This is a genomic window from Microbacterium ulmi (genome assembly GCF_011759705.1).
Classification (GTDB): Bacteria; Actinomycetota; Actinomycetes; order Actinomycetales; family Microbacteriaceae; genus Microbacterium; species Microbacterium ulmi.
In genome coordinates, this window is sequence record NZ_JAAOZF010000001.1 from 1,518,456 (window position 1) to 1,633,798 (window position 115,343).

Sequence of the window (115,343 nt, forward strand, 5' to 3'; positions counted from 1 at the left end):
ATGCCGCGCAGGGCGCGGTGATCGTGGGGGTCGTGCCGGGGCATCCCGTTCGCGTCGTCAAAGAGGCGGCGCGGTACGCGAAGCTCCTCGGCGCACACCTGCTCGTCGTCAACGTCGATGTGACGCGCTTCGTCACGTACGAGGACCCCGACGGCTACGTGCACTCCGCCCCCATCGACATCAACATCGCGACGGGCGAGGCCGACCTCGAGCGTGTGACCGCCGAGACGACCGCGAGCCTCGAGGGGTCAGGCGTCGACTGGAGCGTGCGGCAGCTCGTCGGCGACCCCGCCATCGCGATGAAGCATCTCGCGGAGCAGGTCGATGCGCGACTCCTGGTCGTCGGGACGCGCCGGCACGGGATCGGAGAGTCGATCCGCGAGTTCTTCACGGGCTCCGTCGCGGCGCGACTCGCGCACCGTCAGCATCGTCCCGTGCTCGTCATCCCGCTCGGCGACGTCGTGCCCGACGATCAGGAGATCTGGCCGGCCTAGGCAGGGGCGTCGGCGGCCTGGCGTCCGGCATCCGCCTTCGCCCAGTCGGTCGCGCCGAACCAGTCGACCACGACGACGGACTCGTCTCCGACGACCCACGCGTCGTGGCCCTCCGGGAGGCTCGTGACGTCGCCGGGGCCCGCGACGAACTCCGTGCCGTCGTCCATGCGGATGCCCAGCCGCCCCTGCACGTGGTACTGGAAGTGCGGTGCGAGACAGGAGTCCGTTCCCGCGATGGGCTTGACGTCGTCGGACCACCGCCATCCGGGCTCGAGGACGAGCCTGCCGACGGTGCTGTCTCCGACGGCGAGGATCTCGGCCCGGCCGTGTGTGAACTCGCGGACCTCCGTGGGCCGGGCGAAGGTCTCGTGCTCGATCGTCTGCATGGTGTCCTCCTCGACATCGCATGGATGACTGTCTACCTACTGGTAGGCAGATCCAGTGTCTACCTACCAGCAGGTAGATGCAAGGACGGATCCAGGTCTACGCTGTCGGCATGGCAGCCGTCGTCGGAACCGACACCCGCGAACGCATCCTCGACGTCGCGGAAGAGCTCGTGCAGACCCGCGGCCTCAACGCCATGAGCTATGCCGACATCTCGGCGCGAGTCGGCATCACGAAGGCGTCGCTCCACTACCACTTCGCGACCAAGTCCGACCTCGTGCGCACCCTCATCGCGCGCTACTCGACGCGGTTCTACGACGCGCTGGCCACGATCGAGACGACGACGTCCGATCGGGGCGAGCGGCTGCGCCGTTACGCGGAGATCTACGCGACGGTGCTCGAGGGCCACCGCATGTGCCTGTGCGGGATGCTGGCGTCCGACTACGAGACGCTGTCGGCCGAGGCGCAGTCGGACGTCGAGCAGTTCTTCGAGCACAACATCGACTGGCTCGCACGGGTCATCGGCGAGCAGGCGGCCGACGGCGCCCTCGCGGCGGACGTCGATCCCCGCGCCGCGGCCGAGACGATCATCGCGGGACTCGAGGGGGCGATGCTCGTGTCGCGCACGATGGCGGGAGCCACCCGGTTCCGCTCGATCGCGACCGGGCTGCTGGCCGGCGTGACGGCGCGCGACTGAGCTTCCGACGCCTCGGCATCGAGCCGCCGCCGCCTGTTCGGCCGTGAGGACGCGGACGGGGGAGTCTCCCGTCGTCCGCGTCCTCAGGGCGAGCCGATCGGCGTCAGCCGCGCAGCGCCCTCGTGACGTCGCGTGCGGCGGCGTCGAGCGTCGCGGTCAGATCGTCGACGACGGATGCCGCGAGCTCGCCGCCGCGCGCGATGTGCGTGCGCAGGTCGCTGCGCACGTTCGCGCGGAACTCGGCGACGGCCGTCTCGGCGCGGTGCAGCTGCTCGCGGCTCTGCGTGCGCGCGTCGTCCGCGGGGGGCGGCCACGCGGCGGCAGAGGCGCGATCCTCCTGCGTCGCGGCGGCGAGGTCTGCACGCAGGCTCCGCATCGCCTCGCGGACGCTGCCGCGCACCTCGTCGGCGATCAGGCGCACGCTGTCGGCGAGGCCCGCCTCGATGCCCTCGAGATCGCCCGCCCGCGCGGCCACTTCTGCGCGACCGGCATCCGTGATCTCGTAGACGGTCTTGCGGCCGTCGACGGTCTTGGTGACGAGGCCCTCCTCCTCGAGCTTCGCGAGGCGCGGATAGATGGTGCCGGCGCTCGGCGTGTAGGTGCCGCCCGTCCGGTCTGCCAGGGCCTGCATGATGTCGTAGCCGTGGCGCGGGCCCTCGTCGAGGAGGTTGAGCAGATACAGGCGCAGGTCGCCGTGCGAGAAGACAGGACTCATCACCACTCCTCCTCGTCGGCGGGCGTCGTGACGACGGCGCGGCGCAGCACCGTGATGTCGCCCGACACGGAGTTCGAGCGGATGTCGGCGAACGTGCCGCTGAGCTCTCCGACCGAGCCGACGTAGTTGGTCGGAGCCGACGACGAGCGCACGACGCCGTCGATCTGCACGCGGCCGCTCACGCTGCGCGCGACGTAGTTCGCCGGCACCCCCTCATCGAGGCGGACCGTCGCCCGGCCGCTCACGGTGTTGAGCCCGATCGAGCTGACGGGGCCCGTGGAGTCGACGAGAAGGGCACCCGAGACGGTGTCGATCGTCGCCTTGCGGATGCTGCCGGTCGCGGCGACGTCGCCCGAGACGCTGTTGGCGCTGAGCGAGCCGACGAGTCCGCGGATCTGCACGTCGCCCGAGACGGCGTTGGCGCTGAGGTCGCCTGTGAGGCCGTCGACGATGATGTCGCCCGACACCGTGTTGAGCTTCGCATCGGTCTGAAGGCCGGTGACGAGCGCGCTCGCCGACACGACGCCGAGCGTCAGAGCGACGGAGCGGGGCACGGCGACGCTGATCTCGGCCTTGGGGCCGCCAGCGCCGAAGTTGCGGAACACTTCGAGGAAGTTGTCCCACCGCAGCTGCGGGTGGTCGATCTCGACGACGTCGCCCGTCACCTCGATGCGCAGGTCCTTGATCGTGACGCCGTGCACTTCGATGCGGGCGCCGGGCTCGTCGTGCGCGACGACGTCGATCTGCCCGCCGACGAGTCCGACCTTGAGCCTGCTCACGGTCTCGATGTCGATGACGCGGGTCTCGCCCGGGTGGATGATCCATTTCTCGAGGGTCATGGTTCCTTCTCCTGGAGGTTCCGTGTGGTGGAGTCTTCGCGATATATCGCGATAGGGACAGCGTAACACGATATATCGCGAGTGCGTCAAGAGTCTCCCGGATTCTCGGCTTGACCTTGACGTAGCGTCAACATCTACCGTGGAACACGACGGAGAGGAGAACACGTGGAGTGGCCGATCCAGCAGATCGCGAAGCTCACCGGCACGACGAGCCGCACGCTGCGCCACTACGACGACATCGGGCTGCTGTCCCCGTCGCGGGTCGCGCGCAACGGCTACCGGCACTACGACGAGTCGTCGCTCGTGCGGCTCCAGCGCATCCTGCTCCTGCGCGAGCTCGGGCTGGGACTTCCGCAGATCGCGGAGGTCCTCGCCCGCGAGACCTCCGAAGCGCACGCCCTCGAGAGCCATCTCGCCTGGCTGCGCGACGGGCAGAGCCGGCTGGCGCGGCAGATCGCGTCTGTCGAGTCGACCATCGAGGCGCTGAGAGGAGGTGAACGGCTCATGGCGGAGAGCATGTTCGACGGCTTCGACCACATGCGGTACAAGGATGAGGTCCAGGAGCGCTGGGGCGAGGACGCCTACGCGCGCAGCGACGCGTGGTGGCGCTCCATGGGCGCCGGCGACAAGGCCGCATGGCAGCGTCAGGCCCAGCAGCTCGGGCAGGACTGGATCGCGGCGGCCGAGGCCGGGATCGCACCCGACAGCCCCAGGGCGCAGGATGTCGCGAGGCGCCACGTCGCGTGGCTGACCGGCATCCCCGGAACGCCGGCGGCGACGCCCGGCGGCGACGTCAAGGCCTACGTGATCGGGCTCGGCGGGATGTACGTCGACGACCCGCGCTTCGCGCAGAACTACGGAGGTCAGGACGGCGCCCGGTTCGTGCGCGACGCGCTGCGCGTCTATGCGGAGACGAACCTGTAGAGCGAGCGGGAAGGCGGATGCCCCGATCCTCGCGGGATCGGGGCATCCGCCTTCCCGCGGGGGCTAGGTGCTGTTGCGCCCGCTCAGGACGCGGAACAGGAACGCGATCAGCGCGAGCACGCCGACGATGAGTGCGACCCACAGCAGCCAGCCCAAGGCGGCGTTGAGGCCGCTCACGATCGCGACGACGATCGCGATGACGATGATGACGATGAGAGCGATGTTCATGAGAGGGTTCTCCTCCTTCTGTCGACGCACAGATGTGCGGGTGCCGTGCCAGGCGTTCTCCAGACTCCACGCGCCGACAGGGCTCGTGGAGGGGGTTGACGGCATTCGACAGACGGTGATAGCGGCCGCAGCGCCGTCCGCGCGCCTGTCAACCCCCTGCCTCCGCTTCGCCGCACGGGCATAGCGTCGGCTGGTCGAAGGAGGAAGCCATGCCCCGTGGACGAGGATCGAACAGCCTCAAGGACCCCGACCTGTACGAAGACCTCCGCAAGGACGGCGCATCGAAGGAGAAGGCCGCGCGCATCTCCAACGCCGCAGCACGCGACGGACGCAAGAGCGTCGGCCGCCGCGGCGGGAAGGCCGGCGACTACGACGACTGGACCGTCGACCGCCTGCGCTCGCGCGCGAAGGAGCTCGGGCTCACGGGCTACTCGGGCAAGCGCAAGTCCGAGCTCATCTCGATGCTGCGCAATCACTGAGCCGAGGGGGCACCGGCGCTAGCCTGGCGCCGTGGCCCCCTCCCGCGCGATCTCGCCCGCGACGCTGCTCGTCGTCGTCGCGGGCGGCATGATCGGCGTCGCGGCGCGCGCGGCCCTCGTGCTGCCGCTCGGGGCGGCGGCGCATCCGCTCGTCGTCCCGGGCGTGACGCTGGCGATCAACCTGGTCGGATCGTTCTGCCTGGGATGGGTCGTGGGCCGGCTCGACGGCGGGCGTCCGCGGCTGCGCGCGTTCCTCGGGACGGGAGTCCTCGGAGGCTTCACGACCTACAGCGCATTCGCCGTGCAGACCGTCCAGGTGACCGGCGCCGCGCCGGTCGTCGGCATCCTGCTCGCGATCGCGGCTCTGCTGGGCGGAGTCGTCGTCGCGACGGCGGGGCTCGCGGCGGGACGACGCGCGGGCGGTCGCCCCGGCCAGCCCGATGCACCCGAGGAGGCCGAGTGAGCTCGTGGGCCTTCCTCGCAGCCGTCGTCGCGGGCGGTGCGGGCGCGGGGCTCCGCTACGTCGTCGACGCGCTCGTCATGAGGGGACGGAAGGGCGCCTTCCCCGTCGGCATCCTGCTCGTGAACGTCTCAGGCGCATTCGCGCTCGGAGTCCTGACGGGACTCGGCGGCGTCGTCGGCGACTGGATCACGATCGCCGGCGTCGGGCTCCTCGGCGGCTACACGACGTTCAGCACCGTGTCGGTGGAGACGGCGCTGCTCGCCGAGCGACGCCGCCGAGGGTGGGCGTGGGCGAACCTCGTCGGCACGCTCGTGCTGGCCGTGGCCGCCGCAGCAGCCGGACTCGCGATCGGGCGGCTCTTCGTCTGAGCGGAGCGCGCGGCGGGCCGATCGGACCGAGCGTTCTCGATCCGATCGGCCTCGACCCGGGCGCGGACGAGCGAGCTAGGCGAAGGGCCGTGCGAAGAGGGCGGTGCCGCCGGAGGCACGGTTGGGGATGCGGACCCCCGGCGGCATCGGGCTCCGGTTCGCGGAGCGAGCGATTCGGCGCGCCTGGGGAACGCGTTGCCGATCGCTGCGAGCACCCGCTGAGCGGAGCCCAGCGCGAGAGACTCGTCCTGCGTGCCGACCCGCGCACGCGCACGGGGCCGGAAAGGCGTCTGAAGTCGCTCGTGCAGTCTGGTCCGACGTCGTCGGGGGCGCCATGAGCCCGCGAGTCGGTCGGCTGGAGGAAGTCCGGCGGTGCCGGCGCCGTCCCCCCGGGGGCGCCGGCACCGCCGGTGAGGCGGCCAGGATCTGACCGCCGTCTCGGCGACGGGACCGCGTTGCACGCGGCGTCAGCCGGCCGAGGCGATCGACGACGAGCGGGGCGCGAGCCAGGAGGCGGCATCCTGCGGGATGACCGATCATGGCGGCTCCTTCGTCGTCGAAACCGTATGAGAACAGCAGAGCAGAAATCTGGACAGTTGACAAGTGTTCTTAGGACACTCGTCCAAATCGACCTGATGCGTCCGGCGATTCGGAGCGTAGAATCGCCGCGGACGGGAGAGGGGACACGACCGCGCATGACGACGGCGACAGAGAGAGCGGATCGCGCGAGCGTCGACAAGTTCGCGATGCGGCGGCGGATGCTCGCGGAGTCGGCCCTGGCCGCCATCGCCGAGCGCGGGTACGCCCAGACCGGCCTGCGGGATGTCGCACAGCACTCCGAGCTCTCGCACGGCTCCCTGCACTACTACTTCGACGGCAAGGACGACCTCGTCGCACTCGCCGTCTGGAACTACAAGTCGGCGTGCGCCCGTCGCTACGACACGATCGTGGAGAGCTCCGTCACGTCTGACGAGCTCGCGGCGCGCTTCGGCGTCGAGATGGCGTCGACGCTGAGGGACGAGGCATCCCTCCACCGCCTGTGGTACGACCTTCGCAACCAGGCGCTGTTCAGCGAGGGGTTCCGCGACACGATCGTGGCGATCGACGAGCTGCTCGAAGAGATGGTCTGGGCGATCGTCGTGAAGTTCGCGCAGCTCGAGGGCCGCCCGCCCGCCGTCACCCCGCCCATCGCCTACGCGCTGTTCGACGGGCTCTTCCGGAACACGCTCATCCGCTTCCTCCGGGGCGAGGTGAACGCGGTCGAAGAGCTGCGGCAGCAGGCGCCCGTGCTCCTGCGCACGACGCTGCACGCCGCGGACTGACATCCGGACACGACTGTCCGCGCTCGGCATCCTCGCGGCAAGATCACAGGAGCCTCGATGAGATACTGAGGTCCGATACACCTGCGTATCGGGCCGCGCACAGCTTTCCGCGGCCGCACTCACCTCCTCGCGAAGGCACCCGTGTCGAACCTCGCCATTCTGAGCCTCAAGAACCGCGCCCTCATCGCCCTCGTGACCATCGTCGCGGCGGTCTTCGGCGGACTCGCCCTCGTCAACCTCAAGCAGGAGCTCATCCCCTCGATCGAGTTCCCCCAGCTGTCGATCCTGTCGACGTACCCGGGCGCATCGCCCGACGTCGTCAACAACGACGTCTCCACCCCGATCGAGACCGCCATCCAGGGGATCCCTGGCCTGGAGTCGACCTCGGCGACGAGCACGACCAACGCCTCGATCATCCAGGCGTCGTTCACGTACGGCACGGACCTCGCGACCGCCGAGCAGAAGATCCTGCAGGCGGTCAACCGCATCAGGAGCCAGCTGCCCGAAGGCGTCGAGCCGAACGTCGTGTCGTTCTCGATCGACGACCTCCCCGTCATCCAGCTCGCGATCACGGGCTACGACGACGAGGAGACGATCCAGTCGCAGCTCGAGGCCACGGCCATCCCCGACCTCGAGGACATCGCGGGCGTGAGCTCCGCGCAGGTCGTGGGGGGTCGCGGCGAGCGCGTCACGATCACTCCGGATGCCGCGAAGCTCGCCGAGAAGGGCTTCTCGCAGCAGGCGATCACCGACGCGCTCGACCAGAACGGCATCCTGTTTCCCGGCGGCACCGTGACGGAGGGCGAGCAGACCCTGACGGTGCAGACGGGCGCGAAGCTCACATCGGTCGACGCGGTCGCTGCCCTGCCGCTCGTGCCGTCGGACGCGCAGCAGTTCCAGGCGGGCGCCGTGACGATCGCGGACGTCGCGACCGTCGCCCAGGAGCAGGACCCCGTCACGTCGATCTCGCGCGTCAACGGCGAGCCGGCGCTCACGATCGCCGTGACGAAGCTCCCCGCCGCCAACACGGTCGACGTCTCGCGCGCCGTCACGGCGGCGATCCCCGACCTGCAGGACTCGATCGGGGCGGATGCCGAGTTCACGGTCGTCTTCGACCAGGCCCCCTACATCCAGCAGTCCATCGAGTCGCTCGCGCAGGAGGGCCTGCTGGGGCTCCTGTTCGCCGTCATCATCATCCTGCTGTTCCTGCTCTCGGTGCGCTCGACGCTCGTCACCGCGATCTCGATCCCGACGAGCGTGCTCATCACGTTCATCGGCATCCAGGCGTTCGGCTACTCGCTCAACATCCTGACGCTCGGCGCGCTCACGATCGCGATCGGACGCGTCGTCGACGACTCGATCGTCGTCATCGAGAACATCAAGCGACACTACGTCGGCGATGCCGACAAGCTGCAGTCGATCATCCGCGCCGTGCGCGAGGTGGCCACAGCGGTCTCGGCGTCGACGATCACGACGGTCGCCGTGTTCCTCCCGATTTCGTTCGTCGGCGACGTCACGGGCGAGCTGTTCCGCCCGTTCGCCCTCACCGTCACGATCGCGATGCTGGCGTCGCTGCTCGTCTCGCTCACGATCGTGCCCGTGCTCGCATACTGGTTCCTGCGGCCCGGGAAGCCCATCCTCGACGAGAACGGCGCCGAGATCGACCCCGAGGACCCGGCCGCCCCGCCGAGCCGTCTGCAGAAGGCGTACCTGCCGATCCTGCGGTGGACGCTCACGCACTCCTGGGTGACGCTCCTGCTCGCCGTGCTCGTCCTCGCCGGCACGGCCGCCGCCGCGCCGCTCATGAAGATCAACTTCCTCGGCGACTCGGGCCAGAACACGTTCTCGATGACGCAGCAGGTCGGCGCGGCGGCGAGCCTCGAGGCGAAGGATGCCGCGGCCCGCCAGGTCGAGGACGCGATCGAGGGCATCGACGGCATCGACACCGTCCAGACCTCGATCGGCTCGAGCGGATCCGCGCTGCGCGATGCGTTCAGCGGCGGAAGCGGCGGCATCACCTACTCGATCACGACGTCTCCCGACGCCGACCAGCTCGCCGTCCGAGACGACGTGCAGCGCGCGGTCGCCGGCCTCGACGGCGTCGGCACGATCACGATCGCCGCAGGTGGCGGCGGTTTCGGGTCGACCGACATCGACATCGACATCACGGCGCCCGACTCCGGGACGCTGCAGACCGCGACCGACGACGTCGTGAGCGCGCTCGACGGGAAGGACGGCCTCGACCAGGTCACGTCGAACCTCGCGGCATCCCTCCCCTACGTCGCCGTCACGGTCGACCGTGACAAGGCCGCGTCGCTGGGGCTGTCGGAGGTTTCGGTCGGCGCGCTCGTTTCGGGCACGATGCAGCCGCGGCAGGTCGGAACGGTCGAGATCGACGGCACGGGCCTGACGGTGTACCTCGCGGCGTCGAGCGTCCCCGGAACGATCGACGACCTCGCGAAGCTCGAGATCCCCAGCGCGACGGGCCTCATCACGCTCGACGAGGTCGCGACGGTCGCCCAGAGCGAGGGGCCGACCTCGGTCACGACGCAGCGCGGGCAGCGGACGGCGACCGTCACGGTCACCCCGGGGACCGACGACCTCAACACGGCGTCCGCCACGATCACCACGGCGCTCGACGACCTCGAGCTGCCGACGGGCGCCCGGGCATCGCTCGGCGGTGTGCTCTCGCAGCAGCAGGACGCGTTCTCGCAGCTCGGCCTCGCGATGCTCGCCGCGATCCTCATCGTCTACATCGTGATGGTCGCGACGTTCAAGTCGCTGCGCCAGCCACTGCTGCTGCTCGTGTCGGTGCCGTTCGCGGCGACGGGCGCGATCCTGCTGCAGATCGTCACGGGCGTGCCGCTCGGCGTCGCGTCGCTCATCGGCGTGCTGATGCTCATCGGCATCGTCGTGACGAACGCGATCGTCCTCGTCGACCTCGTCAACCAGTACCGCGAGAAGGGCCTGTCGACACACGATGCGACGGTCGCGGGCGGCGCTCGACGCCTCCGCCCCATCCTCATGACGGCGCTCGCGACGATCTTCGCCCTGACCCCGATGGCGCTCGGCATCACGGGTCACGGCGGGTTCATCTCGCAGCCGCTCGCGATCGTCGTGATCGGCGGCCTCGTGTCGTCGACGGTCCTGACGCTGCTCGTGCTGCCGACGCTCTACAACCTCGTCGAGGGCGCCAGGGAGCGCCGCGCGCGACACGGCGGCGGGACGGATGCCGCATCCCACGCGTCCGCCGCCGACGAGCCGTCCGCCGACGGCCGGCTCGCGGAGGCGCCCGCCGCGGTCGGAGCCGCGCTCGCGGGCCTGCCGTCAGCGGCGCCCGTGACGCAGCTGCGCCGCACGCGGCGCGGTCCGCGCGACTGACGCGCCGTCGAGAAGGGGCCGGGACGGCGGGATGCCGCTCCCGGCCCTTCGTCGTCCGTGCACGCAAGGGGGTATCGCGCGCCCGGGACCTGCGGGAGTAGCTTTGCGGCATCCGGGGCCGAACCTCGGGCCACGAAGACGAGAGGGGGGCCTCATGTCCTCGCACGAACCGCAGGAGAGCGAACTGCGCCACCACGACGCCGAGCTGCGTCACGCGATGCACGACCCAGAGCAGGCCCTCGAGAACGAGTTCGAGCTCACCGGCGACGTCATGCTCGCCGTGCAGGACTTCTCGAGCGAGGAGCAGGGCTACCACAAGACCCTCAAGCCACGGCAGATCCAGATGATCGCCATCGGCGGCGCGATCGGCACGGGGCTGTTCCTCGGTGCCGGCGGGCGCCTCGCCAGTTCGGGGCCTTCGCTCGTGCTCGTGTACGCCGTGTGCGGCTTCTTCGCCTTCCTGATCCTGCGCGCGCTCGGCGAGCTCGTGCTGCACCGGCCGTCGTCGGGGTCGTTCGTCTCCTACGCGCGCGAGTTCTACGGCGAGAAGATGGCCTACACCGCCGGGTGGCTGTACTTCCTCAACTGGGCGTTCACGTCGATCGTCGACGTCACGGCGATCGCCCTCTACGTCAAGTTCTGGGCGCCGTACTGGGAGCCGCTGCAGGCGATCCCGCAGTGGACCATCGCGCTCGTCGCGCTCGTGGTCGTCCTGTCTCTGAACCTCGTCTCCGTGAAGGTCTTCGGCGAGATGGAGTTCTGGTTCGCACTCATCAAGGTGACGGCCCTCATCGTCTTCCTCGTCATCGGCGTGATCTTCCTCCTCTTCGTGGGGAGGACGGATGTCGGGGCCACGGGGTTCTCTGTGATCGGCGACAACGGCGGCATGTTCCCGATGGGAGCGTTCGCGCCGCTCGTCGCGATCAGCGGCGTCGTCTTCGCGTACGCCGCGATCGAGCTCGTCGGCACGGCCGCGGGCGAGACGGCCGAGCCGCGGAAGGTGATGCCCCGGGCCGTCAACACCGTCGTGTTCCGCATCGCGGTCTTCTATGTCGGCTCGGTGCTCCTGCTCTCGCTCCTGCTGCCGTTCACGGAGTACTCGGCCGACGAATCGCCCTTCGTGACGTTCTTCTCGCACATCGGCTCGCCCGAGGCGGGGGCCGCGTCGGCATCCATCATGAACTTCGTCGTGCTCACGGCCGCCCTGTCGAGCCTCAACGCGGGCCTGTACTCGACGGGTCGCATCCTGCGATCGATGGCGGTCAACGGGTCCGCGCCGCGGTTCACCGAGCGGATGTCGCGCAACGGCGTGCCGTACGGCGGCATCGTGCTGACGTCCTTCATCACGCTGCTCGGCGTCGGGCTCAACGCGCTCGTTCCCTCGCAGGCGTTCGAGATCGTGCTGGAGGTGTCGGCGCTCGGCATCATCGGCGGCTGGGCGACGATCGTGCTGTGCCAGATGAAGCTGCACAGGTGGGCGAACGAGGGGAAGATCGAGCGACCGGCGTTCCGGCTGTTCGGAGCGCCGTTCACGGCCTGGCTGACGCTCGCGTTCCTCCTGTTCGTGCTCGTGACGATGGGATTCTCCGAGACGGGCCGGTGGGTGCTCGCCTCGCTCGTGCTGCTCATCCCGCTGCTCATCGCGGGCTGGTTCGCGTTCCGCGCCCGCATCGCGGAGGCCGCGGCCGAGCGCGAGGGCCACACGGGCACGTTCCCCGTCATCGCGGAGCGGCCCGCGATCGACAATCCGCCTGCGGTGTTCCGGCGGGATCGCGACTCCGACGCGGACTGAGCGCCGCGGCGATCGACGTCAGGCGCGCCGGCGGTGCAGCCAGGGGCGCAGCATCCGCGTGACCCACGGAAGCACCCAGAACGTCATGATGGGCGTCAGCACGACGGTCGAGATGAGCACGCGCGTCACAAGCGGCAGCTCGCCGAACCCGGGGACGAACCCGAACAGCCACGATGCGAGCAGATTGCACGGGAAGAATCCGAGCCAGATCGTGACGGACTGCTTCCAGCGCGGGGGTGCGGAGGTGACGGGCTGCTGGACCGGGCCGGTCGTCGGGGAGTCGGCGCCGCGGCGCGACTCGACGTTCGTCGCGAAGGGCGCGTCGAACCAGCCCTCGATGCCCGTTCGGCGCTCGACCCGCACCTCCTTCGCGAACGACCGGCCGGAGTCGAGCCACCACGCGCGCTGCGGCGATTGCTCCCACGTCTCGAGGGTCGGGATGTCGCGGAAGCGGTAGAGCATGTACCAGAGGTCGCTCGCCTCGCCCGCCCTGACCCAGCCCGAGCCGAGGAATCCGGGGAACGCGGTCGCGAGGTCGGTTCCCGCCTGCATCCAGCTCGTCGCCTCGACGGTGCGATCCGCGTCGATGCGCCGCTCGATCGCGACGGTGACGGGGTGCGGGGCTTCGGGCTCTGCCATACCCACCATTGTCGGCGGCGCGTGTGTCGCGCATGTTGCCGCCGGCGTCGGGTGGATGGACTCGAGCGCTGGCTGCACAGTTCGCGTTCGGGGCCGGACGGCGGGTGTCTTCCCAGGGTGGTCCGATAGGCTCGTGAGGTCGGCTCTGGACCCCGCGACGCGCTCGCGGATGGGTTTGTGAGTCCAAGGGGCCGATGGTGAGCGCCGATCGACGCACATCACCATCACATGAATGGCCCCGGCCGACGGATGTCCGGGTCTGCTCGCGCACTGCTGTCGTTGTCGCAGTCGCGGGCGCTGTTCTCGTGCGAAGAGAACCCAGAAGGACATCATGCCCAAGAACAAGAAGCCCGCCGGCGGCCGCGCCGCGAAGAACTTCGAGCCGCGCTATGGCGCCAAGACGTCGTTCCAGGACCGCAAGCGCCGCCCCGGGGAGGCGTCCGGAGGCAAGCCCGGCAGCAAGAGCGCCGGTCACCGCGGATACCGCCCTGAGACGGATGCCGGTGCCCCGGCGAAGAAGCGCTGGACGGCGCAGGAGCGCGCCGGCCGCGACGAGGCGCGGGGGATCCGCTCGCAGGCGCGCGACCCGCGTGACGCGCGTGCGCCGCGCGAGGGTGAGCGCTCCGCCCGCCGAGAGTACGGCGACGCGCGTCCGCCGCGCGAGTTCGGCACCCGCCCTGCGCGTTCGTTCGACGACCGGCCTCGCCGTGACGATCGCCCTGCGCGTTCGTTCGACGACCGGCCTCGCCGTGACGATCGCCCTGCGCGTTCGTTCGACGACCGGCCTCGCCGCGACGGGGATCGCGTGCAGCGTTCGTTCGGTGGGCCGCGTCGGGATGACCGCCCGGCCCGGTCGTATGACGACCGCCCTCGTCGTGACGACCGCCCAGCGCGGTCGTCCGACGATCGTCCCCGCCGTGACTCCTCCGATCGCCCAGCGCGCTCGTTCGACGATCGCCCGGCTCGTTCGCGCGCCGATCGCCCGAAGCGCGACTTCGGCGACCGCCCTGCCCGGTCCTTCGACGGTCCCCGTCGGGACGACCGTCCTGTGCGTTCGTCCGACGACCGGCCTCGCCGTGACGGGGATCGCCCGCAGCGGTCGTTCGACGGGCCGCGCCGTGAGCGTGAGGACCGACCGAACCGTGCCGACTGGAACGCCGCACCGACGCGTGACAAGGCGTATGAAGCGCACGTCGACGTCGTCCACGAGCGCCTTCAGGCCGAGGCGATCCAGGCCGAAGAGGTCGCGGACGTGACGTTCGGCAGCCTGGGGCTCGGCGACAACATCGTCCGCACGCTCGCAGATCTGGGCGCGGCATCCCCGTTCCCGATCCAGGCGGCGACGATCGCCCCGATCCTCGACGGCAAGGACGTCCTGGCACGCGGTCGCACGGGCTCCGGCAAGACGATCGCGTTCGGCGCGCCCCTCGTCGAGTCGATCCTGCGCTCGCAGGCCGGCAAGCGCCGCGAGTTCGGCCGCACGCCGAAGGCGCTCATCCTCGCCCCCACTCGCGAGCTCGCGCTCCAGATCGACCGCACGATCCAGCCGATCGCCCGCAGCGTGGGCCTGTTCACGACGCAGATCTACGGCGGCGTGCCGCAGGGTCGCCAGGTCGGCGCCCTCCGGAAGGGCGTCGACATCATCATCGGCACCCCGGGCCGCATCGAGGACCTCGTCGAGCAGGGCAAGCTGGATCTCTCCGACATCCGCATCGCCGTGCTCGACGAAGCCGACCACATGTGCGACCTGGGCTTCCTCGAGCCCGTGCAGCGGATCCTCCGCCGCACCGAGGCCGGCTCGCAGAAGCTCTTGTTCTCGGCGACGCTCGACCGCGAGGTCGCGGCTCTCGTCGACGAGTTCCTCGTCGAGCCTGCCGTCTTCGAGGTCGCCGGCGAAGACCAGGACTCCGGAACGATCGACCACCGTGTGCTCGTCATCGACCACCGCGACAAGGCCGAGATCCTCGCGTCGCTCGTCGACCGCGAGGGCAAGACCCTCGTGTTCGCCCGAACCCGCGCCTACGCCGAGATGCTCGCCGAGCAGTTCGACGACGCCGGCATCCGCGCGCTCGCCCTCCACGGCGACCTCAACCAGGCCAAGCGCACCCGCAACCTCGAACGGCTCACATCGGGCCGCGTCCAGGTGCTCGTGGCGACGGATGTCGCGGCCCGCGGCATCCATGTCGACGACATCGATCTCGTGATCCAGGCCGACATGCCCGACGAGTACAAGACGTACCTGCACCGCTCGGGCCGCACGGGCCGCGCGGGCCGCTCGGGAACGGTCGTGACGCTCATCGCGCGTCAGCGCCGGCGCCGGATGATGGAGCTGCTCGAGCGCGCCGAGATCGACGCGCCGTTCGACGAGGTGCGTGTCGGCGACGATCTGCTGGAGGAGCTCAGCGGCCGTCAGGTCGACCCCGTCGGCTGAGCCGCAGCCGAGTGCGGCGGCACTCGCGCACGGGACCGCGGACACGCGGCGAGACCCTGCACCCGCATGGGCAGCCGGGTGCAGGGTGTCGGCGTCGTCACTCTGCGCACGAGGTCGCGGCTGCGGTCACGCCCGGGGTCAGGGCGGTGCGAGAGCCTCGATGAGCTCGGCGGCCCTCGGCGCCCCTCCCAGGGAGCGGAGCTGCGCGCCGACGCGGGCCGCGGCATCCCGGAACGAGCGATCGCCCGCGACGCGATCGAAACCCGCGCGGACCTGAGCCGCCGTCGGCGTGCCGGTGCGCAGGTTGACGCCCGCACGGGCCCACGCGACGCGGGCCGCGATCTCGGGCTTGTCGAGGTCGCCGCCCGCGATGACGAGCGGGATGTCGTGCGCCAGCGCTGCCAGGACGCCTCCCCAGCCGCCGTTGGTCACGACGACGTCGACGCGGGGGAGCAGCCGCGCGTAGGGGACGAAGCCCGCGACGCGCGCATTCCGGGGCACGGGGAACGGTAGGCTGTCGCGGCCGGGAACCCCGCTCGTCGCGACCACGATCGCGTCGACGTCGGCGAGGGCCTCCAGCGCGGGCCGCAGCAGATTCGTCGGATCGATGTTGAACGTGCCCTGCGTCACGTGCACGACGGTCCGCCCGTCGAGGTCTCCCCACCACGGCGGCGGATCGACCTCGGGCTGTGCCGCTCGCGTCGTGTGAGCCAGCTCTCCCACGAACTGCACGTGGGGCGGGCGGTCGGGCCGCTCGAAGTCGAGAAGCGGAACACCGCTCGCGACGACGAGCGCGGGGGAGAACACGGTCTGGTCGAACGTCCGCGTCGCCGGGGGGAGTCCGACGGCCGCGCGCGCCCGTGCGAGCGGCTTCGTCAGCGGACGGGAGAACATCGGCACGAGGGCGCGGAGCGCGGCATCCCGCGTCCGCGTCACCACGTTCGTGCCGGGGGCCAGGCCCATCCCACTGGGAGGACCCGAGGTGCCCGAGAGATTGAGTGGCAGCACGCTCACCGTGGCCCACGCGCCCCCGCGCTGCTCTGCGAAGAAGGCGGCGCCGACCGACAGCTCGTCCATCGCGATGACGTCCCACGGCTCGCGCTCCCATTCGCTCCGGAGGTCGTCGACCTGCGCGGGTGCCGTGCCGATCATGACGTCCGCGACGTTGATGAGCAGCTGTCCGAGCCCCTTCTTGCCGACCAGGCGCGGGAACGTCGCCTGCATGTCGTTCTCGTCGAAGTCGGGCGCGACGCGCCACGGCACGAAGCGCGCTCCGGATGCCTCGACCCGACCCTGGAAGGCGGAACCCGTGTAGAACCGCACGTCGTTCCCGCGCGCGACCAGCTCGGACGCGACGGCCGCGATGGGCGTCACGTGCCCCGTGAACGGCATCGCCTCGAGCATGATCCGCGCCATGACACCACCTTCACACAGAGTGCCCCAATCGCCGCCCCTGATACAGGGCACTCGGCGCGCGCGTCAGAACAGCATCGCGGGGGACCCGTCTCCACCCTGCCGTCCTCCCCCCTGCCGTCCTCCCCCCTGCGGCGCTCCGGTCTCGGACCTGCGCGCGGCCTCGCGACCGCGGTCCGTCGTCACGACGCGCGCCGCCAGCCCTGGGACGGGCTCGCGCCGCGGTGCGTCGTCTTCGTCGTGCCCGTCGAGACGGTGCACCCTCATGAGCGGGCGCACCCGCTTCGCGAGCCACGAGCGGTACGCCTTCGGCGCCATGGCCGAGGCGCCGGGGTAGAGCCCGAGATACGACGAGACGAGCTCGGGATGCTCGCGCCTCAGCCACGCCATGAACCACGGCTTGACGCCGGGCCGCAGGTGCAACGCCCCGTAGACGACCCGCGCGGCGCCGGCCGCGCGGATGCGCGCCAGCGCGTCGTCGATCGCCGCGATCGAGTCCGTGAGGTGGGGCAGGATCGGCATCAGGAAGACCGTGACCCGGAAGCCGGCCTCCGTCGCCGCACGCACGGTCTCGAGGCGGGCGGCCGCAGTCGGCGTCCCGGGTTCGATGAGCTGGTGCAACGGGTCGTCGAACACCGCGACCGACACGTGCACGGAGGCTGCGGCATCCTTCAGCAGGGGAAGGTCGCGCCGCAGCAGCGTGCCCTTCGTCAGGATCGAGAACGGGGTTCCCGACTCGGTCAGCTCCGCGACGATGCCGGGCATGAGCCGATACCGCCCCTCCGCGCGCTGGTACGGATCGGTGTTCGTGCCGAGCATGACCGGCTCACGGCTCCACGATCCGCGGCGCAGCTCTCGACGCAGCACGTCGGCGACGTTGACCTTGACGACGATCTGCGAGTCGAAGTCGTGACCCGCATCGAGGTCGAGGTACTCGTGCGTGCCGCGCGCGAAGCAGTTGTGGCTCACGACCCCGTCGGCGATGAAGTCGCCTGTCCCCGTCGTCACGTCGACCATCTCGATCTCGTGGCCGAGGTCTTCCACCGAGACGACGCGCAGGTCGGCACCGGTCGTGACGGCTGCGCCTTCGGCGCTCGAAGGGGCGATGGGGATGCCGCGCGAGCCGAAGCCCATGAGGCGGTGCTGCGTCGTCAGGAACGGGCGTGGCGAGTCGCCGCTCATGCCGTCGGCGACGTGCGTCCAGCCGCGGTCCGTGAGGAAGCGATGGTCGCCGCTCGCCACGAGCTCGGTGCCGTCGGCGAGCGTGATGCGATGGGCGCGCTTCCGCGTCGACCATCTGGCCTCCACCGTCGTGCGCGTGTAGCGACGGTGTGCCCCCCGCATCGCTGTTCCGATGATCTCGTCTCCCACCGACAGCTCGGCGATGGGGCGTTGCCGGCCGTCCGCGAGCAGGACGGGGGTCTGCGGAGAGAGGCAGTACACGCATGCATGGCTGCATCCTCGATATGGGTTGATCGTCCAGTCGAACGGCATCGATGACGCGCCGGGCACGTGGTTCAGGGCGCTCTTGCACATCACTTCGTGGAACGTCATGCCTGCGAACTCGGGCGTCGTGACCGAGCGGACGAGGCCGTCCAGCCGCTCGAGGCCGGGGAGCGCCGCGGCATCCGCGACTCCGAGCTGCTGACCTTGCCACCGCATCCCATCATGGGAACAGATATTCGGATGAGAGTCAAGGACATTCGAACAGAACGGCGAAGATGCGACATCATCCAGGGCGATTGGTGCAGGCGGGTGCCCGCACGAGGGAGAATGGGCCGCGTGACGGCGCCCGACCCGAATCGGCCTCCCCTCTCCGCGCCCGCAGGGGCAGAACAGGAGGGGCGTGCAGGCATGGCCGCCGTCGACCTCGAGTCGGCGGGCGGGATCCTGACCTGGACGACGGATGCCGCGCACGAGGTCCCCTTCGTGCGACACCGGTCGAGCTTCGTCCCGGGCCAGGAGCCGCTCGAGACGCCTGAGCCGCAGCTCGACATCGCCGACGAGTCCGCGATCGAGTCGTTCCTGCCCGAGGGGCCCGTTCCGACTCCGCGTCGGCATCGATCCACGTACACGACGGAGCGCAAGCGCCTCAGCAGCCCTGTCGTGCGCTCCTTCGCCGACGTCGAGGCGACCGGCTCGTCCTTCGATGCGACCGCGCCCGCCCTGCGAGGACGTCCGACGCCGATCCTGCCGCCCGCCTCCCGCACCGCCGTCGTCCCTCCGCCGCGCGAGGACGTGCCGACCCACGGCGGGCAGCCGCATCCCGAGGACTCCTCTTCGCCGATCATCGCGGCTCTTCCCCTGCCCGCCGAGGCTCCCGCAACGACGGGAAGCGCCTTCGCGACGGACCCGCCGCAGGACGCCGACGGCGAGAAGGATGCCGCGGCCCCCGCAGCCCCCGACTCCGCCGTGGAGGCGGCCGAGGGCCGCGACTCGACCCCAGACTCCGCCGTCGAGCCGGATGCTCACGCGGCCGTCGAGCACGCCGACCCCCCTGAACCCGCATCCTCGCCTGAGCCCGCCGCCTCGCCTGAGCCCGCCGACCCCCCTGAGCCCGCCGGATCGCCTGAGCCCGCATCCTCGCCTGAGCACGCCGCCTCGCCTGAGCCCGCCGACCCACCCGACGCCTCCCTCGCCGATCTCGAACCCCAACCGGCGCCCGACCCAGACGCCCCGTCCGCTCCGCTCCTGCGCCGCCACCGTCGCGCATACCGCTCGCTCGAGGTCGCGCCCGACGACACCTCACCGCCTCCGGCAGACGGCACGGGGCAGACCGCGCCCCTCGCGCCGGAATCGGGCGACGCGGCGTCGTCCGATGCGCCCGCGTCGTCCGATGCGCCTCCCGGGCTGCCGACCGAGCCTGGCGAGGCCGCGCCGCCGCTGCGCCGGCTGCGGCGCCGCAGCAGCGCGGAGTTCGAGGAGCGCGGGGAGGTCCAGGAAGGCGCGGAGGCCCAGGAGCGCGGGGAGGCCCAGGAGCGCGGGGAGGTCGAGGAGAAGGCCCAGCCTCCGCCCGAGACGGAGACCTCACGCTCCAGGGACTCTGCTTTCGCGCTGGCCACGGCCGAGCCCGTGTCGCGAGCGACCGACCTCATCGACCTGCGGTCACCCTCGATCGGCGGCGACGGCACGCGCCGAACCCCCGGTCCGCACCCCGACACGGGCTCCACGCGCCGCATGGCGCGCGAAGTCGTGCTCCTCATGCCCGAGCTGTCGCCGGCCAAGCACGCCCGTGCCAGGCGCGCGGCCCGCGTGCGGGTCCTCTTCGGCTTCCTGGCCGCAGCGATCGTCGCATTCGGCGGCGGCGCCGCAGTGACGGCCGCCTTCGCCGGATCGGTCGTCTCCGACACGGCCCGGCCCCATGTCAGCGGCACGCCTTCCCGGGCTCCCGTGACGTCCGGCGCGCCGCTGCCCGCCCTCGCGGAGTCGATCCCCGCGCCCGCCGTGACGGCGGCCGCGTCGTACGTGCCGCTGTGCGACATGCCCGAGGTGGCCGCCGCGATCGCTGCGGGAGACGATGCGGCCACGATCGCGGCATCCGGCGGCGGCGAGCCCTTCCGCGCCGCGGTCGCAGCGGGCCGCGCGCCGTGCATCCCGCTCGACGACCCGGCGCGGGTGTGGGTGGTCGTCAACAAGCAGCGCCCGTTCGATCCCGTCGACTTCCAGCCGACGCACCTCCAGCTCCCGGCGGGCGTGCGCGACCTCGCCGGCAGCCCACTGCGCGCCGAGGCGGCGACCGCCCTGAGCGCGATGGTCGTCGCGGCGCGCAACGCCGGGGCTGGCGAGATCGCCCTGTCGAGCGGGTTCCGCTCGTACGGCGTGCAGCGCTCGACGTACCGGTCGCAGGTCTCCTCGCGGGGGACGGAGTCCGCCGACCTCGTGAGCGCGCGGCCGGGGTTCAGCGAGCACCAGTCCGGCCTCGCGAGCGACGTCGTCGCCTGCGAGGCGGGGAGCTGCGGATCGTTCGACGCCCTCGCGAGCACGACGCAGGGCGCGTGGATCGTCGAGCACTCGTGGGAGTTCGGCTGGATCGTCCGCTACGAGGACGGCCACACCGATGTGACCGGGTACGCGCCCGAGCCCTGGCATCTGCGGTACATCGGGCCCGACCTCGCGGCCGCGTACCACGACGGCGGCTGGCACACGATCGAGGAGTTCTTCGGGCTCCCGGCCGCGCCCGACTACGCCGACTGACGGGTCTCGGCCGGTCGCGACGGCCGCTGGCGGCATCCCACAAGGAACGGAACCCGGTGCCGCACGAAGTGGGATGCAATCTCACAGCGTTCGGGTGGCGTCCACGATCCTGACCTAGACTCGCCTGCGGCGCCGCGGCCGAGAGCCCCGCCGGATTTCACGAAAGGACGGGCTCACATGGAGCGCGACATCTACGACGAGGACCACGAGGCGTTCCGCGAGGTCGTCAAGGAGTTCATCAAGCGCTACGTGACGAACGAGGCGCGTGAGCGGTGGGATGCCGCGGGCGAGGTCGACCGCGAGACGATGCTCGCCGCGGGCGAGGCCGGCGTCATCGGGCTCTCCGTCCCCGAGGAGTTCGGCGGCGCAGGGATGCTGCAGGACTACCGCTTCCGCACGGTCGTCAACGAAGAGGTCATCAAGGCGGGCGCAGGATCCCTCGCGGGCGCCTTCGGCATCCAGGACGACCTCGCCGTTCCCTACATCGTGCATATGGGCACGCAGGCGCAGAAGGAGAAGTGGCTCCCTGGCATGGCGACGGGCGAGATCCTCGGCGCCCTCGCGATGAGCGAGCCGGGCGCAGGCTCGGACCTCCGCGGCATCAAGACGACCGCGAAGAAGGTCGACGGCGGGTACCTCGTCAACGGCGCGAAGACGTTCATCTCGAGCGGCAAGACCGCCGACATGATCGTGACGTTCGTCAAGACGGGCGAGGGCAACCGCCCCGACGCCTTCAGCCTCCTCATCATCGAGAACGGCATGGACGGGTTCGACCACGGCAAGAAGCTCCACAAGATGGGCTTCCAGGGTCACGACACCGCCGAGCTGTCCTTCAGCGACGTCTTCGTCCCCGAGGAGAACCTCATCTCCGGCCGAGAGGGTCAGGGCTTCATCCAGCTCATGATGAACCTGCCGCTCGAGCGGCTCTCGATCGGCGTCGCGGCGGCCGCTGCGTCCGAGGCGGCCTTCGACTGGACGGTGGCCTACACGAAGGACCGCGAGGCCTTCGGCGAGCGGATCATCGACTTCCAGAACTCGCGCTTCAAGCTCGCCGACGTGGCGGTCACCGTCGACGTCCTCTGGGCCTACATCGACCGCGCCCTCCTCGCGTACAAGGACCAGAAGCTCACGGCCGAGGAGGCCGCGAAGGTCAAGTTCTGGGCGACCGAGCGCGAGTGGGAGGTCCTCGACACGTGCGTGCAGCTGCACGGCGGGTACGGCTACATCACGGAGTACCCGATCGCTCGCGCCTTCCTCGACGCGCGTGTGCACCGCATCTACGGCGGCACGAACGAGATCATGCGCGACATCGTCTCGCGTCAGATCGCGGGCAAGCGCTGAGCGCTCGCTGACGCGGTCCCGGATGCCGCGGCCCCGGCCCTTCGCGGCGCGGGGGCGCGGCATCCGTCATTCCGGGGACGCGGGGCGGGATCCGTCACTCTGGGGTACGGGGGCGCGGCGTCTGTCATTCCCGGGGCGCGGGGGCGCGGCATCCGTCATTCCCGGGGCGCGGGGCGCGGGGGCGCGGCATCCGTCACTCCGGGGTACGGGGGCGTGGGATCCGTCACTCCGGGGTACGGGGGCGTGGGATCCGTCACTCCGGGGTACGGGGGCGCGGCATCCGTCATTCCCGGGGCGCGGGGCGCGGCATCCGTCATTCCCGCGGCGCGGGGGCGCGGCATCCGTCATTCCGGGGGCGCGGGGGCGCGGCGTCCGTCATTCCCGGGGCGCGGGGCGCGGCATCCGTCATTCGGGATCGAGCACTGCTCGCACCGCCTCGACGCCCTCGAGCTCGACCGGCGAGTCCAGCAGCGCGAGGTTGGCCGAACGGACCGCGAGCCAGCGGTCGCGTGTCATGAGGAAGTTGCGGTGCGCGACGGCGCGACCCTCGCGCCCGAGGGTCGTCATGCCGTTGTCGAGGTACCCGACCTTGCGGGAGACGGCGGCCGACGCGGGGTTGTCCACGAACGCGCCCGACGTGACCTCGTCCGCGCCGAGGCCGGCGAAGAGCAGCTCGAGCATGAGCGCCCGCATGCGCGTGCCGGTGCCCTGGCCCTGGAAGTCGCGCCCGAGCCACGATCCCGTCTCGACGCGGTGGAGCACGGGCCACTCGTCGCCGCCGGCCCCCTGAACCCCCACGGGCACTCCGTCGACGAGCACGCCGAGCTCGATACGGAGCCTGCCGGGGCCCATCAGGGGACGGACGCCCCACTGGTACGACACGACCGATCGCGCGACCTGCTCCGGCGTTCCACGCGTCCACGGGACGTAGAACGGCATCCGGTCGTCGTCGTGGATGCCGCGCGCGGCCACGTCCGCGAGCGCGAGCAGCAGGTCGTCATCGATCCAGCGCAGCTCGAGGTCTCCTGCGCGGGCGCGCAGGCCCGCGGCCGGCCATACCCGGACGAGTTCGGGAGAGGACATCGAGCCAGTATCGCATCGTGCGTGTCTGCTGCTGTTCGGTGCATCTGCTGCGGTTGGGGATGGCGCGGTCGCGCGGAACTGGCGCGGTCGTGGTGCGGGGCGGATGCGCGGAGCGCGCGGTTGCGCGGAGGGCGTGGTCGTGTCCGTGATCGTGAGCAGCGGGTCGTCTTCGGTCCGGCATCGCATCGTGCGTGTCGGCTGCTGTTCCGTGCATCTGCTGCGGTGAGGGATGGCGCGGTTGCGCGGAACTGGCGCGGTCGTGGTGCGGGGGGCGGATGCGCGGAGGGCGCGGTCGCGCGGAACGGGCGCGGTCGTGTCCGTGATCGTGAGCAGCGGGTCGTCATCGGTCCGCATCGCATCGTGCGTGTCTGCTGCTGTTCCGTGCATCTGCTGCGGTGAGGGATGGCGCGGTCGCGCGGAAGTGGCGCGGTCGTGGTGCGGGGGGCGGATGCGCGGAGGGCGCGGTCGCGCGGAACGGGCGCGGTCGTGATGCGGCGGTCGTGGCGCGCGGAACGGGCGCGGTCGTGGTGCGACGGGTCGTGGTGCGACGGGGCATGGCGCGGTCGCGGATGCGCGGTGGCGCGGATGCCGCACACGGGCGACGCGGGGGAGCGGATGCGGGGCGGGACGCCGGGTCGCGGGGGCCCGCACGGGGCGGCCCGCGACGCGGACCCGTCCGAGGCTCAGTGCTTGCGGGCGCTGCAGGTCTGCTGATCCGCGGTGGAGCCCGTGATGCTCTTGGGCAGTTCGACGACCTCTTCCGCAGGGGGCGCGGCGGCGTCGCCCGTCGCTGCCGGATCGGGCTCCGCGGGCGGAGCCGACGGCTGCGTCACGTCGACGACCGCGCCGTTCGCCCCGACGGCGCCGGTGATCTGAAGCCGCTTGTTGGTCTCGAGCGCCGCCCACATGTCGGCCGCGGCGGAGAGGTTCGGCACGACCTTGTTGGGGTTCGAAGGGTCGCCCAGTGTGGGGTACTGGAGGAAGACGATGTCGCCGAACGGCACGTCCTTGACGGCGAGGGCGATCTGCACGACCGTCATGGGGTTCGTGAGGTTCGTCGACGGCGTCACGTTCGAGAGGGCCACAGACGCGAGCTTGTAGAGCGTCGCGGGGTTGGACAGCACGTCCTCGCTCATGAGCTTGCGCGCGAGGCGCGACATGTACTGCTGCTGATTCGAGATGCGCCCGAGGTCGCTGCCGTCGCCGACGCCGTAGCGGGTGCGGAGGAACTGCAGGGCCGTCACACCCGACACCGTGTGCGTTCCGGGCTCCATGTTGAGCCCCGTGTTGCGATCGCGGATGGGGTCCTGAAGGCACACGTCGACGCCGCCGATCGCGTCGGTGATCTCGATGACACCACCGAACGTCACCATCGCGGCGAAGTGGATGTTGAGGCCGCTGAGCTGCGAGACGGTCTTGACGACGCACGAGAGCCCGCCGTACGTGTAGGCGGCGTTGATGGCGTCGCGGCCGCCGCCCGTGCGCGACCCGTCGGGGCGGGTGCACGACGGCAGCTGCACCATCAGATCGCGCGGGAACGAGATGACCGTCACACGGCGGGGCTTGTCGGAGATGTGCACGAGCAGATTGACGTCGTTGAGCTTGCCCGCGGCATCCGGGCCCTTGCATCGTGCTCCGAAGTAGTGCTTGAACTCCTCCTCGCACTGGTCGATGCCCGTCACGAGCACGTTGACGCCGCCCTCGATCGCACCGATGTCGGGGGGCACGGGCGGCTGGCCCTCGATCTCGACGGCACCGCTCGAGAAGCTCTCGACGAGGTCGTAGCTCGCGAAGGCGGCGACTCCACCGGCGCTCACGACCGCGACCGCGACGGCCACCACGAGCATGACCCCGAACTGCGCGAGCGGATGCGGCGACCGCAGGTGTGCGTGCCGCGCGACGGTGTGCCTTCTTCGCGCCATCGCAGTCCGTCTCTCGTCGGGGGTGACTGGATCCTATTCCGCGCCGCCATCCGCCGGGAGGGACTGTGGATGCCGTGTCACGCCGCGTCGGAGTCCGTCGCCGTCCGCGGGACCGCGGGCGCGGGTCTGCGTGCGAGCCGCGCGACCCCCGCGGCACGAAGGCGACCCGCGACGAGGATGCCGAGCCACGTCCCGAAGAGGCAGCTCGCGATGGTGAGGGCGACGAACCCGATCCCGGCGCCGAGCGGCATCGTCCACAGGTCGAACGACTCCGCCGCCGCGAACGGGTACACGATCCCCACGACGAGCGCTCCCGCGTAGTGCAGCCCGGTCGACCACCGTCGGTAGAGCGTCACGAGGAACGGCAGCTCGGGGAAGAACGACCACCACAGCGTCGTCGCGATCGCGCCGACCGTGAAGAACGGCGCGAGCACGAGCCCCGAGATGAGGCCGACCAGCAGGCCCGCGAAGGGGCGCTGGATGAGGCGCAGGGCGACGACGGCGGGGACGACCCACAGCCCCGCGACGGCGACCGAGACGAACGGCACCGTGACGAACAGGACGGAGGAGACCCACCACGTGCCGATGAGCAGGATGCCGCCTGCGACGCCGATCGCGGCGCACGTGAGCAGGTACGCCGTCGTGACCCGGCTCACGGGTGCGTCTCCGCTCCCGCGAGCTGCGACTTCGGCGTGGGGGATGCCGCGCCGACGCGCCAGTATCCGCAGAAGCTGATGCGGTCCTTGTCGACGCCGCGGCGGACCAGGTGCCGGCGCGCGGACGTGGGCAGCGCCTGCTCGCCGACGACGTATGCGTGGAAGGGGGATGGCGGGAGCTCGGCATCCGTCAGCGACTCGAGGCGTGCGAGCGCGAGCGTGCCGGGCTTGCCGTCGTGCGAGCGGACGATCCACTCGACCTCGACGCCCGCGGGGGCGTCGAACGACAGGGCGTCCTCGAGCGAGGGCACCTCGATGATCGCCCGGCCCGTCGCCGATGCCGGGAGGGTCGCGCAGATCGAGGCGATCGCGGGAAGGCCGGTCTCGTCCGCGACGAGCAGCACGCTCTCCGTGCCGCGCTCGGGGTTGAATGCGAGGCCCTCGTCGATGATGACGACGCTCTCGCCCGGCTCGCACGTCTCGGCCCAGCGAGACGCGGGCCCGGCGGTGCCGTCGGCGGCGGAGCCGTGCAGCACGAAGTCGACGTCGAGCTCGGCATCCCGGCTCGCCGTGGCGGCACGGAATGCGCGCACCGAGTAGTTGCGCATGACCGGACGCACGCCGTCGGGGATCCGCAGGTACGTGAGGTAGCCGAACAGCTTGTTGGCCTTCGCGGGGACGCGCTCGAGCCCTTCGTCGCCGCCGAGCGGCAGGAAGATGCGGAACCACTGGTCGTACCCCATGTGGCGGAAGCGGTCGATCTCGCCGCCGCCCAGCGTGATGCGCATCCAGTGCGGAGACAGACGCTCGGTGCGCTGCACGGTGAGGTGCAGCAGGTCCTGCGTCTCGGGCTTGACGAGCCGGCTCGCGATGGCCATGTCAGTCCTCTCGGGTCGAGTGGGGGATGCCGCGGCTCATGCCGCGCCCCACGGGAAGAAGGTCCAGAAGATCGCGGCCGACGCCGCCCAGAACAGCACCACGAAGACGGCGTCGCGCGCGCGCCACGGCACGAGGTGGCGCTCGGTGCGGTCGGGGTGCGCGCCGAAGGCGCGGGCATCCATCGCGAGGGCGACCCGCTCGGCGTGCCGGATCGCGCCCGCCAGGAGGGGGACGATGTAGCCCGCCCAGCGCGCTGCCGCCGCGAACGGGCCGCGCCCGCCGTGCGCGCCGCGGACGCGGTGCGCTTGCCGGATGACCTCGAGCTCGTGGCCGAACCGCGGCACGAACCGGAACGCCGCGAGCGCCGTGTAGCCGATGCGGTACGGCACGCGCAGCTGCTGCACCATCGCGCGCACGAGGTCGGGGCCGGTCGTCGACAGCCCCGCGATGAGGGCGAGGGAGAGGATCGCGGCGAGCCGCAGCGCCGTCGAGAAGCCGATCGCGAAGGCTCCGCTGTACATCGTCCACGCGCCGAACCGCCAGACGACGGCTGTGCCGTCGACGAGCGCGGCATCCGTCCAGAGTGAGAAGCCGATGCCGATGAGGGCGACGGCCCCAGGGATGGCACCGACGAGGATGCCCGCCGTGCGGGCCGTGAACCGCACTCCGACGAGCACGAGGACGTACGCGAGAGCGAGGAACGCGAGCGGGGTCGCGACATCCCGCACGAAGACGAGGAGCACCATCGCGGGAGCCGGGGCGAGGAACTTCGCGAGGGGATTGAGGCCGTACAGGAACCGCACGGGATGCGCGGGCGTCTGCGTCGCATACGGGTCGACGGATGCCGCGCCGTGCGCGCCGGCGGTGATGGCGCCGGTCACGACCCGGCCTCCGGCGCATGCGCTCCGGCGTCCGAGGCATCCAGACGTCGCAGAATCGCGCCACGCTCGCACGGTTCTGCGCGTTCAGTGCGGAGTTCGCGCGAACCTGCGAGCTCTGCGAGGGCGGGAGCGAGGGTGGGAGCGGGGGCGGGGGCCGGGGGCAGGTCGGCGAGGCGGGCCACCCGTGCGAGCTCAGGATGCCGGGCCAGGCCCCGCAGGGCGCGGCGCAGGGGCGGGAGGCGGAGCCCCGCCCCCTCGATGAGGGCGCCATCCGCGAAGACGTCGGCGGTCGGTCCCTCGGCCACGACCCGCCCGTCGCTGAGGACGACCGTGCGGTGGGCGTACTCCGTCACGAGCTGCATGTCGTGGGTCACGACGAGGATCGTGGTGCCCTCCCGATTGAGCTCCTGCAGGAGGCCGAGCAGCTCGTCGGCTCGTGCGCGGTCCTGACCGAACGTCGGCTCGTCGAGCGCGAGCACGGGGGCGCCGGCGACGAGGGCCGTCCCGACCGAGAGGCGGCGCTTCTGCCCGCCCGAGAGGAGGAACGGGTGGGTCTGCGCCTTCTCGGCGAGCCCGAACCGCTCGAGGAGGGCCTCCGTGCGAGCGCGGACCTCGTCGTCGGGAAGGTGCTGCAGCCGCAGCCCGTGCGCGATCTCGTCGAAGACGGTGTGCGCGATGAACTGGTGCTCGGGGTTCTGGAAGACGAACCCGATGCGCGACGACAGCCGCCGCGAGTCTGCGCGCCCGACGTCGAGGTCTCCGATGCGGACGCTCCCGCGGGGCGGCGGCACGACCCCCGCGATCGCCTGGAGCAGGCTCGTCTTGCCCGCGCCGTTCGCGCCGACGATCGCGACGAACTCGCCCGCCCGCACGTCGAGGTCGACGCCGTGCAGCACGTCGGTGCGGCCGCGGCGGAGAGTGAGGTCGCGCACGGAGATGAGGGGGGCGGATGCCGCGGCATCCGTCGCCGCCCTCACGGACTCCGCAGAATCGTGTGAGCTTCGCAGCTCTTCGTGCGAGTCCTGCGAGGACCGTGCGATTCTGCGAACCTCGGGACCGGGCGCCGCCTCCAGCGCCGCGCTCAGCTCGGCCGGCGTCAGGGGGAGCGGGTCGAGCCCGTACCCTGCGGCGCGCAGCCGCAGCGCCGCGAGCGTCGAGATCGGCAGCCACACCCCCATCTCGTGCAGCTCCTCGGCGCGATGCCGCAGCACGGCGTCGACCGATCCGTCGGCGACGAGCCGCCCCGCCGCGTCGAGCACGACGACGCGGTCGACGAACCCGACGGCGGCATCGAGGTTGTGCTCCACGAGCAGGATCGCCCGGTCGCGCTCCGCGACGAGCTCGGCGAGTGCCGCGTACACCTCCTCGATCCCCTGCGGATCGAGGTTCGCGGTCGGCTCGTCGAGCACGAGCAGCGGCGACCCCATCGCGAGCGCGCACGCGATCGCGAGGCGCTGGCGTCCGCCGCCCGAGAGACGGTCCGGGTTCTCGCCGCGACGCTCCCAGAGCCCGACGCGGCGGAGCGCCCCCTCCGCACGGGCGAGGACGTCGGCCACCGGCATCCGGAGGTTCTCGGGTCCGAACGCGACCTCGTCGAGCAGCGTCCCCGTGACGAGCTGCGCGTCGGGGTCCTGGAAGACCATCGCGACGCGCGTGCTCAGCTCCGACACGGGGGTGACGGATGCCGCGAGCCCGCCGATCTCGACGGTCCCCGTCACGGTCGCGGACACGGCGTGCGGGATGAGCCCGTTGAGCGCGAGGGTCAGCGTCGACTTCCCCGATCCGCTCGGGCCGAGCAGGAGCACGACCTCGCCCGCCGAGACGTCGAACGACACGGAGGCGGGGGTGGCGGCATCCTCGCCCTCGTGCGTGATCGCGAGCCCGCGCACCCGCAGAAGGGGCGCGCCGGCGCCGTCCGCCGTCGGCGCGGCGGAAGCATCGCGCGCGGGAGCGGTCACGGTTCTTCCCTCGGGGGTTAGCTGAGTCTCCCCTAACTTAGCCGAGCCTTACCGACCGCGGTGACGGTCCGCGCGATCAGGCGCCGACGCGGCGGGCGACACCCGCGCGCCGGAGAGCCGCGCCGACCGCGAGGGCGATCGCCGTCCAGAGGACGGGACCGAGCACCGCCAGCACGAGGTAGGCGACCTGGGCCCAGAGCGGCAGTGCAGAGAGGTGAGCCGCGAACGCGACGACGACCGCCACGACGACGCCGATCACGACCGCCGAGATGAAGAACCGCCACGTCTGCCACACGCGGTAGCGCGTGAGCGCCGCGACGAGCTCCTGGATGCCGCCAAACAGGATCGCCGTCCCCAGGAACCGGCCCGCCCACCACGGCGCCATCGCGCTCGCGACGAGCGCGGCGAGCACGTGCGTGAGCAGGGCGACCCACGGCAGGCGCAGGACCTCCTGCGCGATGATGCCCGGGATGACGTGGACGCCGAGCACGAACCCGTAGACCACCGCGAACCCGGCGATGACCGCGGGGGTGATCCAGCCGGCGACGCCTCCGAGCAGCCCCGTGGCGACGCCGATCGCGGCGCACGTCAGCAGGACGCGGGTCGAGAGGGCGGTCGGGCGGGCCACGCGTTCAGCCTAGTGCGGGCGGATGCCGCGGCATCCGCCCGCGCGACACGACAGAAGGCTTCACCGCGCTCGGCGCGGTCGGCGTGGTGCGCGGCCGTTGCCGCCGTCCGCTCGCCGCACCGGCGCGGCCGCGGAGCCGGCACCACGAGGACCGCCGCGCGGGCCGTAGGGCCTCTAGGTCCGGCGGCACCTCTGCGTGAGCCGGACACCGGGAAGCGGCGGGGCCGGGATGCGCACGTCGCCGTGTCCCGCGACGCGGCCGAAGCGGGCCGAGCCCGTCTCCCACTCCTCGCGGGCCTCCGCGATCTCGTCGTGCGTGCGACCGACGAAGTTCCACCACATGACGAGGTCGTCCTCGAACGGCTCGCCGCCGAGCAGGAAGACCGTAGCGCCGTCCGCCGACGAGACCTCGATGTGTGTGCGCCGTGCTCCGAGGTACAGCAGGTGCTGCGGCGACAGCGAGAGCGATGCCGCGTCGCCCTCCGTGTCGACATCGAGCGATCCGTCGACGCCGACGAGGGCGTACTCCCACTCGGGCTGCAGCGGAAGACGGACCCGGCCGCCGCCGGGCACGCGCACCTCGGCTCCCGCGATGGGCGTGTACACGGTGGCTGGCGAGCTCGCGCCGGCGAAGTCGCCCAGCACGACGACGGCCGCGGCATCCGGGCCTGCTTCGGAAGGCAGGTCGATCACGGGCAGATCCGTGCGCTGCTCGAAGGCAGGACCGCCGTGCCGACGCGAGTCGGGAAGGGCGACCCACAGCTGCAGCGCGTCGAGAGGCACGGCATCCTCGCCCACGGAGTACTCGGAGTGCGCGATGCCCGCACCGCTCGTCATGAGGTTCAGCTGCCCGCGCCGCAGCACGACGTCGCTGCCGATCGAGTCGCGATGCCGGACCTCTCCGACGAAGGGCCAGGTGACGGTCTGCAGGCCGATGTGAGGGTGCGGCTCGACGCGCATGCGCGTGACCTGCGGTCCGAACCGGTCGAGGAAGCACCATGCGCCGACGGTCGGCAGATCGCGCTGCGGAAGCGCACGGTGCACCTCCATCGCGCGCACGCCGCCGAGGGGCACCTCGCGAGACTCGAGGAGCATCGCGCGGGGTCCGTCGCACGGATCCGACGCCTCGGCCAGCTCGGTCGCGTCGGCGTCGAGTCGGGTCATCCCACCGGCTTTCCGTCGAGCGTCGGCCACGCCACCTCGAGCCCCGGCACGGTGTGCTCGCGCAGGTACTTCACGACGACGGGACACAGCGGCACGACGGTCTCGCCCCGCTCCGCGATGTCGGCGAGCGCCTCCGCGACGAGGATGCCGGCGAGGCCGCGTCCGCGGAAGGCCGGATCGATCTCGGTGTGCGGAAGCACGAGCCGGCCGTGCCCGTCGGTGTAGAACACGGTGTAGCCCGCGAGGACGTCGCCGACGCGGATCTCGTAGCGGCCCTCCGCGTCATCGCGCTCGACCGTCAGCTCGTCGTCGGTGTCAGGCATGCGGTATCCCCTCGAGTCGGTGCTGTCGGTTCCCAACCTAGGTCGGCGCCGCCGCGGGCGCCATGGCTCGCGCCGTTCGTCGCAGGCGATGCGCCGTTCGTCGCACGGATGCCGCACGCGCGGCAAGCCCCCTGCCGGATGCCGCGGCGCCTTCCTAACCTGCCAGGACGCACTGTCGCGTGAACAAGGAGATCACCCCCATGTCCGATTCCCCTCAGCGTCGAGGGCCGAAGCGAGGCGGCCCGGCCGTCCTCGAACAGGACCCCGCGCTTCCCCCCGTCGCCGTCCCGGCCGACAGACTCCAGACCCGCTGGACGCTTCCGAAGATCATCCTGTGGGCGGCGATCGCCGTCCTCGGCGGGATGGCCTGGACGATGATCGCCATCGTCCGCGGCGAGACCGTCAACGCCATCTGGTTCGTGTTCGCGGCGGTGTGCACCTACTTCATCGGCTACCGCTTCTACTCGACGGTGATCGAGAAGTACATCACCCGCCCCGACGACCGCCGAGCCACCCCCGCCGAGGTCAAGTACGACGGCAAGGACTACGTCCCGACCGACCGTCGCGTGCTCTACGGCCACCACTTCGCCGCGATCGCCGGCGCGGGCCCGCTCGTCGGTCCCGTCCTCGCCGCGCAGATGGGCTATCTGCCCGGAACGATCTGGATCATCGTCGGCGTCGTGCTCGCGGGCGCCGTGCAGGACTACACGGTCCTGTTCTTCTCGATGCGCCGCGGCGGCCGCACGATCGGCCAGATGGCGCGCGACGTGCTCGGCAGAGTCGGCGGGACGGCGGCCATCATCGCGTCGCTGCTGATCATGCTCATCATCATCGCGATCCTCGCGCTCGTCGTCGTGAACGCGCTCGGCGAGAGCCCGTGGGGCGTGTTCAGCGTCGCCATGACGATCCCGATCGCCCTGTTCATGGGCGTCTACCTGCGTTTCCTGCGCCCCGGCAAGGTCACCGAGGTCTCGATCATCGGCTTCGTGCTCCTCATCGCCGCGATCGTCGCCGGCGGCTGGGTCGCCGGCACCGACTGGGGTCAGGCGATCTTCCACCTCGACCGCACGACGATCGCGTGGGGCATCATCATCTACGGCTTCATCGCCGCCGTGCTCCCCGTGTGGCTCCTGCTCGCGCCGCGCGACTACCTGTCGACCTTCATGAAGATCGGCGTCATCGTGATGCTCGCGGGCGCGATCGTGCTCGTGCGGCCCGAGATCACGGTGCCGGCGTTCACGGAGTTCGCGGAGACGGGCCTGGGGCCGGTCTTCGCGGGGCCGCTGTTCCCCTTCCTGTTCGTGACGATCGCGTGCGGTGCCCTCTCGGGCTTCCACGCCCTCATCGCGTCGGGGACGACGCCGAAGCTCATCGAGAAGGAGCGCCAGACGCGCTTCATCGGCTACGGCGGCATGCTCATGGAGTCGTTCGTCGCGATCATGGCCCTCGTCGCCGCCGTCTCGATCGACCAGGGCATCTACTTCGCGATGAACGCGTCGGCCGCCGCGACGGGCGGCACGGTCGAGGGGGCGGTCGCGTTCGTCAACTCGCTCGGCCTCACGGGCGTGCAGATCACACCTGACGTGCTGACCTCGACGGCCGCGGCCGTCGGCGAGGAGAGCATCATCTCGCGCACGGGCGGCGCCCCCACGCTCGCCCTCGGCCTCGCGCACATCATGCAGCAGGCGCTCGGCGGCACGGCGCTCATGGCGTTCTGGTACCACTTCGCGATCATGTTCGAGGCGCTGTTCATCCTGACCGCCGTCGACGCGGGCACCCGGGTCGCGCGCTTCATGCTGCAGGACTCGATCGGCGCGTGGATCCCGAGGTTCCGCGACGTGTCGTGGCGCCCCGGTGTCTGGATCTGCACGGCGATCATGGTCGCCGGCTGGGGCTGGATCCTCATCCTCGGCGTGACCGACCCGCTGGGAGGCATCAACACGTTCTTCCCGCTGTTCGGCATCGCCAACCAGCTGCTGGCGGCGATCGCGCTCGCGGTCGTGTTCGCGATCGTGGCCAAGCGCGGGCCCTCGTACGTGAAGTGGCTGTGGATCGTGGGTCTGCCCCTCGCGTTCGCGTCGGTCGTGACGATCACGGCGTCGATGTACAAGATCTTCTCGCCCGTCCCCGCGATCGGCTACTGGGCCAACAACGCCAAGTACGCCGCGGCGCAGGCGGCAGGAGACGACAGTCTCGGGACCCCCGAGGTCGTCGCCGCCGTCATCCGCAACACGGCGGTGCAGGGCACGCTCTCGATCATCTTCGTGACGCTCGCGATCGTGGTGATCGTCGTGGCGCTCGTGGTCGCGGTGAAGGCCATCCGCAGCGGCGTCTCGACGGACGACGAGGATGCCGCCGTCTCCTCGCGGCGCTTCGCCCCCGCGAGCTTCATCTCGAGCTCCGCCGAGCGCGAGATCGAGAAGCAGTGGGACGACTATCGCGCCGACAACCCCGCGCAGGCGAAGGTCACGGCGGGCCACTGATGGACGCGACGGTCCCCACGCCCCCTCCGAACGGCGCCGACGCGCCGCGCGGCTCCTCGGGGCGTGGGGACCGGGCCGCGGCCCGCGCGACGATGTGGAGTCACGCGCTGCGGGCGGGCCGCGGCATCCGCTGGTATCTCACCTCGCTCATGGGCGACAACGCCTACCGGGCGTACCTCGAGCACCACGCGCTGCACGGCCACGAGGAGCCGCCGCTCTCGGAGCGCGCGTTCTGGCGCGAGCGCATGGACGATCAGGACCGCAATCCGGGCGTGCGCTGCTGCTGAGCCGTCGGCGCCGGGCTCGGTGCGTCCCTCCCGGCCGATCTAGGCTCTCACCATGCCCGACGCAGCGCTGATCGCAGGAAGCGTCGGCGTCGTCCTCGGCGCCGCGCTGGTCCTCGCCCTCGTGCTCGCGCGACGACTCGCGATGGGCTCGAAGGACCTCGGCAGCGACGCCGAGCGGGCGACCTATCGCGCGCTGCACGTCGCGGGGCTCGCGGCGGCAGAGCTGCGCGGAGACGGCGACGACCCCGGCACGCAGCGCGCGGCACGTCATCTGCGGGCGCTGCTGGGTGCGAGCGCCGTCGCGATCGTCGGTCCGGGCAACGACGTCGCCGTCGATGGCGCGACACCGGATGCCGCGGCCCGCGGCTCGGGGCGGCCCGCCGTCGACGGCATCGAGAGTGCGGCTCGCCGCATCGCCGAGCGCGTGCGCACCTCGAAGCGCCGGCAGGTCTTCCCTCGACGGCAGCCCGGCGTGCAGGAGGCCGTCGGCGCGCCCATCGTCGTCGACGGCGTCGTCTGGGGCGTGCTCGTCGCGTTCGCGGACGACGTGCGCGGACCCCTCGTGCGCGCGACGGGAGAGGTCGCGCAGTGGTGCGCCGCGCAGCTCGAGCTCGGAGAGCTCGACGCATCGCGCACGGCCCTCGCCGAGGCCGAGCTGCGGGCGCTGCGCGCCCAGATCAGCCCGCACTTCATCTACAACGCCCTCACCGCGATCGCGTCCTTCATCTCGACGGATCCCGTGCGGGCGCGCGAGCTCGTGCTCGAGTTCGCCGACTTCACGCGGTACTCGTTCCGTCGGCAGGGGGAGTTCACGACGCTTGCGGAGGAGCTGCGCAGCATCCACTCGTATCTCGAGCTCGAGCGCGCCAGGTTCGGGGAGCGCCTGACGGTGCGACTGCGGATCTCTCCCGAGACGCTTGCGACCGTCATCCCCTTCCTGTCGGTGCAGCCCCTCGTCGAGAACGCCGTGCGGCACGGGCTCGAGCCGGGCGAGCGCGGCGGCGTCATCACGATCGCGTCCAACGACGGCGGCACGCACACCGAGATCACGGTCGAGGACGACGGCGTCGGCATCGACCCCGAGGCCCTGCGCGCTCTGCTCTCGGGCGACGAGGCGACGACGCACGTGGGCCTGCGCAACGTCGACACGCGCCTGCGGCAGCTGTACGGGACCGGCGGCGGACTCGTCGTGGAGACGAATCGGGGCGCCGGTACCATGGTGCGGATGCGGGTGCCGAAGTCTCAGCCGCTTCACGAGACGGAATCCTGATGCCCCTCGACGTGCTCGTCGCCGACGACGAAGCCCCCGCACTCGCGGAGCTCGTCGCCTTCCTCGACCGCGACCCTCGCATCCGTCGCATCCGCCAGGCCTCCAGCGGCGCGGACGCGCTGCGGATCCTCTCGACGGACGCGGTGGATGCCGCGTTCCTCGACATCCACATGCCGGGGCTCAGCGGCTTCGACCTCGCCCGGGCGCTCGACCGGTTCGTGATACGTCCCATCGTGGTGTTCGTGACGGCCGACGAGGCGGGCGCCCTCGAGGCGTTCGACGTGCGCGCCGTCGACTACGTCCTCAAGCCCGTGCGGGTCGCACGGCTCGAACAGGCGATCGACCGTGTCGCCGCGGCCGTGCGATCGCGCGATGCGGAGCCGCTCGCGGCCGGCGAGCAGGATGCCGCGGCCGGCGACGAGACGGTCCCCGTCTCCGTCGGCTCGAGCGTGCGGCTCGTGCGGCGCAGCGACGTGCGATGGGTGCACGCGGAGGGCGACTACTCGCGCCTGTGGACGACCTCGGGAGTGAGCCACCTCGTGCGGGCCCCCATCTCCGAGCTCGAGGAGCGGTGGTCCGCCGCGGGGTTCGTGCGCGTGCACCGCTCGTACCTCGTGCATCGCGACGCCGTCACCGAGGTGCGCCTGTCGGGGCCCGCGCCGGTCGTCGTGCTGTCCGAGATCGAGCTTCCCGTCAGCCGCCGGCTCGTGCCCGCCGTGCGCGAACAGCTCGTGCGGCCCGATCGGGGGCCGCGGTGAGCGGGAGGATGCCGTGACCGGGCCCGAGCGGCGGGACGCGGCATCCGGTCCCCCTCCGCGCGTGCGCGTGACAGCCGACCGGCCGGCGACGGCCGTCCCCGCGGCGACGCGGGGCATCGCACTGCCGGGCGCACCCGTGCAGGAGGCGGGGGCCGTCTTCGTCGGCGGACTCGTGCGATCGCAGCTGCGGCTCGCGCTCGGGTGCCTGCTGGGCTTCCTGCTCGTCGCGGGCGCCTTCACGGCGGGCATCTTCGTCGTCGCGAGGGCGGGCGACCCCGTCGTCGCAGGAGTTCCGCTCTCGTGGCTGCTGCAGGCGTACGGGTACTACCCGATCATCCTGTTCTTCGGCGTCGTGTACGCGCGCGGCGCCGCGCGCAACGAGCGGCGGTACCGAGCGCTCGCCGACGCGGAGCGGGGCGTGTGATGCCGATCCTCGATCTCGCGGCGATCGGGCTGCTCGTCGTCGCGACAGCCGTGCTCGGCGTCGCGGGCCTGCGCTTCAGCCGCACGACGAGCGACTTCTTCGTCGCGTCCCGCAGCGTGCGGCCGGTCTGGAACGCGTCGGCCATCAGCGGCGAGTACCTGTCGGCGGGCACCTTCCTCGGCCTTGCAGGGCTCGTGCTGCTCTCGGGCGCCGAGGGGTTCTGGTTCCCCATCGGGTACGCGGCCGGCTACCTCCTGCTGCTGCTGTTCGTCGCGGCTCCCCTCCGTCGCAGCGGCGCGTACACGATCCCGGACTTCATCCAGGCCAGGCTCGAGTCGCGTGCGGCGCGGCGGGTCACGAGCCTGCTCGTGCTGGTCATCGGCTGGCTCTACATCGTGCCGCAGCTGCACGGCGCCTCGCTCGCCCTGGGCGTCGTCGCCGACGTGCAGCCCTGGGTCGGTGCCGTCGTGGTCGCCGTGCTCGTCGCCGGCATCGTCGCGGCGGGCGGCATGCGCGCCATCACGGCCGTGCAGGCGATGCAGTACTGGCTCAAGCTCACGGCGCTCGCCGTGCCGGCCGTGCTCATCCTCATGGCGCTGTCGGGCGGCGAGACGTCGTTCGATCCCGCGCTGGTGTTCCCCGCGGAGCGTGGGCCGTCGGGGGCGGACGCCTACGCCACCGTCTCGCTCATGGCTGCGCTGCTGCTCGGAACGATCGGGCTCCCGCACGTGCTCGTCCGCTTCTACACCTCGCCGGACGGCGGCTCGGCACGGCGCACGACGGTGCTCGTGGTGGCGATGATCGGCGTCTTCTACGCCGTCTCGGGAACGCTCGGGCTCATCGCACGGGTCGTCGCCCCCGATCTGGCCGAGCCGGGCGTCGCCGACACGGTCGTGCTGGCGCTGCCGTCACGCGTCTTCCCCGGGATCCTCGGCGACCTCCTGACGGCGCTCGTCGTCGCGGGCGCGTTCGCGGCGTTCCTCGCGACATCCTCCGGCCTCGTCGTGTCGCTCGCGGGCGTCGTGAGCCAGGACGTCTTCGACGGCTCCGTGCGCTCCTTCCGGGTCTCGGCGGCGCTGTGCACCCTCGTGCCGCTCGTCTTCGCGCTCCTCACGGTTCCGGAAGGGCTCGTCTCGAGCGTCGGCACGGTCTTCGTCTTCGCGGCGTCGAGCCTGACCCCCGTCATCCTTCTCGGCGTGTGGTGGCGGGGGCTGACGGCGCGCGGCGCCGTCGCCGGGATGCTCGTCGGCGCGCTGTCGTGCGGCGCGGCGCTGCTGCTGGCGCCGCTCGCCGGCGCCGACTGGTGGGGCGCCGTGATGGCCCAGCCCGCCGCGTGGACGATCCCGCTCGCGACCCTCACGGTGGTCGTCGTGTCGCTGCTCGACCGCGGCCGCATCCCCGTCCGAACGGAGCGCTATCTCTCCCGGCTGCACGTGCCGGAGCGCGGTCACGGGCAGGTGTGAGAACGCATGCTCGCGGGATCCTTCCGGAGCACTAAGGTGGCCTCACCACCCCTGAGGGCTCGCGCTTCTCAGGCACCCGGCTGGACACACACCCGCGGCCCACGCAAAGGACAGGCGTGCTCACATCAGATGGGGCTTCGTCGAAGCGCTCGATCCGTTCCGCCGTTCTCCCGGTGGTGGTCTCGGCGGCGCTCGTGATCCCCAACCTGTTCGTGATCGCCCTCGGAATCGAGGACTTCCCCTTCACGACGGCGCCCATGTTCGCCCACTACGTGGGCCCCGACACGCAGCTCTACACGTTCCGGTTCGAGGGCGTGCGCGACGGCGTCGCGGAGCCGCTGCCGATCGAGCAGACGAACCGCACCGAGCGGGAGATCATGCGGCAGTTCGCCTCCTGGTACTACCGGCCCATGACCGACACCGCGCCCTTCCGCGATCTGGACCCGGCATCGGGCACACCGGAGCAGCTCGCGGCCAGGATGGCGGACTTCTTCGGGCCGATCGCCGACTTCCTGCGGGACGAGCGCGACATCGACTACGACAGGATCGACGTCTATGTCGACCACGTCGACAATGCGGGCGCGCTCATCTCCACGGCGCAGGTGGGCCACTACGACACGTCGACCCGTCGCTACACGCACACCTACGAGGTGACGCGGTGACCACGAAGGCGGATGCGCGCACCGGCTGGCAGACGGCTCTCACGGCGGCGGTGCTCAAGGTGCTGCCGCTGCTGTGGGTCGGCAGGCTCAGCTGGATGAGGATCGCCTTGGCGCCGATCTTCGGTCTGTACACGTACCGCCTCGTGAGGGGCTGGCAGATAGAGCAGCCACAGCTCGCGTACGAGGGCTGGATGCTGCGGCTCGTGCCCGAAAGCCTCCGCGAGTTCCTCTTCACGCACCCGCAGGCGGTCGGATTCGCCGTGCTCGGTCTCACGGTCCTGAGCGTCGTGGGCCTGGCGACTCGGCCCGCGCTGTTCGTGCTCGCCGCTATCGGACTCTTCGCACGCGCGGTCGACACCAGCCAGGGCGTCTTCGACCACGAGTCGTCACTGACGACGCAGGTGCTGCTCGTGCTGGCGTTCGCTCCCGGGACGAACGCGGTGTCGCTCGAGCATGTGATCCGGTGGTGGCGTGCGGGACGCAAGGATCTGTGGGGATACCTCACGGCTCCGTACCGGAAGTGGGGTGTCACGCTCGTCCTGGGCCTGCTCGCCCTCACGTACACGGCTTCGGGTCTGTCGAAGCTCCGCTTCAGCGGGTTCCGGTGGATGGACGGCGAGACTCTCGGCTTCTACCTCCGAGGACTCACGGCAGGCAACCAGGTGTACCTGATCGGCGGCGGCCCGACGACCTGGCGCGACGATCTCGGCCTGCAGATGTACACGTACGGGAACTACAGCTACGGAAACTACGGCTCCGCCGCCATGGCCGGCATCGTCGACTGGGTGGCGCACACGCCCGCCGTCCTCATCGCGGTGTCGTCCGCGACCGTCCTCCTCGAGATCTCAGGATTCCTGCTGTTCATCCCGAGGCTGCGCAGCTTCATGCTGATCGCCTACATCGGCATGCACACCACGATCGGGCTGCTGATGGGCCTCCCGTTCTGGGACTACCAGATCATCTGCTTCCTCCTCATCGAGTGGGAGCTGGTGGGCGCGTGGGCCGCGCGGCGGCTGAGCGCCCGACAGGCAGCGCGCGAGAGAGCGCCCGTCCCCGGGGCGGGCCCATCCGCGTCGATCGACGAGGCCGACCCGCTGAGCAGCCGATGACGGGCCCATCGGGTGGATGACGCGATCGTGGTCGGCAGCGGGCCCAACGGCCTGGCAGCCGCCGTGACGCTCGCCCGCGCGGGCCTGCGCGTGCGTGTCCTCGAGCGCGCCGACACGATCGGCGGCGCAGCCCGCACGCTTCCGCTCACCCTGGACGGCTTCCGCCATGACGTGGGGGCCGCCGTCCACCCGCTGGCCCTCGCATCGCCGTTCTTCCGCGCCTTCCAGCTCGATCGACGCGTGCGGTTCATCGTGCCCGAGATCTCCTACACGCAGCCGCTCGGCGTCGCGGCCGGCGGCATCGCCTACCGCGACCTCGACCGGACGGCGGAGGAGCTCGGCAGGGACGGCGCGGCATGGGCGCGCCTTTTCCGTCCGCTCATCCGCGACATCGACGGACTCACCGACTTCACCGCGAACCAGATGCTGCGCTGGCCGCAGGCTCCTGTCACGGCGCTCCGCTTCGGGCTGCGTGCCCTGGAGCAGGGCGGAGGGCTGTGGAACGCCCGCTTCCGCGAGGACGTCGCACCGGCGCTTCTGACCGGCGTGACCGCGCATGGCGTCGGCCGAGTGCCGAGCCTCGCCTCGGCCGCCGTCGGGCTCGTCCTGGCGGCGCACGCGCACGCCCGCGGCTGGCCGGTGCCGATCGGGGGCTCGCAGTCGATCATCGACGCCCTGGCCGACGACCTGGCCGCGCACGGCGGCGCGGTCGAGACGGGGCAGGAGGTCGTCGATCTGCGCGACCTCGCGGGGGCACGGATCCTCGTCGCCGACACGTCGGCGCGTGCACTCGCCCGGATCGGGCGCGGAGTGCTGCCGCCCGCATACGTCCGCAGTCTCGAGGGGCTGCGCTACGGCGACGGAGTCGCGAAGGTCGACTTCGCGCTCTCCGGCCCCGTGCCGTGGTCGTTCGACGCGGCACGGCACAGCCCGACCGTGCACCTCGGCGGCTCCCGCCGTCAGGTGCAGCGTGCGGAGGCCGCGGTGGCCGCGGGCGCGGTCGCGGCGGAGCCGTACGTGCTGGTGAGCCAGCCGACCATCGTCGATCCGAGCAGGGCGCCGTCGGGACGGCATGTGCTGTGGGCCTACATCCACGTGCCGCACGGGTCGCCGCACGACCCGACGGAAGACGTCACCCGGATGGTGGAGGCCGCGGCTCCCGGGTTCCGCGACCTCGTGCTCGCGGGCGTCTCCCACACCGCTCGCGAGCTCGCAGAGACCGATCCCAACCTGATCGGCGGAGACATCTCGGCCGGCGCCATCACCCTCCCTCAGCTGATCGCGCGGCCGCGGCTCTCGCCGCACCCATGGCGAACCCCCGCGCCGGGCCTCTACCTGGGCTCGTCCTCGACACCACCGGCCAGCGGCGTGCACGGCCTCGCCGGCTTCTATGCGGCGCGTCTCGCGCTCAAGGACGTGCTCGGACTCCCGGCGCCCGACCTCGGGCTCGGCTGAGCGGTCGCCCGGCGCCCGACCTCGGGCTCGGCTGAGCGGTCGCCCGGCGCCCGACCTCGGGCTCGGCTGAGCGGTCGCCCGGCGTCGGCGTCGTCCGAGACACGGCAGACTCGAACCGTGACCCTTCTCGACACGATCGCCGCGGCATCCGGGCCCGCCGCCTCGACGCCCGACCCCGACGCGATCTACGACGCGTTCGTGGAGTGGGCCGCCGACGCCGGGTTCGCGCTGTATCCCGCGCAGGACGAGGCCGTCATCGAGCTCGTGTCCGGCGCGAACGTCGTCCTGTCGACGCCGACGGGGACGGGCAAGTCGCTCGTCGCGATCGCGGCGCACGCGGCGTGCGTCGCACAGGGCGGACGCACCTACTACACGGCTCCCATCAAGGCGCTCGTGAGCGAGAAGTTCTTCGCGCTCGTCGAGATCTTCGGCGCCGAGCGGGTCGGGATGGTGACGGGCGACTCGTCGGTCAACCCCGACGCGCCCATCGTGTGCTGCACGGCCGAGATCCTCGCCAACCTCGCGCTGCGCCAGGGCGCGGATGCCGTGGTCGACCAGGTCGTCATGGACGAGTTCCACTACTACGGCGACCCCGAGCGCGGGTGGGCGTGGCAGGTGCCGCTCCTGCTGCTGCCGCGCGCGCAGTTCCTGCTCATGTCGGCGACCCTCGGCGACGTCGCCGAGATCGCGGCCGACCTCACCCGGCGGACGGGACGGCCGACCGCCCAGGTGACGGGCGTCGAGCGACCCGTTCCGCTGCACTTCTCCTACGTGCGCGTGCCCGTGCAGGAGACGCTGGAGCGACTCCTCGAGGAGGGCGAGGCGCCCGTCTACATCGTGCACTTCTCGCAGGCCGCCGCGATGGAGCGGGCCCAGGCGCTCGCCTCCGTGCGGGTCGCGACGCGGGAGCAGCGCGATGCGATCGCCGACGCGATCGGCGGGTTCCGCTTCACGACCGCGTTCGGCAAGACGCTCTCGCGGCTCGTGCGGGCCGGCATCGGCATGCATCACGCGGGCATGCTGCCGCGCTACCGCCGGCTCGTCGAGACGCTCGCGCAGCGGGGCCTGCTGCGCGTCATCTGCGGCACCGACACGCTCGGCGTCGGCATCAACGTGCCGATCCGGACGGTCGTCGTGGCTGCGCTGTCGAAATACGACGGAACGCGGATGCGGCAGCTCACGGCGCGCGAGTTCCACCAGGTCGCGGGCCGCGCGGGCCGCGCCGGATTCGACACGTACGGAAACGTCGTCGTGATGGCGCCGGAGTGGGAGATCGAGAACGCGGTCGCGCTCGCGAAGGCGGGCGACGACCCCGCGAAGCGCAAGAAGATCGTGCGCAAGAAGGCCCCCGTCGGCATCGTGAACTGGGGTGAGGGGTCGTTCGAGCGGCTCGTCGCGGCCCAGCCCGAGCCGCTCGAGCCGCACCTCCAGCTCACCGCCGCGATGCTCATCAACCTGATCGGCCGCGGCGGAGACGTCTTCGGCAACGTGCGGTCGCTCGTCTTCGACAACCACGAGCCGAAGGCGCGGCAGTACGAGCTCGCGCGGCGCGCTCTCGCGATCTTCCGGACGCTCCGCCAGGCCGGGGTCGTCGAGGTGGTCCCCGCGCCGCATACGTCCGCGCCCTCGGCATCCGTCGTCCGCCTGACCGTCGACCTGCAGCCGAACTTCGCGCTCAACCAGCCGCTCTCGCCCTTCGCCCTGGCCGCGATCGAGCTGCTCGACCCCGGCGTCGAGCTGGGGCGGGGCACCGGGGTCGGAGGGTCGCGCGAAGCTCGGACGATCGCGCCCGAATCCTCCGAGGATGCGGCGACTCTCCGGCGAACGGATGCCGCGGCCGCGGCATCCGTCGGCACGGACCACTACGCGCTCGACGTCGTGAGCGTCATCGAGGCGACGCTCGACGACCCGCGCGCGATCCTCGGGCAGCAGGAGTTCAAGGCCCGCGGCGAGGCCGTCGCCGCGATGAAGCGCGACGGCATCGAGTACGACGAGCGCATGGCGCTGCTCGAGGGGATCACGTATCCGAAGCCTCTCGCCGCGCTGCTCGCGCAGGCGTTCGAGGTGTTCGCTTCGAGCCAGCCGTGGGTGCGCGACTTCGAGCTGTCGCCCAAGTCGGTCGTGCGCGACATGTTCGAGCGCGCCCTGTCGTTCGGCGAGTTTGTCTCCTTCTACCAGCTCGGCCGCAGCGAGGGACTCGTCCTCCGCTACCTCAGCGACGCGTATCGCGCGATCCGCCAGACCGTCCCCGCCGAGGCGCGCACCGACGAGCTGCTCGACGTCATCGAGTGGCTCGGCGAGCTCGTCCGGCAGGTGGACTCTTCGCTCGTGGACGAGTGGTCGGCGCTCGTCGACCCGGTCGGCGATCCGGATGCCCCGGTCGTGCCGCCCGCGCCGCCCTCCATCCTCACGAACCGCCGAGCCTTCCTCGTGCTCGTGCGCAACGAGCTCTTCCGCCGCGTCCAGCTCGCGGCGCTGCAGGACGATGATGCACTCGTCGCCCTTGACCCCGACGTCGACTGGCCCGCCGCCCTCGACTCCTACTACGACGAGCACGACGTGATCCTCACGGGAGGACCCGCGCGATCGCCGCAGCTCGTCACGGTCGACGAGACGGATGCCGCGAACGGCATATGGCGCGCCGAGCAGACGATCGACGATCCCGACGGCAACCACGACTGGCGCATCCGCGCCGAGGTCGACCTCTCCGCGTCGGAGGAGGAGGGCGCGGCGATCGTGCGGGTGACGGAGGTCGTGCGGCTGTAGCGCTGGTCCGCCGTGTCACAGACTTCGCAGAGTCGCGCCGGGTTCGCAGAGATTCGGGAGGATGCTGCGCAGCACGCGCGATTCTGCGAAGCCTGTGAGCCGCGGGCGTCGGCAGTGCGCATAGCGTGGCATGCGTGGGCGCGAAGGACTGGCTGGGCAGGGCGATGGGCCTCGGCGGCGCCGTGTCGTTCGCCCGCTTCGCTCCGGATGCCGCGGACGCGGCATCCCTCGCCCGCCTCGCCCCGCTCCGCGAGTCCGCGATCCACGCCCTCGGCCTGACGCCTTTCGACGAACAGCTCGCCGCCGTCGCGGCGCTGCTCGCGGGGCACGCCGTCGAGCTCGACACGGGCGAGGGGAAGACGCTCGTCGGCGCCCTCGCGGCGGCCGCACAGGCGCTCGGCGGCCGGCGCGTGCACGTCTTGTCGGTCAACGACTACCTCGCGCAGCGCGACGCCGAGTGGATGGGACCGCTCTTCGAGCGACTGGGGGTGAGCGTCGCGTGGGTCGGCCAGCGCACCGCGCGCGACGAGCGCCGTGCCGCCTATCGCGCCCAGGTCGTCTACGCACCGGTGAGCGAAGTCGGCTATGACGTGCTGCGCGATCGGTTCGCGCAGGATGCCGCCGACCGCGTCGCGCCCGAGTTCGACGTCGCGATCGTCGACGAGGCCGACGCCGTCATGATCGACGAGGCGATGTCGCCGCTCGTGCTGGCCGGGGCATCCGATGACGAGGGCGCCGACCTCGCGGCCGCGACCGCGCTCGCGGATCACCTCGAGCCCGGCACCCACTACGAGGTCGACGCGGATCACGCGACGGTGTCGCTGACGGATGCCGGGCTCGACGCGCTCGAAGCGCGGCTCGGCGGCGTCAATCTCTATGCGGCAGAGCACGCCCCTCTGCTGACGCGCATCAATCTCGCGCTGCACGCGCGCGTGCTCGTCGTGCGCGACGTCGACTACATCGTCGACGACGGCGTCGTGCGGCTCGTCGACACGGGACGCGGACGCGTCGCGCATCTGCAGCGCTGGCCCGACGGGCTCCATGCGGCGGTCGAGGCCGCCGAGGGCGTCTCCGCGACGGAGCCCGGCGTCGTCCTCGACCAGCTCACGGTGCAAGACCTGCTCAGGCAGTACCGCACGCTGTCGGGCATGAGCGGCACGATGGTCGCGGTCGCGGCCGACCTCGCCGAGTTCTACGAGCTGCGCACGGGACGCATCGAGCCGCACCGCCCGCGCATCCGCGTGGACGAGCCCGATCGGGTCTTCGCCACGAGCGACGAGCGTCGGCCGGCGCTCATCGCCGAGGTGCGAGCGCGGCACGAGCGCGGCCAGCCCGTGCTCGTCGGGACGCAGAGCGTCGCCGAGTCGGAGGAGCTCGGCGACGCCCTGCGCGCGCAAGGCCTCGATGTGCAGGTGCTCAACGCGAAGAACGACGCGCACGAGGCCGAGGTGATCGCCCGCGCGGGCGAGTTCGGCGCCGTCACGATCTCGACGCAGCTCTCGGGCCGCGGCACCGACATCCGCCTCGGCGGCGCCGACGAGCACGACCACGAGCGGGTCGCCGTCGCCGGGGGGCTCGCCGTGCTCGCGAGCGGGCGCTTCCCGTCGAACAGGCTCGACGCGCAGCTGCGCGGCCGGGCGGGGCGTCAGGGCGACCCCGGGGCATCCCTCGCCTTCGTGAGCCTCGACGACGACCTCGTGCAGGCGCACGCCCCCGCGCATCTCCTCGCGAAGATCGCCCGCCGCGGCGCGACTCTCACCCCGCGCGAGCGCCGTCGCATCGTCGACAGCTGCCAGCGAATCGCCGAGGGCGTGCGCCTCGACCGGCATCGGTCAACGTGGGCCTACCATCGTGCGACGGCGCACCAGCGCGAGGCCGTCCTGCGGCATCGCGAAGAGATGCTGACATCGACGGATGCCGCGCTCGACGTGGTCCGCGAGCGCCGGCCGGCCGAGGTCGAGGCCCTCGAGACCCAGGCGGGGCGGGATGCTGTCGCCGCGACCGCCCGCGGTATCGTGCTCCACTTCCTCGACGAGCGCTGGCAGGACCACCTCGGCATGCTCGCGGAGGTGCGCGACGGCATCCATCTGCAGGCGCTCGCCGGCAGGAACCCCGCCGACGAGTTCCACCGCATCGCGTTGCGCGAGTTCGAGGGCGTGGTCGACGGCGCCTTCGCCGACGCCGCGGACGTCGTCTCGCGCCTCGGTCCGGACGACGTCGGGCGCGACCTCGCCGACCTGGGCCTGCGACGGCCGTCCGCGACGTGGACGTACATGATGAGCGACAACCCGCTCGGCAGCCCGGGAGACCGCCTCGCACGGGGGCTCGGACGCCAGATGCGCCAGCGGGTGTACCGCATCGAGTGACGACGCCCCCGAACGTCGCGCGGAGCGTAGCCTGGTGCCACACCGATCCGGAGGTTCGCGATGGGACTGTGGTTTCGGCGTCGGCGCACCGCCCACCCCTATGCCGCGGTGTCCGACGAAGAGCGGATGTCGCGCTACGTCTATCTGCTGAGCACGCTCCCCGCGAGCGTCATCGAGAAGGCGCACGAGTCGGCGTTCAAAGAGCTGCCTGCCGAGACGAGGCGGGAGACGTTCGACCGGCTGCGGCCGTTCATGTCGGAGGCCGAACGTGCGCAGAAGGCCGAGCCCGCACTCCTCGCGCGCGTGCTGCGGCGTGCGACGGCAGAGGGCCGTGCGCAGGCCGCGGCGGGTGCCGAGAACGTGCCTCCGCCGGTGGGTCGGGATGCCTCCGGCCTCCTGTCGTCCGACGCACGGCATCCGCTCTGGCCGCTCGACGATCCGAGTCTGATCACCGCTGTCGCGTTCTCCTTCCTCTCGTCGCAGTCCGTCGCGACCTACTTCTCGGTCGGTGCGGGCTCCATCGCGCTCGCGGGTGAGCCGGCGTGGGTGGGCGACCTGGGCTCGTCGGGCTCTGCGGGACTCGACGGCGGGTACGGCGGCTTCGACGGAGGCGGGTTCGGAGGAGGGTTCGACGGAGGCGGGTTCGGAGGAGGCGGCCTCGACGGAGGCGGGTTCGGAGGGGGCGGCCTCGACGGAGGCGGTGGCGGCTTCGGCTGACGGGAGGCATCCGTTCCTCCACAGCCCGCGAACCGGGCGACCTGCGCGCGACGGCGCTCGAGGGCGGTCGCGTCGGTGGGCGCGGTTAGTGTGGTCGGGTGACGTCGACTTCGGGCTGGGATGCCGATCCCTACGCAGACCTGGTCTGGACTCCCGACGCCCTGGTGCCGCCCGCCGACGCCGACGGGTTCGCGCCGCCGCCGGACGACGGCTGGACGCCTCCGCCGGACGACGGCTGGACGCCTCCGCCGGACGACGGCGATGGAGGCCCGGCCGCGGCATCCGTCCTCGCATCGTCCGCGCGGGACTTCACGGGCGCCGATCCGCACGTCGTGCTCCACGAGGTCTACGGGTACGACGCGTTCCGCGGCGACCAGGCCGACATCGTGGCGCACGTCGTGGCCGGCGGCGACGCCGTCGTGCTGATGCCGACGGGCGGCGGCAAGAGCGTGACGTACCAGGTGCCCGCGCTCGTGCGGCCGGGGACGGGGCTCGTCGTGAGCCCGCTCATCGCCCTCATGCACGACCAGGTCGACGCGCTGATCGCCAACGGCGTGCGCGCGGCGTACCTCAACTCGACGCAGGCGTCCGGCGAGCGGGCAGCGGTGGAGCGCGCGTATCTGAACGGAGAGCTCGACCTCCTGTACGTCGCCCCCGAGCGGCTCAACGTCGGCCAGACGACGGCGCTGCTGCAGCGCGGGCGGCTCAGCGTCATCGCGATCGACGAAGCGCACTGCGTCTCGCAGTGGGGCCACGACTTCCGTCCCGACTACCTCGGGCTCGGCGATCTCGCCGAGCGGTTCCCCGGCGTTCCGCGCATGGCTCTCACGGCTACCGCCACGCGCGAGACGCATCGCGAGATCAGCGAACGCCTCCATCTTCCCAGCGCCCGCCACTTCGTCGCGAGCTTCGATCGGCCGAACATCCAGTACCGCATCGAAGCGAAGGTCGACCCGCGCCGCCAGCTCCTGAGTTTCATCCGCGCGCAGCCCGAGGGATCGGCGGGCATCGTCTACACGCTCAGCCGCAAGTCGGTCGAGCAGACGGCAGAGTTCCTGCGTGCACAGGGCGTCGACGCCCTGCCGTATCACGCGGGGCTCGATGCCGGCATCCGTGCCGCGAACCAGTCGCGGTTCCTGCGCGACGACGCCGTCGTCATGGTCGCGACGATCGCGTTCGGCATGGGCATCGACAAGCCCGACGTGCGCTTCGTCGCCCACATCGATCTGCCCAAGTCGGTCGAGGGGTACTACCAGGAGACGGGTCGCGCGGGCCGCGACGGCGATCCGTCGGTCGCGTGGATGGCGTACGGCCTGGCGGATGTCGTGCAGCAGCGGCGCTTCATCGACCAGGGCGAGGGCGACCGGGCGTTCAAGCAGCGCATGGGGCAGCACCTCGACGCGATGCTCGCGCTGTGCGAGACGGTGGGATGCCGCCGCCAGAACCTGCTCGGCTACTTCGGCGAGGCATCCGAGCCGTGCGGAAACTGCGACACGTGCCTCGAAGCCCCTGAGACCTTCGACGGGCTCGTGGCCGCACAGAAGCTCATGTCGACGATCGTCCGGCTCCAGCGCGAGCGGGGTCAGGCCTTCGGCGCGGGCCACCTCATCGACATCCTCCGCGGCAGCTCGACCGAGCGTATCCGCCAGCAGGGCCACGACGCGCTCGCGACGTACGGGCTCGGCGCCGATCTGTCCGAGCAGGACTGGCGCTCCGTCGTGCGGCAGCTGCTCGCCCGACGGCTGCTGGTCGCACGCGGCGAGTACGGCACACTCGCGTTGTCCGAGGCATCCGCCGGCGTGCTCAAGGGCGAGACGGCCGTGCCGCTGCGGCGCGACAGCATGGGCCGCGCGGCGGCGACGCGCGTGCGCAAGGCGACGGCGAGCGACAGCCTGGATGCCGCCGACCGCGGCCTCTTCGAGGCCTTGCGCGCGTGGCGGGCCGAGCAGGCGCGCGAGCAGGGCGTGCCCGCGTACATCGTCTTCGGCGACGCGACGCTGCGCGCCCTCGCGGAGCACAGGCCGACGAGCCTCGCCGACCTCGACGGCGTCTCGGGCATCGGGGCGAAGAAGCGCGAGGCGTACGGCGAGGCGGTCCTCGCGGTCGTCGCGGCGCACTGACGCCGCGCCGCGGGCGCTGCCCGTCGCGGGCGCAAGGCCCGTCGCGGCGGGCGCGGGCCCGTCGCGGGGTGCTGGCCCGTCGCGGGGCGTTGGGCCGTCGCGGGGCGTAGCCGGTTGCGGTCCCTCGGCTGGTGCTGTTTCGCGCGGCGCCGCGCGCGGCGCGGTTCCGTTCCCGCGTTGGCTGTTGTTTCGTGCATCTGCGGCGTATGTATGTGCCGCGGATGCACCGAACTGGCGCGGTCGGGGAGTGCGCCGGAACCCGTGCGCCCCGACCCCGTGCGCACGCCGCGACCAGTCCCCGTAGCCACGCCTTGAGCCACCTCGGCTGCTGTTGTTTTGTGCGGCGGCGGCGCGGCGCGCGGCGCGGTTCCGTTCCTGCGTTGGCTGTTGTTTGGTGCGGCCGCGGCGTATGTATGTGCCGCGGATGCACCGAACTGGCGCGGTCGGGTGAGTGACTGGGGGGTCAGTCGCGCTGGGGTCGGCGGCGTCATGCCGGGGTGGTCAGGGCCAGTCCCGTCGCGGGTTGCCGCGCGCCGCGCGCGGCGCGGTTCCGTTCCCGCGTTGGCTGTTGTTTCGTGCAGCCGCGGCGTATGTATGTGCCACGGCTGCACCGAACTGGCGCGGTCGCGTGCCCGCGCCGTCCCCGCGCCCGCGCCGAGCGCCGAGCGCCGTCCCCGCGCCGAGCGCCGAGCGCCGTCCCCGCGCCCGCGCCCAAACCCGCGCCCGAACCCGCGCTCGCTCCGAGCGCCGTCCCCGCGCCCAAACCCGCGCCCGCGCCCAAACCCGACAGATCGATACCTATCCGCATAGGCTTATCCCGGCGGGCGACGAGGCCCGACGGAGGGTCGCGCATGAGTCTCAGCAACATCGACATCGCCCAGGCGGCGGTGCTCCAGCCCATCACGTCCATCGCCGGCCGGCTCGGCATCCCGGATGACGCGCTCGAACAGTACGGCAGGCACAAGGCGAAGGTGGCGCTCCCGTTCCTCGCATCCCTGCGCGATCGACCGCAGGGAAAGCTCGTCCTGATGACCGCCGTCTCGCCCACCCCGGCGGGCGAGGGGAAGACCACGACGACCGTCGGACTCGGCGACGCGCTGACCCGCATCGGCGAGCGCGCCATGATCTGCCTGCGCGAGCCCGCACTCGGGCCCGTGTTCGGCATGAAGGGCGGCGCCGCCGGCGGCGGCTACGCGCAGGTCGTGCCCATGGAGGACATCAACCTGCACTTCACGGGCGACTTCGCGGCGATCCAGATCGCGACGAACCTGCTCGCGGCGCTGATCGACAACCACATCCAGCAGGGCAACGAGCTCGGCATCGACGTGCGCCGCATCACGTGGCGGCGTGTGCTCGACGTGAGCGATCGCGCGCTGCGCGACATCGTGCAGGGCCTGGGCGGCGTCTCGAACGGCTACCCCCGCGAGTCGGGCTTCGACATCGTCGTCGCGAGCGAGGTCATGGCGATCTTCTGCCTCGCGACGAGCCTGGCCGACCTCAAGGAGCGCCTGGGCCGGATCGTCGTCGCCCACACGAGGGACAGGATGCCGATCCGCGCGCGCGATCTGCACGCCCACGGTGCGATGGCCGCGATCCTGCGCGACGCGCTCGCCCCCAACCTCGTGCAGACGCTCGAGCACACTCCCGCGTTCGTCCACGGCGGCCCGTTCGCGAACATCGCGCACGGCTGCAACTCCGTCATTGCGACGGACTCCGCGCTGCGCCTCGCCGACTACGTCGTGACGGAGGCGGGGTTCGGGGCCGACCTCGGCGCGGAGAAGTTCGTCGACATCCTGTGCCGCTCGTCGGGCCTGCGGCCGAGCGCCGCCGTGATCGTCGCGACGGTCCGGGCGATGAAGTACCACGGGGGAGTGGATGTCGCGGACCTCCCCGTCGAGGACGTGCCGGCGCTCGATCGCGGCCTCGCGAACCTCGGGCGGCACATCCATACGGTGCGGGAGGTGTTCGGCATCCCGTGCGTCGTCGCGATCAACCAGCGCGCCGAGGACTCGCCCGCCGAGATCGACGCCCTCATCGCGGGCGCCGCGCGCCTCGGTGTGACCGCGATCCCCGCGCGGCACTACGCCGAGGGCAGCGCGGGCGCGGAAGACCTCGCCCGCGAGGTCGTGCGGCTGTGCGCAGAGCCCAGCGACCTCCGCTTCACGTACCCCGACGATGCGACGCTGTGGCAGAAGATGAAGGCGATCGCGACGCAGGTCTACGGCGCCGCCGACATCACGGCGTCGACCGCCGTCCGCACGCAGCTGAAGCGCCTGCAGGACGAGGGGTATGGGCGGCTGCCGGTCTGCGTCGCCAAGACGCAGTACTCGTTCTCGACCGACCCGCGACTGCGGGGCGCTCCGCACGGGCACATGGTCGACATCCGCGAGGTGCGTCTCGCCGCAGGAGCGGAGTTCGTCGTCATGGTGTGCGGCGACATCATGACGATGCCGGGGCTCCCCGCCCGGCCCGCCGCCGAGTCGATCGACGTGACGGACGACGGGCGGATCGTGGGGCTCTTCTGAGACGGATGCCGCCGCCGGGCCGAGAGCGTCATCCGACGGGCGGGAAGACGCGCACGCGCTCGACCCGGAACCGGTGGGGCAGCGCCGCGAGATCGCGCGTGCCGTCGTCGCGCGGAAGCTCGAACACGTCGAGCATGAGCTGCACGGGGTAGTCGATGCGCTGGTCGACCGTCTTCACCCAGCGGTGGTCGATGAAGAACCGCAGGCGATCGGGCGTCCATTCGACGGCATAGTCGTGGAAGTCGGTGAGGTCGCCGTCGACGCGCACCTTCTCCACGTCGAGTCGCAGGCGTGGATCGTTCTGCGGCTTCACTCCGACGCCCACCCAGCCGCCTTGGTCGTCGAGCTCGGAGCCGAAGATCTCGGCGACGCAGATCTCTCCGCAGTCGTCGGGGTCCTCCTCGAAGCCGATCGGCCAGAAGGCGACCATCGCGTCGGGATGCCGCACGGCTGCCATCCGCACCTCGATCACGCCGAAGTGCGGCAGCAGCAGCCGCCGCTCGGGCTGCGCCTCCCGCACGACCAGGCCCGGGCGGAACCGGTGCTGGCCCGTCGTCGAGCCGGCAGGTCCCGACCACTGCCCCGTCTGCAGGTGCGAGCACCGGATGCCGCCGTCGGACTCGGGCGCCCACGCGGGCGTGTCGGCGTCGATGCGCAGCTCGAGCCCGTCGCGCTCGACGGTGTACCGTGCGGCGGAGCGCTCCCGTGTCGACCAGTGCGGCGTGTAGTACGGCCACCACAGCGTCTCGTCGAGGACGCCCTCGCCGAAGCGCTCGTCGACGTCGGGCATCCGTCCCGTGAGGTCGAGAGGAGCGTCCTCTCCTCGCGTCGGGGTTGCAGGCATCCGTCATCACCGCCGATTCGATGATCCCGCGAACCGAGCGCCTCGTGCACCCGTGGGTGCTCGGCTGTCGGGAGGGCACAACCCTTGCACGAGACGTGCCCTCGCGAGGTTGTGCGGTACCTCCAGGGCAGTTGGGTGCGTGTTGTGGGAGATCTACCGTCGAAGGGAACTCTCCTCTTTCACTCATCACAACGGAAGGTGATGTGCAATGACCGACGCCGCTGTCCGTCCCAAGAAGCCCGCCACGAGCAGGCGCACGCCCGCAGGCGGTGCGCCGACCGCGCCTCACAGCGCCGACGAGGCACGCGCGGCGGAGGCATCCGAGCCCCGCATCGACGTCGCGGCAGTCACGGACATGCTGCTCGGCACGTGGGCCTCCACGCGGCGCGAGGCGCGCGAGATGATCAAGGACCCCGCGTTCTGGCGCGTCGACGGGATGCCGGTGCCCGAGCACCGCGAGCGCGTCCTGTCGCAGCTGCATCTGCTCGTGCAGCACGGCGGCTCGCGCCGCGCGTTCCCGAAGGAGTACGGCGGCCTCGGCGACAACGGCGCGAACCTCGCGGGGTTCCAGGAGCTGGTGCTGGCCGACCCGAGCCTGCAGATCAAGTCGGGCGTGCAGTGGGGCCTGTTCGGCTCGGCGATCTATCAGCTCGGCACGAAGAAGCACCACGACCGGTGGCTCGAGCAGCTCATCGACCTGCGCCTCCCCGGCGCCTTCGCGATGACCGAGATCGGGCACGGATCGGATGTCGCCGCCATCGGCACGACGGCGACCTATGACGCCGAGGCGGAGGAGTTCGTCATCCACACGCCGTTCCGCGGCGCGACGAAGGAGTTCCTGGGCAACGCCGGCCTGCACGGCAAGGCCGCGACGGTCTTCGCGCAGCTCATCACGGGCGGCGTCAACTACGGCGTGCACTGCTTCTTCGTGCCGATCCGCGACGAGGAAGGCAACGACCTCCCCGGCATCACGACGGAGGACGACGGCGTCAAGGGCGGCCTCAACGGCATCGACAACGGCCGCATCGCGTTCGACCACGTGCGCATCCCGCGCGAGAACCTGCTCGACCGCTACGGCGAGGTCGCCGCCGACGGATCGTACTCGAGCGACATCCCGTCTCCCGGCCGCCGCTTCTTCACGATGCTCGGCGCACTCGTGCAGGGCCGCGTGTCGCTCGACGGCGCCGCGACGACGGGCACGGCGCTCGCCGAGTACATCGCGATCACGTACGCGAACCAGCGCCGCCAGTTCGACTCGGGCTCTGGCACCGACGAGGTCGTGCTGCTCGACTACGGCAAGCACCAGCGGCGCCTCCTGCCGCGGGTCGCGCAGACGTACGCACAGTTCTTCGCGCACGACGAGCTGCTCAAGAAGTTCGACGGCGTCTTCAGCGGCGCGAGCGACACCCCCGAGGAGCGCGAAGACCTCGAGACGCTCGCGGCGGCGCTCAAGCCCCTCTCGACCTGGAACGCCCTCTCGACGATCCAGGAGTGCCGCGAGGCATGCGGCGGCGCGGGCTTCATCGCCGAGAACCGCTTCGTGGGCCTGCACCAGGACCTCGACGTCTACGTGACGTTCGAGGGCGACAACAACGTCCTGCTGCAGCTCGTCGGGAAGCGGCTGCTGTCCGATTACGCGAAGCAGTTCAAGGGCAAGGATGCCGCGGCCCTCGCGAAGTTCGCGGTCGGGCAGACGGCGGGCAAGCTCTTCCACGGAGCGGGCCTGCGGCGCCTCGGCCAGGCCGTCACAGACTTCGGCTCGACGGCCCGCTCGGTCGAACTGGGCCTGCGGGCCGACCAGCAGCACGACCTGCTCGCCGGCCGCGTGCAGCGGATGGTCGCCGACCTCGCGGCCGCCCTGCGACCCGCCGGGAAGCTCTCGCCCGCCGAGGCCGCCGCGCTGTTCAACGCGCACCAGGCCGAGCTCATCGAGGCGGCCCGCGCGCACGGCGAGCTGCTGCAGTGGGAGGCCTTCACCGACGGCGTCAATCACGTCCAGGACGCCGGCACGAAGGAGGTGCTGACGTGGCTGCGCGACCTGTTCGGGCTCTCGATCATCGAGAGGCACCTCGCCTGGTACCTCATCAGCGGACGCCTCTCGGCGCAGCGCGCGGCATCCGTCTCGCGGTACATCGACCGGCTGTGCGTGCGGGTGCGACCCCACGCGCAAGACCTCGTCGACGCCTTCGGCTTCGAGCCCGAGCACGTCCGCGCGCCCATCGCGTCGGGTGCCGAGAAGGTGCGCCAGGATGACGCGCGCGCGCACTACGCGGCGCTCAACGCGTCCGGCGAGGCGCCCGTGTCGGAGAAGTCGCTCAGGAAGAAGTAGCCGCAGGCCTGCGGGTGCAGAGGTGTCCGGCCTCTGCACCCGATAGACAGCGCGGCGCGGACGTCCGCAGAAGAACCGCCTGCGCACCTGCCACAACGCTCGAGAGAGCCCCTGTTCGGTGAGTCGATGCTGCGACACCGACGAGGACCAGTGGACTCAGAGCGCCTTTCCCGGGTTGAGGATTCCATTCGGATCCAGCGCCCGCTTCACTCGCCGTTGGATCTCCCGGACCTCGAGCGACAGTGCCTCATCGATCCAGGGGAGTTTGGCCAGGCCCACGCCATGCTCGCCCGTAAGCGCCCCTCCCTCGGCCAGCGCGAATCGAACCAGTTCGTCCGCGGCCGCCTGCAGCCACGTTCGCGCGTCCTCCTCGGATCCGTACTCCTTCGCAAGAGTCAGAGATGGATGGACGTTGCCGTCTCCGAGATGCGCGATATGGCTGATTCGGACCTCATGGGAAGCAGCGACCGACCGCGCATGACGGAGGTACCGAGCGAGCGACCGAATCGGGAGCGTCATGTCTTCTCCGAGCCACCAACGGTCATCCGATCCCACCTGTGGGTCGCCGACACCCTCGACGCCGCTCCCCCGACGCAACTGCATCACGAGCTCGGATTCCGGTGCACTGAGCCGCCTGCTCGGCCGGACGCCCGGGACCGAGAGGCTCGCAGCGAGGGCCTCGATCTCGGCCGAGGCGCCCGCTCCATCTGTTCTGACGATGAGGAGGCCCGCTCCGAGCCGGTCGATGTCCAGGAGCCGGAGCAGTCGCTCGCCGACGACTCCGATCGACTCGCGATCCATCATCTCGAAGGCGGCTGGTACGACTCGGCTTCTGGCGACCGCCTCGGCCGCACGCTCGAGCGCCGACTCGTCATCGAAGCAGGCGAGGATCATCTGCTCGTTCCACGGCCTTGGGATCAGTGCCACGGTCGCTTCGACGATGACACCGAGGGACCCCTCCGATCCCACGATCAAGCCCAGAAGGTCGAGCCCCGTCGCGTTCTTCCGAGTCTTGCCGCCGAGACATACGACTTCTCCGTCCGCAAGAACGACCCGAACGGCGAGCACGGATCCTCGCGTGGTCCCGTACTTGACGCAACGCAACCCACCCGCATTGGTGGCGATGTTTCCTCCGACAGTGCTGATGGCGGAGCTTGCCGGGTCCGGGGCGAAGGCAAGGTCGTGCACGGCGACAGCAACGTCGAGACTCTTGTTGATGACCCCGGCCTCGACGACAGCAGTGCGTGAGACGGGGTCGATCTCGAGGATCCGGTCCATTCGTGACAGATCCAGCACCACACATCCGTCGACGGCGGCCGCGCCGCCAGACAAGCCGGTGCCAGCTCCTCTGGGAACCACGGGGATTCGCCACAGGTTCGCGGCTCGAAGCACACGAACGACATCCGAGACGCTTTCGCACCGGACGAGTGCTCTCGGTAGGACCGGCGCAACGGTCCAGGCCCGGTCGGTCGAGGCGTCAACGAGCGCGGCGTCGGATGCATCGACACGAAGCGGGGAGATGTCGGACAGGAATGCTGTCCAGGCATCCGCGTCGGCCGCTGAGTTCGTCGGCCCAGACGACCCGGCGGCCTCATGTCGCTCCATAGGACGGGGTGTCACCACACCTCCGTGAGCATGCGGAGCACTTCATGGCTCACCTTGCGCACGATCTCTCTCGCGAGTTCCTCTGCCATGTCGCCGTCCCTCGCCTCGATCGCATCGGCCAGTCGTCGTCGGATTCCGAGAGCGGTGTGGAAGTACTCCCCGTCGGCGCGCATCACCGCGTGGCGGTACCGGTGAAGTCTGTCCAGAAGCGACTGGTTGGTCACGGCCAGCAACTCATTGCCGCTCATCCTGTCGATGCACACGATCCACTCGTCCGCGAGCACCCCGCGCGTGTTCAGATCGACCGCCTCCGCCATCGCGTCTCGAATCCGATGGAGGTCGGCGATACCATCCGGCGTTCCGCGTCTCGCGGCGAGACGAGCGGCCATCCCTGCGATCGCCTCACGCAGCTCATAGAGCTCTCGCACCTCGCGCGGACTCGGGAGCGGGGCGACAAAGGTGCCTCGCTTCGGCACCGCTTCGACGAGCCCCTCGAGTGACAGCCGGTGAATCGCCTCTCGGGCTGGAGTGCGACTCACGCCATGCTGGCGAGCGAGGACGTTCTCGGAGAGGGCCGTGCCGGGAGCGACCTGGCCCGAGAGGATCTCTGCCTTGAGGAGTTCGTAGATCCGATCTCGCGCGAGATCCGATTCGCCAGCACCAGTGCTTCGCAAAGCGGTCATTGTGACCCTGTCGCTCGATGGGGGACGCCGCAGTCGTGTGTGCCGCCGAAGGGAGGAGGATTCACGCGCTCAGTCCGTATGTGTGCGCCTGCCATGCTACGTGTCGACCGACGGCTAGAGGTCATGATTCGTATCGATGATGTCGTCCCAGCCCGGCGTCGGGGCATCCTCCGCGTACCGAAGCGACACGGCCTTCGCTCGAGTCACGCCATCGACGGCGATCTGCCCCGAGGATGTTCCGGAACCGCTGGCTTTGAATCCTCCGAACGGAAGTGCGGGTGACGCGACCTGAGCCGTGTTGCCCCAGATCGATCCGGCCTCGAGTTGATGCGCCATGCGGAGCATGCGTCCTAGATCTCGTGTCCAGACCTTCGCTGCGAGACCGTACTCCACTCCGTTCGCGATCTCCAGCGCGTCTTGCTCGGTCCTGAAGGGGATGACCGTGAGCACGGGGCCGAAGATCTCACGTTGAGCGACTTCCGAAGAGGTGTCGGCGTCGAGCACGACGGTGGGGTCGCAATAGTAGCCGGACGGCGTGCGTCCCGAGCCGTTCGAGGCCGATCGGACGATGGTGGCGCCATCGCCCTCGGCCCGCTCCAGCAGCCCTGTGATCTGCGCGAACTGCCGCGCCGACACGACAGGGCCGATGTGGTTGCTCTCGTCGAGCGGGTCGCCAACCCGAACTCGTGACATACGGGCGAGCAGCTCGGCCACGAAGACGTCCTGGATGTCCTCGTGGACGAGAAGCCGGGTGCCTGAGCAGCACACTTGTCCAGCGTTGTAGAAGACGCCCCAGGTGGTTCCTCGCACGGCCGCGTCAAGGTCGGCGTCGGCGAAGACGACATTGGCGGACTTGCCTCCGAGTTCGAGCGTCGTCCGGGCGAACCGGTCAGCGGCGGCGTGCGCGATGCGCCGCCCCGTCGCAACGCTTCCCGTGAACGTGATCCCCATGATCTCTGCGTGATTCGCCACGAGACCGCCGACATCGCCGCCGCCGACCAAGACGCTTATCAGACCGCGCGGCATGCCGCTCTGCACCGCAAGCTCGGCGAGCCGGAGTGCGGACAGCGGAGAGTATTCGGACGGCTTCACGACCACCGAGTTGCCGCATGCGATCGCGACGGAGACCTTCTCGACGAACGCACCGAGTGGTCCGTTCCACGGAAGGATGATGCCGATGACCCCCAGAGGTTCGCGGGTGACGAATGAGAGATGCCCGTTCACCGCGGGAATCTGCTGACCAAGGATCTTGTCCGTCATGCCCGCCCAGTACCGGGGCACGGCGGCGATCATGCGTGCCTCCGGTCGCGCGTCCCGGAGGGCGCGTCCCACGCTCAGGACGTCGAGCCGCGCGAGCTCATCCGCGTGCTCGAGGATCAGGTCCGCCCAACGATGGAGCGCAGCCGCACGCTCCGCGGGCGTGCGTCGCATCCACGCGAGCTGCGAGGTCGCCGCGGCGCGCACGGCTGCGTCGACATCGTCCGCGTCCGCTGTGCGAAGCTCATGGACTGGTGCTCCGTCCGACGGGTTCACCAGAGTCAGCGCGGGGCCGCCGCCGCCGAACTCGCCGTCGATGTAGGACGCGGCAAACCGCTCGAGACTATCCATCTGCTATTCCCCTACTGGCTCGATCTTCACGTCTACTTCGCCCAACTCCTAGCACTTTACACGTACACAGCTTGTATACTACAGTACGGGTGACCCGACGGAGGGGCCGGGCTCGCGGCTCCTCCTCACATGCAGTTTCCGGAGTGAGGAGCAGTCCTGTGATAGCTCGCAAGAATCTCATCGTCGTGGGGAGCGTCGCCCTGTTGACGATGAGCACCCTCGTAGCCTGTGCGCCGGCTGCGCCGGAACGAGGCGTCGACACCGACGCCCGTATCGCGATCGCGGAGGGTGTCGAACCCGACACACTCGATCCGATCGGCAGCTCTCTCTACGTCGTCGACTCCATCGTCTGGTCGACCGTCTACGAGACGCTCGTCACGACAACTGTCGATGGCGCGATCGAGCCCGTGTTGGCGACCGACTGGAAGCTGTCGGATGACGGACTCACGTATACGTTCTCGCTTCGCGAGGGGGTCACGTTCCATGACGGGAACGACTTCACGGCTGAGGACGTCGTCTACTCGCTCGAACGGGCGAAGACGGAGGGAATCCCGCTGATCGCACAGCGGCTGGAACCGATCACGTCGATCACCGCTGTCGACGACCTGACGGTGGACATCACGATCGCGGCGCCCGACTCCACCTTCATCTACACGCTCGCCGACCCCTCGGGCATCGGTGTCTCGATCCTCGACTCGGAGGCAGACGACCCCGCAGCACATCCGGTCGGCACCGGTCCGTTCGTCTTCGACGACTACTCGCCGGCCCAGTCGATCACGCTCGTCCGCAACGACGACTACTGGGACCCGGACGAGCTCCCCGCCTTTCGGACGCTCGACATCCGCTTCATCGAAGAGGATCAGTCGCAGCTGGCGGCCCTCAACGCGGGCGATGTGAAGCTGATCCTCCCCAAAGACGCCTCAACCTTGCAGCAGGCACGCTCCGACGGCGCGCTTGAGGTCGAGACATACCCCGGCGCCGGCTACTGGATCAACTTCAGCCGGATCGGGATCACGCAGAATCCCGACGTCGTGCGCGCGATCGCGCTCTCCATCGACAGGCAGGCGCTCGTCGACGGGGCGTTTCTGGGCGAGGCCGTTCCCGGCTCGACTGCGCACCCGCTCCTCAGCTTCGGCCTGGGTCCCGACGATCTGCCCAATCACCAGCGTGACGTCACGCTCGCAAAGGAGGTCCTCGCGAAGGCCGGCTTCCCGGACGGCATCGAGCTGACCGCGACATACTCGACTCAAGCGTTCTCGAACACGTTCTTCGAGATTCTCCAGGCTTCTCTTGCCGATGCTGGAATAACGCTGGATCTGGAGCCCGTCGAGCAGCAGGTCTGGGCATCGCGCTTCCTTCAGGCGGACTATGACCTATCCGCAACGACACAGGCCTGGTATGCGAACCCTCTGCGCTATGTCCTTCCGCGCGTCGGGTGGCAGGCGCCCCCGGAGGAGATCGCGCCTGAGCTTCCGGCGTTGCTCGACGCCTTCGGAGCCGCGAAGTCCGACGATGACCGAGCTGCTGCCTTCCAGGCGATTCAGGAGTTCCAGGCGAACGTCGTGTACCCGTTCATCGGCACAGTCTGGACGAACCAGGCTGCGATCTACAGGGCTGGTACCCTGCAGGCCATCGATGCGGACGCGCTCGCCATCGGGGCGCGCCGCGACTTCTACCTGTCCATCAAGCCCTGAGCGTGAAGGACGAGCCCGACCGCACCGCTTCGGCGGCATTCGAGAGGACAAGGCACTAGATGCGACTCGCCCGGCCCACATCGCCATTGCTCGAGGTGGATGCACTGTCGGTGGCGTATGGAGATGCGTCCGCTGTAGAGCGCGTGACCTTCGATGTGGCGCCGGGCGAAGTCGTAGGCCTCGTCGGGGAGTCAGGCTGTGGCAAGACGACTCTCGGCCTCGCGGTCTTGAGCCTCCTCCCCGACTCGGCGAAGATCACGTCTGGCACGGTGCGCCTCAACGGCGAGGATCTGGTGTCGGCGACGCCAGAGCGTCTTCGTCAGATCCGGGGCGGTCAGGCGGCGATGATCTTCCAGAACCCCATGCGTTCGCTGCATCCGGCCCGCACCATCGGCTGGCAGCTGCGGGAGGCATATCAAGTGCATCACAGGGGCACGAGTCGGGGGACTGCCGACGACCGCGCGGTCGACGTCCTGGAGGACGTCGGGATCCCCGACGCACGCTCCCGCCTCAAGGACTATCCACACCAGTTCTCGGGTGGGATGCAGCAACGGGTGATGATCGCGATGGCGCTCATCAACGATCCGAAGCTGCTGATCGCGGACGAGCCGACGACAGCACTGGACGTGACGATTCAGGCCCAGATCCTCGAGCTCATTCGCGACCTTGCCCGCGACCGTGGGATGGGCGTGCTGCTCGTGACCCACAGTCTCGGCATCGTCTCGTCCCTGTGCGCGCGAGTCGTCGTCCTGTACGCCGGCCAGGTCGTGGAGCATGGGGCCGTCGCCGACGTGTTCGTGCGCCCGCAGCACCCCTACACTCGCGGACTGCTGCGGAGCACTCCGAGCGAGTCGGTTCCCCGGCTGTACTCGATCCCGGGGTCTCTGCCCGGGCTGGACATGCGGGCCCGTGACGTCGGATGCCGATTCCGATCGCGGTGCGACGTCGCCTTCGACGCGTGTTCGGTGGCACCCCCTCTCTTCGAGACGGAGCACGAACACGCGTCTCGCTGCTGGCTCGCGGACTCTGCGGCGTCTCGGGCATCATGACGTCGAGGGACAGCCGTCAGCCGCTCATCGCGCTCGAGAAGGTAGACGTGCACTTCTCCGTGAAGCGCGGTCGACGGGGCGGGAGAGCTCCTCTCGTGGCCGTCGACGATGTCTCACTCGACGTCGTCGAGGGTGAGGTGCTGGGCATTGTCGGCGAGTCCGGCAGCGGCAAGTCGACGCTGGGACGAACGATGATAGGCCTCCAGAGCCCGACAGCGGGTCGAGTGCGTGTCGGCGGTGTCGAGCTCGATCGCCGGTCGCGCAAGGGGGCAGAGGCTCGTCGGTTTGGACTTCAGATGGTGTTCCAAGATCCTCTCGGCTCGCTCAATCCCCGGCTGACCGTCGGTCGCTCGCTGGCAGAGCCGTTGCGCAATGCGAGGATGCCCCGCGATCGTGTCAGGGCACGGACTCGCGACCTGCTCGATGATGTCGGGCTGCCCTCGAACTACGCCGACCGCTATCCGCATGAGCTCTCGGGCGGTCAGCAACAGCGAGTCGCCATCGCACGAGCGCTTGCCACCGACCCTCGCGCGATCGTCTTCGACGAGGCGGTGAGCGCTCTGGACGTCTCGACCCAGGCGCAGGTCGTGAACCTGCTGATCGAGTTGCGTGAGGCGAAGAAGCTGACCTATGTCTTTATCTCGCACGACATCGCGATCGTGAACCACATCAGCACGCGCATCGCGGTGATGTATCTCGGGCGGGTGGTCGAGATCGGCGAGGCTGCGCAACTCAATCGAGACGGACTGCATCCGTACACAGTCGCGCTGCGCTCCGCGGTCCCCGAGGTGGACCCGCGTCTGGAGGCGGAGCGTCGCCGCATACTGCTGGACGGCCCTCTCCCGAGTCCGGTCGATCGACCGAGTGGATGCCGTTTCCACACCCGCTGCCCTGTCGCCCAGCTGGGACGCTGCTCCGTCGATGACCCTGCCCTCCTCGAGACAGCACCTGGTCGGTGGGTGGCCTGTCACTTTCCCGGAAGTCTGCGCCCGGCCAGTGGACGGCCGTGATCTGGGGGTCTGTGTGATATGTGGCTCGTGATTCTGAGACGCACGCTGGAGGCTGTCTCGCTCCTGCTGGAACTCTCGTTCCTGATCTTCCTTGTGGGTGCCGTCATCCCGGGGGACGCCGCCCTCGCCGTCGCGGGGCAAGGCGAGGTGCCGCTGGAGAGGCTGAACGAGCTCCGCGAACAACTCGGGCTGAACGATCCGATCATCGTGCGCTACTGGACCTGGCTGAGCGGGGCACTCACCGGAGATCTCGGGAACTCCGTGGTCAGTCAGCGCCCGATCTTGGCCGATGTCGCACGTGCATTCCCCGTCACGCTCGAGCTGTCGCTGCTGGGGATGGCCGTGGCGCTGGCCATCGGCCTTCCCGTGGGCGTGTTCGCTGCCTCGCACGCGGGCAGCGTCGCCGACCGCGTACTCCGAGGTTCGACGCTCCTGTTCCTGTCGCTTCCATCCTTCGTGCTGGCGCTGCTCCTCATCCTGTCGGCGAGTCGTTTCCTGCCAGCGATCTACTCGTCCTTCTACGTCGGCTTCGCCGAGGACCCCATCGGTCACTTGCGTTCCGTCGCACTGCCGGCTCTGGCCGTAGGCCTACCTCTGTCGGGCCAGATCGCGCAGATCACGCGGTCTTCCATGGTCGAGGCGGTCCGTGAGCCGTTCGTGCTCACGGCGCGGGCGAAAGGGCTGAGTCCCCGGCGCATTGAGTACGACCATGCGCTGAGAGTCGCACTGAGCCCGATCGTCACGCTGTCCGGACTTCTGTTCGGATCCCTCATCGGCGGGCTGCTTCTCATCGAGCGCATCTTCAACCTCCCGGGGCTCGGTCGCGCGCTCATCAACGCAATCGGAGATCGGGACTTCCAGTTCGTCGTGGCAGCCACCCTCGTCATAGCGGGCGTGTATGTCGTCGTGAACCTCATCGTCGATCTTCTGTATCCGATCCTCGACCCGAGGCAACGCCGATGACCACACAGGCAGTTCTCGTTCCCAAGAAGAGTCTTCTCCCGAGCGTGCGGCGTATCCTCGCCAATCGGTCGGGCAGCTTCGGTGCCGCGCTGCTGGGGATCCTCGCGATCGTTGCGATCGTGGGCATAGTCACGGGAGATCCCACCTATCAGGACTCGACTGCTCGTCTGCAGCCGCCTTCTCTCGAGCATTGGTTCGGGACCGATCAGCTCGGGCGCGATCAGTTCGCCAGGGTCGCGAGCGCGATTCCGATCGCGTTCGGACTTCCCCTGACGGCGATCCTTCTCGCGCTCGTGGTCGGAAGCACGATCGGCCTCATCGCGGCCTACGCCGGGGGATTCACAGAGCGCTCCCTCATGTGGATCACCGACATCTTCCTCGCCCTTCCTCCGCTCCTTCTTGCGATCGTCGTCGCGGGGGCATTCGGGCCCGGCGCTCGCAACATGACGATCGCGATAGCGATGATCTTCGTCCCGCGCTTTGCTCGGATGGCTCGAGCCACGACACTGTCGGTTAAGCACCTGGCATACATCGACGCCGCTCGGTTGGCAGGGTCCAGTGGATTCGGCATTCTCGTCCGGCATGTGCTGCCCAGTGTGTTCCCCAGTCTGATCGTCGTGACGACCCTGAGCCTGTCGACGGCTCTCCTCGCACAGGCGTCGCTCAGCTTCCTCGGACTCGGAGTGATCCCCCCTGCGGCGGACCTCGGGAACATGCTCGCCGAGGCGACTCGCTCCATCGGCGTCGCCCCCTGGCTCGCCATCTTTCCGTCTGTCGCGATCGTGCTGCTGATCCTCGGCTTCAACGTCTTGGGCGATGCCGTACGCGACGTGCTCGACCCGAGGATCTCCTCCATGCCCGGCGCTACGAAGTGATATTCGGATAGCGGCATCCATGTATTCCTGGTCGGACTCCGACCGGTCGTTCGCGCTCTGCCTCGGCAGGCGGCACCGGACGGACATCGCCGTTCGATGCCTCCGCAGATGATCCGCCGCTGCTTCGGATGCGGGGGCGGGCAGTGTGGGCCGAAGAGGGTTGACGGCGAGACGTCTTCTTGGGATACTGGTGGCATACAAGCTGGGTGGCAGCTCCGGGAGGTCTCCCTGCGGACACCACCGGAAGGAGTCGCAGCAGTGGCCAAGGATTGGTTGGGGCTCGAGGGCCGGAGGGTGCTCCTGGTTGGCGCAGGCGGTCTCGGCGCCGCCCTCGTCACCGCATACCTCGAGGTGGGAGCGCGAGTCCTCGTCGTCGATCGGGATCGCGAGCTCCTGAACGAACTCGAGTCGAGGCATGCGGAAACGGACGGGCTTTCGACTATTGCGGCTGACGTCACCGACCGTGAGACCTGCGTCGACGTGGTGGGGCGTGCATCGCAGGAGCTGGGAGGTCTGGATGTGCTTGTTCATGCCGTGGGCGTCAACAACCGCGTCTCCATCGACGAGATCGATCCACCCCTCTGGGAGCTGATCATGTCGGTCAACGTGGAGAGCGCGCTCTGGCTGGCTCAGGCCGCGAGTCGGAGGATGCTCGAAGGCGGCGGAGGGCACATCGTCTTCATCTCGTCCGTGGCAGGGCTGCTCGCACATCGGCATCACGGGGTCTACGCCGCAAGCAAGGCAGCCCTCAACCAGCTCATGCGGACGATGGCGATCGAGTGGGCGGAGCGGGGGATCGCGGTCAATGCGATCGCGCCGGGCTATACCCTCACCCCGCTCACGGCCGACTACTGCGCGATTCCCGGGAACACGGAGAAGCTCGTGTCGCTGATTCCGATGGGGCGCCTCGGCAGACCCGAGGACATCGTGGGGCCGACGCTCCTGCTGTCGTCGGATCGCGCGGGATTCGTGACCGGGCAGGTGATGTATGTCGATGGAGGACGCACGATCGACTGACGTGAGCGGGTACGTCTCGATCCACCCGAGCGAGCTCGACCCCGATCAGCGAGCGCTCTACGAACGGATCGTAGGTGGCCCACGTGCAGGCTCACCGGCCGGTCTGCTCGCTGCGGATGGCCGCCTGCAGGGGCCGTTCGGCCTCATGCTCCTCTCGCCCGAAGTGGGCCACCCGCTGCAGGAGCTCGGTGCGGCGATCAGATTCCGATCTTCACTCGACGACCTCATGCGCGAGTCCGTCATCCTTGCCGTGGCGGTCGAGCGGAAGTCCGAGTTCGAGTGGCACGTGCACTCGCGGGTGAGCGAAGCGCTCGGCATCGATCCGCTGGTGGTCGCCGCGATAGGTCGCCGTGACGACGCTGCGCTTCCCGATCACCTCCGACCCGTTGTGCGAATGGCGCGATCGATAGCGACGCGCAACTCGATGTCGGAGGTGGCTCTGGCGCGTCACGGACTGGGGGATCGAGCGTTCTTCGAGACACTGGTCACCGCGACGTACTATGCCCTGCTCGCCGACCTGCTCCAGTCGTTCGGGGTGGGGCTCCCAGCCGGGGTTCCGGAGCGATTCGCGGGCGGTGACCAGGATTGCTGACGACTCCTTGTCACGGCGAGATCTTCTTGTATGGTAGTGGTGTACTAGTTGGAAGGAAGAGCGAGTGAGCAGGCAGACCATCCCTGGGGCATCTCTGCTCACGAGGGCGCTCGAGCGGGAAGGTGTCGACACGGTCTTCGGCACGGTCGGCCACGGCAACCTCGCTTTCGTCGATGCCCTCATCGACTCCTCGATCAGATACGTCCCCGTGCTGCACGAACAGGTGGGTGCTCACGCAGCGGACGCGTTCTTCCGGGTGAGCGGCCGAGTGGGTGTCGTCACGACCACGGTGGGCCCGGGATTCACCAACCTGGCGACCGGGCTGGGCGATGCCCTCCTGGACTCGTCGGCGATGGTTGTCATCGCCGGTGGCATTCCCAGCAGCTACATCGGGCGGGAGCCGCTGCAGGAACTGCGCACGCACGCCGATGACCAGCAGACCGAGCTGTTCAGAGGTCTGTCGAAGCGTGTGATCCGTGCATGGAGAGCCGACGACTTGGCGCGGCTGCTGCACGAAGCGGTGGCGGTCGCGCTGTCCGGCTGCCCGGGTCCCGTGATCCTTCACGTGCCCATGGACTTCTTCTCCACACCGGTCCCGTTGGACTCTCACCTCTCACGCCCCGCTGCGGCACTGCGCCCTGCCGCCGATCCCACCAGGATCGCCGAGGCCGCTCAGATCATCTCTGAGGCCGAGCGACCGGTGCTCTACGCGGGCGGCGGCGCAGTTCTCTCCGGTGCGGGGGCGGCGGTCCTGCAGATCGCCGACTCTCTCGGCATCCCGGTCGCCACAACCATGAGCGGTCAGGGGATCATTCCTGAGACCCACGAGCGGGCGCTCGGCTTCACGGGGGTGGTGGGCACCCGTCCTGCCAACCGAGCCCTCCGGGAAGCCGACGTCGTGATCGCCGTCGGCACGCGCTTCCCGGAGATGGACACGAGCTCATGGTCGGCGGACTACTTTGCGGCCTTCCCCCCGGCGCGCCTCGTGCAGATCGACATCGATGCGGCGCAGATCGACAAGGTCTTCGAGAGCAGCGTCGCGATCCTCAGCGATGCGACCGCGGCATTGAGGAGTCTCCTCGACGCACTCGGCGGCCAGGCGGATGCGTTGCGGGAGGGGTGGCGCGCCTGGCGCGATCGGCTGGCCGTGAGCCAGCGTGAGTGGGCGGCAGAGCTTGAGCCCATCCGGACCTCCGGCGCCTTTCCGTTCGAGCCGGCGGAGCTCTTGGCGCAGCTGCGCGAGCAGCTGCCGGCAGATCTCAACCTCGTGACCGGTGTGGGTATCAGGCACCTCGTCGGACAGCACTTCCCGGTGCTCGCACAACGCGGCCAGGTGGTCGCGAGCGGGTTCGGGACGATGGGACAGGAGGTCGCGGCAGCGATCGGCGCAGCGATCGGCCGGCCCGATCGGCCCACGGTCGCGATCGTGGGGGACGGGGCGATCATGGCCTGCCTGGCGGCACTGCCGAGCGCGGCGCTCGCCGGGATCCACGCAGTGTGGATCGTGCTGAACAACAACGGCTATGGCTCGATCGCGATCTACCAGTCGAAGCACTTCAACCGCCACGTCGGGACCTCATTCGACGGAGTGCACGGCGGCGGCGCGAGCGAGTTCGACTATGCGGCGATCGGCAAGAGCCTCGGAATGCGCTCCACCAAGGTGGGCCGGGCCGACGAGCTCCGCCCCGCACTCGTGCGGGCCCTGGCAGAGCCCGCCCCGTGGCTCATCGAGGTCCCTGTGACAGAGACTCCACGTGTGCTCGCCTCCGGTCACTGGGTGGTCAACGACATCCTCTCGGGGGCCGCATTCGCCGCCGACGGGAGTGAGAGGACTGACGTCGATGCGTGATGTGATGACCGTCCGAGGGCCCGTACCGGAGACGACGCTCGGGTTCGTGCAACCGCACGAGCACATCTTCTTGGACATCTCGTGGGTGAAGTCTCGTTGGGATCTGCCGTTGCTGCACGACATCGAGCAGATGACGGACGAGGTGCGCCGATTCTCGGCAGTAGGCGGCGGGACCCTCGTCGACCTCACCTGCATGGGGATAGGACGTGATCCCGCACGCCTTCGAGCGGTCTCCGAGGCGGCGGACGTCCACATCGTGATGGGCACGGGCTGGTACCGGGCGCCCTACTATCCCCCAGAGATCGAGCGATCGTCCACGGCCTCCCTGGCAGCACTCCTGGTCGACGACATCGCCGGCGGCGTCGATGGCGTCCGGCCGGGAATCATCGGCGAGATCGGGATGGACAAGCAATGGGTGCAGGGGATCGAAGAACGAGTCATGCGTGCGGCCGCGAGAGCTCAGCGAGCGACCGGGCTCGCGCTCACGACCCATACGCCTCCCAGCGCAGCCCTGGCCATGTACGAAGTCTTCGCCGAGGAGGGAGTCGATCCCGCCCGGATCGTCTTCGGTCACCTCGACAACACACTCGAACTCGACTACCTCGTGGCGGTTGCGGAGCTGGGTGCGTACGTGCAGTTCGACCTCATCGGGATCGAAGACATCAACTCCGACGCTCGGCGAGCCGACATGATCGTGCAGCTCATCCGGAGGGGGCACGCAGACCGACTTCTGCTCTCCTGCGATGTCGGCACGAGGCGGCGTCTCGCAACCAACGGCGGGCACGGCTACGGGCACCTGACGACGGGCTTTCTCCCCATGCTGCGTGAGCGGGGAGTCGCGGCGGAGGAGATCGATCGCATCACGCAGACGAATCCGCAGCGAATGCTCGCGGGATAAGACCTGGGCAGCAACGAAAGGAACACAATGCGACTTGCACTCTCCGCCGACTCGTCTTGGAACCGTTGGCACCCGAGCTACGACGAGCTCGGACGACGATGCAGCAGCCTTGCCATCGACGCGCTCGAGCTTGTCTACTACCCGGAGAACGACGGATTCGATACCGCGCCGGAGACGCTCGCCTCGTACGGGGTGGACATCGTCTGCGTGAATGCGACGGCGAAGCTGCGGCTGATGACCTCACCCGATCCGGGGCCGGCCCAGGAGAACATCTTGCGTTGCGTCGATCTGGCGGCCGACCACGGCGCCGAGTTCGTCGTGCTCTATCCCGGGCACGTCGCGCGGCAGAAGCCCAAGGAGCGTCTCGAGGTCTTTCGCCGTCGCATCGAGCCCTGTGTCGAGCGTGCGCTGGAACGGGGAGTCACGCTGCTGCTGGAGAACCACTTCGATCTGCGCGGAGAGGATCCGCACTATACGGACGTGGTCCGTGACCCAGAGCTCACGGCGGTGTTCCTGGATGCTCTCGGCGCCCCCAACGTGCGTGTGAACTTCGACGCGGGGAACCTGTATGCAGCGGGTATCGAGCCTTGGCCGTACGCGTATCGTCTGCTCCGCGACTACATCTCCTACGCGCATCTCAAGGACATGGCCTTCTACACAGAGCTGCTGCACGGTCCGCTCGAGGAGAACGAGACGCTGTCCGACTCGAAGACGGGGACCTTCGTCCCTGTGGCAGTGGGGGACGGGGGAATCAACTACGCCGGTCTCGTGCGCGAGATGGCCGAGGACGGCACTGCCCGATTCCTCACGTTCGAGGATCACTCGCTCGAGGCGCGCGCCGACGAGATCTACCGGCGCGGTGTCGACTATGTGCGCCGAGTGCTGGCCTGACGATGTCCCGCTCTGACGATCGCGTCGTCCGCACCGTGCTGGGAGATGTGCCCGCGGCGACGTGGGGTGTGACGAACATGCATGGACATCTCATCGTGGATCTTCGCGGCCCGAGCGGTCACGACCCGCTCTATGAGGACTTCACGTTGACCGATGCCGAGATGGCACCCGAACTCGACGAGTTCGCGGCGAACGGTGGCTTTGCGCTCGTGGAGCTGACGCCGCGCGGTCTCGGGCGGGATTCGGAGTGGATCCGAGAAGCCGCTGCCCGCACGGGGGTTCACATCGTCGCGGGAGCAGGCCTGTACCACGATCGGTTCCATCCTGCGTCCATTGCTCGAGCGAGCGACGACGAGTTGACGGATTGGTTCGTCGAAGAAGTCGAAGTGGGACTCGATGGCACGAACGTCCGTGCGGGAATCATCGGCGAGATCGGGTCGAACGACGATCGCCTCACGACGGCGGAAGAACGAGTGTTCCGTGCAGCAGCACGCGCCGGACTTCGTACAGGTGCGGCCGTTTCGACACACACTCACCTCGGTCGGCTGGCAGACGAGCAGCTCGACACGCTCATGGATGAGGGGCTTGGGCCCGACCGCATCGTGATCGGCCATCTCGACGATGTCGCACACATCGATCTCGATCTGTGCAGTCGCATCGCCGCGCGTGGTGCATATGTGCAGTTCGATGGTGCAGGGTGCGAGTACTACTCCGAGACCATCGGCTCACAGCTCGCCACCGATGTCGAGCGACTCGAAGCCGTGTCGGCCCTCGCCGACGCGGGCTTCGCCTCACGAGTCCTGCTTGCGAGCGATGTCTGTCGCAAGCGTCACCTCGTCGCTCGGGGCGGTCCGGGGCTGAGGCACTTCTCTGGGCCGTTCACAGCGCTGGCCGTCGACCTCCTGGGCGCTGAGCTGGCGCAGACGGTGCTGATCGACAACCCGCGGAACGTGCTCTCGCTGGAACGGCCAACCGGTGGTCACTGACCGCCCGCACGGCGGCGTCGGCGTCGTCGCCGCATTGGAAGACAACGACGTCGACACGGTCTTCGGGATACCCGCCAGCCATGTGATCGAGATCTACGATGCCCTCCGGGACTCGCGGATTCGCACGATCGTCGGACGCAACGAGCAGGCCTGCGCATACTCCGCCGACGGATATGCGAGGCGCGCGCGCAGGCCCGGAGTGACCGCTGTCACGGGGGGACCAGGCCTCGGCAACATCGTCGCGGGACTCCAGACTGCCTGGTCGGACTCTTCGCCGCTCGTCGCGATCACCAGCGATCTGTCCGCGGAGCTCCGCGCGGCGGGTCGACGCGGCATCCCCCACGAGACTTTCGACTCACGGGGGCTCGCAGCGGCGACCGGAGCTGCGGTGACCACGGCAGACAGCAGTGGCGAGCTGTACGCTGCCGTCGACGACGCGTTGGCGGCCAGCATGGCACCCCGCAGGGGGCCCGCGGTCGCCCTCCTTGCTCGCGATGCCCTCGAGTCGGGCTGGACGGCGGCTCCGACGTCGCCGCCCCGCCCACGACGGCAGGCCGATGTGCCCCACGCATTGATCGCGCAGGCGGTGGATGCCTTGACGTCAGCCCGTTCCCCGGTGGCGATCGTGGGTCACGGCGTCTTGTGGTCGGATGCTGAGGCGGCGTTGGCCGAGTTTCTCGGCCGCGCAGCCATACCGGCGATCACAACCTCTCCCGCAGTGGGCGCTCTCGCCTCGTCGCACCCCTGGTGGGCGGGGACGATGGGGGACCGCTCCGCGAAGGAGCTGATCCAGAGCGCCGACCTCGCGCTCGTCATCGGATCGAGTCTGGGCGCGGCGAGTACCGACGACTGGAGATGGGGGATGCCGGCCGCCCTCGTGCACGTGGACGTGGACCCCGAGGAGTTCGGCCGCAACTACCCAGCCTCGCTGGCAATCCGATGCGATGCGCGACACTTCCTCGAGTCTGCTTCGGGAATGCTCGCACCCGTCGGGGATCGACCCGGGCTCGTGGCGGCGAAGCGTCCACGGCATCCCTGGGTCGACGCGCTCGACTCCGCACTTCCGGTGGGACCGACGACCATCGTCGGCGACGTCTCCACCACCCTGCGATGGCTCGTTCGCAGCCTCCACGCCAGTCCACGGCGACGGCTGCTCATGCCGTGGAACTCGATGGGTCTGGGGTGGTCATACGCTGCGGCGATCGGAGCCCAGGTGGCCGCTCCAGAGGATGCGGTTGTGTCGGTGATGGGCGACGGAGGAGCCCTCTTCAGCATCGGCGAGCTCGCCACGGCAGTCGAGCACGATCTTCCCGTCTGCCTCGTCATCTTCAACAACCGCTCATATGGAGTGATCGCGGAGCTCCAGGACTCCCTCTTCGACGGTGACCGCTTCGGCGTCGACCTGAGGACTCCGGACTTCGCAGCCGTGGCAAACGCGTTCGGCGTGCGTTCCTGGAAGGTGGACAGCCCTCGAGGACTGCATGACGCCGTCGCGCAGGCTACGACGACAAGGTCGCCCTCGCTCATAGAGGTCGCCATCTCACTCGAGGACTTCGTATGACCCACGGCCTCGCCGCTATCCCGGTCGGGAGAACAGGATGACTAACGTGATTGAGCACACTTCCGCGCCCGTCCTCACCACAGAGGTGCCAGGGCCCAGATCACGAGCCGTTTCGGCGGGAGAGCGCGAGTTCCGTGCGGGGGGTGCCTCTGCTGGATCCCTGTGGTCGGAGCTCTCGATCATCGAGGGGCTCGGCGCCGTCATCAAGGACGCAGACGGCAATCTGCTGATCGACGCGTGCTCGGGCACGGTCGTGATGAACATCGGCCACGGCAACCAGGAGGTCGCCCATGCGATCGCCGAGCAGGCGGCCACGCTGACGCACTTCTACGACTTCGCGTCACCCGTCCGACTCGAGTTCTATCAGCGTCTGGCTGCCACGCTTCCCGAGCGCTTGAGGACATTTCTCCTTCTCAACTCCGGCGCGGAGGCGGTCGAGGCGTCGCTTCGGATCGCTCGGTCGGCGACGGGGCGAATGAATGTCGTCGCGTTCACAGACGCCTATCACGGCCGCACGCTTGGTGCGCTCTCCCTCACGACGGGAAGCGCACGGGAGGGGATGGGGCCTCTGCTGCCCGGCGTCGTCCATGTGCCGACGCCGCACCGCTTTCCCGGTGTGCATACGGCGGAAGACCCGTCTGATGCCTGCGCTCGCTACATGGAGTCGTACCTCGCGCAGGTGCTCACCGGGCCTCCGGCCGCGGTCTACATAGAACCTGTTCAGGGCGCAGGCGGCACGATCCCGATACCGACCAGGTTCCTGCAGCACCTGCGTGACTACTGCGACAGAACCGGTGCGCTGCTCGTGTTCGATGAGATTCTCACGGGCGCCGGGCGCACGGGGACGATGTGGGCTTTCGAAGGCGTGGGCGTGACACCGGACCTCCTGCTCTCAGGAAAGGGCCTCGCAGGGGGGTTTCCCTTTGGACTCGTCGCCGGCTCGGCAGCGACGATGACGGCGGGCCCGATCGCCGAGCCGACCCGCAACTCGAGCACGTTCGGCGGCAACCAGATGGCCTCCGCTGCGGGAATCGCGACGTTGCGGGTGCTGCAGAGCGGTCTCGTCGACAACGCCCGCGAGGTCGGCGGTCGCCTGCTCGAGCGCCTGAAGGAGAGCTTCGCAGCGCATCCTCTCGTTGCCGATGTCCGCGGCCGCGGGCTCCTGATCGGAGTCGAACTTGCGTCCGGAACAGCGCCGGACCTGCCGCAACGGGTCCTGCGAGCGCTCCTGGCCCGTGGGGTCGTCATCTCGAGCACCGGTTCGGTCGTGCGGATCACACCGCCTCTCTGCCTCACGCACCAGCAGGCCGATGTGATCGTGTCCGCGATGCGCGACGCCCTCGACAGTCTGGACGCGTGACCAGCCGATTCACGCCCGAAAGCCTCATTCGGCAGAGCGGAGGGACGTCATGCTCGCGGAGATCCAGGACCTGCGGACGGCGGTGGTAGGTCTCGGCACGATGGGACGCGGCATCGCCCGCATGCTGAGTGCGGCCGGCGCAACGGTGAGCGCCTTCGACCCCGCCGTGCGCACTGCGGTGGATCTGCGACAGGACGGCATCTCCGGTCCAGAAGTCGGTGCGAGTCTGGAAGCCTGCGTTGCGGACGCGGACATCGTGTTCGAGGCCGTGTTCGAGGATCTCGACGTGAAGGAGCGCGTTCTTCGAGCGATTTCGGCGACATCACCTGGCGCAGTGATCGCGTCGAACACCTCAACGTTCCGGCCGACCACTCTCGCCTCGTTCGTGGATCGACCCGAGCGTCTCCTTGTCGCGCACTTCTTCAATCCGGCGGATCTGATTCCACTCGTGGAGATCGTGCCGCACGCCGCGACCGACGGCGCCATCGCTGCGGACGTCGTCGACCTCATGCGGAAGCTCGGCAAGCGGCCGGTGCTTCTGCAGGCGGAGACAAGCGGCTTCGTCGCCAACCGGCTGCAGGCCGCGATGCTTCGCGAGTCGCTCGCGCTGATCGAGGCCGGAGTCATCGATGCAGCGGGCATCGATGCCGTAGTGATGAGTGCGCTGGCGCCTCGGTGGACCGTTGCGGGGCCGATCGGCGTAGCCGACCAGGGAGGACTCGACATCTTCGCGGCTGTCTGCGCCGAGATCTTTCCCACTCTCGACAATGCCGAGGTGCCTCCCGACGTCCTGCTGAACCTCGTCGCGGCCGGCCGGCTGGGCGAGAAGGGCGGGTCGGGATTCTACGAGCACACTGCCGAGAGCGCACAGGCGGCAAGGCAGCGCCTGGTCGCGATGCTCGCGATCACGGAAGGATGGCGACGGGGCGATCAGACGACTCGGGCGCCCGCATAGTCGGTCATCACGCGCCCTTCGAGCGCGCGCTGCCCGCGTCGTGCGCCGGCATCCACCTGCAGGGGGATGCCGGTGTCCGCGGTTCATGGCACGCTTGACCGTGCGCCGACTCCGGTGCCGCTCCCGCACCCCACCACCCGGGAAGACCTCGTGCTCCTCAGACTCCTCTTCCGCTATCTCAAGACGTATCGCTGGCTGCTGCTCGGCGTGCTCGTCTTCCAGTTCGCCTCCGCGATGGCGTCGCTCTACCTGCCGCGCCTGAACGCCGACATCATCGACCATGGCGTCACGCGTGGTGATCTCGAGTACATCTGGACCCGCGGTGCGTTCATGCTCGCGATCGCGCTCGGCCAGATCATCGCCTCGGTCATCGCGACGTACTTCGCCGCGCGGGCCGCGATGGCCGCGGGCCGCGACATCCGGCGCGACGTCTACGAGAAGGTGAGCGGGTTCTCCGAGCGCGAGGTCTCGCAGTTCGGCGCCGGCTCGCTCATCACGCGCAACACGAACGACGTGCAGCAGGTGCAGATGCTCGCGATGATGGGCGCCACCATGCTCGTGACGGCGCCGCTGCTCGCGATCGGCGGCGTCATCATGGCGGTGCAGCAGGACGTCGGGCTCAGCTGGATCATCGCCGTGTCGATCCCGGCGCTGCTCATCTTCGCGATCGTCATCGTGAGCCGCATGGTCCCGCTGTTCCGCACCTACCAGAAGCGCCTCGACGCCGTGAACCTCGTGATGCGCGAGCAGCTGACGGGCGTCCGCGTCGTGCGTGCGTTCGTGCGGGAGCGCATCGAAGAGGAGCGGTTCCGCGGGACGAACACCGACATCATGATCGTCGGGCGCAAGGTCGGCTCGCTGTTCGTGCTGCTGTTCCCCGTCGCGATGCTCGTGCTCAACGTCACGATCGTGGGAGTCATCTGGTTCGGCGGCATCCGCGTCGACGAGGGCACCGTCCAGATCGGCACGCTCTTCGCCTTCATGCAGTACGTCGGTCAGATCCTCATGGGCGTGCTCATGGCCACCTTCATGACGATCATGATCCCGCGCGCCGCCGTGTCGGCCGAGCGCATCGGCGAAGTGCTCGGCAGCGACGCGCTGCTCAAGCGGCCCGACAGCCCTGTGGGCACGTTCCCGGCACCGGGCGCCGTCGCCCTCGACGACGTCGAGTTCACATATCCCGGCGCCGAGTCGCCCGTGCTGTCGGGCATCACCTTCCGCGCCGAGCCCGGCGAGACGGTCGCGATCGTCGGCTCGACGGGGTCGGGCAAGACGACGCTCGTCTCGCTCATCCCCCGCCTGTTCGACGTGACGGGAGGCTCCGTGCAGGTCGCGGGCGTCGACGTTCGGCAGGCCGACCTCGATCTTCTCTGGAAAGGCATCGGCCTCGTGCCGCAGCGCCCCTTCCTGTTCACGGGAACCGTCGCGTCGAACCTCCGCTTCGGGCGGGAGGACGCGACCGACGACGAACTGTGGCACGCGCTCGAGATCGCGCAGGGCCGTGACTTCGTCGACGAGATGGAGGGCGGGCTCAACGCCCGCATCGCGCAAGGCGGCACGAACGTCTCGGGCGGACAGCGGCAGCGCCTCGCGATCGCCCGTGCGATCGTGCACCAGCCCGACATCCTCGTCTTCGACGACTCGTTCTCGGCGCTCGACCTCACGACCGACGCCCGATTGAGGCAGGCGTTGTGGCGGGAGCTGCCGCACGTCACGAAGATCGTCGTCGCACAGCGCGTCTCGACGATCACGGATGCCGATCGCATCGTCGTGCTCGACGACGGCCGCATGGTCGGCGTCGGCACGCACGACGAGCTGCTCGCGTCGAACCAGACCTACCGCGAGATCGTCGAGTCGCAGCTGGGGGTGAACGCATGAGCACGACGGAACAGCTGACAGAAGAAGAGCAGCTCGAGCTCGAGCTCGCCGAGAAGGCCCGTCTCGCGTCCGGCGACTGGGACAGCGTCGCGCCGGGCAAGGCCGCGAACTTCGGCAAGAGCTTCACCCGCATGATCGGGCTCCTCAAGCCCCACGCCGTCGCCTTCGCGATCGTTTCGCTGCTCGGCGCCGTCGGCGTCGTGCTCGCCGTCATCGCGCCGCGCATCCTCGGCGAGGCGACGAACGTCATCTTCGAGGGCGTCGTCTCGCTCCAGCTCGGCGACGCGTTCCCCGCGACCGCGACGCAGGCCGAGGTCGTCGAGGCGCTCCGCGCGGCCGGACAGAACGAGATCGCGAACATCGTCGGCGCGATCGACAACTTCCGGGTCGGCGAAGGCGTCGACTTCGACAAGCTGCGCATGGTCGTCGTCGGAGTGCTTGCGATCTACGTCACATCGGCGATCCTCACGTGGATCCAGGGCTACGTCATCAACGTCATCATGGTGCGCACGATGTGGCGTCTGCGTGAATCCGTCGAGGCGAAGATCAACCGCCTTCCCCTGTCGTACTTCGACAAGGTGCAGCGCGGCGAACTCATCTCCCGCGTCACGAACGACATCGACAACATCACGCAGACGATGCAGCAGGCGCTCTCGGGCGCGCTCACATCGGTGCTCACGGTGGTGGGCGTCCTCATCATGATGTTCTCGATCTCGTGGCAGCTCGCCCTCGTGGCCCTCGTGGCACTGCCGCTCATGGGCGTCATCTTCGGCGTCATCGGGCCGCGGTCGCAGAAGGCGTTCTCGACGCAGTGGCGCAAGGTGGGCCGGCTCAACGCCCGCGTCGAGGAGTCGTTCTCCGGTCACGCGCTCGTGCGCGTCTTCGGACGCGAGCAGGACTCGCGCGACAAGTTCCAGGTCGAGAACGACGAGCTGTACGAGGCATCCTTCAAGGCCCAGTTCCTGTCGGGCATCATCATGCCCGGCATGATGTTCGTCGGATCGCTCACGTACGTGGGAATCGCCGTGCTCGGGGGCCTGATGGTCGCGGGCGGCAACCTGCGCCTGGGCGACGTCCAGGCGTTCATCCAGTACTCGCAGCAGTTCACGCAGCCCCTCTCGGAGCTCGGCGGCATGGCCGCGGTCGTGCAGTCGGGCACGGCATCCGCCGAACGCGTCTTCGAGCTGCTCGACGCCGACGAGCAGGATCCGGATGCCGCGGACGCCCCCGCAGTGAAGGACGGCCGGGGGGTCATCGAGTTCGAGCACGTCGCGTTCTCCTACTCGCCGGAGCACCCGCTCATCCGCGATCTGTCGTTCCGCGTCGAGCCGGGGCAGACCGTCGCGATCGTCGGACCGACGGGCGCCGGCAAGACGACGCTCGTGAACCTCCTCATGCGGTTCTACGAGCTCGACTCCGGCCGCATCCTCCTCGACGGACAGGACATCGCCGAGCTCACGCGCGACGACGTCCGCTCACGCACGGGCATGGTGCTGCAGGACCCGTGGCTGTTCGCCGGCACGATCCGCGAGAACATCCGCTACGGCCGGGAGTCGGCGACCGATGAGGAGATCGTGGATGCCGCCAAGGCGACCCGCGTCGACCGGTTCGTGCACTCCCTGCCCGACGGATACGACACGGTCCTCGACGAGGACGCCTCGAACGTCTCGGCGGGCGAGAAGCAGCTCATCACGATCGCGCGCGCGTTCGTCGCGCAGCCGGCCGTGCTGATCCTCGACGAGGCCACGTCGTCGGTCGACACCCGCACGGAGCTGCTGCTGCAGCACGCGATGTCGGCGCTGCGTGAAGGCCGCACGTCGTTCGTCATCGCGCACCGGCTCTCGACGATCCGCGACGCCGACCTCATCCTCGTGATGGAGCACGGCGACATCGTCGAGAAGGGCACCCACGAAGAGCTCATCGTGCGCGAGGGCGCCTACTTCCGGCTCTACCAGTCGCAGTTCGAGCAGGCGGCCGTCGAAGATGAGCGCGAGACGGACGAGCTCTCGGCGGCCGACGTCGAGGCGAACGCCGAAGCGCAGGCCGAGGCGAACGTCGAGGCGGTCGCACGGTCGGCCGGCGCGGGCGAGGGCCTCGAGTGACAGATGTCCGGGTGGGCGCCGACGGCATCCCGCGCTGTGCGTGGGTCGGCGACGACCCGGAGTACACCCGATATCACGACGAGGAATGGGGCCGGCCGCTGCACGGCGACCGGGCGCTGTTCGAGAAGCTCAGCCTCGAGGGGTTCCAGGCAGGCCTGTCCTGGATCACGATCCTGCGCAAGCGCCCGCGGTTCCGTGAGGCGTTCGCGGGGTTCGAGCCCTCCCTCGTCGCGCGGTTCGACGAGGTCGACATCGGTCGCCTGCTGGCGGATGCCGGCATCGTCCGCAATCGTCTCAAGATCGAGGCGACGATCTCCAACGCCCGGCTCGTCGAGGCGATGGATGAGGGCGACCTCGACGCCCTCATGTGGTCGTTCGCACCGGCGACCTGGCCGCGCCCGGCATCCTTCGCCGACGTCACCGCGACCACGGCCGAGTCCGACGCGATGAGCAAGGCCCTGCGCAGACGGGGCTTCCGGTTCGTCGGCTCGACGACGATGTACGCGCTCATGCAGTCGGCCGGGATGGTCGACGACCACGTCGAGGGGTGCTGGCGGGCGGAATAGACCGGGCGCGCCCACGCCAGCGAGGCTGCAGGCGGGCCGCCTCAGCGCTCGGTCTCGATCGGCCGGGCGCTGCCCTGGTCCTGGAGGTAGGCCAGCACCGCGGCGACCCGGCGGTGCACGTGCCGCTCGTCCGACAGGCCGAGCTTCGAGAACAGGGAGGACGCGTACTTCTCGATCGACGACTCCGACAGGTGCAGCTCCTGAGCGATCGCCCCGTTGGTCCGTCCCTGCGCCATGAGGCCGAGGACGTCGCGCTCGCGCTCGCTCAGCGCGGCCAGGGGCGACGAGGCCCGTCCGGCGTGAACGAGCGACGCGACGACGACGGGGTCGATCTGCGAGCCGCCCGCGGCGACGGTCTGCACGGCGCCGATCAGGGTGCTCGGATCGCCGATCCGCTCCTTGAGGAGGTAGGCCATGCCGGCGGTGCCGCTGCGCAGCAGGTCCATCGCGTACGTCGCGTCGTTGTACTGCGACAGCACGACGATGCCGATCCCGGGATGTCGCCCCCGGAGGCGGTGCGCGGCCTCGATGCCCTCGGTCCCGTGGGCCGGCGGCATCCGGATGTCGGTGACGACCGCATCCGGCAGCTCGCGGTCGACGACCCGCTCCAGCTCTTCGGCGTCGCCCACCACCGCGATCACGTCGATCGCGCCGTCGACGGAGAGCGCCCGGCGCACGCCCTCGCGCACGAGGTAGTGGTCGTCGGCGACCACGACGCGCAGCCGCGCGGTCATTGCGGGCTCCGCTCGGCGGCGATCGGGAACTCGGCGGTGACCGTCGTCCCGCCGCCGGGTCGCGAGACCACCTCGAGGCGTCCGCCGAGCGCGGCGACCCGCTCCCGCAGGTTGGCGAGGCCGCTGCCGGTGGCCCGCTCCACGTCGAAGCCGACTCCGTCGTCGCGCGCGCACACCTCGAGCGCCCGGCCCTCCAGGTGCAGCTCGATCTCGATGCGATGCGCCGAGCCGTGCTTGAGCGTGTTCGCGAGCGCCTCGGCGAGCGTGAAGTACGCCGCCCCCTCCACTTCGTCCGACAGGCGGATCCCGCGCAGCACGGGATCGGCCCGCACCTCCACCGCGACGGGATGCCGGCCCGCCAGCGCCTCCACCGCGGCCAGCAGCCCGTGGTCGCTCAGCACGGAGGGGTGGATCCCCTGGGCGAAGTCGCGCAGGTCGGCGAGCACGCGGCGCAGACCCTCCTGCGCCCTCTCGAGGTCTTCGCCGACGGCGTCGCCGCTGCGCCCATACTCCTGCCGCGCCTGCCCCACGAGCCCGATGAGGGCCGTGAGGTCCTGCTGGACGCCGTCGTGGATGTTCCGCTCGATGCGCCGGCGCTCCTGCTCCTGGGCGCGCGCGAGGCGAGCGCGCGACGTGCGCAGCAGCGCGGCCTGGTCGGTGAGCTCCTGCTTCAGCCGGACGTTGCGCACCGCCATGCCGGCCTGGCGGGCGAAGGTCTCGATGATCGCCACGTCGGCGCCGCTGAGATGGCCCGACGTCTTCTGCCCGCACTCGATCATCCCGACGCGTTCGCCGTCGACCTCGATGGGCACCACGAGCGCAGCCGGCGGCTCGCCGTCCGCGGCACCCGTCCCGCCGTCGCTGCGGAGCAGCCGCACGCGCGCCCAGCGCAGGCCCATGCCGTCTTCGAGCGTGGCGCGCATGCGCGGCAGCAGCGCGTCGAGGTCGTAGGTGCCCGCGAGCGACTCGCCCAGCCCGACGACGAGCTGCGCCGGATCGGTGCGCGCTCCGAACACCCAACGGTCGGCGAGCCGCTCGAGCCGTGCACGCACGGGCTGGAACGCGACCGCCGCGACCATCGCGACGGCGACCGCCCAGCCGACGGGCAGCAGGGCGCCTGCGGCGGTGCCGACCGTCGACGCGACGATGACGAAGACGACCGCGATCACGGTCCACAGCAGCCCGTAGAGCACCGTCCCCCGGACCACCCGATCCGCGTTGAGGCCGGCCGGCTGCAGCATCCCGAGCCCGATGGCCACGGCGAAGCCGATGACCACCGCGCCCCAGGCAAGCGAGACGAACACGTCTGCCGCGCCCGTGAGGACCGCCTGCGAGACGAGCGGGATGGGCATCAGCGCCACGGGGACGAGGAGCCAGCGCATCGGACGCCGCGCCCGCGCGTCGGCTCTGCGGTATCTGAGGGCGAGCAGCACCGCGCCGACGATCACGACGGCAGGACCGGTGACCTCCTGCGCAACGCCGCCGATGCGGGGATCGATCGCGACGAGCGGGTTGGCGAACGGGTTCGGGATCGACTCGTCGCTCACGTAGAACGGCAGCACGACGGTGGGGCTGCTCGCGATGAGCACGATCGGCACGAGGAGGGCGAGCCACGTGAGGCGCAGCACGACCTGCTCGTACGGGCGTTGCACGACCCCGTCGGCGAACAGCCCGAGAACCCGTGCGACGGCGATCGCAGGGATCAGGTAGAGGCACTCCTGGGCGAGGTTCCACAGCGCCACCGTTGCGTCCGGTGCGCTCGCGGCGAGGGCTTCGCGCAGGCCCCAGATCGCGACCTCGAACACCGTCACGAGGGTGGCGAGCGCGAGCCAGGGGACGAGCGGATGCTGCGGCCGACGCACGAGGACCACGATGGCCACCGCGACGGTGACGGCGTACATGACCATCCAGGGCAGGAAGTGCCAGAGGTCGGCGGAGAACGCGGCCACCACGACGACGACCCAGCACGTCGAGGACAGCCCGACGAGCCCCCACGCGATCACGGGGCGCACGGCGCTTCCCGAGCGGGCACCTCCCCGCAGTCGGAGGCCGGACGCGTCGCCCGGCAGCGCGCTGGTCGTCATGGCACGTCCCATGATGGACCTCTCCCGGGCGCTTGTCGTGGGGCATCCCCATCGATGCCGTTGTGGATTTCCGCAGTCGAGTGTGCGGCCAGCGGGATGTGCCAGGGCTTCGCACGACCCGTAGCGTGCAGCGCATCGCACCGTGTCCGCCCGTGCCGCTCGGCACGCTGATCCCGGAGGGTTCCATGCGCAAGGCATTCCTCGTCGTCAACGCGCTGCTGACGCTGTCGCTCATCGCGCAGCTCTACTTCGCGGCGCTCGGCGTCTTCTCGCCCCCTGAGGACGAGCTGTTCCGGTTCCATGCGATGAACGGACGGTTCATCCTTCCCGTGCTGATCATCGTGTGGATCGTGTTCGGCTTCATCGCCAGGATCGGCCGGACGAGCATCATCCTGACCTTCGTCGGCCTCGTGCTCCTCGCGCTCCAGACCGGCTACTTCCTCATCGCGGGGGCGATGGGGGCGACGCCGCCGCCGAACGAGTACACGCCGGGGGCGACTCCGTACGTCCTGGCCCTGCACGGGCTCGGCGGGACGCTCCTGCTGCTGCTCACGGTCTGGGTGTTCTTCCGCGTGCGGGGCATGGGTCCGCTCGGCCGGTCGTCGGCGGAGACGACGGCGTCCGAGCCGGTCACGTCGACGCCCACGACCTGACCTCGCGAGGAAGGGAGGCTCCGATGCGCGCCGTGCTGCTCGGCATCGGATACCTCGTGCTCGCCGCCGCCGGCGCGACGTGCTGGGGACTCGTGCTCGCGAGCTCACGTCGCACCGGAGGCGGCGCCTCCAGGGCGCTGGGCCTGCTCGTCCTCGGCGGACTGGCTGCCCTGTCCGGGCGGGGGCTCGTTGCGTGGCTGCTCGCGCAGCAGGACGTCGGGTTCGCGCAGGAGAAGCTCGCGGTCGGCCTGCCGCTCAGCGCTGCCGCGTCGATCCTCGTGGCTTCGCTGTGGTGGATGCCGCGCCGCGGCGACGTCGTGACCGCCCGGCGCGACGCGGTCACGGCGGGTGCGCTGGCTGCGGCCGCAGGCGCCGCGGTCGTCGAGATCGTTCTGACGGTCGTCGTCGGCGCTCCCGTCGGAGCGGCGGCGGCGGTGGCATCCGTCGCCGCCGTCGCGGGCGCGGGAGTCGCGACGGGGCTCGCGCGAGCCGCGCCGTCGCGCGCGGCGAGGCGCCCGGCCCTCGCCGCGGGGGCCGCCGCGATCGCCGTCGTCGTCGGCGTGGGCCTCGTCGGGTTCGTGAACTCGTTCGGCGCGGGCGCGCTGCAAGCCGGCGGGTTCGGGCCGGCTGCCGCGCACGGGCACGGCGCCGAGCCCGGCACCTCCCCGCCCACGGGCGATCGCCCCGTCACCGACCTGACCGCGGCTCCGCACGCGACGGCGGCGGCGGGCGAGACCGTCCAGGTCGTGCTCAGCGCCCAGCGGCAGCGGCTCACCCTGCCGTCCGGGAAGACGGTCGCGGCGTGGACGTTCGGCGCGCTCGGCGGCCCCGCGATCGTCGCGCGGGTGGGCGACACGCTCTCGGTCCGCGTGACGAACGTCGACATCGATTCCGGCGCGACCGTGCACTGGCATGGCTACCCCGTCGCGAACGCGTTCGATGGAGTCGCCGGAGTGACGCAGGATGCCGTGAGACCCGGCGGCCAGTACCTCGCGGACATCCCGATGTCGCAGCCGGGCACGTACTGGTATCACACTCATCAGCGCAGCTCGGATGGCGTCGTGCGCGGGCTGTACGGCACTCTCGTCGTGCAGCCCGAGACCGGCCCCACCGAGGACGTCGACCTCACCCTGCCGGTGCACACCTTCTCGGGATCGGTCGTGCTGGGCACCAGCGACGTGCTCGAGGAGCGAGTGGTCGAAGCCGGCAGGTCCGTCCGCCTCCGGCTCGTCAACACCGATCAGACCCCGCACACCTTCGCGGTGCGGGGGGCGCCCTTCCGCATCGCGGCGCTCGACGGGATGGATGTCGCATCCCGCTCCCTGCGTGACAGGTCGGTCGTCGTCGCCGCGGGTGGCCGGGTCGACGTCGTGCTCGTGATGCCCGACGCCGCCGTGCGGGTCGGCGTCGCGAGTGCACGGAAGGCGGGCATCGCCCTGCTGCCGCGCGCGGGCGCGGACGTGCCTGCGCTCTCGATCCCCGCGACGGCGTTCGACCCCCTCTCGGATCTCGGGCCAGCGCTCGCCGACAGCGCCCCGCGGTCGGCCGCGGATGCCGCGATCGACGCCGCGCTGCACGGCGACGGCTTCGACGTGGAGCGGACGCTCATCCTCGACCGTCTTCCGCGCATCGTCCAGGGAGCGCCGAACTATGCGTACACCGTCGACGGGCGGGTGTATCCCCACATCGAGCCGACGATCGTCGACGCAGGCGACGTGGTCCGCCTCCGGTTCGTGAATCGGAGCTCCGAGACGCATCCGATGCACCCGCACGGGCACGCCGTGAGGGTGCTGTCGGTCGACGGCCGGATGCCGGAGCAGCCGCTGTGGCTCGACACGTTCGACGTCGGCCCGGGCGAGGTATGGGAGGTCGCGCTGTACGCCGACAACCCGGGCATCTGGATGGACCATTGCCACAACCTCGAGCACGCGGCGCTCGGCATGGTGACGCACCTCGCCTACCGGGGCGTGTCGTCGCCGTTCGAGCACGGGGGACCGGCGGGCAATCAGCCGGAGTGAGGGGATCATGCCGGAGCAGCTGCGCATCTGGACGGGGCTCGCGGGAGCCATGCTCGCCGCGGCGGGCATCGTGCTCGTCCTCTTCTTCGTGCTCGCGATGCCGTTCGGGGTGGCCCGCGCGCAGTGGGCCTGGCTGGGCCCCGTCAACGACTGGCTCTCCGTGCTCGCGGCGGGTCCGTGGATCGTCGCGACCCTCCTGCTCGCGCAGCGTGCCCGCATGACGGGCGCGTGGTGGATCTTCACGGGCGCCGTCGTCATCGGAATCGTCGCGATGACGATCGTGACGGTCCTCATGCTCGCGGGCCGGGCGACGCTTGCCGTGCAGTACGTCGCGGCGGTGCCGACGATCGCGCTCGCGATCCTCTGGGCGGTGTTCGCGACCCGCCTCGCGGTCGGGCGGGCGTTCGTCCCGCCGTGGATCGCCGTGCTCGCCGTCGTGCTCGCGACGGCGTTCGTGATCGCGTTCGTGCTGATCGGCGCGTCGTCCGCTCTGCCCCAGGGACCTGGTCGCACGGCGCTCTGGCTCGTCGGCGGTGCCGTGGGACTCGTCGTCTACGTCGGCTACCCGGCGCTGTGGCTGTGCATCGCGTCGACGGCCCGCTGACGCCGCAGGGCGGCGCGGGCGTGGATGCCGCGGCCCGGCCGTCGCGCTGAGCGTCCGTGCGCCAGGCGGTCGCGGAATAACGCGGCATCCCGAGCCGTTCCGGAAGACGTGGATTACGGACACATGCTCGAGTTCGGAGCCTTCATCACCCCGTCGGCGGCGAACCCGCAGTCCCCGGTGGCGCTCGCACAGGTGGCCGAGGCGTCCGGTCTCGATCTCGTCACGTTCCAGGACCACCCGTATCAGCCGGCGTTCCTCGACACGTGGACGCTCATGACCTACGTCGCCGCCCAGACGCAGACGATCCGCGTGGCCCCGAACGTGCTCAACCTGCCGCTGCGCCCGCCTGCCGTCGTCGCGCGGTCGGCTGCGAGCCTCGACCTGCTCTCCGGCGGGCGCTTCAGTCTCGGCATCGGCGCAGGCGGCTTCTGGGACGCCATCGCGGCGATGGGCGGCACGCGCCTCACACCGGGCCAGGCCGTGACGGCGCTCGACGAGGCGATCGACGTCATCCGCGCTCTCTGGGACACCGACGAGCGCGGCGGCGTGTTCACCGAGGGCCGCCACCATCGCGTGACCGGCGCGAAGCGCGGCCCGCGGCCGGCGCACGACATCCCGATCTGGATCGGCGCCTACAAGCCCCGCATGCTCGCCCTCACAGGACGCAAGGGCGACGGGTGGCTGCCGTCGCTGCCGTACCTGCAGCCCGGCGACCTCGCGAAGGGCAATGCCGCGATCGACGAGGCCGCCATCTCCGTCGGCCGCGACGTCCGCGAGATCCAGCGTCTGCTCAACGTCGGGGCGCCGCAGACCGACGTCACGACGTGGATCGAGCAGCTCGCGAGCCTCGCGCTCGACGACGGCATCGGCACGTTCATCGTCATGGGCGACGACCCGCGGGTTCTCCAGCAGCTCGGCCAGGATGTCGCGCCCGCCGTGCGCGAGCTCGTCGCACGCGAGCGCGGCGTCCGCGGCACGAGCGCGGGTCCGGTCCGCAGCGCGATCGCGCTGGCCCGTCGCCGCGACGGGATCGCGTACGACGACGTCCCCGTGGGCCTGCGCACGATCGAGCCCGGCGACTTCGAGTACGCCGATGTCCGCTCGACCTACATGCGCGGCGGCGCGCCGGGAATCGTGCTGCAGCCCGACTCGCCCGCGCAGGTCGCCGAGGCCGTCGCGTTCGGGCGGCGGCATCCTGAACTGCCCCTCGCGGTGCGCAGCGGCGGCCACGGCGTGAGCGGCCGCAGCACGAACGACGGCGGCATCGTCATCGACGTGCGGCGTCTCAACGCGATCGAGGTGCTCGACGAGGACCGCCGTCTCGTGCGGATCGGCCCCGGCGCGCGCTGGATGGAGGTCGCGGCGGCCCTCGGCGAGCACGGCTGGGCCCTCACATCGGGCGACTACGGCGGGGTCGGCGTCGGCGGTCTCGCGACGGCGGGCGGCATCGGCTTCCTCGCCCGCGAGCACGGCCTCACGATCGACCACATGGTCGCGGCCGAGCTCGTGCTCGCCGACGGGTCGATCGTGCGGACGGATGCCGAGACCCGCCCCGACCTGTTCTGGGCCGTCCGCGGCGCCGGGGCGAACGTCGGCATCGTGACGGCGTTCGAGTTCGTCGTCGACGAGGTCGGCGATGTCGGCTGGGCGCAGCTCGCGTTCGACGCGACGGATGCCGAGGCCTTCCTCGAGGGCTACGGGCGCATCATGGAATCGGCGCCGCGCGACCTCACGGCATTCCTCATCATGGGCGCCGCGCGCCCCGGGCAGCCGCGCATCGCCCAGCTCATGGCCATGATCGACTCCGACGACCCCGACACGATCATCGAGCGCCTGCAGCCGTTCGCCGAGCTCGCGCCGCTCGTGCAGCAGTCCGTGACCGTGACGACGTATCCGCGGGTCATGGCCAACGCCGACCTCGGTCCGCAGCACGGCTCGGGCGAGCCGCACGCGCGCTCCGCGCTCCTCGAGCACATCACGCCCGCGTTCGCGCGCGACGCCGTCGCGATGCTCGACGCGGGCGGGTCGTACTTCCTGCAGTTCCGCGCGGTGGGCGGCGCGGTCGCCGACGTCCCCGAGGACGAGACGGCGTACTCCACCCGGTCCGCGAACTTCTCGGTCATCGCGTTCGGCGCGAACCCCGACCGGCTCGACGCGACCTGGGAGCCCGTCCGCGGGCACGCGCGGGGCATGTACCTGAGCTTCGAGACGTCGCTGCGTCCCGAGCGGATCACGGAGGCGTTCCCGCTGCACAAGCTCGAGCGCCTGCGCGCGATCAAGGCGGAGGTCGACCCCGACGGCGTCTTCGCCGACAACTTCTCCGTGACGCAGTGCGAAGAGGTCGAGGCCGCGGCCTGAGTCCGCCCGGACGTCCTGGCACCGCATCCGCTGCTGTTTCGCGCACCCGCGCCGCACAGATGCGCCGCGGGTGCACAGTTCAGGAGCGGTCGTGGGGCCGCCGTTGGCGCGAGGCGATGCGACGCCAAGCGGATGCGGCTGTTGACCGGTGATGAGTGATGCGTGATGCTTGATGCATGCGGACGACACTGACGATCGACGACGACGTCCTCGCGGCAGCCAAGCAGTTCGCCGACTCGCGGGGGATCACGCTGGGGGAGGCGATCTCGCAGCTGGCGCGAGCGACGCTGACGGAGAGGCGCCGATTCGGGATGCGCAACGGGATCATGCTGCTGCCGACCTCTCCCGACGCCGCACGTGCCACTGTCGAGGACGTCACGGCGCTGCAGGACGACGCGTCGTGACCACGCACCTCCTCGACGTCAACGCCGTGATCGCCCTGATCGATCCGCTCCACGTCCACCACGACCGTGCGCATCGCTGGTTCGCAGCGCGCGGTTCCGCACCGTGGCACACGAGCCCGACGGTGCAGAACGGCGTCGTCCGGGTCGTGAGTCATCCGAACTATCCGAACACGCAGCCCGCGCCCGTGGTTCTCGCAAGCCTCGCGAGCCTCGTGGCCCGCGAGGACCACGTGTTCCTCGCGGATGCCGTGAGCCTGCTCGACGCGTCGGTGCACACCGAGCGGCTGCTCGCGAGCTCGCAGGTGACCGACACCTACCTGCTGCACCTCGCGGCCTCCAACGACGCGCTGCTCGCGACCTTCGACACCCGCATCGTCACGACCGCCGTGCCGTCGGGGTCGGACGTCGTGTTCGCGATCCCCTGAGCGCGAGCGGCGGATGCCGCGGCATCCCACGAGCGCGGTGTCTGTGTCCCACGGCAGACTGGGCTCATGGCCGAGACTGCCCACATCGCCGACTCCCACGACCTGATCCGCGTCGTCGGCGCGCGTGAGAACAACCTCAAGGACGTCAGCGTCGACATCCCGAAGCGGCGGCTCACGGTCTTCACGGGCGTGAGCGGCTCGGGCAAGTCGTCGCTCGTGTTCGCGACGATCGCGAACGAGTCGCAGCGGCTCATCAACGAGACCTATCCGACGTTCGTGCAGCAGTTCATGGGGCAGCTCAGCCGCCCCGAGGTCGACGCTCTCGAGAACGTGAGCCCTGCGATCGTCGTCGACCAGGAGCGCATGGGCGCGAACGCGCGCTCGACCGTCGGCACGGCCACCGACGCGCACGCGATGCTCCGCATCCTGTTCAGCCGACTCGGCCAGCCCCATGTCGGGTCGCCGCAGGCGTTCTCGTTCAACGTCCCCTCCGTCTCGGGTGCGGGGGCCGTGACGCTGCAGAAGGGCGGCAAACAGGTCAAGGAGCGCCGCTCGTTCGAGATCACGGGCGGCATGTGCCCGCGGTGCGAGGGCCTCGGCGAGGTCAGCGACGTCGATCTCGACGAGCTCTTCGACCGGACGAAGTCCCTCGCCGAGGGGGCGATCACGATCCCCGGGTACAACGTCGATGGATGGATGGTGCGCGGCTACACGGAATCAGGCCTCGTCGACCCGGACAAGCCGATCGCCGACTACACCGAGCAGGAGCTCGCGGACTTCCTCTACAAAGAGCCCACGAAGGTCAAGATCCAGAACATCAACATGACCTACGAGGGACTCATCCCGAAGATCACGAAGTCGATGCTCCAGAAAGACCGCGACGCGCTCCAGCCGCACATCCGCGCGTTCGTCGAGCGGGCCGTGAAGTTCATGCCGTGCCCGGAATGCGATGGCACGCGCCTCAACGAGGGCGCGCGCTCGTCGAAGATCAGAGGCAAGAGCATCGCGGATGCCGCGGCCATGCAGATCACCGACCTGGCGGAGTGGCTGCGCGAGATCGGCGACCCCGAGGTCGCGCCCCTCCTGCAGGGTCTGCGTGCCCTCATCGACTCGTTCGTCGACATCGGGCTGGGCTACCTCTCGCTCGACCGCTCGTCGGGCACGCTGTCGGGCGGCGAGGCGCAGCGCACGAAGATGATCCGCCACCTCGGCTCGGCTCTCACCGACATCACCTACGTCTTCGACGAGCCGACGGCGGGGCTGCACCCGCACGACATCCAGCGCATGAACGAGCTCCTCGGGCTCCTGCGCGACAAGGGCAACACCGTCCTCGTCGTCGAGCACAAGCCCGAGGTCATCGAGATCGCCGACCACATCGTCGACCTGGGCCCGGGCGCAGGCCGCGCGGGCGGCGAGGTCCAGTACGAGGGGGATGTCGCGGGCCTGCGCGCCTCCGACACCATCACCGGCCGCCACCTCGACCACCGAGCACGGCTCAAGCCGTCGACCCGTGCCGCGAACGGCTCTCTCCCCATCCGCGGCGCGACGCAGCACAACCTGAAGAGCGTCGACGTCGACGTGCCGCTCGGCATCCTCACGGTCGTCACGGGTGTCGCAGGATCGGGGAAGTCTTCGCTCATCCACGGCAACGTGCCGGCGTTCGACGACGTCGTGATCGTCGACCAGGCCCCGATCAAGGGCTCGCGCCGCAGCAGTCCCGCGACCTACACGGGACTGCTCGACGTCATCCGCGCGGCGTTCGCGAAGGCCAACGGGGTCAAGCCGGGCCTGTTCAGCGCGAACTCGGAAGGGGCGTGCCCCGCGTGCCGAGGGCTCGGCGTCATCATCACGACGCTCGGGTTCACACAGACGGTCGAGACCCTGTGCGAGCTGTGCGACGGGTCGGGCTTCAGCGACGACGTGCTCGAGTACACGCTCGAGGGGAAGAACATCGCGGAGGTGCTCGCGATGTCGGCGGCCGAGGCATCCGAGTTCATCACGAAAGGACCGGCGCACACGACCCTGGCCCGCATGATCGACGTCGGAATCGGCTACATCACGCTCGGGCAGGCGCTCAACACCCTCTCGGGCGGCGAGCGGCAGCGGCTCAAGCTCGCGATCTCGATGGCGAAGAAGGGCGCGATCTACGTGCTCGACGAGCCCACGACGGGCCTGCACCTCGCCGACATCGACAACATGCTGGCGCTGCTCGACCGGCTCGTCGACGACGGCAACTCCGTCATCGTCATCGAGCACCACCAGGCCGTCATGGCGCACGCCGACTGGATCATCGACCTCGGCCCGGGCGCCGGGCACGACGGCGGTCGCGTCGTGTTCGAGGGGACGCCCGCCGATCTCGTGGCGGCCGGCGGCACCCTCACTGCCGAGCATCTCGCGAGATACGTCGGAGCCTGACGCGGCGAGGCGGGTCGGTTCGTCGGCGAGGGGTGCGGGACGGCGCCGACGAGGCGAGTCCGAACCCCCTCGCCGCGGCGCCCTTTCCACCGGGAAGCGGCGCCCTTTCCACCGGGAAAAGGAGCGATCGCGACTTCCGGTTAGGCTGAAACGGCCATAGTCTTGCGCATCCCCTGCTCAGCGGGGATGCCGCCGCACGTTCCGAATCGCGTCTTGGGGGCACGACCGCATGAAGTCCTTCGCGTGGCTGCGGTCGCGCCCGCGAACGATCGCGTCCGCGGGCATCGTCACGGCGTCCGCCGTCGCGATCACGACGATGGCCTTCGTCTATCAGGGACTCCCCACGACCGAGGTCGATCTGCACGACGGCGGAGTGTGGGTCACGAAGAGCTCGAGTCTGCTCGTCGGGCACTTCAACCACGAGTCGAAGGTGCTCGACGGCGGTCTGCGGACCACGACGGACGACTACGACATCCTGCAGTCCGGAGACACGATCCTCCTCGTCGACCGGACGGGCGCGCAGCTGACGGTCGTCGACCCCGCCACCGTCGTGCTCACCGACTCGGCCGACCTTCCGGCATCCGCCGTCGTCGCGCTCGGCGGCCCGACCGTCGCCGTGCTCGACCCCGACTCGGGCGAGCTGTGGATCACGCCCGCGGACGGGGTCGCCGCCTTCGAGGTGCAGGGATCCGATCCCGTCGCGACCCTCGGCCCGGGTGCGGATGTCGCGGTCGGCCTCGACGGGACGGTGCACGCCGTGTCGCGGGAGGATGCCGAGATCCTCACGATCCCCGTCGACCAGGGCGAGCCGGGAGACATCTCCCGCCGCCAGATCGGCGACGACCCCGGCGAGGTGTCCATCACGGCCGTGGGCGCCACCGGCGTCGCGCTCGATCGGGCCGACGGCACGCTCTACACGTCGGACGGCGCCGCGCTCGCCGTCGCGGGCGCCGACACGGCGGTTCTGCAGCAGCCGTCCGCGGCGGCCGACGCCGTCACGCTGTCGACCGTCTCGTCGATCGTGCGGGTGCCGTTCGACGGTGCGGAGCCGACGGTGCTCAGCTCGGGCGCGCAGGGCGTCCCTGCCGCTCCCGTGTGGCTGCAGGGCTGCGCCTACGGTGCATGGTCGCAGTCCGCGAAGCTCGTGCGCGACTGCCTCGGCGAAGACCTCGACCTCACGACGGATGTCGAGGGGGCCGAGGACTCGACACTCCGCTTCCGCGTCAACCGCGACGTCGTCGTGCTCAACGACATCGTCGGCGGTGCCGCCTGGATGGCCAGCGACAGCATGCAGCGGGTCGACAACTGGAACGACGTGACGCCTCCCGAGGGCGACACGGAGGAGGACGAGCAGACGACGGAGGAATCCGTCGAGACGACGCTTCCCGAGCGGTCGGAGCAGAACACCCAGCCGATCGCGAACGACGACGAGTTCGGCGTGCGGCCGGGGCGCACGACGCTGCTGCCCGTCCTCGACAACGACAGCGACGCCGACGGAGACGTGCTCGATGCCACCGTGGTCGACGGCGGTCCTTCCCTCGGAGCCGCGCAGCCCGTCAACAACGGCGCGGCGCTCCAGATCGCCGTGCCGGACGACGCCAAGGGCGGCGACACCTTCCGATACCGGGTCGACGACGGCCGCGGCGGGCAGGCCGAGGCATCCGTCCGTCTCGACGTGCACGGCTGGGACGTCAACGGCGCCCCGGAGCAGAAGCGCGTGACGACGGTCACCGTGGAGTCCGGCGGCACCGTCTCGTACAACGTCCTGCCCGACTGGCTGGACCCGGACGGCGACGACGTGTTCCTCAGCGCCGTGACGCCCGCCGAGGGCGACGAGGCCGACTTCACGTCCGACGGGCGCATCACCTACCGTGCGATCGGCGGGACGCAGGGTCGCAAGGACGTGTCGATCGTCGTGTCGGACGGCACGAAGGCGACAGAGGGGATCGTGCGGTTCGACGTGCGCCCGATCGGCTCGACGGTCCCCGTCACGAACGCCGACCACGTCGTCGTGCGGGTCGGGCAGACCGCGACGGTCGCACCGCTCGCGAACGACACGAGCTCGGGCCGCGAGCCGCTGCGCCTCACCCGCGTCGACGAGGTCGCGGGGGCGCAGATCGTGCCCGACTTCGCCAACAAGACGTTCACGTTCAGCTCGGCCGCCGCCGGGATCTATTACGTGCAATACCTCGTCGCGGCGGGGGCCAACGCCGTGCCCGGCCTCGTGCGCGTCGACGTCCTGGAGGAGTCCGACACCGACCTGCCTCCCGTCGCGGTGCGCGACATCGCGCTGCTGCCGAGCGGCGGCGAAGTGCTCGTCGACGTGCTCGCGAACGACACCGACCCGGCGGGCGGCATCCTGGTCGTGCAGTCCGTCACGGTGGAGCCCGGCAGCGGCATCGCCGTCGCGGTCCTCAACCACGAGACCCTCCGCATCGGCGATCAGTCCGCGCTCGGGGAGCAGGTGCGCATCAGCTATCGCATCTCGAACGGCACGCAGAGCGCCGAGGGCGACGTCATCGTGATCCCCGTCCCGGCACCCGCCCAGCTGCGGCCTCCCGTCGCGAACGACGATCAGGCGATCGTGCGCGCGGGCGATGTCGTGACGATCCCCGTGCTCGAGAACGACTACCATCCCAACGGCGACACGATCCACGTCGCCCCCGATCTCGTGCCGCCCCTCGTCGACCCCGAGGACGGCGACCTGTTCGTGTCGCAGGACACCCTGCGCTTCAAGGCGGGGGACGAGCCGGGAACCGTCTACGCGACGTACGAGGCCGTCGACAGCACGGGACAGAAGGATGCCGGGTACGTCACGATCCAGGTGCTCCCCGTCAACGCCGAGACCAACACGGCGCCGCGCCCGCGCGACCTGACGGCGCGAGTGCTCAGCGGCTCGCGGGTCGAGATCGCCGTGCCGCTGGACGGCATCGATCCCGACGGCGACTCCGTCCAGCTGGTCGGCATCGCGAGCGCGCCGCAGAAGGGCCGCATCGTCGAGACGGGGCCCGACTCGCTCGTGTACGAGGCACTCGCGGGCTCGACGGGCGTCGACGCCTTCACCTACCGCGTCCGCGACAGGCTGGGCAAGGAGGCGACCGCGCCGATCCGCATCGGCATCGCTCCGCCGGAGGCGACCAACCAGGCGCCGTACGCCGTCAAGGACTCCGTCGTCATGCGACCGGGCCGTACGATCGCGGTGCCCGTCCTGGCGAACGACTCCGACCCCGACGGCGACCGGATCGCACTCCTGTCCGACGCGCTCGTGCTGCCCGGGGTCGAGGGTCTGAAGGCGAGGGTGCAGGGCGATCGTGTGCTCGTGACCTCGCCCGATCGCGCGATCGAGACGTCGCTGCAGTACACGATCCGCGACGAGCGCGGCTCGACGGGGACGGCCGTGCTGCAGGTGACGGTCGCCGACGACGTCCCGCTTGTGCGGCCGATCGCCCGAGACGACCGCGTGCGCATCGAGGACATCGACGGCGAGTCCGTCGACGTCGAGGTGCTCGCGAACGACGAGGACCCCGATGGCACCGTCGGCGATCTGACGGTCGACGTCGAGGGCGCGCGCGTGCTCGCCGACGGCCGTGTGCGCGTCCGGCTCGGCGAGGAGGACCAGCTCCTCGCCTACACCGTGACCGATCTCGACGGGCTGACGGCATCCGCCTTCCTCTACGTGCCCGCCCTCGACTCGCTGCCGCCGACCCTCGCGTCGCAGGGCATCGAGGTCGCCAGCGGCGAGACGATCGAGATCCCGCTCGCCGACCACGTGAAGGCGGCGGGAGGCGGACGCGTCGTCGTCACGGAGGCCGCGAAGGTCACGGCCGTGCACTCGAACGGCGCCTCGCTCGTGAAGGACCAGACGACGCTCGTCTACACGTCGGCGGATCGCTACTTCGGCCAGGACGCGCTGACGTTCGAGGTCACCGACGGCACGGGCCCCGACGACCCGGAGGGTCGCAAGGCGACGCTGACACTGCCGATCACGGTGCTCCCGCCCGAGAACCAGCAGCCGTCGTTCGTCGATGGGCAGATGGATGTCGCGCCGGGCGAGGATGCCGCGACCCTCGACCTGCGGGCGCTCACGACCGATCCCGATCCCGACGACCTGGCCGGCATGCGGTACCGCATCATGGGCGACGTCCCCGCGGGGCTCACGGCATCCGTCGACGGCGCGACGCTCCATGTCGGCGCCGCGAGCAGCACGCGCAAGGGCACGACGGCGAGCATCGCGGTCGAGATCGCCGACGGCGAGACCGAGCCGATCCGCGGCAGCGTCACGGTGCGGGTCACGGCGTCGACGCGTCCGCTCCCGACCGCGAACGACGACACGGTCGCCGAGGCGCACCAGGGCAAGACCGTCACGGTGCCCGTGCTCGACAACGACTTCAACCCGTTCCCCGAGACGCCCCTCAAGATCGTCGCGTACGTCGTCGAGACCGGAGTCGGCGACGCCGAGATCTCCGGATCGGGCATCCGAGTGACGCCGGACGCCGACTTCTTCGGCACGATGGTCGTGCGCTACCGCGTGCAGGACGCGACGGAGGATGCCGACCGCGAGGTCGAGGGCCGCATCCGCCTCACGGTGCAGGGCCGCCCCGCCGTGCCGGGCAAGCCCGTCGTCTCGAGCGTGCAGGACCGCACCGTCGTGCTGTCGTGGACGCCGCCCGCCGACAACGGCGCCGAGATCACGGCGTACGAGGTGAGCGCCGTCGCCGGCGGCTATGCGAAGGAGTGCGTCGCGACGACGTGCACCCTGAGCGGGCTCACGAACAACGTCGAGTACAACTTCACCGTCATCGCCGTCAACCGCGTGGGGGAGTCGGACGCGTCGCCGGCATCCGAGACGGCACGACCCGATGCGCGACCCGACACGCCCAACCCGCCGCGGCTGCAGTTCGGCGACCGGAGCCTGTTCGTCGAGTGGGACACGCCCACGACGCCCGGCTCGCCCGTCGAGTCGTTCACGCTCGAGATCTCGCCGGCACCGCCGTCGGGCATCACGCAGAAGGCGAATGTGACGGGCAACTCGCTCACGTGGGACGGGCTCGAGAACGGCGCCTCGTACCAGGTGCGCGTGCAGGCGAACAACCGCGCGCCCGAGCCGTCGAGCTGGAGCGCGTATTCGGCGTCGATGGTTCCCGCCGCCCCGCCCGCCGCCGCCGCGGCCCCGTCGACCACCCGTCTCGAGCCCGTCGGAACGCAGGCACAGATGCAGGTCGCCTGGAACCCGCCCGCCAGCAATGGCGACACGATCGACGGCTACCGCCTCAACATCCTGCAGGGCGGCGCCGTCCGCACGACGATCAGCGTGCCGGCAGGCCAGACGTCGCAGGCCGTCTCGATCGACGCGTCGACGACCGACTACACGTTCACGGTCGCTGCCCACAACAAGGCCGGCTGGGGTGCCGACAGCGCACCATCCGCCCCCCGTCGCGCGTTCACGGTTCCCGGCGCCCCGACGAAGGTCACGGCATCGACGCCGAAGAACGACAGCGCCATCGTCGTCACGTACGGTGCCGCCCCGGGCAACGGCGCCAAGCCCGAGGAGCTGCGCTACGAGTACAACGTGGGCGGCGGCTGGCGCAGCGACTGGGACGGCGCCCGCATCACGGCGGGCATCTCGAACAACAACTCGTACACCGTCATGGTGCGCGCCTACACGTCGCTCGACGGCGTCCGGTACGACGGCACGGCGTCGGCGCCGTCGGCATCCGTCGCCCCCTACGGCCCGATCAACGTGCCGACCGCGACCGCATCCGCTTCGGGCACGAGCGTCACGTACTCGTGGGGTGCGCCGGCAAAGAACGGCCGCGACATCACCAAGATGGAGATCAACATCGACGGGGGCGGCTGGACGAGTCAGCCGGCGTCGGGGTCGACCACGCGCGGTCACGGCTACTCCGAGACGCACACGATCGAGGTGCGGGCGACGGATGCCGCGGGCCAGACCTCGTCGAAGTCGGCGTCGGCGCGCACGGCCGACCCGCCGCCGCAGCTCGCGTGGACGTCGCAGGGGCCGGACTCGGGCATCTGCTCGCCCGACACGTGCTACTACCTGCGCCTGAACGTCTCGAACTTCCCCGCGGGGAAGTACCAGATCAACTGCATGGAGAACGGCTCCCAGTTCGCGGGCGGCCGCACGTGGGACATCCCGGCCAACGGCTCGATAGACCTGAGCTGCTACCACGGCGGCATGAACATGCAGCTCTCCCTCCAGATCGTGGGCTGGGGAACCGCGACCGCGACCTCGTGGCCATAGCCGCGCGACTCACCATCACCCCGACTCGACAACCCAAGGACCACTCATGACGATGACCCCCGAACAGGCCGCCTGGTTCCGCAGCACCTTCACGCGGCTCGTGGACAACGTGGACAGGGCCCTCATGGGCAAGCGCGACGTCGTCGGCCTCGTGCTGTCGGCGATGCTCGCGGAAGGGCACGTCCTCCTCGAGGATGCTCCCGGCACAGGCAAGACGAGCCTCGCGAAGGCGCTCGCCGCGACCGTGCAGGGCACGAGCAGCCGGATCCAGTTCACGCCCGACCTGCTTCCGTCCGACGTGACGGGCGTCACGATCTACGACCAGACGGCGCACCGGTTCGAGTTCCACCGCGGCCCGATCTTCGCCTCGATCGTGCTCGCGGACGAGATCAACCGCGCCTCGCCGAAGACGCAGTCGGCGCTGCTGGAGGTCATGGAGGAGTCGAGGGTCACGGTCGACGGCGTCACGCACGAGGCGGGCCGCCCGTTCCTCGTGATCGCGACGCAGAACCCCATCGAGCAGGCCGGCACGTACAAGCTCCCCGAAGCGCAGCTCGACCGGTTCCTCATCCGCACCTCGATCGGCTACCCCGACCTCGCGGTGGCCGAGCGGATCCTCGCCGGAGCGGCCGACCGCAACCCGTCGGCGCGCCTTCCCGCGATCATCACGACGGGCGCGGTCGCAGACATGGCCGACCTCGCCGCGACGGTGCACGTCGAGCCCGCCGTCGTGCGGTTCGTCGCACAGCTCGCCGAGGCGACCCGCGACGACCCGGCGACGCGACTCGGCGTCTCGGTGCGCGGCTCGCTCGCCATGGTGCGCATCGCGAAGGTCTGGGCAGCGGCGCAGGGCCGTCACTACGTCACGCCCGACGACGTCAAGGAGCTCGCGGCACCCGTGTGGACGCACCGGCTCGTGCTCGACCCCGAGGCCGAGTTCGCGGGTCTGTCGAGCGACGCCATCATCGCCCGCGTGCTCGAGGCCGTCGCCGCGCCCCAGGCGAGGTCCGCGGCCTGATGACGACTGCGACACCCGGGCAGGCGGTCGTCACGGGCGGCCGCCTCGATCGCGTGCTGTCGGCGCTCGCGCCCGCGGCGCGCCGAGGCCGCATCGTGCTCGGCGTCGTGCGGCCGCTCGCCTGGGTGCTCATCGCGACCGCCGTCGCGCTGTGGATCGCGGGGCTGCAGCTCGGCTGGCGCGAGCTCACGATCGCCGCGTCGGTCGTGACCGCGGTCGTGGTGCTGTGCACGCTGTTCCTCATCGGTCGCACGGCATACGACGTCGTGCTCGACCTCACCCGCGATCGCGTCGTCGTGGGCGAGCGCGCCGTGGGCGCCGTGACGCTGTCGAACCCCGGCCGGCGCGCCATCCTGCCCTCCCGCGTGCTGCTGCCCGTCGGCGCGGGGCGAGGCGTCTTCGACGTCGCGCGGCTCGCGCCGGGCGCCCGGATCGAGGAGCTGTTCGCCATCCCGACGCAGCGTCGAGGCGTGCTCGACGTCGGACCCGTCAGCGTTCTGCGCGGAGACCCGCTGGGCCTGTTCGAGCGTGTCCACCGCCGCGACGAGCCCGTCGCGCTCTACGTGCACCCGCGCACGGTCGCCTTCGAGGGGCAGTCCCTCGGCTTCCTCCGCGACCTCGAGGGGCTGCCTGCGACGGACCTCTCGCCGGACGACGTCTCGTTCCACGCGCTGCGCGAATACCAGCCCGGCGACGATCTGCGCCATGTGCACTGGAAGTCCACGGCCCGCACGGGCACCGTCATGGTGCGCCAGTACGAGGAGACGCGGCGTTCGCACTTCGTCATCGGTCTGAGCCGCAACCCCGCCGACTACGCGGCGGACGAGGAGTTCGAGCTCGCGATCTCGGCAGCGGCATCCCTCGGTCTGAGGGCTCTGCGCGACTCGCACTCCGTCGAGGTCCGTGTGCAGGGCGGGCAGCTGCCGGCCGCGAGCGGGAAGCAGTTCCTCGACGGGCTCTCCGCGCTCGCTCCGTCGCGTCCGCGCGACGGGGCGATCGCCGACCTCGCGGGCGTCGTCGCGGCATCCCTCCCCACGGCGAGCGTCGTCGTGCTCGTGTGCGGCAGTCCCGTCGACGCCGCCCGCCTCCGCGAAGCGTGCGGTCGCCTCCCGTACGGCGCCCGCACGCTCGTGATCGTCGCAGACGCCGGCGCCGACCCGAGGCTGCGGCGCATCGGCGACGCCGACATCGTCACGATCGGCGGGCTCGACCAGCTCCCGAGCGCGCTGCGGAAGGTGCTCGCATGACCCGTGAGGCGCTGCCCGCGCGCCGCTGGGCACTCGATCTGGCCGCATCCGCGGCGCTCCTGGCCGTCCCGATCGCGGGGCTCTGGCCCACGTTCGGGGGTCCGTCATACCTCGTCGCGGCGGTCGGCGCGACGATCGTCGGGCTCGCGATCGCGGCCGCCGGCGCGCTGTGGCGCTGGGGCGTCCTCGTGCTCACCGCCGTCGTCGCCGTCGCCTACTTCGCGCTCGGGGGAGCGCTCGCCCTGCCGTACCTCGCGATCGCCGGCGTGGTCCCGGACCTCGGCACGCTGCAGGCGCTTGCCGTCGGCGCCGTGACGTCGTGGAAGCAGCTGCTGACGACCGTCGCGCCTGTGGCGGCATCCGACGGGCACCTCGTCGTGCCGTTCCTGATGTCGCTCGTCGCCGCCGTCGTCGTCGCGAGCGTCGCGCTGCGCGCTCGCCGGCCGGCGTGGGCGCTGCCGGTCGTGCTCGTCTTCCTCGCGGGCCAGATCGCGCTCGGCACGTCCGAGCCGGCGGCGCCGATCGCGCAGGGCGCCGGCCTCGCGGTCGTCGCGATCGTGTGGCTCGCCGTGCGGCGCGCGTGGGATCCGCGGCAGGCGGCGGTCTCGCTCGGCGGCGACGGCGAGGAGGGCCGGATCCGCCGCGGCGGGTCGTCGCGACGGCTGCTTGCCGGCGCGGGCGTCGTCGCCGTCGCAGGTCTCGTCGGCATCGCCGCGGGCGCGGCCGTGCCCGCGACATCCCCCCGCTATGTCCTGCGCGACGTCGTCATCCCGCCCTTCGACATCCGCGAGTACGCGAGCCCCCTCCAGGGCTACCGCGGGTACGTCCGCGACGATGCGCAGGCGCCGCTGTTCCGCGTCACGGGCCTTCCCGACGGCGCACGCGTGCGACTCGCGACGATGGACGCGTACAGCGGAACGGTCTACAACGTCTCGGACGACGGCGCGGGCTCGTCGAGCGCATTCACCCCCGTGCGCGGCGCGATGTCGCCCGGCGCCCAGGGCACTCCCGTGACGCTGCGCGTCGAGATCGACGAGTTCTCGGGAGTGTGGATGCCGGATGCCGGCGCCGTCGCGAGCGTCGAGTTCGACGGCGAGCGCGCCGACGACCTGCGCCGCGCCGCGCACTACAACGAGGCGACGGGCACGGGGGTCGTGACGGTCGGGCTGCAGCAGGGCGACGCGTACACCCTGGAGACCGTCCTGCCGACGCAGCCGAGCGACGAGCGGCTCGCCGATGCGGCCTTCGCGCCGGTGAAGATGCCCGAACAGGACGGCGTCCCGCAGGAGCTCGCCGACATCGCGGCGAAGGCCGTCGCCGAGGCCACGACCCCCATCGAACAGGCGAGGGCGCTCGAGTCCGCCCTCGCCGACGGCGGATTCTTCAGCCACGGACTGGAGGGCGAGGCCCTTTCACGGGCAGGCCACGGCGCCGCGCGCATCTCGGCGCTCGTAGGCTCCGACCAGATGGTGGGCGACGACGAGCAGTACGCCGTCGCGATGGCGCTCATGGCCGGACAGGTCGGCATGCCCGCGCGTGTCGTGATGGGGTTCCATCCCGGCGAGGAGGGGACGCCCGACGGCGTGTTCACCGCGACCGGCGACAACCTGCACGCGTGGGTCGAGATCGCGTTCGAGGGTGCAGGGTGGATCCCGTTCGATCCGACGCCGCCCGAGGACAAGCTCCCGAACGACCAGACGACGAAGCCGCGCGCCGACCCCAAGCCGCAGGTGCTGCAGCCCCCGCCGCCGGAGCAGGACCCCGTCGACCTGCCTCCGACGGTCTCCGACGACCGCGAGTCCGAGGACGAGAAGTCGACCGAGAGCGGTCCGCTTCTCGCGATCCTCGCGATGGGAGGCGGCGGGCTCGGTGTGCTCGCGCTGCTCGCGGCGCCGTTCGTCGTCATCGGCGCGATCAAGGCCGCCCGCCGCCGTCGTCGCCGCGCGGCCGGGCGAGGCGCCGATCGCATCAGCGGCGGGTGGGATGAGCTCATCGACCGCGCCACCGACCTCGGCACGCCCGTCCGCCCCGGTGCGACCCGCCTCGAGGACGCGTCCGTCGTGGACGCCGAGTTCGCCGAGCCGCGCGTGCTGACTCTCGCCCACCGGGCGGATGCCGAGGTGTTCGGCCCCGCAGAGCCCACGGAGGCCGACGTCGACGAGTTCTGGCGTCAGGTCGACGAGATCGTCGCGGGCATGTCGACGGCGCGGTCGCTCTGGCGTCGCACACGTGCGCGCCTGAGCCTGAGATCCCTTCGCGACACGGCTCGCGGCGCGTCGGCGCGTCGGCGAGGCCGCACCGATGCGGCGCGCGCGGACGCGTCCGCAGGAACGGAGCACGCATGACCCGCGTCTTGACGCCGACCGCGGCGGCACCCGCCTCGATCGGCCCCCGCGTCGGCGCCTACGCCATCGACGCGGCGATCGGCGGAGCGCTCACGTGCCTCGTCGCCGTCGTCGCAGCGGCGGTCGCGTTCTCCTCGGGGGCGCCGTCGTCCCCCGTCGAGCTCATGGCCCGCGCGAGCGTCGTCTGGGTGGCCGTGGCCGGCGTCGGCCTCGCCTGGGCGGTCGTGTACACGGCGCTGCAGGGCGGACGAGGCTCGATCGGGCAGCGGGCGGCTGGCATCCGAATCGCGGATGCCGAGACCTCCGCGCCGATCGGCTTCGGCAGAGCGCTCCTGCGCAACGTCGTGTTCGGCCTGGCGGCATCCATCGTCGTCGGCTGTTTCACGCCTCTGTTCGACGGCAGCGGACGACGCCAGGGCTGGCACGACTCGGCCGCGCGCGCCCTCGTCGTCCGGCGCGTCGCGGCTGAGACCGCGGCTGCGCCGCCGGCCGCGCGCGCGGTCCCGGCGTCCTCCGAGCCGTCCGCGCGCGCGGTCGCGGCGTCCCCCGAGGCTTCCGCCGTCGCGGCGCCGCTGTTCGGCACGCCCATCCCGCCGCCATCCATCGTCGCCCCGCCGACGCGGTTCGCGGCCTCGTCGTCACCGGTGGGCGACGCCGTCATCTCGTTCGTCCCCGGTGTCGGGCCCGGGTCCGCGGCGCGCGTCACGGCGCCGCCCGCGTCGGCTGGATCGGCCCTGGCCGACGTGCCGGCAGCCTCGTCCACCTCGCCCGCTGCCGCATCCTCTGCGTCCGCGACTCGCGTAGGCTCGGTCCTGCCTCCGGCTCCCGCGCGGTCGGTCGCGCCTCCGGCTCCCGCGCGGTCGGTCCCATCGGTCTCGCCCGCGATCCCCGCCGCGGCACCCCCCGCGCCGGCGACTCCCGCCGCAGCATCCGTGACGCCTGCCGCAGCCTCCGCGACGCCGGTAGCCTCCTCCGCAGCATCCGTGACGCCGGTAGCCTCCTCCGCAGCTTCCGCGACGCCGGTAGCCTCCTCCGCACCCTCCGCTCGGCCCGCCGACACCGATGGCGAGACCCTCCTGCGCGCTCCGCGTCCGCTCGCCGTGCTGGCGCTGCGCTGGGACGACGGCACCCGGGTGGGCGTCTACGGTCGCACCCTGTTCGGGCGCAATCCGGCACCCGACGAGGGCGCGACGACGATCGCGGTGCGCGACGAGACGCTGTCGCTCTCCAAGACGCACTTCGAGATCGGCGGGGATGCCGCGAGCGGCGCGTGGGTCGTCGACCGGCACTCGACCAACGGCACCGTACTGGTGCGGGGCGGCGTGCGCAGCCCCCTCGCGCCCGGTGCGCGCACGCCGCTGCAGGCGGGCGACCGGCTCGAGATGGGCGATCGCAGCGTCGAGGTCGGAGACCCGTCGTGACCGCGCCCGCGCTCATCGGCGTGTCCGCCGGCGCGGCGACGGACACGGGCCTGCGGCGTCGCATCAACGAGGACTCGTTCATCGCCGAGGCTCCGCTGTTCCTGGTCGCCGACGGAATGGGCGGCCATCACGCGGGCGAGATCGCGAGCGCCGCCGTCATCGAGGAGTTCGCCGTGTTCACGGGGCGCGAGAGCCTCGCGATCGACGACGTGCAGGCCGCCATCTCCCGCGCGCGGCGTCGCATCGAGGCGCTGCCCGACGGCGGCGGCGCAGGGGCGGGGACGACCCTCGCGGGCGTCGTCGTCGCGGAGGTCGGCGGCCACGGCTACTGGCTCGCGGTCAACATCGGCGACTCGCGGACGTATCTGCTCAGCGGCAGCGAGTTCGAGCAGGTGAGCGTCGACCACTCCGTCGTGCAGGAGCTCATCGACAGCGGCGAGCTGGATCCCGCCGCCGCAGCGCTCGACGCCCGGCGCAACGTCATCACGCGCGCGATCGGCGGCGGCAACACGTCGGAGGCCGACTTCTGGCTGCTGCCCGCGGAGCGCGGGGACCGCGTGCTGGTCTGCTCCGACGGGCTCACGGGAGAGCTCCCGCGCGAGCGGATCGAGAGCATCCTGCGCACGGAGCCCGACCCGCAGGCCGCCGCGACGACGCTCGTCCAGGAGGCGATCGCCCACGGGGGCCGCGACAACATCACGGCGCTCGTCGTCCACGCGCTCGAGGTGCGCTCCGCGCCGCCCGGGTCGCACGCGGCGCTTCCGACCGTCGAGGACGACGTCGACGGCGACACGCGGCCGCGCGCACGAGCGACGGGAGGTCGCGCATGACCGAGGTCCGATATGCATCCGGTTCCTGGCGCGTGGCCGTGACGCACCGCGGAGTCGTCGTCCTCGAGCCGGGGACGGCGCCCGGGCTCGCAGCCAGGATCTGGCGCGACGTCGCCGCCGGCCGCGGCCTCGCCGGCGTTCTCGAGGCCCTCACGGGCGCGTTCGGCGCGTCGCTGGACACGATCCCCTCGTTCGCCGTCGTCCTCGAGGAGCACGGCTCGACGCGGCTCGCGGTCCGCGGCGCGCTGACGGTGACCGTCGACACCCCGACCGGTGCGGAGACGGTCACCGGCACAGGCGTGACGACGTGGTCGGAGCGCGCGTTCGCCGCCGCGACCCGCACGGTCGTCGACACTCCCGAGGAGAGCCCGGCGACCGCCGAGCTGTCCGTCCGAGACGGCGTGGTCCTGGCATCCGAGATCGTCATCGCGTGGACGGATGCCGCGACCTCTCAGGATGCCCCAGCCAGCACGCCCGCCCCTGCCCAGCGTTCCGCCGCGGCCCCGGCACGGGACGCGGCATCCGTGCCCTCCTCATCGGTCACCGCGGCGGCCCCCGCGTCGGACCAGCCCGGCGCACCGGCATCCGCCCCTTCCCCCTCTCGACCGTGGTCGGCGCGGACCGCATCCGTGCCATCCGAGCCCGTGCCCGTGCCGGCGGTCGCGCAGGCCGTGCCGCCAGTCGCCCCCGCCCCGCCCGTCGACGCCGTCATCGACTCGATCTCCGTCCCGTGGGCGACGTCGTCCGACGCGTCGAACTCGCTGGCGGATGCCGTACCGTCCGTCGCGGCCGCGACTCCAGGGGACGCGCCCCCGTCCCGCCCGTCGACGGACGCGCCGGACGACGACGTCGACGCGGGCGTGCCGTCCGGCGACGACTTCCCGTGGGCCGAGACGGTGATCCGTCCGTTCGACGACGACGACGCCGGCGTGCGGGCGACGTCCGAGGACGACTCGGCGGGCGCGGCGTTCGGCGACCACGACGGCGAGACCGTCACGGTCGCACAGGCGCGCGCGATGCGAGCCGCACTCGGCGACTCGGCGCCGCCTCCGCTCGCCGCCCCGAGGCCGCCCGCGCGTGGCCGGGTCCGCCTCTCGACGGGCAAGGTCGTGACGCTCGATCGCACGGTCGTGATCGGCCGCCGCCCGCGGTCGACGCGGGTCACGGGCACCGATCTGCCTCACCTCGTGGCGGTGGACAGCCCGCAGCAGGACATCTCCCGCAGCCACCTCGAGCTGCGCGTCGAAGGCGACAGCATCGTCGCGACCGATCTGCACACGACCAACGGCACGACCCTGCGCCGCGCAGGGGTCGAGCCCGTGGTGCTGCACCCCGGCGAGGCGGCCGTCGTGGTCGTCGGCGACGTGCTCGACCTCGGCGACGGCATCACGGCGACGATCGAGGACCTGCCGTGAGCGCGAAGCGCGCGCCGATGGCTCCGCCCGAGCTTCCGGGATTCGTCTTCGTCGACGTGCTCGGCTCGGGCGGCTTCGCCGACGTCTACCTGTACGAGCAGCAGCTCCCGCGCCGGCGGGTCGCGGTCAAGGTGCTGCTCCCGGATCGCATGACGAGCGGGTCCGCGGAGGAGTTCACCGCCGAGGCCAACGTCATGGCGATGCTCTCGACGCATCCCGCGATCGTGACGATCTACCAGGCCGGGGTCGCCCGCGACCGCAGGCCCTACCTCGTCATGGAGTACTGTCCCAAGCCGAACCTGCAGGTGCGGTACCGGCGGGAGCCCTTCTCCGTCGCGGAGTCGCTGCGCGTCGGCGTCCAGGTGGCCGCCGCCGTCGAGACGGCGCATCGCGCGGGAGTCCTGCACCGCGACATCAAGCCCGCGAACATCCTCGTGACGGAGTACAACCGTCCCGCGCTCACCGACTTCGGGATCGCGACGACGACGGGCGCGTCGGAGGGCGCAGGCCTGTCGATCCCGTGGTCGCCCCCGGAGTCGTTCGCCGACGTCCCGCAGTCCGGCCCGTGGTCGGACGTGTACGCGCTCGGCGCGACGGTCTACACGCTCCTCGCGGGGCGCTCGCCCTTCGAGCTCCCGGGCCGGCGGAACACGGGCGCGGACATCATCGACCGCATCGAGTCGACCCCGCTCGCGCCGCTCGACCGTCCCGACGCCCCCGACTCCCTCTTCCGCACGCTCGAGCGCGCCATGGCGAAGGCGCCCGCCGACCGCTACGAGAGCGCGCTCGCGTTCGCACGAGCGCTGCAGACGGTTCAGATCGAGCTCTCGCACTCCGTGACGCCGATCGACATCCTCGACGACGCCATCGTCGAGGATGTCGAGGACGACGACGACGCGGAGGGCCTCACGCGCGTGCGCGGCGTCGTCAGCATCAACCCCGAGACGGCGCCCGCCGCCGGCATGACGCGCCCCTCGACCTCCGCTGCGGGGCCGGATGTCGCGTCCATGGTCTCCGGAGTCCCGGCGTTCGACGCCGCCGACACGGTTCGGCGCGGCGACCCCGCGCCGAACGCGGAGTTCGCCGAAACGCTGATGCGCACTCCGCCGCGCGGTCGCGCGGCCGCAGCTCCTGCCCCCGCCCTCCCGCCGCCGGCGATCGCTCAGACCGCTCAGACCGCTCCCGCGACCTTCGCCGCGCCGCCGGCGTCGACCGCTGCGGCGGCCCCGCCCCCGGCAGAGGTGTTCGCGGCGCCCCCCGCCGCCGCCTCGCCGACGCAGCCGGCGCAGGGGCCCCGCCCGCGTCGTGCCGTGTGGTGGACGCTCGCGGCATCCGCGGTGCTGGTCGTCGTCGCCGTCGTCGTCGGCGTCTCGCTCCCCGGCCTGCTCGGGAGCACGCCGCGGTCATCGCCGCAGCCCGAGGAGACCATCGTCAGGCCCCAGGACCCCGGCGCGGCGATCGTCGCGCCTCCGGCCGACCTCGCGGGGGCGGTCGTCGACGGGCAGGTCACGTTCACGTGGACCAATCCCGATCCGCACGAGGGCGACCGGTACGTGTGGGGCGTCGTGACGCGGGCGGATGCCGAGCCGGACCTCGACAGCGTCGACGCCCCGACCGTGACGGTTCCCGCGGATCCGTCCGGGACGACCTGCGTCGAGGTGCTCGTGCGGCGCGCGAACGGCGGCTCGTCCGAGCCCGCGCGCAGCTGCGCGCCCTGACCGACCGGAGCAGTGCCGCCGGGAGCGGCTACACGTCGGCGTCGTGCAGGTGGCGCTCGCCCGTGCTCAGCACCTTGACGATGACCCCGCGCCCGCGCAGCTCGCGGAGCGTGCGGGTCTCCTCGTCGGTGTCGCGGCCGAGCGCGTGCACGTTGGCGACGACGAGGACGTCGCCGGCGACGAGCCGGCCGAACAGGCGCACGAGACGCTCCTCCCACGACTCGAGCGTCTCCGGCGCGGGATGCCGGAACCCCTCGATCGGCACGCCGAATCGCGTCAGCTCGTTGCGCTGCTCGACGACCGACGGCATGTCGTCCCGCGAGACCACGAGGCCCACGAGGCGCGAGCCCGCGGGGCGCGCGATCCACCAGTTGCGATCGCTCTGCAGCTCGGTGAAGCACTGCGGGCACTCGGCGGCGGCGTGGGCGAGAGGGCCCGTCTCGGGTGCCGAGGACGCGGCATCCGTCGTGTCAGTCGTCTCGGGCATCTGCGCACCTCCCATGGGTCCCTCTATTGTGCACCGCGCGGCGACGGTCGGATCGCCGCCCGGGGCAGTCACTCGTCCCGCGCGAGACGCAGCTCGAGGCTCAGCTGGTCCGCATCGAGCTCCGCGAGGGCGTGCCGGAGGGTCGGCGTGCCGTAGAGGCCGCCGTGCGAGAGGTCGACGAGCTTCTCGCGCTGCTCCTGGATCAGCGCGAGACGCAGCTCGAGGAGATCCTTCGCGACGACGGTCATGTCGTCGTCGGGCACGCGCTCGAAGACGCGAGCCGCCTTTCCCATGAGCTCGGGGGCGAAGGGCTCGCCGTTGCGCTTGACGAGGCTGTGGGTCGTGAGGGCGCCGAGTGCGGCGGTTCTGAGCTCGTCCTCGAGCCGCGACTGCTCCTCGCTGCCTGCGGCCTCGTCCTCGCCCTTCTCGAGCCGCAGCAGCCGCACGACCCACGGGAGCGTGAAGCCCTGCAGCATGAGGCTCACGAGGGCGACGAGGAACGCGACGAAGATGAGCAGTGGCCGGTCATGCGTCTCGCGCGGCAGGGTCTGCGCCGCCGCGAGCGTCACGACGCCGCGCATGCCGGCCCACACGATGATCGTCCCGTGCTTCCAGCCGAGCGGCGACGCCTGGTAGTAGTCGATGTCGGCGAGGGATCGCGAGATGCGGTTCCTCATCGACGACAGCCGGCGCTCGGTCTGCTCGGGAGTGGCCTGCGGGCCCCCGCGCCGAGGCGACGCCGCGTCGGCCTTCTGCGCGTCGCTCATCCCGGAGATGCGGTCGACCTGCCTGCTCATTAGCTCGAGCCGGTCGCGCATCTTGCTTCGCGCGCGGCGGCTCTGCGCCCACACGAGGAACGAGACGTAGGCGGTGCGAACGACGAGGATGACGGCGAGCGCTCCGAGGGCGAGTCCGATGGGCAGCAGGATGCCGTGACCCGCTTCGACGTTGCCGCGAACGATCTCGCGCAGCTCGAGACCCATGATGAGGAAGACCGCGCCCTCGAGCACGAGCTCGATCGTGCGCCAGTTGAGCGTGTCGGAGAGGCGCTGTTCGGGTGTGGAGTACCGCATCGCCCCCTGTCCCGTCATGATCCCTGCGACGACCGCTGCGACCAGGCCCGAGCCGCCGAGGTGCTCGGTCGGCAGATATGCCACGAACGGAATGATGAACCCGATCGCGGTGTTCGCCGCCGAGTTGGCGATCCATGCCCGCAGCCGGACGTTCGCGTAGCCGACGACGGCGCCGACGAGGACGGCGATGACGACGCCCCATGCGAAGTTGCCGACGAACTCGCCGACCGACACGGTCCCGGCGACGACGGCCGCGATCGCCGTCCGCAGGATCACGAGGGCGGTCGCGTCGTTGAGCAGGCTCTCGCCCTCGAGCAGCGTCACGACGCGCCGTGAGACGCCGACGCGCTTGACGATGGAGGTCGCGACGGCATCCGTGGGGCTCAGGATCGCCCCGAGCGCGAGCCCGATCAGCGGGTTCAGGCCGGGGACGAACAGCAGGAAGAAGCCCGCGAGGGCGAGCGAGCTCACGATCACGAGCACGACGGAGAGCCCGAAGACCGAGCTGAAGTCGCGGCGGAACTCGATCGCGGGAAGCGAGATCGCCGCCGAGTACAGGAGCGGGGGCAGGATGCCGACGAGGATGATCTCCGGCTCGATGAGCGGGATCTCGACGAACGGCACCGTGCTGACGCCGAGCCCGATGATCACGAGGACGAGGGGGCCGGCGATCTTCAGGCGCGGTCCGATGGCGGTTGCGACGGCGATGACGACGATGCCGAGGATGAGGACGATGAGCGGGTCCATCGCGCGTCAGACCAGGCCCAGGGCACGGACGGCGTCACGCTCCGCGACGAGCTCCGCGACGGACGCGTCGACGTATCGGCGCGCGCGTTCGTCGAGCGCGAGACCCTCCACGACGCGGTAGCCCGATCCGTCGGACAGGACGGGGAAGGAGCACACGAGCCCCTCGGGCACGCCGTACTCCCCGCGGGAGACGACGGCGGCCGAGGTCGGGTCATCCCCGGTGCCGAGCACGTCGTCGCGCACGTGCTCGATCGCGGCGTTCGCCGCGGAGGCGACCGACGACGACCCGCGCACCTCGATGATCTCGGCGCCGCGCCTGGCGACTCGCGGGATGAACTCGTCGTCGAGCCAGCGGGTCGCGACATCCTGGCCCCCGAGGGCGTCCGCGAGCGCCCTCTCGACCGGGACGCCTCCGACCGTCGCGTGCTCGACGTCGGGGAACTGCGTCGCCGAGTGGTTGCCCCACACCGCGACCCCCCGGATCGCGTCGGGCCGCACGCCGAGCCTCTCCGACAGCTGGCCGACGGCCCGGTTGTGGTCGAGCCGCGTGAGCGCCGTGAAGCGGTCTGCGGGGACATCGGGGGCGGATGCCGCGGCGATCAGCGCGTTCGTGTTGGCGGGGTTGCCGACCACGACGACGCGGACGGCATCGGATGCCCCCGCGTTGATGGCGGCGCCCTGGGGGCCGAAGATGCCCGCATTGGCGGCGAGGAGGTCGGCGCGCTCCATGCCCGGCCCGCGGGGGCGTGCGCCGACGAGCAGCGCGATGTCCGTGCCGTCGAACGCCGTGCGCGCGTCGTCGGTGACGTCGACGCCGTGCAGGAGCGGGAACGCGCAGTCCTGCAGCTCGAGGGCCGCGCCCTGCGCCGCCTTCATGCCCTGGGGGATCTCGAGCAGCCTCAGCCGGACGGGGCGACCGGGTCCGAGCATGTCTCCCGCTGCGATCCGGAACAGGAGTGCGTACCCGATCTGGCCCCCCGCTCCGGTGATCGTCACGGTCGTGGGTTCGTGCGCCATGAGCCGAGCCTATGCCCGGCGGCCGGACGCGAGAGACCCGCGCGACCAGCCGATTTCCCCGCATGCGCGGCATGACCGCGGTAACTTGAGCGCATGACGTTCAACGACAACGCCAGCGTCGGGGGGAACACGGCCAGGCGCAGGGGGCCGGGCGGTGCCATCGCGGCGGGTGGCGGCGTCGCAGGTCTCGGGGCCATCGCGGTCCTGCTGCTGAACCTGTTCACGGGCGGGAACTTCTCGGGGCTGCTGGGCGGGCTCGGCGGCACGCCGCAGGCCGGCGGCGAGGACGCGGTCGTCGCGAACTGCCAGACCGGCGCCGACGCCAACGCGAACGACGCGTGCCGCATCGCCGCGACGCAGCTCGTGCTGGACGGGTACTGGGAGGACCAGGTGCGCGGCTACCGTCCGCCGACGCTCGTGATCGTCGACCAGTCCACCTCGACGCGGTGCGGCACGGCGTCGAACGCCACGGGGCCCTTCTACTGCCCGCCCGAGGAGACGGTCTACATCGATCCGACGTTCTTCGGCATCCTTCGCCAGCAGTTCGGCGCGACGGCGGGCTCGCTCGCGCAGATGTATGTGCTGGCCCACGAGTACGGCCATCACATCCAGCAGATCACCGGCATCATGGACGCCTACCCGAACAACGGCACGGGTGCGACGAGCAACGGCGTGCGCACAGAGCTGCAGGCCGACTGCTTCGCCGGCGCGTGGGTCGCGAACGCCGCCAACGAGAGGGACGCGAACGGCGTCTCGTACCTGCAGCCGCCGACCGAGGAGCAGATCCGCGATGCTCTGGACGCGGCGGGCACCGTCGGCGACGACCACATCCAGGAGCAGTCGGGGGGCTTCGTCAACCCCGAGAGCTGGACGCACGGGTCGAGCGAGCAGCGTCAGCGGTGGTTCGCGACGGGATATCAGAACGGGCTCGGCTCGTGCGACACCTTCGCCGTGTCGGGGAGCGGGCTGTGAGCGGCCCCGCGCATCTCGACGGCATCCTGTATCCGCCGATCGAGCCCTACGAGACCGGCGAGCTCCTCGTCGGCGACGGGAATCGCGTCTACTGGGAGCAGTCCGGCAACCCGCACGGCCGACCCGTCGTGTTCCTGCACGGGGGTCCGGGTGCAGGAACGTCCGACTGGCACCGCCGCTTCTTCGACCCGGATCGCTACCGCATCATCCTGTTCGACCAGCGCGGATGCGGGCGCTCCACTCCGCACGCGAGCACGCCCGACGCCGACCTGCGCCACAACACGACATGGCACCTCGTCGCCGACATCGAGCTGCTGCGGCGCAACCTCGGGATCGACCGGTGGCAGGTCTTCGGCGGTTCGTGGGGGAGCGCCCTCGCGCTCGCATACGCCCAGGCGCATCCGCAGGTCGTGTCGGAGCTCGTGCTCCGAGGGATCTTCACGCTGCGCCGGCACGAGCTCGAATGGTTCTACGAGGGCGGGGCCTCGGCGATCTATCCGGATCTGTGGGAGGACTTCATCGCGCAGATCCCCGTGCTCGAGCGGTCACGGCTGATCGAGGCGTACCATCGGCGCCTCTCCGACCCCGATCCCGCTGTGCACGTCCCCGCGGGCGTCGCGTGGACGACCTGGGAGTCGGCGACGCTCTCGCTGCTGCCGGACCAGGACCGGGTCGCGACGATGGGCGAGACCGCCGCCGCGACCGCCTTCGCGCGCATCGAGAACCACTACTTCATGAACGGCGGATGGTTCGAGGAAGGGCAGCTCATCGCGGGCGTCGACGCGATCCGCGGCATCCCGGCCGTCATCGTGCAGGGCCGATACGACGTCTGCACCCCCATCATGACGGCATGGGACCTGCATCGGGCGTGGCCGGAGGCGGAGCTCGTCATCGTGCAGGACGCCTCGCACGCGGCATCCGAGCCCGGCATCGCGCGGGCGCTGCGCGCCGCGACCGACCGCTTCGCGGGGCGACCCGCCGACGCGGCGGCCGAGCGTGGCGGCGAAGAGGGGCCGGATGATGCCCCCGACGAGGCCGGCGGGCCCCTCGGCCTCGCCTAGCGGCCCGCCGCCCTCCGGTCGGGCCGGGTGCCGCGGACGAGGTCGGCCGCGCGCTCGCCGATGACGATCGCCGCGGCGTTCGTGTGGCCGCGGATGATGGTGGGCATGACCGAGGCGTCCGCGACACGCAGGCCCTCGACACCGCGGACCCGCAGGTCGGGATCGACGACGGATGCCGCATCCTCCCCCATCCGCGCGGTGCCGACGGGGTGGTACAGCGTGTGCGAGTAGCGCCGCAGCGACAGCTCGGCGCGCTCGGCCGGCGTCATGCGCTCGCCCGCCTCCGGCTGGACCCACCCGCCCGTCGTGACGGTCCGCATGGCGTCGGTGTCGAGGATGCGCTCGCACTCCGCGAGGCCCGCGAGCAGGGTCCGCTCGTCCATCCCGTCGGGGTCGGTCAGGTACGCCGGGTCGATGACGGCTTTCGCGGTCGGGTCGGCCGAGGCGAGCCGGATCGTGCCGCGGCTGCGGGGGCGCAGCAGAATCGCGGCGACCGTGACGCCCTCGGCGGGCGTCGGGACGAGCCCTTCGCCGATGTAGGGCGCGGTCGCGAAGATGAGCTCGACGTCGGGCAGCCCGGCGGGCATGCCTGCACGGTCGGCGACCGGCGTGCGGACGAACCCGTAGGCCTCCGCGACGTTGGACGACAGCATCCCCGTGCGCGTCGTGAGGTACCGTGCGAGCTGGCCGGCACTCGTCGCCCTGTGCAGCGTGCCTCCGACGGCTGCGGGCGCGAGGCCGGAGACGAGGTGGTCCTGCAGGTCCGCGCCGACGCCGGGCGCGTCGACGACGAGCGGGATGCCGTGCTCGGCGAGGTGGTCGGCCGGGCCGATGCCGCTCAGCATGAGCAGCTGCGGAGTGTTGACCGACCCCCCGCTGAGGATGACCTCGCGCCGCGCGAGCGCGTGACGCGAGACGCCGTCGATGTCGACGTAGACGCCCGTCGCGCGGGGAGCCGCGGCATCCTCTCGGGAGAACGTGACCCTGCGCACGAGCGCTCCTGTGACGACGCGCAGGTTCGACCGTCGCCGAGCGGGGCGCAGGTAGGCGTCGGCCGTCGAGGCGCGGGCGCCGCGGTGGATCGAGGTCATCGTCTGCGAGAACCCCTGGCCCTCGGGCAGGTTCGGCGGTGTCACGGAGTGGCCGGCCTCGCGTGCCGCCTCGAGGAAGGCTGCCGTGTGCGGCCGGGGGTCGCGCTGGTGCTCGACGGCCTGCGGGCCGTCCGTGCCCTGGGTCGGGTGTGCGGCATCCTGCGTGCGCTCGACGCGTCGGAAGTACGGCACGAGCGATGCCCACGACCAGCTCTCGCCCGCCGTCTCGGCCCACTCGTCGTAGTCGGCCGCGAAGCCGCGGATCCACATCATGGCGTTGAGCGACGAAGACCCGCCGAGCGTCTTGCCGCGGGGCCAGAAGATCGTGCGGTTCTCGAGCGCGGGCTGGGGGACGGTGTCGTAGCTCCAGTCGTAGGGGCCTCGGAAGAGCCTCGTGAACGCCGCGGGGATGTGCAGCTCGGGGGCCCGATCGGGGGCGCCGGCCTCGAGGAGGAGCACAGAGACGGACGGATCCTCGCTGAGCCGAGCCGCGAGCGCGGCTCCCGCTGACCCCGCCCCGACGATGACGTAGTCGGCGTCGAGGTCCACCCTGCGCGCGCTCCTCGGGCCCGCCCTCCCGTCGAGTGTCCACGACACCCGGCCGGGAACGCCCCGAGAGCCGGGTCTCCTGGACGCTCGGGGATCGGCCGCCGCGCGCGTCATGCGCGGAACGCCCGGGCGAGCGTCACGGCGAGCTTCGCCCTGCTGCCGTCGATGCGGAAGCGCGTGAGCCCCTCGCTGACGACCGCGCCCGTGCGCGACGTCACGAACCACGGCGGCTTCGGGAGCGCCGAGAACCGGCCACCGCGCACGGCCGCGCCGGCCGACCGAGGGAAGGGGCGGAACGGGCCGCGCGTCACCGAGCGCTCGACGCCGTCGAGGAGCATCGCGTTGTGCACGACGCCGATGCCGCTCTCGACGTCTCGCAGCGTGCCGCCGGGGAACCCGCCCCACGTCAGGGTGGGGGTCAGGAACCCGAACGCCGTCCACGAGTTGACAGCGATCGCGCCGTAGCGCAGATCGGCGATCGCGCGCTCGAAGCCGCCTCCGAGCGCGGCCTCGGTCGCAGGGTCGATGAGCACGTTCGCGCCGAGCGTGCCGGCGAGCTCGTCGTTCGCGTGCGCGACGGCTGCGTCGAGGAACACCTGGCCGTTGCCGGCGAGCTGGACGACGCCGAGGACGGGCGCGAAGTACTCCGTCGTCTCGATGGCTGACGCGTCGCCGCCCGCGGCGATCTCCACGATCGCGCGGGTGCCGTCGGGCGCCCAGTGCGCGGACGGATAGTCGGATGCCGCGGCCGCGAGCTTCTCGTCACTGCGCGGATACCACGTCGGGCGCGTGGGCGCCCCGTCGTACGCCGTCCGCAGGGCGTCGAGGAACGCCTCGCGCTGAGGCCAGTCCGCGCTGAGGATCACGACCTGCCCCGCGATGCAGTTGTGCCCGCTGTTCTGGAGCCGCATCGTCGTGATGTGCTCCGCATGGAAGCGCAGGTCGGTGTCGCTCCACCGGCCGGGGACGACGATGATCGGCGAGACTCCGCCCAGCTCGGCCGTGATGGGCTTGGCGAGCTGAGGCCGGTTCTCGCGGCGCCGTCGGGCGCCGGCGGGGCCCGTTCCCCACACGATC

At 70.8% G+C, this 115,343-nt stretch carries 89 protein-coding genes (2 of these 89 cut by a window edge); 61 read left to right on the forward strand and 28 right to left on the reverse strand.

Translation table 11 applies throughout. The annotated features are described in order from the left end of the window. Positions 1 to 494: the 3' portion of a universal stress protein gene (locus FHS08_RS07380; protein WP_167037339.1), read on the forward strand. 43 nt of this gene lie to the left of the window's left edge; the window shows 494 of its 537 coding nt (coding positions 44-537); its start codon lies beyond the left edge, outside the window; it ends in the stop codon at positions 492 to 494. On the opposite strand, the gene FHS08_RS07385 is transcribed toward FHS08_RS07380, so the two are convergent. Then, positions 491 to 880 (reverse strand): cupin domain-containing protein, encoded by a 390-nt coding sequence (locus FHS08_RS07385; RefSeq protein WP_167037342.1) that lies wholly within the window; start codon positions 878 to 880, stop codon positions 491 to 493. The two genes, FHS08_RS07380 and FHS08_RS07385, sit on opposite strands and share 4 nt — an antisense overlap. Before the next feature lie 110 nt (positions 881 to 990). Here FHS08_RS07385 and FHS08_RS07390 point away from each other — a divergent pair, with 110 nt between their 5' ends. Then, on the forward strand, positions 991 to 1,575 hold the full coding sequence (locus FHS08_RS07390) for a TetR/AcrR family transcriptional regulator (protein ID WP_167037344.1): 585 nt from the start codon (positions 991 to 993) through the stop codon (positions 1,573 to 1,575). Between the two features lie 103 nt (positions 1,576 to 1,678). Here the strand turns inward: FHS08_RS07390 and FHS08_RS07395 are convergent, their stop codons facing one another. Together FHS08_RS07395 and FHS08_RS07400 are read right to left on the reverse strand one after the other, a co-directional pair. Further along, positions 1,679 to 2,290, reverse strand: a complete 612-nt coding sequence (locus FHS08_RS07395; RefSeq protein WP_167037347.1) for a PadR family transcriptional regulator — start codon at positions 2,288 to 2,290, stop codon at positions 1,679 to 1,681. Beyond that, the gene (locus FHS08_RS07400; protein ID WP_167037350.1) at positions 2,290 to 3,129 is read right to left on the reverse strand and encodes a DUF4097 family beta strand repeat-containing protein; all 840 of its coding nucleotides are present in this window, start codon (positions 3,127 to 3,129) and stop codon (positions 2,290 to 2,292) included. The genes FHS08_RS07395 and FHS08_RS07400 overlap by 1 nt, the downstream gene beginning before the upstream one ends. A gap of 165 nt (positions 3,130 to 3,294) precedes the next feature. Here FHS08_RS07400 and FHS08_RS07405 point away from each other — a divergent pair, with 165 nt between their 5' ends. Further along, complete coding sequence (locus FHS08_RS07405) at positions 3,295 to 4,053, forward strand: TipAS antibiotic-recognition domain-containing protein (protein WP_167037353.1); 759 nt, start codon at positions 3,295 to 3,297, stop codon at positions 4,051 to 4,053. Between the two features lie 63 nt (positions 4,054 to 4,116). Here the strand turns inward: FHS08_RS07405 and FHS08_RS07410 are convergent, their stop codons facing one another. After that, the gene (locus tag FHS08_RS07410; protein ID WP_167037356.1) at positions 4,117 to 4,281 is read right to left on the reverse strand and encodes a hypothetical protein; all 165 of its coding nucleotides are present in this window, start codon (positions 4,279 to 4,281) and stop codon (positions 4,117 to 4,119) included. Between the two features lie 209 nt (positions 4,282 to 4,490). Between FHS08_RS07410 and FHS08_RS07415 the strand changes: the two genes are divergently transcribed. The 6 genes from FHS08_RS07415 to FHS08_RS07440 all read left to right on the forward strand — a co-directional run bounded on the left by FHS08_RS07415 (position 4,491) and on the right by FHS08_RS07440 (position 12,086). Beyond that, positions 4,491 to 4,760, forward strand: a complete 270-nt coding sequence (locus FHS08_RS07415; RefSeq protein WP_167037360.1) for a DUF7218 family protein — start codon at positions 4,491 to 4,493, stop codon at positions 4,758 to 4,760. Positions 4,761 to 4,791: 31 nt separating this feature from the next. Continuing rightward, complete coding sequence (locus tag FHS08_RS07420) at positions 4,792 to 5,223, forward strand: fluoride efflux transporter FluC (RefSeq protein ID WP_341800353.1); 432 nt, start codon at positions 4,792 to 4,794, stop codon at positions 5,221 to 5,223. Then, complete coding sequence (locus FHS08_RS07425) at positions 5,220 to 5,591, forward strand: CrcB family protein (protein WP_167037363.1); 372 nt, start codon at positions 5,220 to 5,222, stop codon at positions 5,589 to 5,591. The genes FHS08_RS07420 and FHS08_RS07425 overlap by 4 nt, the downstream gene beginning before the upstream one ends. 695 nt (positions 5,592 to 6,286) lie before the next feature. Beyond that, positions 6,287 to 6,913 carry a TetR/AcrR family transcriptional regulator gene (locus FHS08_RS07430; protein ID WP_167037367.1) on the forward strand — a complete coding sequence of 209 codons (627 nt, stop codon included), beginning with the start codon at positions 6,287 to 6,289 and terminating at the stop codon, positions 6,911 to 6,913. Between the two features lie 141 nt (positions 6,914 to 7,054). Next, positions 7,055 to 10,294 carry an efflux RND transporter permease subunit gene (locus FHS08_RS07435; protein WP_167037370.1) on the forward strand — a complete coding sequence of 1,080 codons (3,240 nt, stop codon included), beginning with the start codon at positions 7,055 to 7,057 and terminating at the stop codon, positions 10,292 to 10,294. A 271-nt stretch (positions 10,295 to 10,565) separates the two neighbouring features. Then, a complete protein-coding gene (locus tag FHS08_RS07440; protein WP_243847413.1) occupies positions 10,566 to 12,086 on the forward strand; it encodes an amino acid permease in 1,521 nt (506 codons plus the stop codon). An 18-nt stretch (positions 12,087 to 12,104) separates the two neighbouring features. Here FHS08_RS07440 and FHS08_RS07445 read toward each other — a convergent pair whose 3' ends face one another. Beyond that, positions 12,105 to 12,725, reverse strand: a complete 621-nt coding sequence (locus FHS08_RS07445; protein WP_243847247.1) for a putative antibiotic biosynthesis monooxygenase — start codon at positions 12,723 to 12,725, stop codon at positions 12,105 to 12,107. A gap of 331 nt (positions 12,726 to 13,056) precedes the next feature. Here FHS08_RS07445 and FHS08_RS07450 point away from each other — a divergent pair, with 331 nt between their 5' ends. Then, on the forward strand, positions 13,057 to 15,156 hold the full coding sequence (locus FHS08_RS07450; RefSeq protein ID WP_167037376.1) for a DEAD/DEAH box helicase: 2,100 nt from the start codon (positions 13,057 to 13,059) through the stop codon (positions 15,154 to 15,156). 138 nt (positions 15,157 to 15,294) lie between these two features. On the opposite strand, the gene FHS08_RS07455 is transcribed toward FHS08_RS07450, so the two are convergent. Both FHS08_RS07455 and FHS08_RS07460 read right to left on the reverse strand, forming a co-directional pair. Further along, positions 15,295 to 16,572 (reverse strand): glycosyltransferase, encoded by a 1,278-nt coding sequence (locus FHS08_RS07455; RefSeq protein WP_167037379.1) that lies wholly within the window; start codon positions 16,570 to 16,572, stop codon positions 15,295 to 15,297. Between the two features lie 63 nt (positions 16,573 to 16,635). Beyond that, positions 16,636 to 18,231 (reverse strand): Rv2578c family radical SAM protein, encoded by a 1,596-nt coding sequence (locus FHS08_RS07460; RefSeq protein WP_167037382.1) that lies wholly within the window; start codon positions 18,229 to 18,231, stop codon positions 16,636 to 16,638. 192 nt (positions 18,232 to 18,423) lie between these two features. Between FHS08_RS07460 and FHS08_RS16870 the strand changes: the two genes are divergently transcribed. Continuing rightward, positions 18,424 to 20,763 (forward strand): D-alanyl-D-alanine carboxypeptidase family protein, encoded by a 2,340-nt coding sequence (locus tag FHS08_RS16870; protein ID WP_243847248.1) that lies wholly within the window; start codon positions 18,424 to 18,426, stop codon positions 20,761 to 20,763. A 177-nt stretch (positions 20,764 to 20,940) separates the two neighbouring features. Next, on the forward strand, positions 20,941 to 22,104 hold the full coding sequence (locus FHS08_RS07470) for an acyl-CoA dehydrogenase family protein (protein ID WP_167037385.1): 1,164 nt from the start codon (positions 20,941 to 20,943) through the stop codon (positions 22,102 to 22,104). A 155-nt stretch (positions 22,105 to 22,259) separates the two neighbouring features. Here FHS08_RS07470 and FHS08_RS07475 read toward each other — a convergent pair whose 3' ends face one another. From FHS08_RS07475 to FHS08_RS07520, 10 genes are all read right to left on the reverse strand, one after another. Continuing rightward, on the reverse strand, positions 22,260 to 22,445 hold the full coding sequence (locus FHS08_RS07475) for a hypothetical protein (protein WP_167037388.1): 186 nt from the start codon (positions 22,443 to 22,445) through the stop codon (positions 22,260 to 22,262). Positions 22,446 to 22,509: 64 nt separating this feature from the next. After that, complete coding sequence (locus tag FHS08_RS07480) at positions 22,510 to 23,187, reverse strand: GNAT family N-acetyltransferase (protein ID WP_167037390.1); 678 nt, start codon at positions 23,185 to 23,187, stop codon at positions 22,510 to 22,512. 683 nt (positions 23,188 to 23,870) lie between these two features. Next, positions 23,871 to 25,109: an LCP family protein gene (locus FHS08_RS07485; protein ID WP_167037393.1), complete on the reverse strand. Its 1,239-nt coding sequence runs from the start codon at positions 25,107 to 25,109 to the stop codon at positions 23,871 to 23,873. A gap of 77 nt (positions 25,110 to 25,186) precedes the next feature. Further along, a complete protein-coding gene (locus FHS08_RS07490; RefSeq protein WP_167037396.1) occupies positions 25,187 to 25,765 on the reverse strand; it encodes an ECF transporter S component in 579 nt (192 codons plus the stop codon). Beyond that, the gene (locus FHS08_RS07495; protein WP_167037399.1) at positions 25,762 to 26,643 is read right to left on the reverse strand and encodes a siderophore-interacting protein; all 882 of its coding nucleotides are present in this window, start codon (positions 26,641 to 26,643) and stop codon (positions 25,762 to 25,764) included. Before FHS08_RS07495 ends, FHS08_RS07490 begins: the two co-directional genes overlap by 4 nt. A gap of 36 nt (positions 26,644 to 26,679) precedes the next feature. Continuing rightward, the gene (locus tag FHS08_RS07500) at positions 26,680 to 27,525 is read right to left on the reverse strand and encodes an energy-coupling factor transporter transmembrane component T (protein WP_424960791.1); all 846 of its coding nucleotides are present in this window, start codon (positions 27,523 to 27,525) and stop codon (positions 26,680 to 26,682) included. After that, the gene (locus tag FHS08_RS07505) at positions 27,522 to 29,483 is read right to left on the reverse strand and encodes an ATP-binding cassette domain-containing protein (RefSeq protein WP_167037402.1); all 1,962 of its coding nucleotides are present in this window, start codon (positions 29,481 to 29,483) and stop codon (positions 27,522 to 27,524) included. Before FHS08_RS07505 ends, FHS08_RS07500 begins: the two co-directional genes overlap by 4 nt. Positions 29,484 to 29,559: 76 nt before the next feature. Further along, positions 29,560 to 30,111, reverse strand: coding sequence for an ECF transporter S component (locus FHS08_RS07510; protein ID WP_167037405.1), 552 nt, complete (start codon positions 30,109 to 30,111; stop codon positions 29,560 to 29,562). A gap of 174 nt (positions 30,112 to 30,285) precedes the next feature. Further along, entirely contained in the window at positions 30,286 to 31,275 is a 990-nt protein-coding gene (locus tag FHS08_RS07515) for a pirin family protein (protein WP_167037408.1), read from the reverse strand. Beyond that, entirely contained in the window at positions 31,272 to 31,598 is a 327-nt protein-coding gene (locus tag FHS08_RS07520) for a GNAT family N-acetyltransferase (protein ID WP_167037411.1), read from the reverse strand. Before FHS08_RS07520 ends, FHS08_RS07515 begins: the two co-directional genes overlap by 4 nt. A 200-nt stretch (positions 31,599 to 31,798) precedes the next feature. Between FHS08_RS07520 and FHS08_RS07525 the strand changes: the two genes are divergently transcribed. The 14 genes from FHS08_RS07525 (at position 31,799) to FHS08_RS07590 (ending at position 52,003) form a co-directional block, all read left to right on the forward strand. Further along, entirely contained in the window at positions 31,799 to 34,081 is a 2,283-nt protein-coding gene (locus tag FHS08_RS07525) for a carbon starvation CstA family protein (protein WP_167037414.1), read from the forward strand. Next, complete coding sequence (locus FHS08_RS07530) at positions 34,081 to 34,368, forward strand: YbdD/YjiX family protein (protein ID WP_341800354.1); 288 nt, start codon at positions 34,081 to 34,083, stop codon at positions 34,366 to 34,368. The genes FHS08_RS07525 and FHS08_RS07530 overlap by 1 nt, the downstream gene beginning before the upstream one ends. Positions 34,369 to 34,420: 52 nt before the next feature. Then, a complete protein-coding gene (locus tag FHS08_RS07535) occupies positions 34,421 to 35,638 on the forward strand; it encodes a histidine kinase (protein ID WP_167037417.1) in 1,218 nt (405 codons plus the stop codon). Beyond that, entirely contained in the window at positions 35,638 to 36,396 is a 759-nt protein-coding gene (locus FHS08_RS07540; protein WP_167037420.1) for a LytR/AlgR family response regulator transcription factor, read from the forward strand. Before FHS08_RS07535 ends, FHS08_RS07540 begins: the two co-directional genes overlap by 1 nt. Positions 36,397 to 36,409: 13 nt before the next feature. After that, entirely contained in the window at positions 36,410 to 36,820 is a 411-nt protein-coding gene (locus tag FHS08_RS07545) for a heavy metal transporter (RefSeq protein ID WP_243847249.1), read from the forward strand. Beyond that, entirely contained in the window at positions 36,817 to 38,283 is a 1,467-nt protein-coding gene (locus tag FHS08_RS07550) for a sodium:solute symporter family transporter (protein WP_167037423.1), read from the forward strand. Before FHS08_RS07545 ends, FHS08_RS07550 begins: the two co-directional genes overlap by 4 nt. A 116-nt stretch (positions 38,284 to 38,399) precedes the next feature. Beyond that, positions 38,400 to 38,945: a hypothetical protein gene (locus FHS08_RS07555; protein ID WP_167037426.1), complete on the forward strand. Its 546-nt coding sequence runs from the start codon at positions 38,400 to 38,402 to the stop codon at positions 38,943 to 38,945. Then, the gene (locus FHS08_RS07560) at positions 38,942 to 40,054 is read left to right on the forward strand and encodes a hypothetical protein (RefSeq protein WP_167037429.1); all 1,113 of its coding nucleotides are present in this window, start codon (positions 38,942 to 38,944) and stop codon (positions 40,052 to 40,054) included. The genes FHS08_RS07555 and FHS08_RS07560 overlap by 4 nt, the downstream gene beginning before the upstream one ends. Before the next feature lie 12 nt (positions 40,055 to 40,066). Then, positions 40,067 to 41,509 carry an FAD-dependent oxidoreductase gene (locus FHS08_RS07565; protein ID WP_167037432.1) on the forward strand — a complete coding sequence of 481 codons (1,443 nt, stop codon included), beginning with the start codon at positions 40,067 to 40,069 and terminating at the stop codon, positions 41,507 to 41,509. 117 nt (positions 41,510 to 41,626) lie between these two features. After that, on the forward strand, positions 41,627 to 44,275 hold the full coding sequence (locus FHS08_RS07570) for a DUF3516 domain-containing protein (protein WP_167037435.1): 2,649 nt from the start codon (positions 41,627 to 41,629) through the stop codon (positions 44,273 to 44,275). 134 nt (positions 44,276 to 44,409) lie between these two features. Next, the gene (gene secA2, locus FHS08_RS07575) at positions 44,410 to 46,641 is read left to right on the forward strand and encodes an accessory Sec system translocase SecA2 (RefSeq protein WP_208382232.1); all 2,232 of its coding nucleotides are present in this window, start codon (positions 44,410 to 44,412) and stop codon (positions 46,639 to 46,641) included. Positions 46,642 to 46,767: 126 nt separating this feature from the next. Further along, complete coding sequence (locus FHS08_RS07580; protein ID WP_167037441.1) at positions 46,768 to 47,358, forward strand: hypothetical protein; 591 nt, start codon at positions 46,768 to 46,770, stop codon at positions 47,356 to 47,358. A 98-nt stretch (positions 47,359 to 47,456) separates the two neighbouring features. Next, positions 47,457 to 49,478 carry a DNA helicase RecQ gene (gene recQ / locus FHS08_RS07585; RefSeq protein WP_341800355.1) on the forward strand — a complete coding sequence of 674 codons (2,022 nt, stop codon included), beginning with the start codon at positions 47,457 to 47,459 and terminating at the stop codon, positions 49,476 to 49,478. Positions 49,479 to 50,329: 851 nt separating this feature from the next. Beyond that, positions 50,330 to 52,003 carry a formate--tetrahydrofolate ligase gene (locus FHS08_RS07590; protein ID WP_167037444.1) on the forward strand — a complete coding sequence of 558 codons (1,674 nt, stop codon included), beginning with the start codon at positions 50,330 to 50,332 and terminating at the stop codon, positions 52,001 to 52,003. Positions 52,004 to 52,031: 28 nt separating this feature from the next. Here the strand turns inward: FHS08_RS07590 and FHS08_RS07595 are convergent, their stop codons facing one another. Then, positions 52,032 to 52,847 carry a glycoside hydrolase family 16 protein gene (locus tag FHS08_RS07595; RefSeq protein WP_167037447.1) on the reverse strand — a complete coding sequence of 272 codons (816 nt, stop codon included), beginning with the start codon at positions 52,845 to 52,847 and terminating at the stop codon, positions 52,032 to 52,034. 208 nt (positions 52,848 to 53,055) lie between these two features. Between FHS08_RS07595 and FHS08_RS07600 the strand changes: the two genes are divergently transcribed. Beyond that, positions 53,056 to 55,176, forward strand: coding sequence for an acyl-CoA dehydrogenase family protein (locus tag FHS08_RS07600; RefSeq protein ID WP_167037451.1), 2,121 nt, complete (start codon positions 53,056 to 53,058; stop codon positions 55,174 to 55,176). 156 nt (positions 55,177 to 55,332) lie between these two features. Here the strand turns inward: FHS08_RS07600 and FHS08_RS07605 are convergent, their stop codons facing one another. From FHS08_RS07605 to FHS08_RS07615, 3 genes are all read right to left on the reverse strand, one after another. Next, positions 55,333 to 56,781 (reverse strand): FAD-binding oxidoreductase, encoded by a 1,449-nt coding sequence (locus tag FHS08_RS07605; RefSeq protein ID WP_167037454.1) that lies wholly within the window; start codon positions 56,779 to 56,781, stop codon positions 55,333 to 55,335. Between the two features lie 11 nt (positions 56,782 to 56,792). Next, entirely contained in the window at positions 56,793 to 57,464 is a 672-nt protein-coding gene (locus FHS08_RS17105; RefSeq protein WP_279587800.1) for a GntR family transcriptional regulator, read from the reverse strand. Positions 57,465 to 57,578: 114 nt separating this feature from the next. After that, positions 57,579 to 59,072, reverse strand: coding sequence for an aldehyde dehydrogenase family protein (locus FHS08_RS07615; RefSeq protein WP_167037460.1), 1,494 nt, complete (start codon positions 59,070 to 59,072; stop codon positions 57,579 to 57,581). 185 nt (positions 59,073 to 59,257) lie between these two features. On the opposite strand from FHS08_RS07615, the gene FHS08_RS07620 reads away from it, so the two are divergent. From FHS08_RS07620 to FHS08_RS07700, 17 genes are all read left to right on the forward strand, one after another. Further along, the gene (locus FHS08_RS07620) at positions 59,258 to 60,766 is read left to right on the forward strand and encodes an ABC transporter substrate-binding protein (protein ID WP_167037463.1); all 1,509 of its coding nucleotides are present in this window, start codon (positions 59,258 to 59,260) and stop codon (positions 60,764 to 60,766) included. Between the two features lie 143 nt (positions 60,767 to 60,909). Further along, positions 60,910 to 61,815: an oligopeptide/dipeptide ABC transporter ATP-binding protein gene (locus tag FHS08_RS07625; RefSeq protein WP_208382233.1), complete on the forward strand. Its 906-nt coding sequence runs from the start codon at positions 60,910 to 60,912 to the stop codon at positions 61,813 to 61,815. 95 nt (positions 61,816 to 61,910) lie between these two features. Beyond that, entirely contained in the window at positions 61,911 to 62,825 is a 915-nt protein-coding gene (locus FHS08_RS07630) for an oligopeptide/dipeptide ABC transporter ATP-binding protein (protein ID WP_208382234.1), read from the forward strand. A 27-nt stretch (positions 62,826 to 62,852) separates the two neighbouring features. Then, entirely contained in the window at positions 62,853 to 63,788 is a 936-nt protein-coding gene (locus FHS08_RS07635) for an ABC transporter permease subunit (RefSeq protein WP_167037472.1), read from the forward strand. After that, positions 63,785 to 64,663 carry an ABC transporter permease gene (locus FHS08_RS07640; protein WP_167037475.1) on the forward strand — a complete coding sequence of 293 codons (879 nt, stop codon included), beginning with the start codon at positions 63,785 to 63,787 and terminating at the stop codon, positions 64,661 to 64,663. Before FHS08_RS07635 ends, FHS08_RS07640 begins: the two co-directional genes overlap by 4 nt. 258 nt (positions 64,664 to 64,921) lie before the next feature. Further along, complete coding sequence (locus tag FHS08_RS07645; protein WP_341800356.1) at positions 64,922 to 65,680, forward strand: SDR family NAD(P)-dependent oxidoreductase; 759 nt, start codon at positions 64,922 to 64,924, stop codon at positions 65,678 to 65,680. Position 65,681: 1 nt separating this feature from the next. Beyond that, positions 65,682 to 66,272, forward strand: coding sequence for a carboxymuconolactone decarboxylase family protein (locus FHS08_RS07650; protein ID WP_167037481.1), 591 nt, complete (start codon positions 65,682 to 65,684; stop codon positions 66,270 to 66,272). Positions 66,273 to 66,336: 64 nt separating this feature from the next. Continuing rightward, a complete protein-coding gene (locus FHS08_RS07655; protein ID WP_167037484.1) occupies positions 66,337 to 68,121 on the forward strand; it encodes a thiamine pyrophosphate-binding protein in 1,785 nt (594 codons plus the stop codon). A 46-nt stretch (positions 68,122 to 68,167) separates the two neighbouring features. After that, positions 68,168 to 69,019 carry a phosphotriesterase family protein gene (locus FHS08_RS07660; RefSeq protein ID WP_167037487.1) on the forward strand — a complete coding sequence of 284 codons (852 nt, stop codon included), beginning with the start codon at positions 68,168 to 68,170 and terminating at the stop codon, positions 69,017 to 69,019. 27 nt (positions 69,020 to 69,046) lie between these two features. Then, positions 69,047 to 69,910 carry a sugar phosphate isomerase/epimerase family protein gene (locus FHS08_RS07665; RefSeq protein ID WP_167037490.1) on the forward strand — a complete coding sequence of 288 codons (864 nt, stop codon included), beginning with the start codon at positions 69,047 to 69,049 and terminating at the stop codon, positions 69,908 to 69,910. A gap of 2 nt (positions 69,911 to 69,912) precedes the next feature. Further along, the gene (locus FHS08_RS07670; RefSeq protein ID WP_279587801.1) at positions 69,913 to 70,896 is read left to right on the forward strand and encodes a phosphotriesterase family protein; all 984 of its coding nucleotides are present in this window, start codon (positions 69,913 to 69,915) and stop codon (positions 70,894 to 70,896) included. After that, a complete protein-coding gene (locus FHS08_RS17245) occupies positions 70,886 to 72,457 on the forward strand; it encodes a thiamine pyrophosphate-binding protein (protein WP_341800357.1) in 1,572 nt (523 codons plus the stop codon). Before FHS08_RS07670 ends, FHS08_RS17245 begins: the two co-directional genes overlap by 11 nt. A 46-nt stretch (positions 72,458 to 72,503) precedes the next feature. Continuing rightward, positions 72,504 to 73,817 carry an aminotransferase class III-fold pyridoxal phosphate-dependent enzyme gene (locus FHS08_RS07680; protein WP_167037499.1) on the forward strand — a complete coding sequence of 438 codons (1,314 nt, stop codon included), beginning with the start codon at positions 72,504 to 72,506 and terminating at the stop codon, positions 73,815 to 73,817. Between the two features lie 7 nt (positions 73,818 to 73,824). Further along, the gene (locus FHS08_RS17250; RefSeq protein ID WP_341800406.1) at positions 73,825 to 74,772 is read left to right on the forward strand and encodes a 3-hydroxyacyl-CoA dehydrogenase family protein; all 948 of its coding nucleotides are present in this window, start codon (positions 73,825 to 73,827) and stop codon (positions 74,770 to 74,772) included. A gap of 150 nt (positions 74,773 to 74,922) precedes the next feature. Then, positions 74,923 to 76,650 (forward strand): ABC transporter transmembrane domain-containing protein, encoded by a 1,728-nt coding sequence (locus FHS08_RS07690; RefSeq protein WP_167037504.1) that lies wholly within the window; start codon positions 74,923 to 74,925, stop codon positions 76,648 to 76,650. Beyond that, the gene (locus tag FHS08_RS07695) at positions 76,647 to 78,752 is read left to right on the forward strand and encodes an ABC transporter ATP-binding protein (RefSeq protein ID WP_167037507.1); all 2,106 of its coding nucleotides are present in this window, start codon (positions 76,647 to 76,649) and stop codon (positions 78,750 to 78,752) included. The genes FHS08_RS07690 and FHS08_RS07695 overlap by 4 nt, the downstream gene beginning before the upstream one ends. After that, the gene (locus FHS08_RS07700; protein WP_167037510.1) at positions 78,749 to 79,318 is read left to right on the forward strand and encodes a DNA-3-methyladenine glycosylase I; all 570 of its coding nucleotides are present in this window, start codon (positions 78,749 to 78,751) and stop codon (positions 79,316 to 79,318) included. Before FHS08_RS07695 ends, FHS08_RS07700 begins: the two co-directional genes overlap by 4 nt. A 41-nt stretch (positions 79,319 to 79,359) precedes the next feature. Here the strand turns inward: FHS08_RS07700 and FHS08_RS07705 are convergent, their stop codons facing one another. Both FHS08_RS07705 and FHS08_RS07710 read right to left on the reverse strand, forming a co-directional pair. After that, positions 79,360 to 80,052, reverse strand: coding sequence for a response regulator transcription factor (locus FHS08_RS07705; protein WP_167037513.1), 693 nt, complete (start codon positions 80,050 to 80,052; stop codon positions 79,360 to 79,362). Next, positions 80,049 to 82,136, reverse strand: coding sequence for a sensor histidine kinase (locus FHS08_RS07710; protein ID WP_167037516.1), 2,088 nt, complete (start codon positions 82,134 to 82,136; stop codon positions 80,049 to 80,051). Before FHS08_RS07710 ends, FHS08_RS07705 begins: the two co-directional genes overlap by 4 nt. A gap of 185 nt (positions 82,137 to 82,321) precedes the next feature. Between FHS08_RS07710 and FHS08_RS07715 the strand changes: the two genes are divergently transcribed. The 15 genes from FHS08_RS07715 (at position 82,322) to FHS08_RS07785 (ending at position 107,269) form a co-directional block, all read left to right on the forward strand. Continuing rightward, positions 82,322 to 82,789 (forward strand): DUF6220 domain-containing protein, encoded by a 468-nt coding sequence (locus FHS08_RS07715; RefSeq protein ID WP_167037519.1) that lies wholly within the window; start codon positions 82,322 to 82,324, stop codon positions 82,787 to 82,789. 23 nt (positions 82,790 to 82,812) lie between these two features. Then, complete coding sequence (locus FHS08_RS07720; RefSeq protein ID WP_167037522.1) at positions 82,813 to 84,807, forward strand: multicopper oxidase family protein; 1,995 nt, start codon at positions 82,813 to 82,815, stop codon at positions 84,805 to 84,807. A 7-nt stretch (positions 84,808 to 84,814) separates the two neighbouring features. Continuing rightward, positions 84,815 to 85,411, forward strand: coding sequence for a hypothetical protein (locus tag FHS08_RS07725; RefSeq protein WP_167037525.1), 597 nt, complete (start codon positions 84,815 to 84,817; stop codon positions 85,409 to 85,411). A 123-nt stretch (positions 85,412 to 85,534) separates the two neighbouring features. Then, positions 85,535 to 87,769 carry an LLM class flavin-dependent oxidoreductase gene (locus FHS08_RS07730; protein ID WP_167037527.1) on the forward strand — a complete coding sequence of 745 codons (2,235 nt, stop codon included), beginning with the start codon at positions 85,535 to 85,537 and terminating at the stop codon, positions 87,767 to 87,769. Between the two features lie 176 nt (positions 87,770 to 87,945). After that, the gene (locus FHS08_RS07735) at positions 87,946 to 88,173 is read left to right on the forward strand and encodes a CopG family transcriptional regulator (protein ID WP_167037530.1); all 228 of its coding nucleotides are present in this window, start codon (positions 87,946 to 87,948) and stop codon (positions 88,171 to 88,173) included. Continuing rightward, positions 88,170 to 88,598, forward strand: coding sequence for a PIN domain-containing protein (locus tag FHS08_RS07740; RefSeq protein WP_167037533.1), 429 nt, complete (start codon positions 88,170 to 88,172; stop codon positions 88,596 to 88,598). The genes FHS08_RS07735 and FHS08_RS07740 overlap by 4 nt, the downstream gene beginning before the upstream one ends. 66 nt (positions 88,599 to 88,664) lie before the next feature. Further along, complete coding sequence (locus FHS08_RS07745; protein ID WP_167037536.1) at positions 88,665 to 91,013, forward strand: ATP-binding cassette domain-containing protein; 2,349 nt, start codon at positions 88,665 to 88,667, stop codon at positions 91,011 to 91,013. 229 nt (positions 91,014 to 91,242) lie between these two features. After that, positions 91,243 to 97,275: an Ig-like domain-containing protein gene (locus FHS08_RS07750; RefSeq protein ID WP_167037539.1), complete on the forward strand. Its 6,033-nt coding sequence runs from the start codon at positions 91,243 to 91,245 to the stop codon at positions 97,273 to 97,275. Between the two features lie 46 nt (positions 97,276 to 97,321). After that, positions 97,322 to 98,293: an AAA family ATPase gene (locus FHS08_RS07755; protein ID WP_167037542.1), complete on the forward strand. Its 972-nt coding sequence runs from the start codon at positions 97,322 to 97,324 to the stop codon at positions 98,291 to 98,293. Further along, on the forward strand, positions 98,293 to 99,540 hold the full coding sequence (locus FHS08_RS07760; protein ID WP_167037544.1) for a DUF58 domain-containing protein: 1,248 nt from the start codon (positions 98,293 to 98,295) through the stop codon (positions 99,538 to 99,540). Before FHS08_RS07755 ends, FHS08_RS07760 begins: the two co-directional genes overlap by 1 nt. Continuing rightward, the gene (locus tag FHS08_RS07765; protein WP_167037547.1) at positions 99,537 to 101,885 is read left to right on the forward strand and encodes a transglutaminase-like domain-containing protein; all 2,349 of its coding nucleotides are present in this window, start codon (positions 99,537 to 99,539) and stop codon (positions 101,883 to 101,885) included. The genes FHS08_RS07760 and FHS08_RS07765 overlap by 4 nt, the downstream gene beginning before the upstream one ends. Then, positions 101,882 to 103,306 carry an RDD family protein gene (locus tag FHS08_RS07770; protein WP_167037551.1) on the forward strand — a complete coding sequence of 475 codons (1,425 nt, stop codon included), beginning with the start codon at positions 101,882 to 101,884 and terminating at the stop codon, positions 103,304 to 103,306. The genes FHS08_RS07765 and FHS08_RS07770 overlap by 4 nt, the downstream gene beginning before the upstream one ends. Next, positions 103,303 to 104,136, forward strand: a complete 834-nt coding sequence (locus FHS08_RS07775; protein ID WP_167037554.1) for a protein phosphatase 2C domain-containing protein — start codon at positions 103,303 to 103,305, stop codon at positions 104,134 to 104,136. The genes FHS08_RS07770 and FHS08_RS07775 overlap by 4 nt, the downstream gene beginning before the upstream one ends. After that, entirely contained in the window at positions 104,133 to 105,551 is a 1,419-nt protein-coding gene (locus FHS08_RS07780; protein WP_167037557.1) for an FHA domain-containing protein, read from the forward strand. Before FHS08_RS07775 ends, FHS08_RS07780 begins: the two co-directional genes overlap by 4 nt. Then, positions 105,548 to 107,269, forward strand: a complete 1,722-nt coding sequence (locus FHS08_RS07785; protein WP_167037560.1) for a protein kinase domain-containing protein — start codon at positions 105,548 to 105,550, stop codon at positions 107,267 to 107,269. The genes FHS08_RS07780 and FHS08_RS07785 overlap by 4 nt, the downstream gene beginning before the upstream one ends. A gap of 28 nt (positions 107,270 to 107,297) precedes the next feature. Here the strand turns inward: FHS08_RS07785 and FHS08_RS07790 are convergent, their stop codons facing one another. The 3 genes from FHS08_RS07790 to FHS08_RS07800 all read right to left on the reverse strand — a co-directional run bounded on the left by FHS08_RS07790 (position 107,298) and on the right by FHS08_RS07800 (position 110,593). Next, the gene (locus FHS08_RS07790) at positions 107,298 to 107,756 is read right to left on the reverse strand and encodes a recombinase family protein (RefSeq protein ID WP_167037563.1); all 459 of its coding nucleotides are present in this window, start codon (positions 107,754 to 107,756) and stop codon (positions 107,298 to 107,300) included. Positions 107,757 to 107,824: 68 nt separating this feature from the next. Further along, on the reverse strand, positions 107,825 to 109,576 hold the full coding sequence (locus FHS08_RS07795; RefSeq protein WP_167037566.1) for a cation:proton antiporter: 1,752 nt from the start codon (positions 109,574 to 109,576) through the stop codon (positions 107,825 to 107,827). Positions 109,577 to 109,582: 6 nt separating this feature from the next. Beyond that, positions 109,583 to 110,593: a malate dehydrogenase gene (locus tag FHS08_RS07800; protein ID WP_167037569.1), complete on the reverse strand. Its 1,011-nt coding sequence runs from the start codon at positions 110,591 to 110,593 to the stop codon at positions 109,583 to 109,585. A gap of 93 nt (positions 110,594 to 110,686) precedes the next feature. On the opposite strand from FHS08_RS07800, the gene ypfJ reads away from it, so the two are divergent. Beyond that, positions 110,687 to 111,565, forward strand: a complete 879-nt coding sequence (gene ypfJ / locus FHS08_RS07805; protein ID WP_167037572.1) for a KPN_02809 family neutral zinc metallopeptidase — start codon at positions 110,687 to 110,689, stop codon at positions 111,563 to 111,565. Further along, positions 111,562 to 112,626, forward strand: coding sequence for a prolyl aminopeptidase (gene pip / locus FHS08_RS07810; RefSeq protein ID WP_167037575.1), 1,065 nt, complete (start codon positions 111,562 to 111,564; stop codon positions 112,624 to 112,626). The genes ypfJ and pip overlap by 4 nt, the downstream gene beginning before the upstream one ends. Here the strand turns inward: pip and FHS08_RS07815 are convergent. Beyond that, positions 112,623 to 114,266, reverse strand: a complete 1,644-nt coding sequence (locus FHS08_RS07815) for a GMC family oxidoreductase (protein WP_341800358.1) — start codon at positions 114,264 to 114,266, stop codon at positions 112,623 to 112,625. The genes pip and FHS08_RS07815 overlap by 4 nt on opposite strands. Before the next feature lie 110 nt (positions 114,267 to 114,376). Continuing rightward, a protein-coding gene (locus FHS08_RS07820) for an aldehyde dehydrogenase family protein (RefSeq protein ID WP_341800359.1) crosses the window boundary here: on the reverse strand, positions 114,377 to 115,343 show its 3' portion. Its footprint extends 827 nt past the window's final position; only the last 967 of its 1,794 coding nucleotides appear in the window; its start codon lies beyond the right edge, outside the window; its stop codon occupies positions 114,377 to 114,379.

Bases quoted from the DNA above. Each gene is read 5' to 3' on its own strand.
- FHS08_RS07385 (WP_167037342.1), bottom strand. From the start codon at position 880: ATGCAGACGATCGAGCACGAGACCTTCGCCCGGCCCACGGAGGTCCGC.
- FHS08_RS07390 (WP_167037344.1), top strand. From the start codon at position 991: ATGGCAGCCGTCGTCGGAACCGACACCCGCGAACGCATCCTCGACGTC.
- FHS08_RS07395 (WP_167037347.1), bottom strand. From the start codon at position 2,290: ATGAGTCCTGTCTTCTCGCACGGCGACCTGCGCCTGTATCTGCTCAAC.
- FHS08_RS07400 (WP_167037350.1), bottom strand. From the start codon at position 3,129: ATGACCCTCGAGAAATGGATCATCCACCCGGGCGAGACCCGCGTCATC.
- FHS08_RS07410 (WP_167037356.1), bottom strand. From the start codon at position 4,281: ATGAACATCGCTCTCATCGTCATCATCGTCATCGCGATCGTCGTCGCG.
- FHS08_RS07415 (WP_167037360.1), top strand. From the start codon at position 4,491: ATGCCCCGTGGACGAGGATCGAACAGCCTCAAGGACCCCGACCTGTAC.
- FHS08_RS07430 (WP_167037367.1), top strand. From the start codon at position 6,287: ATGACGACGGCGACAGAGAGAGCGGATCGCGCGAGCGTCGACAAGTTC.
- FHS08_RS07440 (WP_243847413.1), top strand. From the start codon at position 10,566: ATGCTCGCCGTGCAGGACTTCTCGAGCGAGGAGCAGGGCTACCACAAG.
- FHS08_RS07445 (WP_243847247.1), bottom strand. From the start codon at position 12,725: ATGGCAGAGCCCGAAGCCCCGCACCCCGTCACCGTCGCGATCGAGCGG.
- FHS08_RS07450 (WP_167037376.1), top strand. From the start codon at position 13,057: ATGCCCAAGAACAAGAAGCCCGCCGGCGGCCGCGCCGCGAAGAACTTC.
- FHS08_RS07455 (WP_167037379.1), bottom strand. From the start codon at position 16,572: ATGGCGCGGATCATGCTCGAGGCGATGCCGTTCACGGGGCACGTGACG.
- FHS08_RS07460 (WP_167037382.1), bottom strand. From the start codon at position 18,231: ATGCGGTGGCAAGGTCAGCAGCTCGGAGTCGCGGATGCCGCGGCGCTC.
- FHS08_RS16870 (WP_243847248.1), top strand. From the start codon at position 18,424: ATGGCCGCCGTCGACCTCGAGTCGGCGGGCGGGATCCTGACCTGGACG.
- FHS08_RS07470 (WP_167037385.1), top strand. From the start codon at position 20,941: ATGGAGCGCGACATCTACGACGAGGACCACGAGGCGTTCCGCGAGGTC.
- FHS08_RS07475 (WP_167037388.1), bottom strand. From the start codon at position 22,445: ATGCCGCGCCCCCGCGCCGCGGGAATGACGGATGCCGCGCCCCGCGCC.
- FHS08_RS07480 (WP_167037390.1), bottom strand. From the start codon at position 23,187: ATGTCCTCTCCCGAACTCGTCCGGGTATGGCCGGCCGCGGGCCTGCGC.
- FHS08_RS07485 (WP_167037393.1), bottom strand. From the start codon at position 25,109: ATGGCGCGAAGAAGGCACACCGTCGCGCGGCACGCACACCTGCGGTCG.
- FHS08_RS07495 (WP_167037399.1), bottom strand. From the start codon at position 26,643: ATGGCCATCGCGAGCCGGCTCGTCAAGCCCGAGACGCAGGACCTGCTG.
- FHS08_RS07515 (WP_167037408.1), bottom strand. From the start codon at position 31,275: ATGACCCGACTCGACGCCGACGCGACCGAGCTGGCCGAGGCGTCGGAT.
- FHS08_RS07520 (WP_167037411.1), bottom strand. From the start codon at position 31,598: ATGCCTGACACCGACGACGAGCTGACGGTCGAGCGCGATGACGCGGAG.
- FHS08_RS07525 (WP_167037414.1), top strand. From the start codon at position 31,799: ATGTCCGATTCCCCTCAGCGTCGAGGGCCGAAGCGAGGCGGCCCGGCC.
- FHS08_RS07530 (WP_341800354.1), top strand. From the start codon at position 34,081: ATGGACGCGACGGTCCCCACGCCCCCTCCGAACGGCGCCGACGCGCCG.
- FHS08_RS07535 (WP_167037417.1), top strand. From the start codon at position 34,421: ATGCCCGACGCAGCGCTGATCGCAGGAAGCGTCGGCGTCGTCCTCGGC.
- FHS08_RS07540 (WP_167037420.1), top strand. From the start codon at position 35,638: ATGCCCCTCGACGTGCTCGTCGCCGACGACGAAGCCCCCGCACTCGCG.
- FHS08_RS07580 (WP_167037441.1), top strand. From the start codon at position 46,768: ATGTCGCGCTACGTCTATCTGCTGAGCACGCTCCCCGCGAGCGTCATC.
- FHS08_RS07590 (WP_167037444.1), top strand. From the start codon at position 50,330: ATGAGTCTCAGCAACATCGACATCGCCCAGGCGGCGGTGCTCCAGCCC.
- FHS08_RS07595 (WP_167037447.1), bottom strand. From the start codon at position 52,847: ATGCCTGCAACCCCGACGCGAGGAGAGGACGCTCCTCTCGACCTCACG.
- FHS08_RS07600 (WP_167037451.1), top strand. From the start codon at position 53,056: ATGACCGACGCCGCTGTCCGTCCCAAGAAGCCCGCCACGAGCAGGCGC.
- FHS08_RS07605 (WP_167037454.1), bottom strand. From the start codon at position 56,781: ATGGAGCGACATGAGGCCGCCGGGTCGTCTGGGCCGACGAACTCAGCG.
- FHS08_RS17105 (WP_279587800.1), bottom strand. From the start codon at position 57,464: ATGACCGCTTTGCGAAGCACTGGTGCTGGCGAATCGGATCTCGCGCGA.
- FHS08_RS07615 (WP_167037460.1), bottom strand. From the start codon at position 59,072: ATGGATAGTCTCGAGCGGTTTGCCGCGTCCTACATCGACGGCGAGTTC.
- FHS08_RS07640 (WP_167037475.1), top strand. From the start codon at position 63,785: ATGACCACACAGGCAGTTCTCGTTCCCAAGAAGAGTCTTCTCCCGAGC.
- FHS08_RS07665 (WP_167037490.1), top strand. From the start codon at position 69,047: ATGCGACTTGCACTCTCCGCCGACTCGTCTTGGAACCGTTGGCACCCG.
- FHS08_RS07670 (WP_279587801.1), top strand. From the start codon at position 69,913: ATGTCCCGCTCTGACGATCGCGTCGTCCGCACCGTGCTGGGAGATGTG.
- FHS08_RS07695 (WP_167037507.1), top strand. From the start codon at position 76,647: ATGAGCACGACGGAACAGCTGACAGAAGAAGAGCAGCTCGAGCTCGAG.
- FHS08_RS07705 (WP_167037513.1), bottom strand. From the start codon at position 80,052: ATGACCGCGCGGCTGCGCGTCGTGGTCGCCGACGACCACTACCTCGTG.
- FHS08_RS07710 (WP_167037516.1), bottom strand. From the start codon at position 82,136: ATGACGACCAGCGCGCTGCCGGGCGACGCGTCCGGCCTCCGACTGCGG.
- FHS08_RS07715 (WP_167037519.1), top strand. From the start codon at position 82,322: ATGCGCAAGGCATTCCTCGTCGTCAACGCGCTGCTGACGCTGTCGCTC.
- FHS08_RS07720 (WP_167037522.1), top strand. From the start codon at position 82,813: ATGCGCGCCGTGCTGCTCGGCATCGGATACCTCGTGCTCGCCGCCGCC.
- FHS08_RS07725 (WP_167037525.1), top strand. From the start codon at position 84,815: ATGCCGGAGCAGCTGCGCATCTGGACGGGGCTCGCGGGAGCCATGCTC.
- FHS08_RS07730 (WP_167037527.1), top strand. From the start codon at position 85,535: ATGCTCGAGTTCGGAGCCTTCATCACCCCGTCGGCGGCGAACCCGCAG.
- FHS08_RS07735 (WP_167037530.1), top strand. From the start codon at position 87,946: ATGCGGACGACACTGACGATCGACGACGACGTCCTCGCGGCAGCCAAG.
- FHS08_RS07745 (WP_167037536.1), top strand. From the start codon at position 88,665: ATGGCCGAGACTGCCCACATCGCCGACTCCCACGACCTGATCCGCGTC.
- FHS08_RS07750 (WP_167037539.1), top strand. From the start codon at position 91,243: ATGAAGTCCTTCGCGTGGCTGCGGTCGCGCCCGCGAACGATCGCGTCC.
- FHS08_RS07755 (WP_167037542.1), top strand. From the start codon at position 97,322: ATGACGATGACCCCCGAACAGGCCGCCTGGTTCCGCAGCACCTTCACG.
- FHS08_RS07760 (WP_167037544.1), top strand. From the start codon at position 98,293: ATGACGACTGCGACACCCGGGCAGGCGGTCGTCACGGGCGGCCGCCTC.
- FHS08_RS07765 (WP_167037547.1), top strand. From the start codon at position 99,537: ATGACCCGTGAGGCGCTGCCCGCGCGCCGCTGGGCACTCGATCTGGCC.
- FHS08_RS07770 (WP_167037551.1), top strand. From the start codon at position 101,882: ATGACCCGCGTCTTGACGCCGACCGCGGCGGCACCCGCCTCGATCGGC.
- FHS08_RS07780 (WP_167037557.1), top strand. From the start codon at position 104,133: ATGACCGAGGTCCGATATGCATCCGGTTCCTGGCGCGTGGCCGTGACG.
- FHS08_RS07790 (WP_167037563.1), bottom strand. From the start codon at position 107,756: ATGCCCGAGACGACTGACACGACGGATGCCGCGTCCTCGGCACCCGAG.
- FHS08_RS07795 (WP_167037566.1), bottom strand. From the start codon at position 109,576: ATGGACCCGCTCATCGTCCTCATCCTCGGCATCGTCGTCATCGCCGTC.
- FHS08_RS07800 (WP_167037569.1), bottom strand. From the start codon at position 110,593: ATGGCGCACGAACCCACGACCGTGACGATCACCGGAGCGGGGGGCCAG.
- ypfJ (WP_167037572.1), top strand. From the start codon at position 110,687: ATGACGTTCAACGACAACGCCAGCGTCGGGGGGAACACGGCCAGGCGC.